General features: G+C 61.3%; 104 protein-coding genes and 3 pseudogenes (1 of these 107 cut by a window edge). 57 read left to right on the forward strand and 50 right to left on the reverse strand.

Annotated features, from left to right (window positions below):
* The 4 genes in view from AACH40_RS11400 to AACH40_RS11415 are tightly spaced (at most 44 nt apart) and all read right to left on the reverse strand, a layout consistent with a single transcriptional unit that may run on beyond the window.
* A protein-coding gene (locus AACH40_RS11400) for an SDR family oxidoreductase (protein ID WP_338642516.1) crosses the window boundary here: on the reverse strand, positions 1-213 show its 5' portion. Its footprint begins 648 nt before the window's first position; the window shows 213 of its 861 coding nt (coding positions 1-213); the start codon lies at positions 211-213; its stop codon lies off the left edge, out of view.
* A 44-nt stretch (positions 214-257) separates the two neighbouring features.
* Positions 258-1160, reverse strand: coding sequence for a molybdopterin-binding protein (locus AACH40_RS11405; protein WP_338642517.1), 903 nt, complete (start codon positions 1158-1160; stop codon positions 258-260).
* On the reverse strand, positions 1157-2590 hold the full coding sequence (locus AACH40_RS11410) for a hypothetical protein (protein ID WP_338642518.1): 1434 nt from the start codon (positions 2588-2590) through the stop codon (positions 1157-1159). The genes AACH40_RS11405 and AACH40_RS11410 overlap by 4 nt, the downstream gene beginning before the upstream one ends.
* Complete coding sequence (locus AACH40_RS11415; protein WP_338642519.1) at positions 2590-3240, reverse strand: NADH-quinone oxidoreductase subunit I; 651 nt, start codon at positions 3238-3240, stop codon at positions 2590-2592. The genes AACH40_RS11410 and AACH40_RS11415 overlap by 1 nt, the downstream gene beginning before the upstream one ends.
* Before the next feature lie 135 nt (positions 3241-3375).
* On the opposite strand from AACH40_RS11415, the gene AACH40_RS11420 reads away from it, so the two are divergent.
* The 12 genes from AACH40_RS11420 to AACH40_RS11475 are packed head-to-tail and all read left to right on the forward strand — an operon-like array spanning position 3376 to position 12924.
* The gene (locus AACH40_RS11420; RefSeq protein ID WP_338642520.1) at positions 3376-4029 is read left to right on the forward strand and encodes a helix-turn-helix domain-containing protein; all 654 of its coding nucleotides are present in this window, start codon (positions 3376-3378) and stop codon (positions 4027-4029) included.
* Positions 4030-4057: 28 nt separating this feature from the next.
* On the forward strand, positions 4058-4681 hold the full coding sequence (locus AACH40_RS11425; RefSeq protein ID WP_338642521.1) for a 4Fe-4S binding protein: 624 nt from the start codon (positions 4058-4060) through the stop codon (positions 4679-4681).
* Positions 4681-6093 carry a hypothetical protein gene (locus AACH40_RS11430; RefSeq protein WP_338642522.1) on the forward strand — a complete coding sequence of 471 codons (1413 nt, stop codon included), beginning with the start codon at positions 4681-4683 and terminating at the stop codon, positions 6091-6093. The genes AACH40_RS11425 and AACH40_RS11430 overlap by 1 nt, the downstream gene beginning before the upstream one ends.
* A gap of 24 nt (positions 6094-6117) precedes the next feature.
* Positions 6118-7035, forward strand: a complete 918-nt coding sequence (locus AACH40_RS11435) for a molybdopterin-binding protein (RefSeq protein ID WP_338642523.1) — start codon at positions 6118-6120, stop codon at positions 7033-7035.
* The gene (locus tag AACH40_RS11440; protein ID WP_338642524.1) at positions 7032-7658 is read left to right on the forward strand and encodes a hypothetical protein; all 627 of its coding nucleotides are present in this window, start codon (positions 7032-7034) and stop codon (positions 7656-7658) included. The genes AACH40_RS11435 and AACH40_RS11440 overlap by 4 nt, the downstream gene beginning before the upstream one ends.
* A gap of 3 nt (positions 7659-7661) precedes the next feature.
* A complete protein-coding gene (nadD, locus tag AACH40_RS11445) occupies positions 7662-8270 on the forward strand; it encodes a nicotinate (nicotinamide) nucleotide adenylyltransferase (protein WP_338642525.1) in 609 nt (202 codons plus the stop codon).
* Positions 8267-9076 carry a hypothetical protein gene (locus AACH40_RS11450; protein WP_338642526.1) on the forward strand — a complete coding sequence of 270 codons (810 nt, stop codon included), beginning with the start codon at positions 8267-8269 and terminating at the stop codon, positions 9074-9076. Before nadD ends, AACH40_RS11450 begins: the two co-directional genes overlap by 4 nt.
* Positions 9073-9735 carry a nickel pincer cofactor biosynthesis protein LarB gene (gene larB, locus AACH40_RS11455; RefSeq protein ID WP_338642527.1) on the forward strand — a complete coding sequence of 221 codons (663 nt, stop codon included), beginning with the start codon at positions 9073-9075 and terminating at the stop codon, positions 9733-9735. Before AACH40_RS11450 ends, larB begins: the two co-directional genes overlap by 4 nt.
* Positions 9732-10463: a nickel insertion protein gene (gene larC / locus AACH40_RS11460; RefSeq protein WP_338642528.1), complete on the forward strand. Its 732-nt coding sequence runs from the start codon at positions 9732-9734 to the stop codon at positions 10461-10463. The genes larB and larC overlap by 4 nt, the downstream gene beginning before the upstream one ends.
* Positions 10460-11272: a hypothetical protein gene (locus tag AACH40_RS11465; protein WP_338642529.1), complete on the forward strand. Its 813-nt coding sequence runs from the start codon at positions 10460-10462 to the stop codon at positions 11270-11272. The genes larC and AACH40_RS11465 overlap by 4 nt, the downstream gene beginning before the upstream one ends.
* Positions 11273-11288: 16 nt before the next feature.
* A complete protein-coding gene (locus tag AACH40_RS11470; RefSeq protein ID WP_338642530.1) occupies positions 11289-12119 on the forward strand; it encodes an SDR family NAD(P)-dependent oxidoreductase in 831 nt (276 codons plus the stop codon).
* Positions 12120-12153: 34 nt separating this feature from the next.
* Positions 12154-12924 (forward strand): N-acyl homoserine lactonase family protein, encoded by a 771-nt coding sequence (locus tag AACH40_RS11475; RefSeq protein WP_338642531.1) that lies wholly within the window; start codon positions 12154-12156, stop codon positions 12922-12924.
* On the opposite strand, the gene AACH40_RS11480 is transcribed toward AACH40_RS11475, so the two are convergent.
* Both AACH40_RS11480 and AACH40_RS11485 read right to left on the reverse strand, forming a co-directional pair.
* Entirely contained in the window at positions 12921-13331 is a 411-nt protein-coding gene (locus tag AACH40_RS11480) for a nuclear transport factor 2 family protein (protein ID WP_338642532.1), read from the reverse strand. The genes AACH40_RS11475 and AACH40_RS11480 overlap by 4 nt on opposite strands.
* Before the next feature lie 278 nt (positions 13332-13609).
* Positions 13610-14086 (reverse strand): thioesterase family protein, encoded by a 477-nt coding sequence (locus AACH40_RS11485; protein ID WP_338642533.1) that lies wholly within the window; start codon positions 14084-14086, stop codon positions 13610-13612.
* 83 nt (positions 14087-14169) lie between these two features.
* On the opposite strand from AACH40_RS11485, the gene AACH40_RS11490 reads away from it, so the two are divergent.
* A complete protein-coding gene (locus AACH40_RS11490; protein WP_338642534.1) occupies positions 14170-15309 on the forward strand; it encodes a zinc-dependent alcohol dehydrogenase family protein in 1140 nt (379 codons plus the stop codon).
* A gap of 11 nt (positions 15310-15320) precedes the next feature.
* On the opposite strand, the gene AACH40_RS11495 is transcribed toward AACH40_RS11490, so the two are convergent.
* A complete protein-coding gene (locus AACH40_RS11495; RefSeq protein ID WP_338642535.1) occupies positions 15321-16484 on the reverse strand; it encodes an NADH:flavin oxidoreductase/NADH oxidase in 1164 nt (387 codons plus the stop codon).
* Between the two features lie 98 nt (positions 16485-16582).
* Between AACH40_RS11495 and AACH40_RS11500 the strand changes: the two genes are divergently transcribed.
* The 5 genes from AACH40_RS11500 (at position 16583) to AACH40_RS11510 (ending at position 20035) form a co-directional block, all read left to right on the forward strand.
* Positions 16583-17389, forward strand: coding sequence for a TetR/AcrR family transcriptional regulator (locus AACH40_RS11500; protein ID WP_338642536.1), 807 nt, complete (start codon positions 16583-16585; stop codon positions 17387-17389).
* A gap of 143 nt (positions 17390-17532) precedes the next feature.
* Positions 17533-18015 carry a transposase family protein gene (locus tag AACH40_RS18920; protein ID WP_422394849.1) on the forward strand — a complete coding sequence of 161 codons (483 nt, stop codon included), beginning with the start codon at positions 17533-17535 and terminating at the stop codon, positions 18013-18015.
* The gene (locus AACH40_RS18925) at positions 17927-18241 is read left to right on the forward strand and encodes a transposase (protein ID WP_422394850.1); all 315 of its coding nucleotides are present in this window, start codon (positions 17927-17929) and stop codon (positions 18239-18241) included. The genes AACH40_RS18920 and AACH40_RS18925 overlap by 89 nt, the downstream gene beginning before the upstream one ends.
* Entirely contained in the window at positions 18241-18606 is a 366-nt protein-coding gene (locus AACH40_RS11505) for a hypothetical protein (protein WP_338642537.1), read from the forward strand. The genes AACH40_RS18925 and AACH40_RS11505 overlap by 1 nt, the downstream gene beginning before the upstream one ends.
* Positions 18607-19060: 454 nt before the next feature.
* On the forward strand, positions 19061-20035 hold the full coding sequence (locus AACH40_RS11510; RefSeq protein ID WP_338642538.1) for a YihY/virulence factor BrkB family protein: 975 nt from the start codon (positions 19061-19063) through the stop codon (positions 20033-20035).
* A gap of 209 nt (positions 20036-20244) precedes the next feature.
* On the opposite strand, the gene AACH40_RS11515 is transcribed toward AACH40_RS11510, so the two are convergent.
* From AACH40_RS11515 to AACH40_RS11540, 6 genes are all read right to left on the reverse strand, one after another.
* Positions 20245-21135 carry a phospholipase D-like domain-containing protein gene (locus tag AACH40_RS11515; RefSeq protein ID WP_338642539.1) on the reverse strand — a complete coding sequence of 297 codons (891 nt, stop codon included), beginning with the start codon at positions 21133-21135 and terminating at the stop codon, positions 20245-20247.
* 74 nt (positions 21136-21209) lie between these two features.
* On the reverse strand, positions 21210-22079 hold the full coding sequence (gene istB / locus AACH40_RS11520) for an IS21-like element helper ATPase IstB (protein ID WP_338642540.1): 870 nt from the start codon (positions 22077-22079) through the stop codon (positions 21210-21212).
* Complete coding sequence (istA, locus tag AACH40_RS11525; protein WP_422394851.1) at positions 22076-23581, reverse strand: IS21 family transposase; 1506 nt, start codon at positions 23579-23581, stop codon at positions 22076-22078. Before istA ends, istB begins: the two co-directional genes overlap by 4 nt.
* Before the next feature lie 137 nt (positions 23582-23718).
* Positions 23719-24312 carry a hypothetical protein gene (locus tag AACH40_RS11530; protein ID WP_338642541.1) on the reverse strand — a complete coding sequence of 198 codons (594 nt, stop codon included), beginning with the start codon at positions 24310-24312 and terminating at the stop codon, positions 23719-23721.
* 123 nt (positions 24313-24435) lie between these two features.
* Entirely contained in the window at positions 24436-24819 is a 384-nt protein-coding gene (locus AACH40_RS11535; RefSeq protein WP_169493239.1) for a hypothetical protein, read from the reverse strand.
* Positions 24820-24822: 3 nt separating this feature from the next.
* Positions 24823-26880: a hybrid sensor histidine kinase/response regulator gene (locus AACH40_RS11540; protein ID WP_338642543.1), complete on the reverse strand. Its 2058-nt coding sequence runs from the start codon at positions 26878-26880 to the stop codon at positions 24823-24825.
* Positions 26881-27018: 138 nt separating this feature from the next.
* On the opposite strand from AACH40_RS11540, the gene AACH40_RS11545 reads away from it, so the two are divergent.
* On the forward strand, positions 27019-27705 hold the full coding sequence (locus AACH40_RS11545) for a PAS domain-containing protein (RefSeq protein WP_338642544.1): 687 nt from the start codon (positions 27019-27021) through the stop codon (positions 27703-27705).
* Positions 27706-28158: 453 nt separating this feature from the next.
* On the opposite strand, the pseudogene AACH40_RS11550 reads toward AACH40_RS11545, so the two are convergent.
* Positions 28159-29388, reverse strand: a pseudogene (locus tag AACH40_RS11550) (IS3 family transposase).
* A gap of 165 nt (positions 29389-29553) precedes the next feature.
* Between AACH40_RS11550 and AACH40_RS11555 the strand changes: the two are divergent.
* Complete coding sequence (locus tag AACH40_RS11555; RefSeq protein ID WP_338642545.1) at positions 29554-32364, forward strand: bifunctional diguanylate cyclase/phosphodiesterase; 2811 nt, start codon at positions 29554-29556, stop codon at positions 32362-32364.
* Positions 32365-32397: 33 nt separating this feature from the next.
* Here AACH40_RS11555 and AACH40_RS11560 read toward each other — a convergent pair whose 3' ends face one another.
* The 5 genes and pseudogenes from AACH40_RS11560 to AACH40_RS11575 all read right to left on the reverse strand — a co-directional run bounded on the left by AACH40_RS11560 (position 32398) and on the right by AACH40_RS11575 (position 38391).
* On the reverse strand, positions 32398-32508 hold the full coding sequence (locus tag AACH40_RS11560; RefSeq protein ID WP_338646056.1) for an AlpA family phage regulatory protein: 111 nt from the start codon (positions 32506-32508) through the stop codon (positions 32398-32400).
* A gap of 822 nt (positions 32509-33330) precedes the next feature.
* A pseudogene (locus AACH40_RS11565) lies at positions 33331-34330 on the reverse strand (IS110 family transposase).
* Between the two features lie 87 nt (positions 34331-34417).
* Positions 34418-34618, reverse strand: coding sequence for a DUF3237 family protein (locus AACH40_RS18930; RefSeq protein ID WP_422394852.1), 201 nt, complete (start codon positions 34616-34618; stop codon positions 34418-34420).
* A 143-nt stretch (positions 34619-34761) separates the two neighbouring features.
* Positions 34762-35772: a tryptophan--tRNA ligase gene (trpS, locus tag AACH40_RS11570; RefSeq protein ID WP_338642546.1), complete on the reverse strand. Its 1011-nt coding sequence runs from the start codon at positions 35770-35772 to the stop codon at positions 34762-34764.
* A 303-nt stretch (positions 35773-36075) separates the two neighbouring features.
* Positions 36076-38391, reverse strand: a complete 2316-nt coding sequence (locus tag AACH40_RS11575; RefSeq protein WP_338642547.1) for a TonB-dependent receptor — start codon at positions 38389-38391, stop codon at positions 36076-36078.
* A 356-nt stretch (positions 38392-38747) separates the two neighbouring features.
* On the opposite strand from AACH40_RS11575, the gene AACH40_RS11580 reads away from it, so the two are divergent.
* Positions 38748-40004 carry an MFS transporter gene (locus AACH40_RS11580; RefSeq protein WP_338642548.1) on the forward strand — a complete coding sequence of 419 codons (1257 nt, stop codon included), beginning with the start codon at positions 38748-38750 and terminating at the stop codon, positions 40002-40004.
* A 121-nt stretch (positions 40005-40125) separates the two neighbouring features.
* Here AACH40_RS11580 and AACH40_RS11585 read toward each other — a convergent pair whose 3' ends face one another.
* The 11 genes from AACH40_RS11585 to AACH40_RS11635 all read right to left on the reverse strand — a co-directional run bounded on the left by AACH40_RS11585 (position 40126) and on the right by AACH40_RS11635 (position 48990).
* Entirely contained in the window at positions 40126-40590 is a 465-nt protein-coding gene (locus AACH40_RS11585; RefSeq protein ID WP_338642549.1) for a MarR family transcriptional regulator, read from the reverse strand.
* Between the two features lie 202 nt (positions 40591-40792).
* Positions 40793-41590 (reverse strand): 2-keto-4-pentenoate hydratase, encoded by a 798-nt coding sequence (locus AACH40_RS11590; protein WP_338642550.1) that lies wholly within the window; start codon positions 41588-41590, stop codon positions 40793-40795.
* Entirely contained in the window at positions 41590-42084 is a 495-nt protein-coding gene (locus tag AACH40_RS11595) for a flavin reductase (RefSeq protein ID WP_338642551.1), read from the reverse strand. The genes AACH40_RS11590 and AACH40_RS11595 overlap by 1 nt, the downstream gene beginning before the upstream one ends.
* An 80-nt stretch (positions 42085-42164) precedes the next feature.
* The gene (locus AACH40_RS11600; RefSeq protein WP_338642552.1) at positions 42165-42908 is read right to left on the reverse strand and encodes an SDR family NAD(P)-dependent oxidoreductase; all 744 of its coding nucleotides are present in this window, start codon (positions 42906-42908) and stop codon (positions 42165-42167) included.
* Positions 42905-43429 carry an aromatic-ring-hydroxylating dioxygenase subunit beta gene (locus tag AACH40_RS11605; RefSeq protein ID WP_338642554.1) on the reverse strand — a complete coding sequence of 175 codons (525 nt, stop codon included), beginning with the start codon at positions 43427-43429 and terminating at the stop codon, positions 42905-42907. Before AACH40_RS11605 ends, AACH40_RS11600 begins: the two co-directional genes overlap by 4 nt.
* Positions 43426-44679 (reverse strand): aromatic ring-hydroxylating oxygenase subunit alpha, encoded by a 1254-nt coding sequence (locus AACH40_RS11610; RefSeq protein ID WP_338642556.1) that lies wholly within the window; start codon positions 44677-44679, stop codon positions 43426-43428. The genes AACH40_RS11605 and AACH40_RS11610 overlap by 4 nt, the downstream gene beginning before the upstream one ends.
* A complete protein-coding gene (locus AACH40_RS11615; RefSeq protein WP_338642557.1) occupies positions 44676-45260 on the reverse strand; it encodes a nuclear transport factor 2 family protein in 585 nt (194 codons plus the stop codon). The genes AACH40_RS11610 and AACH40_RS11615 overlap by 4 nt, the downstream gene beginning before the upstream one ends.
* Positions 45257-45619, reverse strand: a complete 363-nt coding sequence (locus AACH40_RS11620; protein ID WP_338642558.1) for a hypothetical protein — start codon at positions 45617-45619, stop codon at positions 45257-45259. Before AACH40_RS11620 ends, AACH40_RS11615 begins: the two co-directional genes overlap by 4 nt.
* Before the next feature lie 21 nt (positions 45620-45640).
* Positions 45641-46795 carry an acyl-CoA dehydrogenase family protein gene (locus AACH40_RS11625; RefSeq protein WP_338642559.1) on the reverse strand — a complete coding sequence of 385 codons (1155 nt, stop codon included), beginning with the start codon at positions 46793-46795 and terminating at the stop codon, positions 45641-45643.
* Entirely contained in the window at positions 46792-47940 is a 1149-nt protein-coding gene (locus tag AACH40_RS11630) for an amidase (protein WP_338642560.1), read from the reverse strand. The genes AACH40_RS11625 and AACH40_RS11630 overlap by 4 nt, the downstream gene beginning before the upstream one ends.
* A gap of 333 nt (positions 47941-48273) precedes the next feature.
* Positions 48274-48990, reverse strand: coding sequence for a response regulator transcription factor (locus AACH40_RS11635; RefSeq protein WP_338642561.1), 717 nt, complete (start codon positions 48988-48990; stop codon positions 48274-48276).
* Between the two features lie 382 nt (positions 48991-49372).
* Here AACH40_RS11635 and AACH40_RS11640 point away from each other — a divergent pair, with 382 nt between their 5' ends.
* Genes AACH40_RS11640 through pcaD form a run of 4 tightly spaced genes read left to right on the forward strand, consistent with a single transcriptional unit; the run spans position 49373 to position 52722 of the window.
* Positions 49373-50089 carry a CoA transferase subunit A gene (locus tag AACH40_RS11640; protein WP_338642562.1) on the forward strand — a complete coding sequence of 239 codons (717 nt, stop codon included), beginning with the start codon at positions 49373-49375 and terminating at the stop codon, positions 50087-50089.
* Complete coding sequence (locus AACH40_RS11645; RefSeq protein ID WP_338642563.1) at positions 50086-50724, forward strand: 3-oxoacid CoA-transferase subunit B; 639 nt, start codon at positions 50086-50088, stop codon at positions 50722-50724. Before AACH40_RS11640 ends, AACH40_RS11645 begins: the two co-directional genes overlap by 4 nt.
* On the forward strand, positions 50721-51923 hold the full coding sequence (pcaF, locus tag AACH40_RS11650; protein WP_338642564.1) for a 3-oxoadipyl-CoA thiolase: 1203 nt from the start codon (positions 50721-50723) through the stop codon (positions 51921-51923). The genes AACH40_RS11645 and pcaF overlap by 4 nt, the downstream gene beginning before the upstream one ends.
* A gap of 1 nt (position 51924) precedes the next feature.
* Positions 51925-52722 (forward strand): 3-oxoadipate enol-lactonase, encoded by a 798-nt coding sequence (pcaD, locus tag AACH40_RS11655; RefSeq protein ID WP_338642565.1) that lies wholly within the window; start codon positions 51925-51927, stop codon positions 52720-52722.
* Here the strand turns inward: pcaD and AACH40_RS11660 are convergent.
* The gene (locus AACH40_RS11660; protein ID WP_338642566.1) at positions 52700-53602 is read right to left on the reverse strand and encodes a LysR family transcriptional regulator; all 903 of its coding nucleotides are present in this window, start codon (positions 53600-53602) and stop codon (positions 52700-52702) included. The two genes, pcaD and AACH40_RS11660, sit on opposite strands and share 23 nt — an antisense overlap.
* A 94-nt stretch (positions 53603-53696) precedes the next feature.
* Between AACH40_RS11660 and AACH40_RS11665 the strand changes: the two genes are divergently transcribed.
* Genes AACH40_RS11665 through AACH40_RS11675 form a run of 3 tightly spaced genes read left to right on the forward strand, consistent with a single transcriptional unit; the run spans position 53697 to position 56068 of the window.
* Positions 53697-54851 (forward strand): muconate cycloisomerase family protein, encoded by a 1155-nt coding sequence (locus tag AACH40_RS11665; protein ID WP_422394853.1) that lies wholly within the window; start codon positions 53697-53699, stop codon positions 54849-54851.
* Positions 54852-54854: 3 nt separating this feature from the next.
* Positions 54855-55145 carry a muconolactone Delta-isomerase gene (gene catC / locus AACH40_RS11670; RefSeq protein ID WP_338642568.1) on the forward strand — a complete coding sequence of 97 codons (291 nt, stop codon included), beginning with the start codon at positions 54855-54857 and terminating at the stop codon, positions 55143-55145.
* Between the two features lie 26 nt (positions 55146-55171).
* Positions 55172-56068 (forward strand): dioxygenase, encoded by an 897-nt coding sequence (locus AACH40_RS11675; RefSeq protein WP_338642569.1) that lies wholly within the window; start codon positions 55172-55174, stop codon positions 56066-56068.
* A 340-nt stretch (positions 56069-56408) separates the two neighbouring features.
* On the opposite strand, the gene AACH40_RS11680 is transcribed toward AACH40_RS11675, so the two are convergent.
* From AACH40_RS11680 to AACH40_RS11700, 5 genes are all read right to left on the reverse strand, one after another.
* The gene (locus AACH40_RS11680) at positions 56409-56585 is read right to left on the reverse strand and encodes a hypothetical protein (RefSeq protein WP_338642570.1); all 177 of its coding nucleotides are present in this window, start codon (positions 56583-56585) and stop codon (positions 56409-56411) included.
* Between the two features lie 144 nt (positions 56586-56729).
* Complete coding sequence (locus AACH40_RS11685; protein WP_338642571.1) at positions 56730-64430, reverse strand: UvrD-helicase domain-containing protein; 7701 nt, start codon at positions 64428-64430, stop codon at positions 56730-56732.
* 476 nt (positions 64431-64906) lie between these two features.
* A complete protein-coding gene (locus AACH40_RS11690) occupies positions 64907-65245 on the reverse strand; it encodes a hypothetical protein (protein WP_338642572.1) in 339 nt (112 codons plus the stop codon).
* A 48-nt stretch (positions 65246-65293) separates the two neighbouring features.
* A complete protein-coding gene (locus tag AACH40_RS11695) occupies positions 65294-65533 on the reverse strand; it encodes an AlpA family transcriptional regulator (RefSeq protein WP_338642573.1) in 240 nt (79 codons plus the stop codon).
* Positions 65534-65578: 45 nt separating this feature from the next.
* A complete protein-coding gene (locus tag AACH40_RS11700) occupies positions 65579-66130 on the reverse strand; it encodes a transcriptional regulator (protein ID WP_338642574.1) in 552 nt (183 codons plus the stop codon).
* 260 nt (positions 66131-66390) lie between these two features.
* Between AACH40_RS11700 and AACH40_RS11705 the strand changes: the two genes are divergently transcribed.
* From AACH40_RS11705 to AACH40_RS11790, 18 genes are read left to right on the forward strand one after another with little or no spacing between them, the layout of a single operon-like run.
* Positions 66391-66720: a hypothetical protein gene (locus AACH40_RS11705; protein ID WP_338642575.1), complete on the forward strand. Its 330-nt coding sequence runs from the start codon at positions 66391-66393 to the stop codon at positions 66718-66720.
* A 26-nt stretch (positions 66721-66746) separates the two neighbouring features.
* Positions 66747-67034, forward strand: coding sequence for a type IV conjugative transfer system protein TraL (gene traL, locus AACH40_RS11710; protein ID WP_020819170.1), 288 nt, complete (start codon positions 66747-66749; stop codon positions 67032-67034).
* A gap of 11 nt (positions 67035-67045) precedes the next feature.
* On the forward strand, positions 67046-67618 hold the full coding sequence (locus AACH40_RS11715) for a type IV conjugative transfer system protein TraE (protein ID WP_338642576.1): 573 nt from the start codon (positions 67046-67048) through the stop codon (positions 67616-67618).
* Positions 67618-68376: a type-F conjugative transfer system secretin TraK gene (locus AACH40_RS11720; RefSeq protein WP_338646058.1), complete on the forward strand. Its 759-nt coding sequence runs from the start codon at positions 67618-67620 to the stop codon at positions 68374-68376. The genes AACH40_RS11715 and AACH40_RS11720 overlap by 1 nt, the downstream gene beginning before the upstream one ends.
* Entirely contained in the window at positions 68369-69709 is a 1341-nt protein-coding gene (locus AACH40_RS11725) for a TraB/VirB10 family protein (RefSeq protein ID WP_338642577.1), read from the forward strand. Before AACH40_RS11720 ends, AACH40_RS11725 begins: the two co-directional genes overlap by 8 nt.
* On the forward strand, positions 69706-70620 hold the full coding sequence (locus AACH40_RS11730; protein WP_338642578.1) for a DsbC family protein: 915 nt from the start codon (positions 69706-69708) through the stop codon (positions 70618-70620). Before AACH40_RS11725 ends, AACH40_RS11730 begins: the two co-directional genes overlap by 4 nt.
* Positions 70621-70624: 4 nt before the next feature.
* The gene (locus AACH40_RS11735; RefSeq protein WP_338642579.1) at positions 70625-71437 is read left to right on the forward strand and encodes a conjugal transfer protein TraV; all 813 of its coding nucleotides are present in this window, start codon (positions 70625-70627) and stop codon (positions 71435-71437) included.
* Complete coding sequence (traC, locus tag AACH40_RS11740; protein WP_338642580.1) at positions 71437-73980, forward strand: type IV secretion system protein TraC; 2544 nt, start codon at positions 71437-71439, stop codon at positions 73978-73980. The genes AACH40_RS11735 and traC overlap by 1 nt, the downstream gene beginning before the upstream one ends.
* A 29-nt stretch (positions 73981-74009) precedes the next feature.
* On the forward strand, positions 74010-74402 hold the full coding sequence (locus tag AACH40_RS11745; RefSeq protein WP_338642581.1) for a hypothetical protein: 393 nt from the start codon (positions 74010-74012) through the stop codon (positions 74400-74402).
* Positions 74399-74806 (forward strand): type-F conjugative transfer system protein TrbI, encoded by a 408-nt coding sequence (locus AACH40_RS11750; protein WP_338642582.1) that lies wholly within the window; start codon positions 74399-74401, stop codon positions 74804-74806. The genes AACH40_RS11745 and AACH40_RS11750 overlap by 4 nt, the downstream gene beginning before the upstream one ends.
* Entirely contained in the window at positions 74793-75317 is a 525-nt protein-coding gene (locus AACH40_RS11755) for a S26 family signal peptidase (protein ID WP_338642583.1), read from the forward strand. Before AACH40_RS11750 ends, AACH40_RS11755 begins: the two co-directional genes overlap by 14 nt.
* A 59-nt stretch (positions 75318-75376) precedes the next feature.
* Positions 75377-75961 (forward strand): type-F conjugative transfer system protein TraW, encoded by a 585-nt coding sequence (traW, locus tag AACH40_RS11760; RefSeq protein ID WP_338642584.1) that lies wholly within the window; start codon positions 75377-75379, stop codon positions 75959-75961.
* The gene (gene traU / locus AACH40_RS11765; protein WP_066653680.1) at positions 75958-76986 is read left to right on the forward strand and encodes a conjugal transfer pilus assembly protein TraU; all 1029 of its coding nucleotides are present in this window, start codon (positions 75958-75960) and stop codon (positions 76984-76986) included. Before traW ends, traU begins: the two co-directional genes overlap by 4 nt.
* On the forward strand, positions 76983-77747 hold the full coding sequence (gene trbC, locus AACH40_RS11770) for a type-F conjugative transfer system pilin assembly protein TrbC (RefSeq protein WP_338642585.1): 765 nt from the start codon (positions 76983-76985) through the stop codon (positions 77745-77747). Before traU ends, trbC begins: the two co-directional genes overlap by 4 nt.
* The gene (locus AACH40_RS11775) at positions 77744-79471 is read left to right on the forward strand and encodes a conjugal transfer protein TraN (RefSeq protein WP_338642586.1); all 1728 of its coding nucleotides are present in this window, start codon (positions 77744-77746) and stop codon (positions 79469-79471) included. Before trbC ends, AACH40_RS11775 begins: the two co-directional genes overlap by 4 nt.
* The gene (locus AACH40_RS11780) at positions 79452-80303 is read left to right on the forward strand and encodes a conjugal transfer protein TraF (protein ID WP_338642587.1); all 852 of its coding nucleotides are present in this window, start codon (positions 79452-79454) and stop codon (positions 80301-80303) included. Before AACH40_RS11775 ends, AACH40_RS11780 begins: the two co-directional genes overlap by 20 nt.
* A 1-nt stretch (position 80304) precedes the next feature.
* On the forward strand, positions 80305-81741 hold the full coding sequence (locus tag AACH40_RS11785; RefSeq protein WP_338642588.1) for a conjugal transfer protein TraH: 1437 nt from the start codon (positions 80305-80307) through the stop codon (positions 81739-81741).
* A gap of 33 nt (positions 81742-81774) precedes the next feature.
* Positions 81775-84477 (forward strand): conjugal transfer protein TraG N-terminal domain-containing protein, encoded by a 2703-nt coding sequence (locus AACH40_RS11790; protein ID WP_338642589.1) that lies wholly within the window; start codon positions 81775-81777, stop codon positions 84475-84477.
* Between the two features lie 10 nt (positions 84478-84487).
* Here AACH40_RS11790 and AACH40_RS11795 read toward each other — a convergent pair whose 3' ends face one another.
* Positions 84488-84718, reverse strand: a complete 231-nt coding sequence (locus AACH40_RS11795) for a hypothetical protein (RefSeq protein ID WP_338642590.1) — start codon at positions 84716-84718, stop codon at positions 84488-84490.
* 375 nt (positions 84719-85093) lie between these two features.
* Between AACH40_RS11795 and AACH40_RS11800 the strand changes: the two genes are divergently transcribed.
* The 9 genes from AACH40_RS11800 to AACH40_RS11840 all read left to right on the forward strand — a co-directional run bounded on the left by AACH40_RS11800 (position 85094) and on the right by AACH40_RS11840 (position 96398).
* Positions 85094-87112: a M3 family metallopeptidase gene (locus AACH40_RS11800; RefSeq protein WP_338642591.1), complete on the forward strand. Its 2019-nt coding sequence runs from the start codon at positions 85094-85096 to the stop codon at positions 87110-87112.
* A 31-nt stretch (positions 87113-87143) separates the two neighbouring features.
* Complete coding sequence (locus AACH40_RS11805; RefSeq protein WP_338642592.1) at positions 87144-87701, forward strand: RNA polymerase sigma factor; 558 nt, start codon at positions 87144-87146, stop codon at positions 87699-87701.
* Positions 87689-88057: a hypothetical protein gene (locus AACH40_RS11810; protein ID WP_338642593.1), complete on the forward strand. Its 369-nt coding sequence runs from the start codon at positions 87689-87691 to the stop codon at positions 88055-88057. The genes AACH40_RS11805 and AACH40_RS11810 overlap by 13 nt, the downstream gene beginning before the upstream one ends.
* Before the next feature lie 206 nt (positions 88058-88263).
* Positions 88264-90381, forward strand: a complete 2118-nt coding sequence (locus tag AACH40_RS11815; protein ID WP_338642594.1) for a TonB-dependent receptor — start codon at positions 88264-88266, stop codon at positions 90379-90381.
* A gap of 147 nt (positions 90382-90528) precedes the next feature.
* Complete coding sequence (locus AACH40_RS11820) at positions 90529-92154, forward strand: ABC transporter ATP-binding protein/permease (protein ID WP_338642595.1); 1626 nt, start codon at positions 90529-90531, stop codon at positions 92152-92154.
* A 35-nt stretch (positions 92155-92189) separates the two neighbouring features.
* Complete coding sequence (gene trxA, locus AACH40_RS11825) at positions 92190-92519, forward strand: thioredoxin (RefSeq protein WP_338642596.1); 330 nt, start codon at positions 92190-92192, stop codon at positions 92517-92519.
* Positions 92516-93373, forward strand: a complete 858-nt coding sequence (locus tag AACH40_RS11830) for a hypothetical protein (RefSeq protein WP_338642597.1) — start codon at positions 92516-92518, stop codon at positions 93371-93373. The genes trxA and AACH40_RS11830 overlap by 4 nt, the downstream gene beginning before the upstream one ends.
* Entirely contained in the window at positions 93373-95328 is a 1956-nt protein-coding gene (locus AACH40_RS11835) for a S9 family peptidase (protein WP_338642598.1), read from the forward strand. The genes AACH40_RS11830 and AACH40_RS11835 overlap by 1 nt, the downstream gene beginning before the upstream one ends.
* The gene (locus tag AACH40_RS11840; protein ID WP_338642599.1) at positions 95325-96398 is read left to right on the forward strand and encodes a PLP-dependent cysteine synthase family protein; all 1074 of its coding nucleotides are present in this window, start codon (positions 95325-95327) and stop codon (positions 96396-96398) included. Before AACH40_RS11835 ends, AACH40_RS11840 begins: the two co-directional genes overlap by 4 nt.
* A gap of 150 nt (positions 96399-96548) precedes the next feature.
* Here the strand turns inward: AACH40_RS11840 and AACH40_RS11845 are convergent.
* The 4 genes and pseudogenes from AACH40_RS11845 to putA all read right to left on the reverse strand — a co-directional run.
* Positions 96549-96833, reverse strand: a pseudogene (locus AACH40_RS11845) (IS701 family transposase); the annotation flags it as partial.
* A 240-nt stretch (positions 96834-97073) separates the two neighbouring features.
* A complete protein-coding gene (locus AACH40_RS11850; protein WP_338642600.1) occupies positions 97074-97514 on the reverse strand; it encodes a topology modulation protein in 441 nt (146 codons plus the stop codon).
* Between the two features lie 250 nt (positions 97515-97764).
* Positions 97765-98418: an IS66 family transposase gene (locus AACH40_RS11855; RefSeq protein ID WP_422394854.1), complete on the reverse strand. Its 654-nt coding sequence runs from the start codon at positions 98416-98418 to the stop codon at positions 97765-97767.
* A 205-nt stretch (positions 98419-98623) separates the two neighbouring features.
* Positions 98624-102160, reverse strand: coding sequence for a bifunctional proline dehydrogenase/L-glutamate gamma-semialdehyde dehydrogenase PutA (gene putA, locus AACH40_RS11865; RefSeq protein WP_338642601.1), 3537 nt, complete (start codon positions 102158-102160; stop codon positions 98624-98626).
* 99 nt (positions 102161-102259) lie between these two features.
* Here putA and AACH40_RS11870 point away from each other — a divergent pair, with 99 nt between their 5' ends.
* Positions 102260-102730 (forward strand): Lrp/AsnC family transcriptional regulator, encoded by a 471-nt coding sequence (locus tag AACH40_RS11870; protein ID WP_338642602.1) that lies wholly within the window; start codon positions 102260-102262, stop codon positions 102728-102730.
* On the opposite strand, the gene AACH40_RS11875 is transcribed toward AACH40_RS11870, so the two are convergent.
* The 8 genes from AACH40_RS11875 to hppD all read right to left on the reverse strand — a co-directional run bounded on the left by AACH40_RS11875 (position 102727) and on the right by hppD (position 113809).
* Positions 102727-103716, reverse strand: coding sequence for a DUF2891 family protein (locus tag AACH40_RS11875; protein WP_338642603.1), 990 nt, complete (start codon positions 103714-103716; stop codon positions 102727-102729). The two genes, AACH40_RS11870 and AACH40_RS11875, sit on opposite strands and share 4 nt — an antisense overlap.
* Entirely contained in the window at positions 103713-107303 is a 3591-nt protein-coding gene (locus tag AACH40_RS11880; protein WP_338642604.1) for a hydantoinase B/oxoprolinase family protein, read from the reverse strand. The genes AACH40_RS11875 and AACH40_RS11880 overlap by 4 nt, the downstream gene beginning before the upstream one ends.
* A 130-nt stretch (positions 107304-107433) precedes the next feature.
* A complete protein-coding gene (locus AACH40_RS11885; protein ID WP_338646064.1) occupies positions 107434-108807 on the reverse strand; it encodes an L-serine ammonia-lyase in 1374 nt (457 codons plus the stop codon).
* Positions 108804-110261 carry a leucyl aminopeptidase gene (locus AACH40_RS11890; protein WP_338642605.1) on the reverse strand — a complete coding sequence of 486 codons (1458 nt, stop codon included), beginning with the start codon at positions 110259-110261 and terminating at the stop codon, positions 108804-108806. The genes AACH40_RS11885 and AACH40_RS11890 overlap by 4 nt, the downstream gene beginning before the upstream one ends.
* Before the next feature lie 47 nt (positions 110262-110308).
* On the reverse strand, positions 110309-110944 hold the full coding sequence (gene maiA, locus AACH40_RS11895; RefSeq protein ID WP_338642607.1) for a maleylacetoacetate isomerase: 636 nt from the start codon (positions 110942-110944) through the stop codon (positions 110309-110311).
* Entirely contained in the window at positions 110941-112188 is a 1248-nt protein-coding gene (gene fahA, locus AACH40_RS11900; protein WP_422394907.1) for a fumarylacetoacetase, read from the reverse strand. The genes maiA and fahA overlap by 4 nt, the downstream gene beginning before the upstream one ends.
* A complete protein-coding gene (locus AACH40_RS11905; protein ID WP_338642609.1) occupies positions 112185-112727 on the reverse strand; it encodes a VOC family protein in 543 nt (180 codons plus the stop codon). The genes fahA and AACH40_RS11905 overlap by 4 nt, the downstream gene beginning before the upstream one ends.
* Positions 112724-113809: a 4-hydroxyphenylpyruvate dioxygenase gene (hppD, locus tag AACH40_RS11910; RefSeq protein WP_338642610.1), complete on the reverse strand. Its 1086-nt coding sequence runs from the start codon at positions 113807-113809 to the stop codon at positions 112724-112726. Before hppD ends, AACH40_RS11905 begins: the two co-directional genes overlap by 4 nt.
* Positions 113810-113973: 164 nt before the next feature.
* On the opposite strand from hppD, the gene AACH40_RS11915 reads away from it, so the two are divergent.
* Positions 113974-114441: an Lrp/AsnC family transcriptional regulator gene (locus tag AACH40_RS11915; RefSeq protein ID WP_338642611.1), complete on the forward strand. Its 468-nt coding sequence runs from the start codon at positions 113974-113976 to the stop codon at positions 114439-114441.
* A gap of 23 nt (positions 114442-114464) precedes the next feature.
* Here AACH40_RS11915 and AACH40_RS11920 read toward each other — a convergent pair whose 3' ends face one another.
* Positions 114465-114728, reverse strand: coding sequence for a transposase (locus tag AACH40_RS11920; RefSeq protein ID WP_338642612.1), 264 nt, complete (start codon positions 114726-114728; stop codon positions 114465-114467).
* Positions 114729-115343: the final 615 nt, after the last annotated feature.

Genomic DNA, 115343 nt, shown 5'->3' on the forward strand with positions numbered 1-115343 from the left:
AGCCGCCAGCGCTTCCACCGCAGCATGATCGGAAACATCGCAGACCTGCCAGGCGGCGGCTTCGCCCAGTTCCTCCGCCGCCGCCCGAAGCGGTGCTTCGGCAATATCGGCCAGCACGACGCGCGCGCCGCGCGCCACCAGTTCCTGCGCCAACGCCTTGCCGATGCCCGATGCCGCGCCGGTGATAACGGCGCGCTTGCCTGCGAAATCCATGCCCCTGCTTCCCTCTGATCCAGCCCCATAGTGGGGCGCGCCGGTCATCCGTGATGATGGCGATATGTGTTATGCTGCGGCAATGTTGCGCGCAGCGGACGGGCAATGGCCTCGACCAGATCATCCGGATCGGTCTTGTCGGCCAGCCCCCGCAGGATCACCGGCAGCGCCAGCTTCACCTCGTGCGTCGGCCCCGGCAGCGCGAAGACCAGCGACCAGCCGATGCGGGCAATGGCAATGCGCACGCTGTCCTTCACGTGCCGCCCGTGGCCCTTGCTGTACATCGCCAGCACAGCCGTGGCGATCTTGCGATCCAGCTGTTCGAGCGCCTCGATCGTATGATCCTTGTCTTCCGCGCCCACGCCGCCGGTGGTCACGATCACGCCGAAGCCCTCGCCCGAAAGGCGCGCCACCAGCCCCGCAATCTCGCGTTCGCTGTCCCCCGCAATGCCGCCGAACTCGACCTCGAAGCCCTCGGCCGTCATCGCCTCGCGGATCGCGGCGAAATTGGTATCCTCGATCTCGCCCGCCAGCACTTCGCTGCCGGTGCTGACCACCGCCACGCGCCGCGCGGCATAGTCGGCAATCTGGCGCTCCAGCTTGCGCACCCCGGCGAGATAGCCCTCCACCTCCTCGCGCGGGGTGCCGATCACGCCGAGGATGCCTTCGGAATGGACGCTGGCATCAGCCGCCACCGAAACCCCCGGCACCTGGGCCACGGCGGCGAGCAAGTCTGCCTGCCTGCCGGTCACGTCCTCCAGATTGACGCGCGGGCTGAGGATATCGAGCACGACCAGCGCGGGGCGCACATCGGTGACGAAGACCTTGTCGCCCGGCAGGCCCAGCACACCGGCCACCGCCGCCGCGATGGCGGGCAGGTTCGCCTTGTCGAGCGAGACGCCGTGGAGCCAGATCTCGCTCTTGTCGAGCAGCTGGACCGAAGTCATCCCGTCAGCCCGCGCTGGCGCAGCCACTTTGGCAGCAGTTCTTCGTCCACCTTGCGGCGCAGCGCGGGCGCGCGCGCCAGCAGCAGCTCGCCCAGCCCTTGGCTGACGCGAAACGCCCCCGGCGTGCGATCGAACACCAGCACGTTGCGCGTGCCGCCCTCGCGGCAGGCGGTTTCGACCGCTTCGGCGAGCGAAGGCCAGATCCGGGCATTGGCGCGTTCGAAGTGATAGTTCGAGGGGTCGTTCAGCATCCAGCGGTTGACTGTCTCGCCCACCACGTGGATCGGGTAGTTGTCCCAGATGAACGGCTGCGGCACGCCGCCGGCCATATAGTTGATCACGATGCCCTTGATCGCGTGGTTCTTGCCCATGGTCAGCCCGGGCTCGGAGGTATCATGCCGGTCCGCCGCCAGCAGCGAGAGATTGTCGAGATCCATGAAATCGACATCGGCGCAGAGCATGTTGTCGAAGGCGATCCCGCCCGCATAGCAATAGACGCCGCAGCCGTGGTCGTCGAATACCACCACGCAGTCCTCGATCTCGCCCAGGATCTTGATCGCCATGCCGTAGTTGCGCATGATTCCGGCGGCGAGCTGGCGGTCGAGCGCGGGCAGATCGTTGTTGCCATGCACGCCGATCACGCCTTCCGACGTGGTATCGAGCACAACGGTGCCGACATAGCGCTGCTGGATGAAATCGCTTTCGAACACGCAGCGCGAAACGATCTGTCCGGTGCGCGGACCATAGCCGAAATGGTAGGCCGAACGCGTTTCGAGCCGCGCATAGGCCATGCCGAACGGCTTCATCAGCCGATCGAGCATACGGTGGAGATAGCCCTCGCGCATCTCGGTCACGTGGGTGTGGATGAAGTAGGGTGCATCGAACAGCTTCTTGGTGACGTACATGTCGCCCAGCTTCGTATCGATCTTCGTGCCCGCGCCGATCTGCGGGCATTCCTCCACATCGCCAAAGCGTTCGTGCAGGTTGTAGATCTTCACCCAGTCCGGGTTTTCGATGTGCCCCATTGATTCGGCCACGCGCAACCGCACCCGTGCGCCGCGCGTGGTCTTCACGTGATCGGCAATTTCCTCGAGCATGGCGACATAAGCCTCGCCCGAAAGCTGGAAGCCGTGCGGATTGGCGATGAGGTTGACCATGCGGCCGGCCTCGATCTTCGACCAGTCCATCGCCGCGACGCGCGCGCGGGTCTGGCGGCGGATTTCATCGAGCGAGGTGGGGCCGAGCAGCGGGTCTTCGGACCAGATCGTCTCGGGCAGATCGGGCATCAGCGCGCGCACCGAAAGCGCGGTCATGCCCGGCAGATCCGCCGCGCGCGACTGCACCACTTCGGCAGGGCGGCGCTTGTTCCAGGTGGGGTGAAACGCGGGCGGGCGCAGCGCGGCGATGAAGGGTTCGGGAGCGTTTGCCATCAGCGGGTCCTCAGCTTGGCCATGTCGCCAAATTCCTTGCCCAGCGGGTACTCGGGATAAGCCTCGTGGATTTCCTCAGGCAGCGTGCCGTCGCTGCGCACATGTTCCCACAGGGTGGCGGATTCGCCGTACCACTGGAAGCCGTTCTTCGGGTTGCGCGGCGCATCGCCGTGCCCGGCGCAGGCCAGCATGTGCAGGATCGGCTGCATGCACAGCTCGACACAGCCGGTACGCGCGCCCGTCGCCAGCGAAACCGCCTCCGGCGAATGCGCGCCGGCGATGATCGCCGCCGCGATTTCACCCGCCTTGGTATCGGTGCAGACGCAGATCTGCATGGCGCGGCCATAGCCGGACTTGCGGCAGAGCGCCTTCACCTCCTCGCTATTGGCGCCAACCAGTTCGAAGCCGACGTCGAACGGTTCGGCCAGCTCGACCATCTCGATGGCATCGTCGGGGCAGATTTCGACGCAGGCCTGCGCGTTGTAGCAAGCCTCTGGCTCAAGAATGGCGATGTTGCGCCCCGCCCCCGGCTCGCTGGGCAGACGCGGCCGCATGCCGATCGCCACGGTCGGGCAGACCTGTTCGCACAGCCGGCAGCCGGTGCATTTCTCGGCCACGATCTGCGCCGCCATTCTCACGCGCTTGGGCATGCCTGCTGCTCTCCCCTACCAATCCTGCCCGCTCCCGATTCGAATGCGGCATATCGGACTTAAGTTATTTACTGTCAGACAGTAAGTTGCTAATCAACCAAAATGACAGCGCAGCATACAATTCGGGGAGCGCCAGTGGCACGAGCAGCAGCCGCATCGAGAACCCAGGAGGAACGCACCGAGGAAGCGCGCGCGCGCCTGCGCAGCGCGGCGCTCGAACTCTTTGCCAGCGAGGGGTACACGGCGCCCTCGATGGCCGCGATCAGCCTGCGCGCAGGCTACAGCCGGACGCTGGCGCAGTACCACTTTGCCGACAAGGCCGCGCTGGCGATGGACCTGATTCGCGATCGCCTGCGCCGCGACAACCAGGTCGAACTGCTCGATTGCCCGGATGAGGCGCCCGCCGAGGCGGCATGGGCCGCGCTGATCGCGCATCTCGATGCGGTGACAGACCACTACACCACGCTGCATGGCCTGAACGATCATGGCACGCGCGTGCGCGGCGAAATGGCGATCCACGCCGCCGCGCTGATGGGCAGCGATCCGGCGATTTCCGCCGCCGTCGATTCCTCCACGCGCGATCTCATCGCCCGGATCGAACGGCTGCTGGCGAGGTGCAAGGCAGGCGGGCTGATCCGGCCCGAAACCGACCCGCATGCCATGGCGGTGCTGCACGTCCATTCGATCTGGGGCCTCGCGCTGGCGCTCTTCGCCAATCCCAAAGGCACCCGCGCGATCAAGACCGCATTCTCGCAAATCAGGCTGCTGCTGGAGGCCCTTCGCACCTGATCGGCAATTTCCGGGGGAGAGGAAAACCATGGCCACGATAAAACTGGTGGCGGATTACAATCGCGAGCCCTGCACCGGCTGCAAGCTGTGCGACATCGTGTGCCCCAGCGGCGCGATCCGCATGGAAGCACGCCGCCCGGTGATCGACGACGCGGCGTGCATCGGCTGCGGGCGCTGCGTCGATCGCTGCCCGGAAGAGATCATGTGGATGAAGCCGCGCGAAGTGCCGCTGGTGGCGACGGTCACGGCCGAGGAAGCGCCCGCCGAAGCAGTCGAGGCGCTGCTCCTGAAGGCAGGCATCGACCCAGCCATTTCGGTCTGCGTCTGCACGCTGACCTCCGCCGCCGAAATCGCCCGCTCGGTGGTCAAGGGCGCGCAGACGCTCGAAGAAGTCTGCGCCATGACCGGCATGCGTTCGGGCTGCGGCATCTATTGCGTGGCCCCGGCGCTGCGCCTGCTTGCCGCTGCCGGGCGCGACATGACCCCGCCGCCGCAGCACCGCTGGTATCCCGCCACGCTTTCGCTTTACGATCTCTCGGACGAAGTGCGCGCGCGCTATCCCGATGCCTTCATCGACGAGGACCGCGCCGTGTTCGATCCGCAAGGGCGCTATGGTCCGCTCGAAGGCACTACCAGCAAGGAGACGGTGTGATGGCATCGCAGGCAACGCTGCCCCCCCCGGCCTTCATGCCGTCGGACTATGGTCCGGCGCTGCGCCCGCATGCGATCGATACGCTTCGCGGGCTGGTTTCGGTGCCGCTGGACGAACTGTTCCCTTCGTTCGCTCCGCCCATCGCCACGGGCGCGCCCGCTTCGCTCGATGCGGAACTGGAACGGGTCCGGCGCGCCACGCGCGAGGCGCTGGCCCGAGTCGACATGAGCCGGATCGAGGCCAAGGACACCGTCAATATCCTCGCCTCCGAACACGGCTTTGGCCTGATGGGCGGCTGGCCTTATGCCGAAATGGTCAAGACCATCCGCGAGGTGGTGATCGAGCGCACCGGCTGCCGCAAGGTCTCCCTGCGCCTCGCGATCTACCGCGGCTTTCGCGAGGCGGACGAAGTGGCGCAGCACTTCGGCTTCAACGAAGCGTTCGAAGGGCGGGTCAAGGGCCTCGGCCCGTTCGATCAGGGGGTGGAGGTGGAAACCGCCATCGGCCCGATGCACCTCATCAAGCGCGCGTTCGACGGCACGAAGTTCATCCACGCTTACTACGACGACCCGCGCGAGATGTATTTCAACCGCCTGCTCTACAAGTCGTTCAAATCGTTCTGCATGTCCTATGCGCGCTATGAAACGCGCTCGGTCTATCACTCGATGTTCGGCAACCGCAGCGGCAGCATCATCCCGCGCGCCTTGTTCGACAGCGATTTCATCCAGCAGCGCTATGCCTTCAGCTCGGTGCTTTGCACCACGCCGATGGGCGTGACCGGGATCGACGCGACCACCGATCTCTATGCCATCGACCGCCGCATCACCAGAAGCCACCTCGAAACCTATGGCCGGATGCAGCGCCTGTTTGCCGAGATCAAGGACTGCGTGGCGGTGTGGGACGGGGGGCGCTGGGGCTATTACCTCCACGGCGGCGGGCTGATCTTCGGCACGCTGCTGACCAACCATTCGGATGCCTTCGATCTCGATCAGCCGGTCGTTGCGGGTTTCATGCAATCGCCCACCAATCCGGTGAACTTTTCGCGCAACAAGAACCTGCGCGGGATCGTGGTCAACCAGGCCTGGGTCGGCGCGGGCATTCCCTATGTCACCATGCCCTTCACCACGCCGATGTATATCGTGGGCGAGGAGCAGGCGCAGATGTGGCGCGAAGACCCGACCAATCCCCTGCTGATGGATCGCGCCAAAGTGGTCGAAAGCCTCGAGCAAGGGATCGCGATGGCCTGCGAAAAGGGCCAGACCGACAAGCTGATCGTATTCGATGGCAGCTATGGCCACCTCACCTGCAGCGAATCCCTCGCCGCGCTGCTGCGCGAACGCGCGCCTGCGGTCGATGCGGCCGTGGGCGAGACCTTGCTGCCCAAGTGGCTGGCGCAACGGGGGCTGGCATGAGCCTTTCTGGCGGGAGCATCGCGCGTGGGCACTGAGCTCGATCTGCTTTCCAAAAGCGAGCTGTGGGTGACCGGCATCCGGCTCAGCGATGTGGACCTGACCGCGCTCGCCGCTGTTGTCGCGGAGACGCTGGGGCTTGGCGCGAGCGAGGTCTTCGTCACCGATGTGCGCGGCGGCAATGTGGTGTTCGATGTACTGGCGCCTTCGGTCGATCTGGACGCGGTGGCGGGTCAGGAGGCAGCGCTGCTGGCGGCCTTGCGCGGCTTCCCCGGCGTGGCGCTTGCACCCGGTGCGGCCGTGCACAGCCACGGCGTGCTGGGCGTCATCGGCGCGCCGGCGGATCAGGCCGCCGCCATCGTCAGCGCCGCCGCCGCGCTGGAAGAGCGCCTGCGCGCGCATGTCGCGCGCTCGGTCGCGGTGCTTTCCACCGGCCCCGAAGTCGCGCGCGGGGAAATCGAGGACACCAACTTTCCCGCCGCGCGCGACATTCTGGGTGCTGCGGGCTTCACCGTGCACTCCGGCGGCATTGCCGATGATGACGAGAGCCTGATCGCCGCGCGCGTGGCGCACCTGATGGAAGACGGTTTCGGCCTTGTGCTGACCACCGGCGGCGTCGGCGCGGAAGACAAGGACCGCACGATCGAGGCGCTGCAGCGGATCGCCCCCGATCTTTCGACCGCCATCCTCGCCAGCTATCACGCGGGCCATGGCCGGCACGTGAAGGAACACGTGCGCGTCGGCTGCGGACAGGTCGGCGGCACCTGGCTGGTCGCCCTGCCCGGCCCGACCCGCGAAGTGCGCGCCGCGCTGCCTGCCCTGGTGCGCGGTCTGCACGAGGGGCTGCCCCCGGCCGCACTGGCCGAAGCGCTGGCCGAACCGATCCGCGCGCTGTGGCGGGCCCATCGCCAGACCGCGGCGCACCACGCGAGCCCGGCGGCATGACCGGACTGTCGCTTGCCCCCGTGCTTTTCACCGGTTGCAGCCTTGGCATGCTCCACGCGCTCGATCCCGATCATCTCATGACGATCGCATCACTTTCGGCCCGGACAGACGAAGCGGGTGCCAGCGTGGGCCGCAGCGAGACCCTGCGCTACGCCGCGCTATGGGCGCTGGGCCATGGCGGTCTGCTCGTGCTGATCGCGATGGCGGCGTTTCTGCTTGGCTGGACGTTGCCCGCCGTGGTGCCGCAACTGGCCGAACGTTCGGTCGGGCTGATCCTGATTGCGGCGGGCGCGGCGCTGCTGTGGCTGCGACATCCGCCGCATGGGCAGGCCCCGCGCCTCAGGGAAAAAGTGCCCTTCGCGGTCGGCGTGGTCCACGGCCTTGCCGGCAGCGCGGCGATGCTCGCGCTGGTGCCGATTGCGCTCTATCAGCCGCTCATGGCTGTGGTCTATGCGCTGGTCTTTTCGCTCGGCGTGCTGGCGGGCATGATGCTGTTCGCCCTTGCCCTGGGCCGGGCACAGCTGGCCATGGCGCAGCAGCTTCCCGGCCTTGCAAAAGCATTCCGCCTCGTGCTCGGCCTGGGAGCGCTGGGCATGGGCACATTCTGGCTGGCGGCGGCCTGAGCCGTGCGCATCGGTCTGTTCGGCGGTTCGTTCAATCCGGTCCATCTCGGCCATATCGCCGTGGCGCGGGCGGCGCTGGACCGGCTCGGGCTGGACAAGGTGGTGTTCATCCCCTCGCGCCACCCGCCGCTCAAAGGCGCGGAGGGCCTGATGCCCGCCGATCTGCGCCTTGCGCTGGTGCGCGCGGCGCTGACGGATGAACCGGCGATGGAATGCAACGCGATAGAAATCGAGCGCGAAGGCCCCTCGTTCACGGTCGATACGGTCGAGGCGCTGCTGCCCACCTTTCCGGCCGGCGCGGAGCTCTATTTCCTGCTCGGGGCCGATTGCCTCGCCCGCCTGCCGCGCTGGAAGGGCATCGAGCGGCTTCACGCCCTGCTGCGCTTTGCCATTTTCCCGCGCGGCGGCGAGGCCGGGCAGGCCGCCGCCGATCCGCGGCTCGTCCATGTGCCCATGCCCGAAAGCCCCTTGTCCTCGACCCTCGTGCGCGCACGCCTTGCCGAGGGCGCGGCGATCGGCGACATCGTGCCAGCCCCCGTCGCAGCCCTGCTCGCGGACCGTTGGCCGCCCCTCGGCGCCGCCCCTCCGGCCGGAGACCTGATCCCGTCATGACCACGCCTCCCCCCACCATCGAAGCCGTGCTTACCGCAATCGGCCCCTGCGTGGTCGCCTGCAGCGGCGGGATCGATTCGATGCTGCTCGCCTGTGTCGCGCATCGCCTTGCCCCGCAGACCACGGTGATTGCCCATGCGGTCAGCCCTGCCGTCCCGGCCGAGGCGACGCAGCGCGTGCACGACTATGCCGCGCGCGAAGGCTGGACCTTGCGCATCGTCCGCTCGGGCGAATTCGGCGACGAGAACTACCTCGCGAACCCCGTGCACCGCTGCTATTTCTGCAAGTCCAACCTCTATGAAAGCCTCGCGGCCATCGCGCAAGGGATGGCGGGTGCGGGAACCATCGTCAGCGGCACCAATGTCGATGATCTGGGCGAATATCGCCCGGGCCTCAACGCCGCCGCCGAACGGCAAGTGCGCCACCCCTGGGTCGAGGCGGGCTATGCCAAGGAAGACATCCGCGCCCGCGCGCGCAGCCTTGGCCTCTCGATTGCCGAGCTGCCCGCCTCCCCCTGCCTTGCCAGCCGGCTCTATTCGGGCACGCGCGTCACGCCGACGCGGCTTGCCGCCGTCGAGGCCGCCGAAGCACTTGTGCGCAGCCAAACCGGGCTTGGCGTGGTGCGCTGCCGGGTGCGCGGCGAGACGATGCTGATCGAAACGCCTGCGGAAGGCCGTGCCCTTGTCACGCCGTCGCTGCTCGAAGAGGTGGCCCGGCTCGTCACGAACCTGACCCCCGAAATCGCCGGGGTGCAGCTGGACGACAAGCCCTACCAGCCCGGCCGCGCCTTCGCGGTGCCGGCATGACCGGTTTCGTCCACGACAGCGAACGGCCCGCGCGGCTCGGCATGCCCGAGGCGATCTTCTGCGGCGGCAAGGACGATGCGACGATCGAGGCCATCGTGGCCGAACTGGCGCAAGGCGACGCGCCCACGCTGTTCACCCGCCTGCCCGCAGCGCGCCTTGCCGCGCTCTCGGCAAGTGCGCAGGCGGCGCTGAGCCACGATGCCTCGTCCGCAACCGCCACGCTGGGTGGCACCTTGCCCGCGCGCGCCGGCCGGGTAGCGGTGGTGACGGCGGGAACCTCTGACCTCGCCGTGGCTCATGAGGCGCTCGCAACCCTGCGATTTTCCGGCGTCGAGGCCGAAGTGATCGCCGATGTCGGCGTGGCGGGTATCCACCGCCTCTTCGCGCGGATCGACCATATCCGCAGCTTCGATATCGTCATCGTCGTGGCGGGATGGGACGCGGCGCTTGCCTCGGTCATGGGCGGCCTTGTCGGCCAGCCAGTCATCGCGGTGCCGTCCTCCACCGGCTATGGCGTGGCGGCGGGCGGCATGTCCGCGCTGCACTCCATGCTCTCCAGCTGCGGCCAGGGCGTGCTCGTCACCAATATCGACAACGGCTTCGGCGCCGCCTGCGGCGCGATCCGCATGCTCAACATGACCCACAGGATTGCCCCATGACCAAGACCGCCATTGTCCTGCGCACCCCCAGCGGCATCAGCGGCGACATGCTGCTGACCGGTCTGGCGCGGCTGGCCGACATCAACGCGGGCGAACTGGCCGCGCTGGTCGATGCCATCGGCGTGGAGGCCCTGCGCGACTGCGTGACGATCGAGCCGCACGAGGTGAACTGGATCACCGGCTGGCGCGCGCAGATCGACTTGCCGCACGAACACCACCACCGCACCCTGGCCACCATCGTCGAGATCATCGCCCGAAGCGGACTGGAAGACGCCGCCAAGGCCCTCGCCACGCGGGCCTTCCGCATCCTGGCGGAGGCCGAAGCGGCGGTGCATGGCTGCACGGTGGACGAGGTCCATTTCCACGAAGTTGGCGCGCTCGATTCGATCCTCGACACCTGCATCGCCGCCGCGCTCTATGTCCGCAGCGGCGCGCAGGAGCTCCATTGCAGCCCGCTGCCACTGTGCGACGGCACGATCCGCTGCGAACACGGCCTGCTCGCCAGCCCCCCGCCCGCAGTGCAGGAAATGCTCAACGGCGTTCCGGTCTACGGCGTGGACGACAAGGGCGAGACCGTCACCCCCACGGCGCTCGCGTTTCTGAAGGCGGTCGATGCGCGCTTCGGCAAGTGGCCGGTCTGCGAGGTCGTGCGTTCGGCACGCGCCTATGGCGGCAAGGTCTTCCCCAACCTGCCCAATGGCGCGATGTTCTTTCTGGTGCGGCTTTGAGCGCAGCCACCTCTGCCGCCGATATCGCCACGCGCCTGCTCGGCGGCGCACCGGGCCTCTATCGCGCGGTGATCGAAGCCACCGAGCCCGGCCTTGTCGCCGGGACAGGCTTTGTCGATCCCGGTACGGCGCTTGGCCCGGAGGGGCGCTGGCGTCTGCTGGTTGCCGAAGGGGAACGTGTCGCGGCCGGGCAACCGCTGGTGGAACTGATCGGCCCTGCCCCGTCGCTTGGCATCGCCGAGGACTACGTGCTCGGCCCGCTCGGCTTTGCCTCCGGCATCGCGCAGCGGGCGGCACAGTTCCGTGAGGCCGCGCCGCCCGGCCTGTCCGTCGCTTGCGGCGGGTGGAAGAAGCTTCCCCATGCGCTCAAGCCCCTGCTGCGCGCCGGGCTCGCGGTGGCAGGCGTGGTGCCGCGGCTGGTGGCGGGGGATTTCGTCTATGTCGCCAAGAACGCCGTGATCCTGCTCGGCGGTGTCCCGGCAGCGATCGCCGCAGGCCGGGCCGTGGGCCACGGCCCGGTCGCCATCCAGGTCAAATCCGTCGCTGAAGCCGTCACCGCCGTCGAGCTTGGCGCAGGCATCGTGATGGTCGATACCGGCGATCTCGCCGATCTCGCCGCAGTCCATGCCGAACTCACCCGCCGGGGCCAGCGCGAGGGCCTCACGCTGGCCTTCGGCGGCGGGGTGCGGCTCGAAGATCTCGGCCATGCCGCTGCCAGCGGTGCCGATGCGGTCGATGTCGGCCGCGCCATTCTCGATGCCCCGCTGCTCGATTTGCGCATGCGGGTCATCGGCCCCCATGCCGCCTGAGAGAGGACTCCAGACCATGACCCATCCCGCAATCGCCCCCGGCAAGACCGCCGTGATCACCGGCGCGGCCGACGGCATAGGCCTTGCCGCAGCGCGCCGCCTTGCCGCGCTTGGCATGAAAGTCGTGCTGATTGATCGCAATGCGGAGAAACTGGAAGCCGCCGCTGCGGCCATCGGTGCAGGTGCCGAAGCCTTGGTCGCCGACGTTTCGCAGAGCGCCGAAATCGACTCCATCGCCGCGCGGCTCCACGCGCAAGGCGGCCCGGTCAGCGTGCTCATGAACAATGCCGGCACTGGCGGCGGAGGTGACGCGCTCTCCAATCCTGCGGGCTGGTCGAAAGTGCTCGGCGTGAACCTGATGGGCGTGCTTCACGGCGTGCAGGCCTTCGTGCCCGCCATGGTCGCGGGCGATGCGCCCGGCCTCGTCATCAACACCGGTTCGAAACAGGGCATCACCAATCCGCCGGGCGACACCGCCTACAACGTGAGCAAGACGGGGGTGAAGGCGCTGACCGAGGGTCTTGCTCATACCTTGCGCGAGGCGACGCAGGGCCGCGTCTCGGCGCATCTGCTGATCCCCGGCTTCACCTGGACCGGCATGATCGCCCGGCACGTGCCCACCAAACCGGCGGGCGCATGGGCTGCCGATCAGGTCGTCGATGTCCTGCTCGAAGGTGTCGCGGCGAACCGCTTCTATCTCTGGTGCCTCGACAACGAGACCACGCGCGAGACCGACAAGAAGCGCGTGCTGTGGAACGCTGGCGACATCACCGAAGACCGCCCTGCCCTTTCGCGCTGGCACCCGGATTTCAAGGATGCGTTTGCGGCGTGGATGGCGGCCGAGTGAGTGTGGCGCGCAACAATCAGGAAGGACACCCCGGATGCTGAAGCTCTATGCGTTCAATTGCGGCTGGTTCCAGTGCAAGCCCAGTTTCCTGTTCGAGGGTGAGACCGGCCCGCACATGCGCGCGCCGGTTCCGGCCTATCTGATCGACCATCCGCGCGGCCGCGCCGTATTCGATACCGGCATCGGTCGGCAGTTCCATCGCCAGCGCGAAAATGCCCTGCCGCCAGACAAGTTCGGGCTGGAATGGTTTGACGGCATGGAAATCGCCGCCCGGCTCCGCGCGCTTGGCATCGATCCCGCCAGCGTGGACTGGATCATCAATTCCCACCTCCATATCGATCATTGCGGCGGTAACCACCTGCTTGAGAATGCGACGGTCATCGTTCAGCGCGAGGAGCTCGACCATGCCATGGCGGGCGACCTGCCCGGGCTCTATGCGCGCACCGACTACGATACGGGCCAGCCATTCAAGGCAGTGCGCGGCGAGCACGATCTCTTCGGCGATGGGACGGTTAGGATCGTGCTCACCGCGGGCCATACGCCCGGCCACCAGAGCGTGATCGTGCGCCTCGCAGGCGGTGACGTGCTGCTGGCGGGTGATTGCTGCTATACCCGCCGCAACCTCGATCTCATGGCGCTACCGCCCGGGACGGTGGACCCGGCCACCGCGCAGGAGACCCTGAAGCGGCTCATGCAGATGCGCCGGAACGGAACCCGCATCCTGTTCGGCCATGATGGTCTGCAATGGAAAAGCGTCAAGGAAAGCGTTCCGCTCAGTGCTGCGGATGTGCCGCTGGATTTCTAGATCGCAAGCGACTGGTTCGCCAATTTTGTATTGAAATAGAAGGGTTTTATGCGCTTGATCGTGAGATCTTCGGCCACTTCGAACTGTTCTGCGATTTCGAGGTGGTAGGACTGGCCATCCGCGGCAGAGACGACGTCCAACTCCATGATGCCGACGGCACCCCGATCCGAAACCGTCAGATCGATGAGCCGGGACGAGACCGCCGTCCAGCGCCGGGCGATCTCGCTCCAGATCGCAAGGTACCCATCAAACCCAGCATAAGTGCCGCCGATCGCAAGATCATCCGCCTCGACAAACGCAAAATCCGGGCTGAACAGCGGCCTGATCGCATCAAAATCACCGGCCTGGGCCAGCGCGTAGACCCGGGTGACGAGATCCCTCACGGCGTTGGCGCGATCCTGATTCATGGGCTTTCCATTCCTTGCTGGTTCAAGGGGCAGTGCTCTGCACGAGGCGCTGCGGCCTGGTTGCCGGTTACGGTTGTACCCGATCATGCCGCAGATCGTTCGCGATGCCAAATGACCATCACGAGTTCTGGTGGCATCCGAAGCGCCGGAAGCCCATCCGCTCCCCGGTGCAACCGCGCTCTTGCTGCGCATCATGCAGGCGCAGATTCAGGCGCGGGTGCCGTCCCCTCGTCCGCGCCATGCGCAATCTGATGCCGATGCCCCGGTTGGCGGAGCGGTCACGCGGGCGGCTGCAAGGTCTCCAGAAAGGCGCGCAGTTGCTGCGGCAGCGCGGTGGGCCGGCGCGCGAGCCTATCGACATAGACATGCACGAAGAAGCCTTCGGCCGCCGCCGCATCGTGCCCTTGGCGGAACAGCGCGATTTCGTAGCGCACGCTCGACCGGCCGAGCTGCGCGACGCGCAAGCCCGCCTCGATCGTTTCGGGAAACTGCAGCGAGGCCGCGTAGCGGCAGCCCGATTCGACCACAAGTCCGATCACATCACCGGCGCCGGGATCGAGCAAGCCGTGCTCGATCAGCGTGGCATTCACGACCGAATCGAAGAAGCTGTAATAGACCACGTTGTTGACGTGGCCATAGACGTCGTTGTCCATCCACCGTGTCGGGATCGCGCGAAACAGCGGGTACGCACCGCGCCGCGCAGGCGCAGGCTTTCCGCCGGGTGCGGGGGCGTTCGGTTGACTTGCATCGATCATGGCAGAGCAATCCTGTTCAAATCGGAAAACAAACGGCAACCCGCCCAGGCGGACGCCACAGACTGGAAAAAGGAAGCGCACGAATGATGAAAAGCCGAGCCGCCGTCTTGCGAACGATGGGCGCAATCCATCCCTATGCGGAATCGAAGCCGCTGACGGTCGAGGACATCGCCCTCGATGCGCCGGGCCCGGGTGAAGTGATGGTGCGCATCCATGCGGCAGGCCTGTGCCATTCGGATCTCTCGGTGATCAATGGCAGCCGTCCACGCCCGATGCCGATGGCGCTCGGCCACGAAGCGGCGGGCGTGGTCGAGGCGCTCGGCCCGCATGTCGACGATCTTGCGGTGGGCGATCATGTGGTGATGGTCTTCATGCCCAGCTGCGGCCACTGCGTTCCCTGCGCCGAGGGCCGCCCCGCGCTGTGCGAACCGGGCGCGCGCGCCAATGGCGCAGGCCTGTTGCTTTCGGGCCATGGGAGGCTGCATGATGGCCGTGATGGTTCGACCATCCACCACCACCTCGGCTGTTCGGCCTTTGCCGAACGGGCCGTGGTTTCGCGCCACTCGCTGGTGAAGATCGACAAGGAGCTGCCGCTGCCAATCGCCGCCCTGTTCGGCTGCGCGGTGCTGACCGGCGCGGGCGCTGTGATCAACACCGCAGGCCTGCAGCCTGGGCAGACAGCGGTGATCATCGGCATGGGCGCGATCGGCTTTGCCGCACTGCTGGCCGCGGCTGCATCGGGCGCAAGCCAGATCATCGCAGTCGATATTCTGGACGACAAGCTCGAACTCGCGCTGTCGATGGGCGCGACCGACGTGGTCAGCGCGCGTGATCCCGATGCCATCGAGCGCGTGCGCGCGCTGACTGACGGAGGCGCAGACTTCGCCTTCGAGTTCGCAGGCGTGACCAAAGCGCTCGAGCAGGCCTATCGCATGACCCGGCGCGGCGGCACCACAATCACCGCGGGCCTGCCGCCGCCCGATGCCACACTGCCGGTGAATGTCGTTAACCTCGTGGCCGAAGAGCGCAGCCTCAAGGGCAGCTATATCGGCACCTGCGTCCCGGTGCGCGATGTGCCGCGCTACATTGCGCTGTACCGCGCCGGGCGCCTGCCGGTCGACAAGCTGATGAACGGCACGATCCCGCTCGACCGGATCAACGAAGGGTTCGACCGGCTGCACGAAGGGAGCGTCCTCAGGCTCGTTGTCGATCTGGCCGGCTGAACGCCCCGTCGCTAGCTGCCCTGCTGGAACCAGCGCCGCTTCAGCCACCATCCATACTGATCGGGCCACGAAGCCCAGCCTTGGGCCCCGATCATCTCGACCGCAACCTGGCTGACCCAGTTCGGATTCCACAGCAGCTCGCGCCCGATGGCGACGAGATCGCATTGGCCCTGCTCGAGCGCGGAGAGGGCAAATTCCCCAGTACGGATCAGCCCGACCCCCATCGTGGCAATGCCGGTTTCTTTGCGGATCGCCTCCGAAAACGGCAACTGGAAGCCCGGCGTCCGGGCGACCAGGTTGTTTTCAGCAGGCAGCTTGAACCCGCCGGACGAGCAATCGACCACATCGATGCCGATTGCCTTCAGTTCACGCGCAAAGGCGATGCTGTCCTCCAGCTGCCAGCCCACGCCCAGCCCATCGACCGAGGAGATCCGGACAAAGCAGGGCAAATCATCGGGCCAGACTTCGCGCATGATCGCCGCGGTCCGCAAGGGCACACGCATGCGGTTCTGCCGGCTGCCGCCATATTCGTCGCTGCGCTGGTTGCCGAGCGGCGACAGGAACGAATGCATCAGATAGCCATGCGCACAATGCAACTCGCAAACATCGAAGCCCGCATCGCGGGCCCGGATGAAGGCCGCCCGGTAGTCCTCGACCACCTGATCGATCGCCCCGCGCGACATGCCGGTCGGCGTGGGCCAGCCTTCATCGAAAGCGATCGGGCTCGGCGCGCAGATCTCCCACGGCCCTTCGCCGCGCGCGGCCAAGTCGGCATCCCCCAGCGCCGCACCGCCCTCCCAGGGCCGCTGCGAGGAGCCCTTGCGGCCCGAATGCGCGATCTGGATCGCCGATGCCGCACCTAGATCGCGGATCACCTGCGTCAGCCGTGCCAGCCCCGGCACATGGGCATCATCCCAGATTCCGAGGCAGCCATGCGTGATCCGCCCCTGGAGATTGACGCTGCTCTGCTCCACGAACACCAGACCGGCCCCGCCGGCCGCCAGCTTGCCGATATGCTGGACATGCCAGTCGGTCGCGTGGCCATCGACTGCCGAGTACGTCGCCATCGGCGAGACCACCAGCCGATTGCGCAGTTGGAGGTCCCGGATCTGCACAGGACCGAACAGGGCATGTGCGCCGCTGTCAGCCGGAACCGCTGCGATATTCGTTGTCATCTGTGCTTTCCTGACCGCTCGCTTTTCCGCAACCGTCGTGTCGCCAAAGAGCAGACCTATTTGACATGACAAGTGCACGCGACTTATGAAAGAGCGTCATGACCGAAGTCAACCGTAAACGAACTTGGACCATGCGCCCCAATACGCAGCGCGCGGCGAAGGCTGGCGAGACCTATGCCCTGCTCCTTGCCGAAGCGCGCCGTCTGTTCGGCAGCGCCGGCTACAGCGCGGTTGGCGTGCGCGACATTACCGAGGCGGCACGGGTGAGCCGCGGCGCGCTGGCCCATCACTTCGGCGGCAAGGAGGAGCTGTTCCTCCGCGTCTTCCTTGAGATCGAACAGGACATCGCCAACGCCGCCGCCCATCCAGGGAAAGACCTGACCGGCCTCGACGCGCTCGACCGGTTTCGCGCGGGCGTGGAAACCTATCTCGATGCCGCATCGCACAACGAAACCCAGCGCATCAGCTTCATCGACGGGCCTGCCGTGCTCGGCTGGCAGCGCTGGCGATCGCTGGAGGAAGACTTTTACCTTGGCATGATGATCAAGAGCATGGAACGCGCCGCCGCGGAAGGCGCGATCATCAGCCTCCCGCCGCGCACGCTCGCTCTGATGATCTTCGGCAGCGTCACCGAAGCCGCACTGATGATCGCGCATGCGAGTGATCCGCAGAAGAAGAGGCGCGAAGCGGGATTCGTTCTGGACCGGTTCTTCTGCGGCCTGCGTACCGGCGGGTCGGTCCGTTCACCGGGTGCTGCTTCGCCGCCCGCCCGGCCTGATAAAAGCCAACTGGCGCACCAAAATTCTCCGGGCGAAACCCTTTGGGAGGATAGATACCGGAATCGAACGGACGTCCTGAACGGGAACGAGGAGGCACCATGTCACGTGAACAACTCATCGAAATGAACCGCTCGCTGGTCAGCCACCGCACTGTTGATTGCTTCTGAGAACTTACCCGGGAGGGTCCATGATTTCCATTGAGAAGTGGCTCTGACTCACTTTTGCTGCTGCTGTGGTAAGACTTGGTCGATCCATTGAGGGGATCAGCCATGCTTGGTCGATTTCAACGCGCGGACCTTGTCCCTGAGGGTTTCGCGGTCGTCTCGGTTCACAACGTCGGGGAGCAACTTCAGATAGTGTTGCGGGCACGATGCACGGTGCGGTTCTGTCCAGACTGTGGGTGCCCCTCTCGGCGCGTACAAGGCCGATATCCACGTAATCCCTCGGATCTTCCTTTTGGCGGCCGGCACGTCTCGCTCCTGATTGAGGCGCGCCGATTTTGGTGCGATTGCGTCGTGTGTAGCCGGCGCATTTTTTGCGAGCCGTTCGATAGGCGTGTGCTGGCTCGCCAGGGTCGACGAACTTCACGGCTTGAGACCATCGTTTCATCAGCTCGGGCTGGCGCTGGGCGGCAGGCCCGGAGCTGCATTCGCCAAGCGTTTGATGGTGCCCGTAAGCAAGGATACGTTGTGGCGGGTCGTACGGCGGCGTGTTGCTCGGCAATCTGCCGAGCTCAATGTGATTGGCATTGATGATTTCGCCTTCCGACGAGGCCAGACCTACGGCACGATTGTCTGTGATCTGGAACGGCGCAAGCCTGTCACCCTTTTGCCGGATCGGGCCCTTGAGACTTCACGCTCTTGGCTGGCAGAACACCCCTCCACTTCGCTCGTCGCACGCGACCACGGTGGGGCTATGGTGAGGCTATCGCAAAAGGTCTGCCAGATGCCGAGCAGGTCGCGGACAGCTGGCATTTAATGGAAAACGCGAGCCGTGCTTTCCTTGATGCGGTTGGCAAATGCATGCGCCAGATCCGGCAGGCTGTCGGCAGCAATGTCATCGATCCCAAGCTTCTGCCCTGTGCCGAGAAACTTCAGTATGAAGGCTATCTGCGCCGGCAGGAAACCAACGAAGCGATCCAGGCCCTTGCGAAGGGCCGAACCTCAATCCGCCAGATCGTTCGACAAACCGGACATAGCCGCAAGCAGGGCAGAGATGTGCTACGCGGCCAGCGCCTGGATGTGTTCCGCACACGGCCAAGCTTTCTGGACCCCTGGCTGCCTTGGTTGAACGACCAATGGGACGCCGGTGCTCGCAACGCCCTGGCTGTTGATTGCCGCTAAGAACTGACCCGGGAGGGTCGTGAACTTCCACTGAGAATTGGCTCTGACTCACTTTTGCTGGTGGTATGGTAGAGTTTGGTCCCTCAATCGAAGGGATCAGCCATGCATGGGCGATTTCAGCGCGCGGACCTTGCACCTGAGGGTTTTGCGGTCGTATCAGTTCATACCGTTGAAGAGCATCCCCGCACTTCAACCACCGCCCCGGGGCCACGCAAGGTGCCGTTGGAACACCGCTTAGGGATCAACTTCACGGTTGGCCTGTGAGGTGTGATAAGTGCACCTTACCGATGAGCTCGGTGGACACCGAGATCGCAATCTCATAAGGTTGGGCATGCCCCACTGCATGCGATCATCTCAATTTACACCGAAAATTTAACCACAAGCGCGGACGCAAACTAAGATCTCTGTCGTGGGGATAAGTTGAGTTCAACATCGGACGAAACGAAACGACGCGGTGTCCGTTGCGCCGGCTATGGAAAACGATCCTTCCGGCGCTACATCTCGCAAGTCGCCTGTCCTCTCGACGATTGCTCTCTTTGTGAGACGAGTTTCGACGCGACCCGTTTTTGCCAACTTACGAAAGCGGTTAGGCGATACCGATTTCAGTCTCCAAGCCGCCGGCATCGCCTTCTTCGCGTTTCTTTCTATCGTGCCATTGATTGGCAGCCTTGCTCTTGCCTATGGCTTGTTCACTGAGCCTCAGGTGTTGGAGCAGCATCTCGAAGACATCAAGCGAATGTTTCCGCGCGAAACCGGTGCAATCCTGCAAGAGCCGATAAGACTGGCCCTAGAGAGCGCAGGGGCGAAGCAGGGCCTTGCACTTCTCGTAGGCTTGGTTGTCGCGATCTTTGCAGCGAGAGGCGCAGCTTCAGCGATCATTACCGCCCTTAACAATGCTTACGACCGGGAGGAGACGCGTTCGTTTTTTAGGCTGCAGGGAACAGCATTGCTCCTTACCGCAGCTATCATCGTTACACTCGTAACGACCTTCTCCATAGCGTCTTTCATCACATCGATTGGGGCTAGGCTTCTTCCAGCCTCCCCGTTCACCGAGTTTCTCATGACTATCATTTCCGTCGGTCTGATTACCGCAATCAGCGCTGCTGTGGTCGCAAGCATGTTCCGGTGGGTGCCTGACCATACTGAGGCACATTGGAAATGGATTACGCCGGGAAGCGTGATGACCGCTTTTGCGTGGTTTCTCCTGTCGTCGGGTTTCAGTTGGTATGCCGATCACCTCGGCAAATTCGGAACCGTCTACGGGTCGCTCGGGGCGATCGTAGCTCTGCTCACCTGGCTCTATTTTTCAGCTATGGCCTTGTTTGTCGGCGCCTGCCTTAACCGGTCGCTTGAGGCAGTGGCAACTTCAAAGATAGGCTCGCCCGCTGATCGAGTGGCGTCAAGCTTTGGGTCCGACTTGCCGCAATAAAAAACGGTCACCCGAGCATTGCTGACCGGGTGACCGCCGCCGATGAGCCGATGACGAAGTGAAGGGATGACGACTGCGTCAGCGGATCAACGCTAACATCCATCATACGCCAGACGTTGCGGGCAGTTCCTAGATGCCTAACCTCAGCCATGAAATAGCCTGTTCGACATGATTTTGTTCCGAGCAGCGTCAGCTGTCTGGTGTCCGGATCACCCCTTAACTGGTTCCTCAAGCACATGGCTACGAGAAAAGATGCTGCGCTTGGCGAAAGGCTCATAGAGTTCATCAGGATTTTCCAGGTCAAGTATGGCCTGATCTGCGAGAACCGTCTCTGCGTCAGACAAATCGGGTAATTCTAGCCGCTCCAAACGCCTACCAGGACCAGTCAAGAGCTTTACTGCTTCTCGCATCGTGATCGCGGCGCTCAGTGTCTGCGCCATATGCTCGACACTGACACCACAATGCTCGGCAAGGAGCTTATGCCTTAGGCGAGCAATTTCGGGGGCTGCCGAGGAATTTGCCGGATCTGCAGCATCGAGAGAGACGTCACATTCGCTGTCCAAACCCAGAGAGCGATTGTTCATATTGGCCGAGCCCACTCTCAGCACCTCGTCATCGATAATCATGAGCTTTGCGTGGACGTAAATTGGCGTGCCATTAGCAGTGTATGGGATGTTGATGGAGAAACGGTTATTGATGTCTTTCTCTGCGATGGAACGAACCAGGCGGGCGCGAGCGCTATCCATCGCCTTCTGCTCTAGCCAACCATCGGCACTTTCTGAGGTGACGATGAAAACTTCCGGAGGATCGGACTTAGCCATCCTTTTCGCTATTGCTTCGGCGACCTTGCGCGAGGCAAAATACTGGTTTTCGGCATAAATGAACCGCTTTGCCCGGGCGATGTGCTCTAAGAACAGCTGCTCAATTTCGCTGATGGCGGGACAATCATCGTGTTTCGCTCGCGTCCGAGAAATACCCAGCCCGACAAACTGATAGTCGGCTTGAACCGACGAAGGCCACGGAGATGCCGCTATCGGGGTGCAGGGTTCGATCGGCGCACCACCAGCTCTTTCCCACCGTAATCTGGCCAAAGACGCCAATGCGTGTAGCGCGACAAACTGAATGAGGATTGCGCGTCAATCAGGATGAGAATGTGATTGTCGCGGCGCGTCGATCAGTGCCTGTTTTGATTGTCGCTGGCAAGGTCGTCGTTCTCATCCTGATTGTCGCGGATGGTTTCGAGAACCTTTGGCGTGGTGTAGGCGGCGGGGCGTCCGGCGCCGGTGCGCCTGGCCTGTGCGGTACGTCTGCGGTAACTTTCGACGTTCATCTCGAAGATGGTGGCGTGGTGCACGAGCCTGTCGACGGCGGCGAGCGTCATGGCGGGATCTGGGAAGACCCGGTTCCATTCGCCAAAGGGCTGGTTGGCGGTGATCAGCAACGACCGCCGCTCGTAGCGTGCGCTGATCAGCTCGAAGAGGACCGATGTCTCGGCTTGATCGCGCGAGACGTAGGCGAAGTCATCGAGAACGAGCAGGTGATACTTATCGAGTCTGGCCATCGCGGATTCAAGTGCGAGTTCGCGCCGCGCGACCTGCAGGCGTTGCACGAGGTCGGAAGTTCGGGTGAACAGAACCCTCCAGCCTCGTTCCACCAAGGCAAGGCCGATAGCTGCAGCAAGATGGGTTTTGCCACCCCCCGGCGGACCGAACAGGATGAGGTTGGCGCCTTGCTCGAGCCAGCCATCTCCGGCGCACATGGCCATGACCTGCGCTTTGGAGATCATCGGCACGGCATCGAAGGCGAAGCAGTCCAGGGTTTTGCCCGCAGGCAGGTGGGCCTCTGCCAGGTGACGCTCGATCCGGCGGCGATCTCGTTCGGCTAGTTCGTGCTCGGCGAGTGCGGCAAGGAACCTGCTGGCGGGCCATCCCTCCTTGTCCGCCTGGACGGCGAAGTCTCCCCAGATGTGCTTGATGGTGGGCAACCGCAGTTCGTTGAGCATGAGGCTAAGGCGCTGCGCATCGATCATGGGAGCGGCGCTCATGCGGCTTCTCCCTGTTCGATCAGTCCATCGTAGATCGAGAGCGGCACCAGTTTGACCACGACTTCGGGCAGATCAGCAGGGTCGGGACTGAACCGGGCCCGCAGTGCTGTCAGACACGGTGTTCGGCGCGCGGCCAGATCCTCGGTCAGGAGCCCGGCGAGTTCGGCCTCGCATGCGCGTTCGTGGGCCATGGCCAGAAGTTCGACGGTGGTGCGGCATGCTTCCCGCTCGCCATGAACGTCCAGCAAGTGGTCGAACATCAGGCGATAGGCATCACGCGGGAACAGGCTATCGCGATAGACCAGCCCCAGCAGCGCCATGGGTTTGCGGCGCAGGGAATGGATCACGTGGCGGTAATCGACAACGTGGCCGTGCTTCCCGTTCATGCCCGCGCGGCCACGCGGCAGGGTCATGAGCCTTGTGCCCCCGATGAAGACGTCGAGGCGGTCATCGTACAGACGGACACGCAAGCGATGCCCGATCAGGCGGGATGGGACCGTGTAGAACACCTTGCGCAGCGTGAAGCCGCCCGAGGATGTGACTGTGACAAGAACCTCTTCGTAGTCGGTGGTGCGAACGTCCGGCAGCGGCTGCAGGAACTTGCGTTCGGCATCGATGCCGGGCCCGTGCCGCCGATTGCGCGCAATTACCACCTCGTCGATAAAGCGGCGATAGTCGGCAAGGTCGGCGAAGTCGCTGCTACCACGCAACAGTAGCGCATCCTTCACACCAGCCTTGATGTGGCCATGAGCACTCTCGATCGCGCCGTTCTCGTGAGCAACGCCCCGGTTGTTCCTCGTGGGCTCCATTCCATAATGGGCACAGAGCGCATCATAGCGATTGGTCAGGTCGATCCTGGTATCGGCGTCGAGATTGCGGAAGGCGGCCGAGAGGCTGTCGGTGCGATGAAGCTTCGGCGCGCCACCTGCTGACCAGAGCGCGTTCTGCAACCCTTCGGCCAAGGCAACGAAACTCTCGCCGCCCAGGATGATATGCCCGTGCTCGAAGCCGCCGCAAGGCAGCCGGAAGTGATAGAGCAGATGATCCAGTGGTCGTCCGGCAATCAAAACTGCCAGATCATCCATGCATGTAAAATCGGACAGGCCGAGCCGTCCCGCTTCGTGCACTTGCCGGAAAATGACTTCACGATCCTGCCCGTTCATGGCGCGCCAATCGCGAATGCGCCTCTCCAGCGTCCGCCGGGAGCCGAATATCGTCTCGGGGTATCGCCGCCGCAATTCTTCAAAGATGGCGATAGGTCGAAGGCCGGGAGCAGCCTCGAGCATCGGCACGACCACTTCATCGAAGATACCGGCCAAGGGATCGGGTCGGCGCCGACCGCGTGGGGTTTGCCGCTGTGATGGCAACCGGCCATCCTGCAGAATGCGATAGCCCGTCGCTGGGCTGAACCCGGCCTTCGCCGCCGCCAGAGCGACGGGGTCATTACACCTGTTGGTCATGAAAAGTCTCACCTGATGATCGTTGATGTGTCGGCCGGCCACACGTCAGGTCCTCCTCTCAGGAAAACCCGACACATAGCGGCCACCACGACCATCACAGGCACCCGGCAGAGAGTGTCTCCGGTGTGTCGGGATCGACTACGGGCTACGCCCTCCGCCGATCCCGACACACCGGATTCTCATCTTGATTGTCGCGCCTTCTCACCCTGATCGTCGCGCGACACCAATGCGGCTGCTGCCTCATTTTCAACCAGCATCGTAACATCGTGCCACGGCCCGTAGGGTTTTGCATTGGGTCGCTTCCGACGAAGATCGTCATCCAGGTGATCAGAGGTATCCCAGCGATCTGACGTCATATCGATGCCGCCACAAACGGCGAACTTGTCATCGATCACGACAATCTTTTGATGATGGCTGCAACCAAAGGGGTGGGCGCTATCGAGTTTCATCTCGATCTGCGAATGCATCGACCATTTCGCTATATCGATCAGCGTCGAGCCTCGACCCAGCATCTTCAAGGCCCCAAAGTTCCACTTCAACAACTTGATCTCAAGCCCTGGAGTTCGATCGGCAAGCCAGATAATAAAATCCCCCAATCGATTGGGAGGCCCTCCACGTTCCTTCCGCTTGCGAACGAGCGATATCCGGGTGTCAAAATCCCAACCGATCAACATGATTCGCTGCTTAGCGTTCATCATCGCCTGCTGGACAATTTCGAAATAGTCAGCAGCGTCGACAATCACCTTAGCGCGAGTTGCACGGGCAATCCCCAAACAGATGACGTTTGGCTCTCGTCAGTCGCAAATTCGGACGTTACCGTTTTGTCATTCCAATCTGCACGGTCCGTCCGAAAATCCTTCAAAATGTCGTCATCTGCAGATTTTATTGGTCTTTCTTCAATTGGCGGCGACCATGTCGCTTTCTCGTTCGATCAACATCCAGAGCGCCTGATCATGTGTTGAAAACAAACGAATATGCAATTCAGCTTCAGAATCAGCAAAATCACCGATTTTATAGAGTTCCATACTGAAATCTGGAGCGGATCTGGCCTCAGCGACAAGACCCAAAAATTCGTCAGTTGCAAAGCATGGGGCGATGTCCTTGAAAAAGTCTCGTCCAACCTGGCCGCGCTCTCCCATCCCGGACGCAATAGCCTCGCGCTTTGAATAAAAAACAACGCGATCGTCTTTGTCGAGCTTGATTGCGCCGAAAGGCAGTTGGTCAATCTCGTCGCACGAAAGTGCCTCCATGATCGCGGCTACATCGGGTCTATCGAACATGGCTCAGCCTTTACCTTCCGAGAACTTGGTGACGCCCACTATGTGGGTCACAAACCATCCGTCGTCCGACAAAGGAAACATTATCCGCTCGAATGTCGTGGATACTCCACGCGCGTTCAGGGCTAGGTAGTCGTGGTATGCGATACCTTTCAGGCACCGTTGGAGAGCATCGGTCATTGAGCCAAGGCTCTCCTCGTCTCGGGCTGTAATGTATGTGCCGAGCAACGGACGCCCGAGCTTAGTTTCTACCGCCTCGGAGGCAGCAGAAAATTTGAAAACTGGGACAGCCGTTGTCCCACCCACTTCCACGACATATCCGCTCCTCTCGATATAGGGTTTGAGCGAGGTGAACTCCCCTTGGCTCGGCAACCTGCCAAGGTCGTTGCAAAGCGACCGCCATTCCCCAAAGCAAAGGATGAGGTCTTTCGCCTTGATCCTTCTTTCCACCCGATCGGAGCGAGCTCGTTGAGCGCTGGTTAGCCTTTTGCCAGGCAGCCGCCCCAACTGCTCGGCAACGGTCAGATTTAAAAGATTCGTGTCAACAGGCTTGGGAAGAAAAATTTCACCTTCGGGCAATGCCTCGCCCACACTGCCGCTAACAAAGATCATTGGCAGCAGCGGGTAACGGTTCCGCAGCTCACGAGCGACCTCAGCACCGCTGCCCTGATCAAGTTGCAGGTCACTGATCAGCAGGTCGATAGATGCGGCTCCCACTGCGAGTGCAATGGCCGACTTCGCACTGACCGCTTCGAGAACCGTATAGCCACCGCTCTTGAGCTTCTCGCCAATGTGCTGGCGCAGCATGTCGGAATCTTCGACGAGCAAGATAGTGGCGTCTCCGCCTTGTATGCTCGACAACCTGTTATCGGATAAAGCATACTGAGTGTACGCAGCCGAAGCCGCTAAAATGAGCCTTATGGTAGTTCCTACCCCCAGCTGGCTTTCAATCTCGACTGTGCCGTCACACAGTTCTGCGAGCTCGAACGCTGAGGCCAGCCCGAGCCCTGTGCCTTTGCCTCTGCCTTTGGTTGTGAAAAATGGCTCACCCAATCTCGCAACCACTTCAGGCGGCATACCGCATCCGTTGTCCACGAATGAAAGCTCAACATACTCACCAGGCTGAAGCCGCTCGGAAGGGTCAGCGACCGTGCGCCTGTTCAACTCTATCCGTATGGCGCCCTCGCCGCCAATAGCGTCGCGGCTATTGGCGATGAGGTTGAAGATTACCGACCTAATCCGAGACGAGGAGACGAGAACTGGCGGGACCTCTTCTCCTCGGCAAAAATCGATTGTGATCGCTCTGCCGACGAGGTGACGCAACAGATCGGCATCGCGTTCCAGGACATCGGCTAGATCCAGACTTTCAACGCTTCCTTCGTCACGGCGCGAAAGATCCAGCAATTGGCGAGTCAGCTGACTGCCGTACGTTACAGCCTGATCAACGTGGTCGAGGATGTCAGCACTAACGCCATCATCAATCCGCCGCCGAAGCAGCGAAGATGCACTTTGCATGGCGGCGAGAACATTGTTGAGATCGTGAATGATGCTCCCGACGAACCGCCCAAGCAGTCGCAGCCTCTCGGAATGTTCTTCGTCCGCTTTGGCCTCGAGAAGTCGCTCACGCTCGGCCGACAGATCCGCAACCATAGCCCTAAGCGTCTCAACCTGACTACCATCAACGTAAAGATGAGAAATATCGCGTGACACGGCCAAAAAATGGCTGGCGCGCCCCTCTACAACGCCAAGAGGCGACACATCGACTTGCCACCATCGGGGATTACCCGCTGCGGTCGGACAAAAGCCCCGAAATGCCCCATGACGACCGAGCCGCGCTTCGTCTAAGGCCTTGAGAACCAAAGGGCGTGTCGACATCGGCCAGAGCTCATGCCATTTGGCACCAATGATTGCGCCAAGGTGATTCACCTCCATTGCAACTTGGCCCTTGGGGCTCATTTTTACCAGGTAGCCGTCATGGTCGATGATTTTTATGCAATCCGGCGAATGGGCAATAAACGCCTCAAGAGCCTCCTGCATAGTCTGGAGACCGAGTTCGGCCCACATGGTCAACGCCCCCACTCGGCTGATCAGATTTTGTTCATTACTGGATACCACTTAATCAAGTCAATCCAGTGAAGCAGCCGAACCGGGGTCAAGCTCCACTCTTACAAGCACCTACATCATATGTTATAGATCGGCACGATGCTAAGAACCGGCGGAATCGACCCCAACTGGCTGATGAGCTTCTTTTCTGATGCATGCGAAGCGAGTTGGACTGCCTCGAGCGATGGCTACGTTTTGGACAATCCCGAGTGGCGCAAGTTCACCGGACAGTCACAGGCCGAAGTGGAAGGTGAAGGGTGGGCGAAGGCTCTCCACCCAGAGGATCAAACTCGCGCCCTCGAGGATTGGCGAAAGGCTGTAGCGAACGGCTCCATTTATAGTTGCGCCTTCCGCGTCCGCTACCTCGATGGCAAGTATCGAAATCTTCTCTCTGTCGGCACCCCAATCCGGAAACGAGACGGATCAGTTTTCCAGTGGTTTGGTGCTTCGTTCAGATTGCCTGGCAGAGCGACCGATGCATCAGGATTTCAGCACGCTGATCTTGATGATGTGGCACCCGCACATCTCAAGGCTGCTCGCGCCGCCTTGGGCTGGTCGATCAACACCATGTCGAAGCTTTCAGGCCTGTCCCCCATGACGCTCAGGCGCCTCGAAGGCGCTTTCACGGACATTCGCGCGAGCAAGGCAAGCTTAGAGAGGGTCCTGAAGCTGTTTGCCAACCATGGCGTCACCATGCTTATAAACAACAGCCTTACCGTCGTGGCGATTGAACGAATCCAAGCGGATTCGGCCACGCAAGGCTCCACAATTGAGGAAAAATCTTAAGTCGGTGTCTGTTCAGCGCCGAGACCCCCGTCGCAAGCGCTGAACAGTTTTTGTCCCATACAACGCGCCGTAGGTATTGCAAATTCAATTTTTGATCGTCCGATTGGCTGCGGGCGGTTACGCGTTCCTTCCGCGTGGGCACATCGCACATCGCCAGGACCGCTGCGCGCTCCTCATCCGAATACCGGCGGCGGCGTTCCACCCCAGTGATGATCTCGAGCCTGTCCAACGCACTCTCCTTACGCAGTGCGAATGGACACTGCGTAAGGCGGCTCATCGCGATGGGGCATCAACCTGGCAACACGACCAAGGCCGGACGCTTACCGTTCTCACCCTGATCGCGCGCAACACGCCGTCCCTTAAAACTTCGCGATTCTGTCTTCCGAGAGCAGAGTGCCAGCAAGACAGTGGGGCTGCAGCCAGTCAGCCTTTACCAACAGTCGATGTGATTGATCACTGGAGAGCTGCACCCGCGCAGCGGGCAGCTGGTCTGAGCCCGAAGTTTCTACCAGCTACGAGTAGAGCCTTGGGCCGTTGTGATGCCCATCGCTGGGCGTGATGGCAACAACCGTATTGGGGGCATGCCCCCAATACGGTTTGCCGATTGACCCCGTCCCCATTCGGCTGGGGTTCGGTTCCCGAGGCTCGAGTGGGGGCGGAAGTGGTTGTAGTCGTGCCGCCAGGCTTCCAGCTCCTGACGGGCATGGGCGAGGCTGGTGAAGATCGTCTCGTTCAAGAACTCGTCCCTGAGCCGCGCGTTGAAGCTCTCGATGAACCCGTTCTGGTAGGGCTTGCCTGGCGCGATGTAGTGCCACTCGACATTGCGCTCCTTCGACCACCGCAGGATCGCCATGCTGGTCAGTTCGGTGCCGTTGTCGCTGACGATAGTATGGGGCCGCGCCATCCGCTCGAAGACTGCAGCATCAAGCTCACGCCCGACCCGCGCGCCCGAGATCGACGTGTCGGCGATCAGGCGCACGCACTCCCGGCTGTAATCATCGACCACGGCGAAGATCCGGAACCGCCTGCCACAGGCGAAGGCATCGGATAGGAAGTCGAGGCTCCAGCGCTGGTTGGGTCCCTGTGGGACCGTCATCGGTGCCCTCGTGCCCAACGCCCGCTTGCGACCACCACGACGGCGCACCTGCAGCCGCTCCTCTCGATAGAGCCGTCGGAACTTCTTGTGGTTCATTGCGCAGCCTTCCCGGCATAGCAGCCAGTGCAGCCGCCGGTAGCCGAACCGGCGACGCTGGCTGGCCAGCTCCCTGATGCGCTCGCGCGCCTTCGCATCGTCAGGCCGACGACTGACGTAACGCACCATGGTCCGGTCCGCGCCCAGCACCGCGCAGGCACGACGCTGGCTCACCTCGAAGACCTCCTGGAGATGAGCCACCGCCTGCCGCATGGCACGGGGCGCTAGAATTTTTTTGCGCTGATCTCCTTGAGCATGGCGTTGTCGAGCATCGAGTCCGCCAGCAGCTTCTTCAGCCGCTCGTTCTCCTGCTCCAGCTGGCGCAACCGCCGGGCATCCGACACTTCCAGCCCGCCATACTTCGACTTCCACTTGTAGAAGGTCGCCGAGCTGATCCCGTGACGACGGCATACATCCACCGTCGCCATCCCCGCTTCCTGCTCCTTCAAAACAGCGATGATCTGCTCCTCGCTGAACCTGCTCCGCTTCATTCGTCCGTCTCCTCGTCAGGGCCGGACTCTACTTATCACTGGAGGAAATTTAGGGGCTCAGACCACAGCGAATGAGGGCAAACCCGTATGTGCCCTTACTGGCTCTTACCGAGCATCTTAGGGCTGCCCTGCGAAGGCTAGACTGGGTCTTCGCGAGGTCGAAAGTTGTTTCAGGTTTTCTTTTGCATTCGAGATCAGCACGATCTTCGGTTTGTCTTTCTTGCGGCACTGATCTGCATCATCTCATGCTCCACTGCCGTAATGATGCTTCGGCAAGGGAACGCAGCTTCCGAAGAGACGAAGCATCGCTGGCTGATCACCGGTGGCCTCGCAACGGGCTTCGGAATCTGGTCGACGCATTTCATCGCGATGCTCGGCTACGATCCGGGTGTGGTTGCAGGATACAAGCCCGGTCTGACCGCCGTCTCCCTTGCAATAGTGCTTGCAACCACTTTGATCGGTTTTCGGTTGGCCGTCTTCGGCGGCAAGGCCGGATCGATGGCATTCGGGGGCTGCGTTGCCGGAGGCGGGTTCGCCGCCATGCATTACACCGGCATGGCGGCTCTTTCTCTTCCGGCCAAGATTGAATGGAATCCTGCCTATCTTTTGGTCTCGGTCGCGTTGGCGATCTTGCCGATGGTTCAAGTGCTGCGTCTTGCTTTGACGAAGCGAGGGCTTGCGAACGCGGTAATGGCCGCAGGACTTATGGTCTTGGGGATTGTCGGTCTGCACTTCACCGGCATGACAGCAATCCGACTGGTTCCTGCGAGAATGGAAGATGGGGCGGTCTTGCTCTCACCGAGCACGATGTCAGCGCTGATAGGCGCAGTTTCGCTATTCCTGCTGGGTCTTTGTCTCTTCGGGGGCTTAATCGCTAAGCGGACCAATGCAGCGATCCTTCATAGCCAGCAGCAGTTTTCCATTCTCGTAAGAGGAATCTCCGACTGCGCCATTTACATGCTCAAGCAAGACGGTTGCATCGCCAATTGGAACGCAGGCGCACAGCGGCTCAAGGGCTATAGTGAAGAAGAAGTGGTCGGACAGCCGCTCGCTATCTTCTATACGAGCGAGGATCGTGCGCTAGGTCTTCACGCACAGGCGATTGAGTGCGCACGACAGCATGGCAAGTTTATCGGTGAAGGCTGGCGTGTCCGGCGCGATGGTTCACGCTTCTGGGCGCATGTGACCATCGAACATGTTCTTGACGCTGAAGGCAGGTCCTTAGGGTTTGCCAAGATCACTCGCGACATGACCCAATTCAAGGAAGACCAAGATCGGCTGGAAGAGGCCAGGCACCAGCTCGCCACGGCACTGTCCAATATGCATCAAGGGCTTTGTCTGTTCGACAGCAACGCTCGGCTTGTCCTTCGCAACCAGCGCTTCCTTGAACTTTGGAACTTGCCTGAGAGCAGCTGTCTGCCCGGCGCGTCTCTCGATGAGGTAGCTTATGCTGCCCTTTCATCAAGGGCTGGCGAGAAAGTTTCCGAAGAACGCATCGCAAACGTTCATGTGCTGCTGAAGCAATCACTCGACGCCAATGGCAGTGAACCTGTCGTCGTCGAATATGGTGAGGCTTTTTCCATGTCGATCACCAGCCGGGGCATGCCGGATGGCGGGTGGGTTACGACCTTTGAGGACATCAGCGAGAGGCGCCGATCTGAAAAGCGCATCGCTCATCTGGCCCACCATGACATGCTTACAGGCATGCCAAATCGCAGCAGCTTTAATCGCTGGCTTTCACACGAGCTGGTCGCTGCTCCTTGCCGGGGCGAGCAAGTTGCTCTTGTCGCGATCGATCTGGATCGGTTCAAGGAAATCAATGACACCCACGGGCACGCCATAGGTGATCAGGTCCTGAGGTCCTTCGCTGATGCTATCTCGAACTGTCTGGACGAGAACGAGATCGCAGCCCGGCTGGGCGGCGATGAATTTGCCTTAGCTAAAAGATTTGCGCGTGAAACAGAGCTGACTGATTTCCTTTCTCGTCTGGAAACAGCAATTGACGGTTGCGTTACGAACTCAGTCGCTGCCCTGAACGGAGCGAGCATCGGGGTGGTTTTGTATCCAGGCGATGCCGAGGATCTCGACACACTGCTAAACAATGCAGACCTTGCCATGTATCGCGCGAAGGTGACCCTCGGACAGTCGGTCTGCTTCTATGAGGCAGGCATGGACGAGAAGGCGAGGTGGCGGCGCCAGATTGCCAGCGACCTCCGTTTTGCTGTCGAACGCAATGAAATGCACTTGCTTTATCAGGAGCAGCGTTCGGTCCTCGATCAAACCCTTACAGGCTATGAGGCGCTGTTGCGCTGGACTCACCCCCTTCACGGCAACATTGGACCGGACGATTTCATTCCCATCGCTGAAGAGAGCGGTGAGATCGTGCGGATCGGTGAATGGGTTCTCAGGACTGCTTGTCTTGAAGCCATGCACTGGCCGTCGGACCTTAAGGTTGCCGTCAACCTCTCACCTGTCCAGTTGCTGAAGCCAGATTTGCCGGAAGTTGTAACGCAGATCTTGCTTGATACCGGCCTGCCACCCCGCCGCCTGGAACTTGAGATCACTGAAACGGCTATCATCACCGAGAAGGTCAGGGCGCTTCATTCGCTGCGCCGGATCAAGGCCCTTGGTGTCAGCGTTGCCATGGACGATTTCGGAACTGGCTATTCCTCACTTGATACGTTGCACTCATTTCCGTTCGACAAGATCAAGATCGACAAGTCCTTCCTCCTTCAATCAGAAACCAATGATCAGTCGCGCGCGATCGTGAAAGCCGTTCTGGCTCTTGGGCGAACGTTGTCGATCCCGGTCCTGGCAGAGGGTGTAGAAACGAAGATGCAGCTGGCGTTGCTGGTCGAGGAAGGCTGCAACGAGGCGCAAGGTTATTTGTTTGGCAGGCCCGCTTCAGCGCCATCCCTTCAGCAAGGTTCGGACACAGCGTCTTCTCGAAGGGCCAAGTCCGCTGCTAAGCGCTGAATGCGCCAGTCGGCTAAAGTCCGCACTTCTAAATCAATTTGGAATTCGCGATACGGCGCGGATCCACTTATCAATTTCCGCCTCGACCCAAACTGCACATTTGGGCCCTAGCGATCGTGACCTGGGGACAATCGACAGAATCAGAGCAGGAAGCGCGCTGTTACTCGGACCTGACGGGGTTCGACCGGATGGATATGCCGGTCATCGATCCCGCCCCCCGGTTCGCCGCGCAACCGTGACGCATAGAAGTAAGATATGTCGGGATCGCGGGCATTGAACAGATTGAGTACATCAACCCCAATGCGGAGTCGTCCGGCCTCGCGGGCAGGGCAAACTCGGTTCCGAACCGGCACGATGCATCGTTGGGTTCGGTGCTTCCGGCATCACCCAGGAAGACCAATTCAGAAGCCAGATCGAGCCAGAAACCCACCAGTGAAACTTTCAGTGGGCCGCGTGTTGATTGCTGCTGAGAACTGACCCGGGAGGGTCGTAAATTTCCACTGAGATTTGACCCATGTTCTGATCGATCCCCTTGGCTGGCAGTCGGGGGATCATGGAGTGATCGACATGGCGTTATTGAGCGTGATCCGCCGCTGGCACTTCCGGGACGGGATTCCGATCCGGGAGATAGAACGGCGTACGGGACTGTCGCGTAATACGATCCGTAAGTACCTACGGTCAGGCGCGGTGGAGCCCCATGTATGGATGCCCCCAATTCGTGCGAGGGTATTTGAAGCGGGTCGGGGTGTGATCGGATGCGGTCATGTAGCAGGCCTGTTGCGCGGATTTATGACCGCTGGCCGGTATGGAGATGCGCGGGGTTGGTGCAAATCAATTCTGCGGGCTCGAAGCCCCATGACTCGGAATGCTTTTCCAAACCCGGATCTGACCGATCACTTTGCCCTTACTGCTCCTCGCACTTCTCACACGCCCGACGTACCCGGAACTGCTCGCCAGATCGTGTGATCAGGCCGCAGCAGCTGCCGGATTTCTGTAATTCTCACCCTTGGTCAGCATGGCCCAAACAGCCCGCGCCATCTTGTTGGCCAACGCGATAGCAACCAGCATTCGCGGTTTGCGCTCGAGCATTCGGAACAGCCAAGATCCCTCTGATGGCGATTTGCGCGCAGCCCAACGAACAACTGTCATCGCGCCGGTGATCAGCAACCGGCGAATGTCGCGCTGCCCCATTTTCGACGTCTTGCCCAATACCTGCTTGCCGCCGGTCGAGTGCTGGAGTGGGACAAGCCCAAGCCACGCAGCAAAGTCCCTCCCGCGGCGAAACGTTTCCATTGGGGGTGCAAAGCTCTTGATCGCCATCGCTGTGACGTGCCCAACCCCTGGAACTGTCAACAGCCGGGCTATGGTGGGCGCATTTGCAGCTTCGTGCTGGAGAACTTTTTCCAGCTTCGCGATCTGCTCGGCCAACGACGCTATATGCTGAAGATAGAGCTTCGCCATCTCGACAACGAGCAGATCCAGCGATGTCTCAACGTCTTCTATAGCCGCTTCGAGGATGCGTACGTTAGTCACGCCCTGCGGCGCAACTACGCCATGTTCGGCAAGGTGTCCGCGAAGCGCATTGACCAGCTGCGTTCGCTGGCGAACCAACAGATCCCGCGTCCTAAAGAACATCGCGCCAGCCTGCTGGCCGGATGATTTGAGCGCAACAAAACGCATGTTGGGCCGGGCAGCCGCTTCGGCGATGGCGTTTGACGAACGGCTTCACATAAACTGGCGGGATGAGCCGAATCTCATGGCCGAGTTCCCTGATGGCACGACCCCAAAAATGAGCGCTGCCACATGCTTCGATGGCAACAATGCAACGCGGCTGCTGAGCCAGAAATGTAAGCACCTGCGAACGCGAGAGCTTCTTGCGAAATACAGTGCCCCCCTTCGAACATGCGCCGTGCGCCTGGAAAACCCGCTTTGCCAAATCCAGGCCGATAATGCTAACTTCGTCCATGGATGCCTTCTCCTCTGTCGTGACGTTGTGGAACATCACTTTGGCACATTCGATGCCGTCGGGAGGGGGCATCCACTCCATCAGTTCTCAGCAGCAATCAACAACACCACCATCTCGCACGCGCTGTATGTCATTGCCACCTGGCAGGATCGAACCCGATATCCGTTCGCCCGCGAAACGCGCGCCATTCACGGGCACGACACGCCGAATGCCGCCCCTGCACTCGCCGAGCTCAATCGTCGGAGCGACATCTGCGGTAAGAGTGAAAAGCGGTTTTAATTCTATCATGTTATCTCCCTCCAAGATCAGGTCCTTACGGGCTCGCCATGTTCTCCAGATGGTCGAGCGCAGCGATCGGGTTGTGGCGGCAATCGGCCGCGGATGCCAAGCAATCCCAGCCTGAGGCGTTAACGTGGTCCGAGCTTAGTCTGTTAAAGCCGGAAGATGCCTAAGCCGGTAGCAACGTCCTCTTTGGTTTGCTCCGTGACCCCGCGCCCACGCTGAGCTCCTGCTCTAAGGATATCCATTACCGTATCAGGGTCTCGAGCCAGAGTTGCTCGCCGCTCCCGTATTGGAGCGATTGCAGCCTGCAGAATTCCCGTAAGACGCCGTTTGAGAACCATGTCCCCAAGGCCACCACGCCGATACTGCGACTTCAGATCAGCCACCGCGTCAATGTCCGGGTCGAAAGCATCAAGGTAGGTGAAAACGGCATTGCCCTCGACACGCCCGGGATCAGCCGCACGAAGGTGATCGGGGTCAGTATACATGCGCTGCACGGCCGATGCGATTTCCTCGTCACTGGCAGATAGAGGAACCGCGTTTCCCTGTGATTTACTCATCTTCGCCTTGCCATCGACGCCCGGAAGTCGACCGATCGGCGGGATCAGTGCTTGCGCCTCCGGTAGCAGTGCGTGACCGATCTGCCGGTTGATGCGGCGAACGAGCTCGTTGGTCTGCTCGATGAGAGGGACCTGATCCTCCCCTACAGGCACCACGGTAGCCCTGAAGGCGGTGATGTCAGCTGCCTGCGCTGCCGCATAACACAGGAAACCAGCCGGAATATCTCGGCCAAAACCTCGAGCCTGAATCTCCTCCTTGATGGTCGGATTACGCTCCAGACGAGCGACCGTCACAAAGTTAAGGTAGAGCAAACTTAGCTCGGCCAAGGCAGGCAGCGCAGATTGCAGGCAAATTGTAGAAAGGTCCGGATCTATCCCGACGGCCAGATAGTCAAGGGCGACTTCGAGGACATTGCGACGTACTTTGCCAGGATCGTCGGCATTGTCCGACAACGCCTGCGTATCAGCAATCAGCACGTATTGCTGATGGGTGTGCTGCAATTCAACCCGCGTGCGAAGCGAACCGACATAATGGCCCAGATGCAGCGGACCGGTGGGACGATCACCGGTGAGTATTACAGGTCGCGAAGCAGGCGACATCGACAAATTCTCCAAGAGATTGCCGCTGCTGTCGATGGATTGGGAAACTGAGAACCTAGCCGCCGATAGCAGCGGCTTGGGTCATAGAAATATGACAGGCCGCGCTTACGTCGCGGGCCACCAGCGTTGAAAAGAAGTGGAAAGCCGGTTGGTCATGAGCACGCCTTAGCAGCTTTGTGATAACCCGCCAACCAGATTGGCAGACAGATCCTGCGGCGTTGATGCCCCGCGATCGCGCACCAAATGCCTTAAATGTCTTGACGAGCGAAAAGTCCGGGGCCCCTCGCGGAGCCCCGGTCCCTCTCAGCGCAGGCGATAGCTTCCGGATACACCGATCATCCGGGGCCTTCCTGCAAACCGGATGGCTGCATCGGGCCCATTGAACGCAACGTTGTTCCAGTAGTATGCGTTACCCAGATTGCGCGCAAAGACGCTGATACGCCAACTGTCATCGTTGGCATGGATGCCAGCACGCAAGTCCACCAAAGTGTACTGCTTCACGTCGAACAATGGCTCTTGACCCAACGCCGAATTCGTTCGGCTCTGGTAGGTTGCACCAGCCCCGACGAACACGTTCACGCTTTCGCTGACCGGTGTGTCGTACTGTATATCACCTGAGAGCTGCCACGCTGGCGTCAACGGGAAGGGATCCCCGCTCATCGCAATCTGCCGCCCAAGTGGTGTGAAGTTGCTGAAGTTTCCGAGAATCTTGGAGCCAACATACGTGCCACCAGCACTGATGTTGAGCCCGTCAACCGGCTCCCAGGTAAGCTGTAACTCTGCACCAGCAATGCGGGACTTTGGAATGTTGATCAGTCGGTTCAAGCCGCCGAGCACAGGATCGATAACGCGACCTCTGATCTGCTTGTCCTTGTAGTCATAGTAAAATGCTGCGCCATTGAGCTGCATGGTGCGACCGAAAAGGCCGAGCTTGAAGCCAGCTTCGTAAGCTACGACGGACTCCTGCGTCGCAGGCTGTAGCTGGGCAGCGAAAGTGGCGCCTGTCGTGATGAACACGCCATTCTTGTAGCCCTTGCTCACCGTCGCATACAGCAGGTGACGCGGCGTAACCTGCCAGTTCAGCCCGACCTTCCAGGAGAGATTGCGCTCGTTGAGGTCTGACACAAACACCTCGGGCTTGAAGGTCTTCGTGCTCAACGTGACGCACGCACCCGGAGCAATGGTGGTCGGTGTGCCACTCAACCGGGTAGACGTTGCTGAAACCACTGCTGCAAGGTCACCCGCACCGGAGTCATAGAGACAGCCGGTATAACCGCGATCCTGCCAGGAATAACGAAGACCTCCGTTCAGAGTAAGACCAGACGCCAATTCCCAGTCGACGTTGCCGAATACCGCATAGCTATCAACCTTGTTGGCACCGATCGCCGACGCAATGTCAAAGGGGAAGCTCGAAGTTACCGCATGCGGCTGGAAGACATCATAGGTGTCATCGTGCTGGTAATTTCCACCGATCATCCAGTTGACCGCGGAGCCAGCTTTGCCAGCAATGCGAAGTTCCTGGGAGAAGGTTTTGATCGAGCCAAAGTTTGCGGCAGCAAAGTTCTGCACCGGTGTGCCATCGGCGTCGACATAGGTATCACGCCGCATCTTCTCATACGCGGTTATGGACGTGAGGGTCAGATCATCGGCTACCTCATAGTCGCCCCGAACCGCGATCTGCCAAAAATCGTCATTCGTATAAAAGTTCGTTCCGGCATCCCAATCCGCAATCCGGGCGTTCCCAACAGTGGGACGTTGGGCACGCATTTCAGCAGGAGCGCGGCCTGAGATAAGACCGACGAATTGCCCTGCTTGCGGATCCGACTTGTCGCGCCAGCCATTCAGGTTGAACGACAGCTTCAACCGATCGGAAGCATCCCAATCAAGAAGCAACCTTGCCTGGACTCGATCTGTTTTGCCGAAGGTATCGCCGGGCCGCGATGCGCTCTGTTGCCAATCACCCCCATATTCCTTTCGCGCAGCAATGCGCGCGCGAAGGGTGCTGCTGATCGGACCACTGACGAATCCACTGGCTTCCACTTGGCTGTACTGTGCCACTGTGACATCAAGACCCGCCTCAAGCTGATCCGTGGGTCGGGCCGCAATGTAGTTGACCGCGCCGCCAGTCGAGTTTTGACCAAAAAGCGTCCCCTGCGGCCCCTTGAGGACTTCAACACGCTGCATGTCGAGAGCAGCACCTTGCGTCATGACCGAGTAAGGAAGTGGAACTTCGTCAACGTACACAGATACCGTCGGCGAAGCTGCAAGACTGGTCTCGTTGAAGCCAATGCCACGCAGAGTGAATACTGGCGAACCGTAGGCACTACGCGTGTAGTTGAATCCTGGCACGGCTTTCACCAGCTGATCGACACCAGTGATCCCTTTTTGTGCAAGCGTATCTCCAGTAAATGCCGAAATCGACATCCCCACGTTGTTACTGGTTTCCTTGCGCTTGCGCGCAGTGACGACGATGTCACCAACGCCAAGTTCGACCTCATTCTCAGCAGAAGTCCCTGTCGAATCAACCGACTGCGGTTCAGCTTGTGCAAAGGCAATTTGAGGCGCGAGGAGCGCAGGCAGACAGACGCCCAGCCACACTCGCGAAGTATGATTTTTCATGATTTTCTCCCCAATTCGAGACGTCGTTCCTCCTACGGAGACGCCAGAAATATATTTTTCTTTTCAATTAACTTATCGGCGAGCATCGCCACGTCAAGCACCAAACCGTTGCGGAATTTGCAGCTTTCCTTGAATGCTCGAGCAACCGCACCAATCGTCATTTTGATTGCATATTACGGTATATTTCATCTATATCATGGGCAGTCAAGCCTGCGTTTGCGTTAAAAAACGTGCCGGAGCCGGGCTTCTCGAAGGCGCTGAAAATGCGCACCAACTGAAAGTTGACGGGGAGAAATTCCGTGAGATCAAATACATCGCGGGCGAGTGGGAGTGCCTGGCTGACTGTCTTGATATGTATGGTCGCCTACATATTCTCTTTCATCGACAGGCAGATAATGACCTTACTGGTCGATCCAATTAAAGCTGATCTGAATATCAATGACACGCAGTTTGGCCTTTTGCATGGCCTGGCCTTCGCGCTGTTCTATGCGACGATGGGCCTCCCGATCGCCAGTTTAGCTGACCGCAAATCGAGGCCTTTGATCATCGCGGCTGGGATCGCCTTCTGGAGCTTTGCGACGGCTGCGTGCGGATTCGCAAAAAGCTTCCTGCATCTTTTCATCGCCAGAATTGGTGTTGGCGCTGGCGAGGCCGCCCTCTCTCCCGCAACCTATTCACTCATCAGTGACCTCTTCCCCCCTCACCAGCTCGGGCGGGCCATTGCGGTCTACTCACTAGGATCTTTCCTCGGCGCCGGCTTGGCCTTCCTTGTCGGCGGTTCAGTCGTTGCATTTGTCGATCAGGCACAGACTACAGTTCTTCTTGGACACACGTTCTCCGGATGGCAGCTCACGTTCTTCATCGTCGGCATACCCGGTATCCTGCTTGCAGCATGCGTTCTCGCTCTGGTGAAAGAGCCGTGGGACGGCGACCGCGTGCAGTCGCAGGAAATTTCACCCACAATGCTCGATGTGTTCAAGTTCCTGATTCTCGAACGCTCTATCTTTGCCCGCCATTTCATCGGCTTCACCCTCGCCGCAATGTCACTCTACGCCCTGCTATCATGGTCAGCCGCGTTCTTCATGCGATGCTATGACCTCACTCCGGGCGAGAGTGGCTTCCGCCTTGGACTAATTGTTACGGCATTTTCTGGTGCAGGCGTGCTGTCGTGCGGTTGGCTAATGGACCAGTTGCAGCGCCGAAACATCGCTGCCCCCCCATTCGTGACAGGTGTGATCGGCGCCTTTGGCACGGCTGTGCCTGTGGCCGCACTTATCACCGAGCCATCGCTTGATGTGGCAACCGCCTTGATGGCTATGGCCTTCTTTTTCAGCACATATGCAATGCCTCCATCAACTGCCGTGATGCAAGTCATCGCGCCCAAGAATATGCGCTCGAGGGTCTCTTCGATCTTCCTCGCCGTCAATGCATTGCTTGGCATGGGACTAAGCAGCGCACTTGTTGGCTTCGGCAATGATAGACTCTTTGAAGGGCAGTATGCGACCGGCAAGTCCTTGGCCATGGTCGTGGCCTTATCAGCACTTGCCGCAATTCCAATCCTGTGGAGCGCTGTCAGGCCTTACGCTGATCGAGTCGCCAGCAAGACCAGTTGAGCATGGAAATTCGGGACAAGGCTTATTCACCTTGTCCCGATCCTGCGTGAGCGTGAGTGAATAGCGAGTAGCGGGCCGCGGTGGTCGACGTTCGGAGTTCAATCGAAGCAAACTATACAGTCTAGCCTGCCAGGCTACGCGTGATGTTTCGAAGCAGCTTGTTCAGGGTCGAAACGTCCTTTGGAGACAGTTCCTCAAAGGCACGACGATAAATGCGATTGGCGATCTTCCAAGCACTGTCCCCCGCTTCAGCCCCTTTAGGGGTAAGCTGCACAACAGTAACCCGTCCGTCAGTATGGCTCTGGCGGCATTCCACGAGATCATCAGCTTGCATACGCTGGATGATTTTTGTCATCGTCGGCAGCTTAACGATCGCATGATCGGCAATCTCGCTCACGCTCAACGCTTCCTTGCCGCGCAGCGTCATGAGTACGCGCCAACGCGCGACATCAAGACCGATCGGCTTGAGGCCCCTTTCCATTTCGTGCTGATAACGTCCGGCAAACCGCGTCAGCCAGTAGAAGGGCCAGTCCTCCATATCGAACTTGGACTGATCATCCCGATCAACTGGGCTGGCACCCTGCACCACAGCATCCTCACTTTGCTCAGGCGGCCCCGAAAATACAGGGTAGCTCTCATGAACGAGGACCTACGCCGGTTGCGCTGCAAAGCCAACTATGATGCGCAATTTATTTGACGATTCTCGTATTTTTATCTTGTTTTATGCCCCATTGGGCATGGTGTCAGATCAGATGCGTCAGTGGGCACATCTGAACGCACTTCGAAGGTCAGGCCGCCGCCCCTTCATCTCGTTCTGAACGACGGCGACGAACCACTGTACATTCGATTTTCCCACGATCGCCGAAGACCGCACTGCATCGGAGACCCGGTTGGACGACGTGAATTCCTGTGATCGCGCCGGTGGATACAAATTGCCCGTCTTTGAGGGGGCGACCCAAAAAATCGGCTTGCGAGACAGCGAACTCAAAAGCGGCCATCACCCCACCAGGCAGATCGATCGCACTTCGGGTGACGGTTTCCCAGCCTGCAATGCGCGTTGTACACACAAGCCTCTCAGGCTGAAGCAAGCGTTCCTTCGGAACGCCGGATCCGATCAATAGGCCCGCATTGTTCCCGAAGTCTGCAACGGTAGCCAATGAACCGAGGCTGGGCAGTAGCTTCACTGGACTACCTGCAATCTCAATTCCCGTATAAAGCCGAGAAACTCGCGGCGCCCCATTCTTCCACTCAACAACAGCAACGTATTCAGCCTCGAGAGCTCCAAATCCGCCATCGAAAACAGGGAACGGCACCAGCCGGCCAACTGGAACGTCAAAAATGCTTCGGTTGAAGATTGGACCGATGAAACGGTCTACGCCAAACTTGTCCGCCAGGTCAGGACTGAGACGTCCGACCTTCCATCCAGCGAGGTCGTCGTCCCATAAATCAATCGCGGCAGATTGGATCGCATAAGCTTCTTCTAGCGTTTGCGGCAAAGGGCCGGGGAATTGGTCAAGCGCAGTCGCTTCCCGCCGAGCTCTGACCAATAATTCGGCAGTTGCTTGAGCATCGTTGGGATACGACATCAGGCCGCCTCCGGGATTGCCAACCGATGATATCTACGACCAAAGTGCATCAGACCGGACTGCGCGGGGCCGAACCGTATTTCCTCAACGTGACATACGAACACGCTATGAGTCCCGGTCTCGCTTATCGTATCCACGCGGCAGCCTAAACTGCACAGGGCTCCAACCAAGGCGGGAGTGCCGTTTTCCATTTCCTCCCACGCCGCCATCCCGAAGCGCTCGCTTGCTTCAAGGCGTCGGCTGGCGAAATTGTTCGAAAGCTCTTCATGTTCGCCACCAAGGACGTTGATACAAAGCTTGCGATTGGCGCGAAGGACCCCATGCATTTGACCACTGCGATTAACGGACAGTAGAACTGCGGCGGGGTCATCCGATAGTCTACAAACAGCCGATGCCGTGATCCCATGCCTGCCGGCAGCACCATCTGTGGTAATGATGTTCACCGCAGCGCCAAGGCGCCACATCGCGTCTCTGAACTTTTCGCTATCTGTCACGAGAATGTCTCCCCGTTTCCGACAGCACGCTTATCGGCTGTCAGTCCAAATTTTCGTAATCAGCTGGCGGGCGCTCGCTCTTAGCGCATGAGCAAGCCGCCGTTGATGTCCCAGGTTGCGCCGTTAGCAAAGAATGCCTCTTCGCTCGCGAGATGAACGGCGGTCGCTGCTACATAATCAAGCGAGCCCAGTCTGCCCACCGGAATACCAGCCACGATACCTGTGAGCTTATCCTCAGGCACCAGATCGCGAACCACATCACTATCCAAGGGGCCAGGAGCTATCGCGTTAACTGTCACTCCAAAGGGTCCCAAGTCTCGTGCAAAGACCTTAGTCAACGTGAGAACCCCACCCTTTGACGTCGCATAATGCGCGCCAGTTGCGGTTCCTCCATTCTGACCGGCCAAAGAGGCTATGTTCACAATGCGGCCATGTTTGCGCTCTTTGAAATAGCGCCCGAGGACCTGACAGCCCACGAACGTTCCTCGCAGATTGACCTGCAACACCCGGTCAAACTCATCAGCATCGATTTCCAGGACTGGCTTTACAGCTGTAACGACAGCGTTGTTGACCAGCACCTCTACCGATCCCCAATGCTCCACAATTCTGGAAAGAGCGTCACGAAACTGCTGAGGATCACGAACATCCAAAGCATGACCGAGGACCGTTTCACCGGCAGGATCAAGCCTGGTCGCTACTGACTGGGCAGCCTCTGCAGAAAGGTCTGTGACAGCAACCCTATAGCCAGCACCGTGGAATGCCGCTGCGAGAGACGCGCCAAGACCCTGCCCTGCGCCCGTGATCAGAACTACACGCGGCTTCACAGGAGATACCCAATGCCGAATTGGTAATCTTCAGCGTTGATCAGAGTGACAACCTTCTCTTCAATCAGAAGGCTACCGCCCTCCCCTCGGACAAGCTTGTACTGCAAATCTGCCGGTAAAAAGCGCATGTGCCCATACTTGTATTCAGCCAACATCTGAGCCGCGCGGACACAAACGTAATCCTGCCCAGAACCTGTCACGACAAGGCGAGACACAGTGCGAACGGTGCGAGCCGGGGGGGCAGACGACATCGAAAAACCCGACATAAGCCTCTTTACCCGCGCTTCGCGCATCTCCTGATCGTCGTAGACGATGTTGAGCACGTCAGCGAAGTCTGACGGGTTGCGCTCCGTAGGAATTATGTACTTGCCCGATGCAGCCCACAGCTTGAGCCATGGCTTGTATTCGAGCCTGTCGAGGAGGTCAGCTTCTGACCAAATCAGGGTTGCTGCTTCAGCGAGGGTCGGCGCACTTAAGGCACCGCGATCTGCGCCCAAGGGTTGCTCGATAAGCGGGCTCATGCTGCCATCATCCTCTTCCACATCTGGTAAGCTGCACGCATTCCGGTCTCTGCGCTTACGTCGCCCGCATTATGCGACGGGTCGGAGACACCCTCAGGCGCGTCGACTCCTCGATTGAGCATGATCCAGAGGTCAGATCCTGCTGCCGAACCTCGCTGCACCCGTTCCCAACCTTCAGCGTCGTCAGGCGTGCCAAAACCCATTGGCCCCTGGAAATGCTCATGTAGCCGCAACCGCATGCGATTTGCTGCCGCTGGCCCTCCATTCATACCAAGAGCCACATGCGTTATCTCTGTCTCGTCGACACTGACCGGCCGCAGCACCCGGAAGAAAGCCATCGAGCACGCAACGTTGGGAAAAAGATTCAGGTTGAACCCTGCCCCACCAACTGCGCGCACAATCTTACGCACAGCGGCTTCGTTATGACCTTCCTGGCGAAGCTCCTTGGCGAGGTCTGCAAATCGGTCAGGAATTGGGGCGTCGGCGTTCTGATCCAGGTCGACAAGATCAGGGATCATAACCATGACCGAATGACCGTTACCGAGATCTTCGATCCAACCTCCTTGCCCCAGAACGTCAAAGACGTTCTCTGTTTCTGCATCGAGGGAATCCAGGAAGGTCTTGTGAACTATCGGAAAATGATAGGCGTCCGTCGTGTTTTCGAGCTGAATCTTCCAGTTCCCCGGGAAGCGGAAACGATGCTCACCGAGCGTCTTGACGCCATAGTCGGCGCCCTGCTTCATGAACAAATCGATCCATTTCCGTGCGGGGCCAAGGAAGTCCACCAGAGGTTCGATATCGCTCTTGAAGGTGGCGAAGATCATCCCGTTGTATGTTTCGGTGCGAAGCGAAACGAGAGGGAATTCACTTGTGTCGAAATCAGCAGGATAGCCCGCGGCGTGAGGCACCTTGCGAAGCCGGCCGTCGGGATCGTAGCTCCATCCGTGATAGGGACAAACAAAAACGCTCGCTTTGCCCTTCGACTTTTCGCAAACGCTGGCGGCGCGGTGCCGGCAACGATTTAGCAGCACGTGAAGCTTGTGCTCGCGATCACGCGTTACGATCACAGGCTCCCTGCCGACCCACGAGGTCTTGAACGTATTCTTTCCGGGCAAGTCGCTTTCGTGCGCGACCCACACCCATGTGTTCTTGAAGACGCGATCCATTTCCTCTTCGAACAGAGTGGGATCGCGATACAGCGAGGTATGAACCCGATCCTCGCGCACAAGATGGGAGAAATCCTTTTTCATTTCTCGGTATCCTCGTTCTCGAGCGTTATTGTCGATGCCGTCGGCACGGAAATTGCGGTGTCGTCGTTCCAGGGGCCGACCGCCCGGGAGAAAATTGCCTGCGTGACGAAACGAGTGATCCGCCAGGAACCATCACGCACAGCGAATTCAAGGTTTAGCGAGGCGCTTCGAAAATCAGACTTACCGTCATGGTAGGTCGACACCTGAAGCATCTGCCAGCTCGCCATAGCCGTCCGGTCATCAAGAATGACTATGTCTTCACTCGTCAGGTAGTGGGCATTCAGGATGAAGTGACCAGACGTGGCGTAGCTTCCAAGCATCGCCAGAATGGCATCGCGCCCTTCATGACGCCCGAAGGCCTCCTCATAGCGCCCCTTCCCTTCCCAGACGGCATCTTGTGCGAACAGATCACCCAACTCGTCCATCTGGGTTGTTGGACCGAGCGCATCGCAGAGCCGGAAATACCTCGTAGCAACGGCTCGGACCGCATTGTTGGCCTCCAGGCGGGCTAAGCGGGCTGCGATGGACCTGGATGGGTCAGGCCCCTCCTGCTCACAAGCCGGCCCAACCTCCCTGATCATGACGGGATGACCAGTTCACGACCGATCCGGGCCTCCACACGCATGTACTTCCACAAGCGATGCTCGCCGACCTCGATGGTGCGGAAAAAGTTGCATGCCGAGACCACAGTCTTCCGGCTGTCCACGTCAGCCAGAATGTAAAAGGTCCAGGGCCAGCCATTAGGTGACGTGCCGACCATCGTCTCGTCATCGTCGAGCGTCCCCAGTATCTGAACGCCCGGCAGGTCACGGATGCCCTGAAGCATGGCACCAGTCGCCTGCCAGACCTTCCCGATCTCAGACGCAGGGAGGTCGAAGAAGTTCTGGAGTACGGCCCCGCAAAACAACACACGAAGCGGCTTGTCTTGATTGTCGGACATTTGTTGTATGACCTTCTGTTATCAGGGGAAACCGGGGCCAGCCTCGCGGCCAAGCAACACTTTTCCGGCGTTTTGCCAGGTGCCATCAGCAAGAAATGCGTGCTGCGGGACGATCATCGAGTCATGCAGGTAACGAGAGATCGGGCCACCTGCCGCAATGCCTGTCGTCCCAGCGAGGCGATAAACCGTTCTAGTAATGTCCGCCGAGACGTGTGCGGCATTGGTTGCCGCCAGTCTCAGCATGGACTTGGTTTCGACATCCAGCTCATTTCCCGCTGCGATACACGCATAGGCCTGGTCGGTAACTTCGAAGAAAAAGGCCCGTGCCGAACGAAGGGTGGCTTCGGCACGGGCGAGGTCCGTTTGGACGTATGCTCGATCGGCCAGGGTGGGAGCCCCGGTAATCGAAGTACGTCCTCCGGCTAGGGTCACGAAATAATCTAGCGAGGCTCTCGCAACGCCAAGGCCAACAACGGCCAGCACCTGCGCCGCCAAAGCCATTGAAGGATAACGGTGAAGCGGGACGTCAAGGCTCGAAGGGCCACCACGGACAAAGGTCCACTCCTCTGGCACCACAACCTTGTCCACGACCATGTCGTAGCTGCCAGTGCCCTGAAGGCCGATGACATTCCAATCTTGTTCAATCTTGACCTTTGACGCTGGCATTACCGCGATCAGGGGGAGTCCTCCGGGTCCAGCTTGACCATCGAGCTTGATCCCCACGCCGATGTAGTCGGCGCCCATGCAGCCCGAACCCCAGCCCCAACGACCTGAGACCTCGAGGCCGCCAGCTACTGGCACGGCAGTTTGTGGAGGAAAAATCCCGCCTGCAAAAACGACGTCAGGGCCGTTTTCGTACATCTCCTCGAGAGTTTCGAGCGGAAGCGCGCTGAGATAAACAGCAGAAAAGCCGAAACTGGCAACCCAGCCTGCCGAACCGTCAGCTTCGCTTATCCGCTCTATCAGTCGCAGGAAGTCGGATGGTGACATTTCATCACCGCCGAAGCGCTTTGCGACCATAGCCCGATAAACGCCGGCCTGCTTCATCAGATCAACGACGTCCGCGCTGATGTGAGTATTCGAAGCAAACTCTTCGTGTCGTGCGCGCACTTCTGCCAACAGACGCTGAAGCGCCGCCGGTCGCTCGTCGACCGGACGTTCCTTAGCTAGAATCATCGGGTTGCTTCCTTTCGATTGTCACTTCTGGCCAAGGAGCGCTCAAGTCGTCTCGCGAACGCGCAAACCACTTCGTCCTCTCCGTGGCGCCCTATGACCTGTATTCCGATGGGAGCATTGCCATCGGTAATTACGGGCACCGTAATCGCGGGGTGACCACTCAGATTGAATGGTCTCACAAGAGCCGTCATCCGCAGCGCTGCACCAGCATCACCCGCATCAGCCAAAGCCAACGGGAAACAAGGCATCGTCGGCGTGACGATCACATCAAATCGATCTAGCAGTGCGTCCACCTCCTGCCGGAACAGGATACGGACTCTTTCCGCTTCGCTTATTTCTCGCTGCCCAATGGTAGCTGCCGCTGCCAGCCTGCGCGCGACATCCTCGCCCAGCATCCCGGACGCAAGAAGATGGCCATATGCAGCAAAAGTCTCATGCCCGATCAAAGCCAGATTAGCTGTGTGGGCCAACTCAAGGTAGCGCAGGTCAGCGCTGAGATCTTCTTCGCTGAAAGAGGCCAATGCACGATCAAACATCGACATCACGTCGGGGTCGACGAACCCCGGCCTTATAACCGCAAACGACAAATCTTCGTTCTCAACACCGGTATACCCTGGCGCAATAATGGCCATGGCCTGTTCAATCTGGGCCACGGTGCGCGCAAGCGGTCCGATGCAATCGAGCGTTGAATCCTGTGGCGATGCTCCTTTACGGCTTACTCGCCCGAACGTTGGTTTAAGCCCGACGATTCCGCAGCATGCTGCAGGTGTGCGGATAGACCCGCCAGTGTCCGTCCCAATCGCGAAATCAACCAGACCTTCTGCAACGGCAACAGCCGAACCGCTTGAAGAGCCACCAGGGACAAGGTGCGGGTAGAGTGGATTGCGGGGAGATCCTGTAAAGAGATTCTGCCCCGTCACACCAAAGGCAAGCTCGTGCAGATTAGCCTTTCCAACAATGCGACAGCCGCCCAACAGCAGGGCATCAACCACGTCCGCATTGCGAAGCGCTGGGGCTGCTGTCGCAAGCGCGGGACTTCCAGCGACGGTTGGGTAGCCGGCAATGTCGATACAGTCCTTCACGACGACGGCTAGCTCACCGTCGCCAAGATTCAGACTGCGGAAAAGGGCTGCGTGTTTCGACATGACGTCGGATTACGGGAAAATTACGTGAATAGTCAAGTGAATTTGCAACCAAACTTTAGGTCGTTGTTTTGCAGGAGATTCTTGAGGATCTGGAGCCGGCCGACGCGTGGTCGCGGCTTGCAAATCTTGGTGGAGAAGACTGTTTGTTTCGGCGTTTGCGCCGAACGTGACCGTGCAAAAGGTTGTTTAATGCGGAATGCGCACAGAGCGCATCGGCCCATGGACGGCGTCTGCCAAAATTGCTACGCGGCCAAGCGCGGAGCGTAGGTTAAGTCCTACGCGCAATTTGGATCAGAAAACCCAGGGGCCACCAACCCCGGAACGATCTGTAAATCAGCCGAACATAGTTTCCAGCTTTATTCGAACCGCATGAGCAGCAGAGGTCGCCCCGATCTTACCCATCATCTTCATCCGATGAATTTCGACGGTTCGTGGGCTGATATCCATCTCGCGAGCCATCTCTTTGTTGGAAAGGCCCATGATCATCATGTCGAGCACCTGGCTCTCACGATCAGAAAGGCGAAGCAGAATAGATTTGGAGACCGCTTGGCGGTTACGCATTTCAGCTACTGCCGCAGCCTCGCGACCGCACTGCTGAAGCTTTTCGTTGAGTGTGGCCAATGACATCTCGCCAACGAAAAAATCGACGGCACCTGCTCGCATTCCAGCGACGATCCTTGTGGCGTCGACAACCTCGCCAAATCCCACAACGGGCAACCAATGCCCAATTTCAGACAGAGCATTGCAGGTTATGACGGCACCATTTTCGCCGGATTCGTGCACCAGTATAAGGCCACTCTTGGGACGGTGCTTTACGATTTCTGCGACATCGCTGTAAACTTCAGCGTGATGACCGGCCGCGAATATCAGGCGAGCCATCGATGCTCTTTCCTGCGGGGAATTGGCTAATACATGAACTGTGAAGCGGCTTCCTTCATCCTGGTTGGCCCCGATCTTCCACCTCGTAATCGCAACGACAGAGTCTGTTCTTCTTGACTTCGCAGGTGCTTCAAATTTTTCCGGCCACTGTTGAAAGTCTCTCTGCCCCATAACTCTGCCTTACCTCCCATACCCTATTCACAAACGATAAGTTCATTCCCTCGTCTTGAGTGGCATTTGACAGGCTCCGATTTTTCGCTGCCGTGTCTACTACGAATTTTTACGTATGGGCCGCGCTTGAAGACCCGTGGGCACGCACGCGTCGATCTCTTTCGGTCCCGAGAGCGCTTCGCTGTGAGCGGACATAAATTTGCAGGAAGTTGGAGGATGCACAGGCCTGCATAAAATGACTTGCGGCACCCCTGTCTCATCTCAGTAACCACCAATAGTCATGATACCCGTAAGGTATTGTGCATGCCATATTAGATCATTCTTGGAATAACCCGGAAAGGCTAAGGTGAGCGTATCGACCTACTAGATACGAAACATCCACATGACATCGAAGATCTTCGCCTCTCCCCGCGCAGCACTCGAAGGCGTGCTGTTTGATGGGATGACCATCATGTCCGGTGGCTTCGGCCTCTCGGGCAACCCTGAAAGCCTGATCCCTGAAATCCGCGATTCTGGAGTGAGCGGCCTTACCGTTGTTTCAAACAACGCCGGGGCGGACGGGTTCGGCTTGTGGATGCTGCTCAAGACGCGCCAGATCAGGCGGATGATTGCCTCTTACGTAGGCGACAACAAGCTTTTCGAAGAGCAGTATCTTTCGGGCGAGCTTGACCTTGAACTCAACCCACAAGGCACGCTGGCCGAGCGCATTCGTGCAGGCGGCGCGGGCATCCCGGCCTTCTACACCCGCACCGGCGTTGGCACCGTTGTAGCCGACGGCAAGCCGACGGAGATCTTCGAAGGCGAGGAATACGTGCGCGAGACTTGGCTACGCGCGGACCTTGCGATCATCAAGGCGTGGCGGGCCGATCCGTCAGGCAACCTGATGTTCCGCCGAACCGCGCGCAACTTCAACCCGGTCATGGCCACAGCCGCCAAGGTCACCGTTGTGGAAGTCGAGGAGATCGTGCCGGTCGGCACCTTCGATCCCGACTGCATCCATACTCCGGGGATCTATGTCGACCGCATCGTGCTCTCGACCATCAACGAAAAGCGCATCGAGAAGCTGACCACCCGCCCGCGCACGGAGGCCGCCCAATGAGCTGGAACCGCGATGAAATGGCCGCCCGCGCCGCCAAGGAATTGCGCGATGGTTACTACGTCAACCTCGGCATTGGCATCCCCACACTGGTGGCCAACCAAGTGCCGCCGGGCATAAGTGTCACGCTGCAGTCCGAGAACGGCATGCTCGGCATCGGCCCCTTCCCATTTGAAGGCGAGGCTGACCCTGACCTGATCAACGCAGGCAAGCAGACCGTCACTGCCCTGCCCGACAGCAGCTTCTTTTCCAGCGCCGACAGCTTTGCGATGATCCGCGGCGGCCATATCGACATGGCCGTGCTGGGCGCGATGGAAGTGGCAGCCAATGGCGATCTCGCCAACTGGACCATTCCTGGCAAGATGGTGAAAGGCATGGGCGGCGCGATGGATCTCGTGGCCGGGGTCAAGCGCATCGTCGTGGTCATGGATCATTGCGCAAAGAACGGTGCACCCAAGATCCTTCCAGAATGCACGCTGCCTTTGACAGGGCGAGGCGTCGTAGACCTGATCGTAACCGATCTAGGTGTGATCGAGGTGCACAAGCAGGAAGGACTTAGTCTCGTCGAATGCGCGCCCGGCGTCAGTGTTGATGAGATCGTCAGCAAGACCGGCGCTCCCTTGAAAGTAGCGGCATGACTGAAGCTTTCGTTTGCGACGCGGTCCGCACACCGATTGGGCGCCTGAACGGCAGTCTGTCTGGCATTCGCGCCGATGATCTTGCCGCCCTGCCGTTACGCGCTTTGATGGACCGCAATCGCGATGTCGATTGGGCCGCGCTCGACGAGGTGGTGCTTGGCTGTGCCAATCAAGCCGGCGAAGACAATCGCAACCTTGCGCGCATGGCCACCCTCCTCGCTGGTCTACCCGACACCGTACCGGGAGCGACGATCAATCGCTTATGCGGATCTGGCATGAACGCCGTTGGCATTGCTGCACAGGCAATTCGGAGTGGCGATGCGGATCTCCTGGTTGCTGGGGGGGCGGAAAGCATGACGCGGGCGCCCTACGTGCTCGGCAAGGCGGGCGGCGCTTTCGGGCGGGACCAGAAGATCGAGGACACCACCCTTGGCTGGCGCTTCATCAATCCTGCCATGAAGAAGGCCTATGGTGTCGACACCATGCCGCAAACGGCCGAGAATGTAGCTAAGGACTGGGCTGTAACACGCGAGGCTCAGGACCGTTTTGCCCTCTCCAGCCAGGAGAAGACCGCCGTAGCCCAGACCAGCGGGCGGCTTGCCCGCGAAATCGTCCCTGTCGTTGTTGCCTCGGGTAAAGGCGAAGCTAGGCTTTTTGACAAAGACGAACATCCCCGAACCACGACGATTGAAGCCCTTGCCTCCCTTCGACCAGTAGTGAACCTCGAAGGAACGGTTACTGCTGGAAATGCCTCGGGTCTAAACGACGGCGCGGCCGCAATGATAGTCGCCAGTGAAGATGCCGCCAATCGAAATGGCCTCATGCCCCGCGCCCGCATTGTCGGCATGGCCTCGGCAGGTGTAGCTCCGCGTGTCATGGGGATCGGTCCAGTTGATGCCGCCCGACGTCTCCTTAAGCGCACTGGGTTTGCCATGTCCCAGATGGATGTGATCGAGCTCAACGAAGCGTTCGCCGCACAGGCAATCCCAGTGCTGCGAGAACTAGATACTGATCCGTTTGACCCACGTGTCAATCCAAATGGGGGAGCCATCGCCTTGGGTCATCCGCTCGGCATGTCAGGCGCGAGGCTTGTACAGACTTCCGTCGAGGAACTCCACGTGACCGGCGGACACCTAGCGCTTGCGATGATGTGTGTCGGCGTTGGCCAAGGCATCGCCATTCTCCTGGAGCGCGTTTGAGATGGAAGTCGAGAACATCACGATCACTACAGATGATGGCATGAGGCTCGCCGTCGAATGTCGTGGCCCGAAGTATGCCCCCGCACTCCTTCTGTCGAATTCGCTCGGTACGACAATGGCGATGTGGGACCAGCAAGTTGAAGCTTTCGCATCCCGGTATCGTCTCGTCCGCTATGACGGTCGCGGACAGGGTGGTTCCGACATCCCGGTCGGATCTAGCTCGATGGATCGGCTTGGTCGCGACGCCCTGGCAGTGCTCGATGGGCTTGGCATCAACCGCGCACACTTTTGCGGCCTTTCGATGGGCGGCATGGTTGGACAATGGCTCGCCGTAAGAGCCCCCGACCGTCTGCTTCGGTTGGTGCTTGCGAATACTTCTGCTTGCATGGCGCCACCCTCGGCGTGGCAGCAGCGGATCGAAGGTGTCCTCGCCAATGGAACTGCACCTTTGGCCGAAGCCTCGCTCGCACGCTGGTTTACGCCCGATTTCCTGGGGAAGCAGACGGCACGCGCTGACTGGATCAGGCAGATGCTGCTGGACAACGATCCTGATGGATATGCATCATGCTGCGCAGCAATTCGCGACATGGATCAGCGCCCCACCGCGAAGCTCAATGCAGTTTCCACATTGGTCATAGCGGGAGAGTCTGATCCGGCAACGTCCGTCGCCGATGCCGCTTTCCTTGTAAACGCTGCTGCTGATGCTCGCCTGGTGACACTTCCCGCGGCCCATCTCTCGAACGTAGAATGCCCTGAAGCGTTTGCCAGTGCTGTGCTCACGCACCTTTCTGGTGTGTAGGCCAAGTCTCTCTACCCGCTGCGCGAAAAGCCTTTGCTGCGGCACTGTTGTCTCCAACCCGCTGGCTCAGGATAACCGGGGACATTGCACCGGCGCCTTCAAGACGGCGATAGACGATGCTGCCGTGGCGCGTCTGGCTTAGTGCCTCGGGGACGATTGCAAGCCCTTCACCGATCGCAACCAGACCCAGCGCCGTCTGCACTTCGCGGACTTCGCGCACTGCTGCGGGGATTACTGCGTTTCGGGCCAAGAGCGTAAGAATCTGATCGGCGTATGAGGGCCGGGGCTGGCTCGGATAGACAATTATCCGCGCCCCTTCGAGCGTCGTGACTGGAACTGCACTTTCTCCTGCAGCGAGGGGAGATTCCGCAGGGATCGCGAGCATCAGCGGCTCTTCAAAAAGCACCTCACGAACGATCGCCGGATCATCGAGGCCAAGCCGTCCCAAGCCGGCATCTATGCGACCGGTTTTTAGAGCAGCGACCTGCTCAAGCGTGATCATCTCGACCAGTTCGACCTCAACATCAGGCATCATCGTGCGAAAGCCGCGGATCATCTTGGGCATGTCCCCGTGAAGGATCGAGCCGACAACCCCCACAGCAAAGCGTGGCCGACGGGCCTGCTTCCATCGCCTTATGGTCGGCTTGATCTGATCAAGTGCTGCCACCACCGGTGCTGCTTGTTCGAACAGAAGTCGCCCCGCGTCGGTTAACTGCACCGGCCGCGTCGAGCGTTCGAACAAATCCACGCCTAGCTCGATCTCGAGGTCGCGTATCTGACGGCTCAACGGCGGCTGGGAAACACCCAAGTAATCTGCTGCACGGGTAAATCCGCGCTGCTCGATCACAGCGAGGAAGTATCGCAAGTGGCGAATTTCCACGTTACCGGCTCCGATACCTATGAAGTATGATTGATGCTGGACTAGTCTTTCCAATGCATGAAGGCAACGTGTAGTTGTCGCCATTATGTCCTCAATGCCCCGCACCCAGATCGCCTCGATCGACACTGTCATCATCGACCTGCCAACGATCCGCCCTCATGTTCTGGCCATGGCAACGATGCACCGCCAGACGCTGTGTATCGTCAAAATCCTTTGCTCTGATGGTGTGACCGGCATCGGCGAGGCGACAACGATTGGCGGACTTGCCTACGGTCCTGAGAGCCCGGAAACCATCAAGTGCGCGATCGACAGCTACTTCGCGCCATTGCTCCAAGGACTGGATGCGACCCGGCCAAGTGCGGCAATGGCTCTGCTGTCTCGCCATGCCGTCGGCAATCACTTTGCCAAATGCGCGATAGAAACGGCACTGCTCGATGCACAGGGCAAGCGGCTTGGCCTGCCTGTCAGCGAGCTGATCGGTGGGCGCCGAACCGAACGACTCCCGGTGCTCTGGACGCTTGCCAGCGGCGACACGGCGCGAGACATCGCAGAAGCTGAGGAAATGCTCGACACCCGGCGCCACAATGCGTTCAAGCTCAAGATCGGCAAGCGCCCAGTCGAGCAGGATGTCGCTCATGTCGGGGCAATCAAGGCTTCACTTGGCGGCCGCGCCTCGGTGCGGGTTGATGTCAACATGGCGTGGGACGAGCCAACGGCAATGCGCGGGCTAGCCATGCTCGCCGATGTAGGCTGCGACCTAGTCGAACAACCGATCATTAGACATAACCGTGAGGGGATGGCACGGCTGGTTCGTCATGGGTTGGTGCCGATCATGGCAGACGAGAGCCTAACCGGACCAGCCAGCGCAATGGATTTTGCCCGGGCTGGCGCAGCTGATGTCTTCGCGGTCAAAATCGAACAATCTGGCGGTCTCGATGCAGCACGTGCTGTTGCGCAGATCGGTGATGCTGCAGGGATCGGGCTTTACGGCGGCACTATGCTTGAAGGTGCTATCGGGACGATTGCCTCAGCCCATGCATTTGCCACATTCCCGTCCTTGAAATGGGGCACTGAACTGTTCGGACCGCTACTCCTCACTGAGGAGATCCTGGAGAAGCCGCTACGTTACAGCGACTTCTCGCTTGAAGTGCCAGACGGACCTGGCCTCGGCATTTCGCTAGACGATGATCGTGTCACCTATTTCCGGCGTGACCGCACCACCACCCAATTCGCCCTGCAAGGAGCCTGACCGATGCTGTTCCAGGTTGAGATGACCGTGAACATTCCGCTCGATTTCGACAAGGCTGAAGCGGAGCGGATCAAGGCCGTCGAAAAGGCCTATAGTCAGGATCTGCAGCGCAGCGGGGAATGGCGACATATCTGGAGGGTGGCTGGACTCTACGCCAACGTTTCGATCTTCGACGTCTCCAGCAACGAGCGGCTGCATGAGATCCTGATGGGTCTGCCACTTTATCCATTCATGACGATCAAGGTGACGCCGCTGTGCCGCCACCCATCCTCCATTCGCGAAGACGATCGCTGAACCTACAAGATATCGGGAGTAACGAGATGCCTGCCAATTTTGCCAGCACCGAAGCTGTCCAGAAACTGCTCGACCGCGCCAGCGGACTTGACGCGGACGGTGGCGATCCGCGCCTCAAGGCGATCATGCGTGATCTGCTGCAGGCAACAGCGGACATTATCGTCAAGCACGACATCAGCGAGAGCGAATTCTGGCAGGCGGCGAAGTACCTAGCCGATGGTGCAGGCGAGATCGGCCTGATCATCCCCGGTATCGGCCTCGAGCACTTCCTTGATCTCTACATGGACGCAAAGGATGCCGAAGCAGGCCTGACCGGTGGCACGCCTCGCACCATTGAAGGCCCGCTCTACGTTGCAGGTGCCCCGCTTGTCGATGGCACCACGGAGGTTGACCTCACCTCCGACCCTGACGACACCGACACTCTCCGCATGACAGGCACCGTCACCGGTCCGGACGGTGAGCCGGTCAAGGGGGCCATCCTTCACGTATGGCACGCCAATAGCCAAGGGTGGTACTCGCATTTCGATCCCACGCGCGACCAAACGCCATTCAACAATCGCCGCCGCATCAAGCTGCCTGCCGACGGACGCTATGCTTTCCGTTCGAAGATGCCGCATGGCTATTCCGTGCCGCCAGGAGGCGCCACCGACCTGCTGATGAAAGCATTGGGCCGTCACGGTAACCGTCCAGCGCACGTACATTTCTTCGTGGAAGCGCCGGGCTATCGCACCCTGACCACGCAAATCAATTTTGGTGATGATCCGTTCGCCGCTGACGATTTCGCCTTTGGGACACGCGACGGGCTGCTGCCGGTCCCAAGCCGCGAAGGCGACACGGCGCATATTGCCTTCGACTTCCAACTACAGCGCTCGCGCGCGATGGAAGAAGAGGGCTTCTCGGCAAGGCGCAGGACCGAGGCCTGAGCCACTCGAGGGCGGCTGGAGTAAGCCACAGTGGGCGGCAAGGATCGCTGACTGGATCGTTGTCAGATCCTCGGGCGAAGCGATGACCGCAGGCCCTGCGGCAACTCGCGATCGCTGCAGCCGGGTGAGCAGATCGAGATCATTGTCCAGGCGGCGCCGCTCGGCGCTGTCTAAGGCGATCTTGATCTTCGACAGCAGCTTCTCAAGTGCTTCGGTGTTGGCGGTGCCTTCAATGCGTCCGGCTTTAACCACGGCCTGGAGGGCGGCGACTTCGGCAGCGTTTGGCCTCGCATAAGCCCGACCCGGGCTATCCTTGATCCTGAACCGTTTGATGCGGCCATCAAACCGTTTCTTCCAAGTCGAAATGAATGAGTATGACGTTGCGCAGACGCTCAGCAGTTCTACGGTTCACCTCGAACAATGCAGCCATCTCATCGAGCGACAACCCTTCGATGCTTTGCGTCAACGCATGCACCAGTTTTAGTGTGCGATCGAGATTACTGGGGCGCTTGGTCATTCGGCCTACTGCTAACTGCATGCCCGACAAGAGCAAGTCCGATCAGGCCCAGCCCCCGCATCGCACGACCATTATTGTCGCACTCGCATGTGAAGGCTCCGCCTGGAACCGCGCCTGTGGGAGATTGTGTACAAATCGCCGATGTTATCGAATTCGTCCAGACACCAATGCTACATAGCCCCATCCACGCTCGGTCACAACCGCCCCCAACTCTCCGTCGCTAGCGTCATTTGGGTAAAATCTAATCACGGAGCTGACCCGCAGATCAGAATTACTGCTTCCGGCACCATGCTTCTTTGCCAGAAACCCGATCTGTCGTACTGCGCCTGACGGGCTTCGATGCAGCAGAGCTTTGTGCGCGCCTAACCCTATCCCGCCAAGTGCGACGGGATCGCCCACTTTGACTTCTTGCTCGATATAGGCCTGACATTGCTCTGGCTGAGTATTGAAGCCGCTACGCTGCAGGGCCCAGCCAAGCCCCACATCCTCAGGGGAACCGATGAGCACGCACCCGTCTGTTCGCTGACCATCGAACGGCGCTGGAGAGCTTCTGGCCCAGCTATATTCTCTGTCTCCAACAAACTGCCACAGGTTTCGTTTGGCCCTGGTCATCGCGACATAAAGGAGGCGTGCCTCCTCTGCTGCATCTCCTTCCAGGTCTAGATATTTCCCGTACCGCCTGTTTCCGAAAGGGAGGTTTGATGGGAGTACAACGACATTGTCGAATTCGAGCCCCTTGACCTTGTGGATGGTCGAGACGACGACGGACGACGTCTCTGCCTCAGCTTCCAAAAGTCGGCTCAAGTCATCGCTGCGCAATTCCTCAACGAAGCGGATCAGCGAGGAGATATGAGGGAACTCCTGTTCTTGACAGCACAGGTTCCAGAGTTGCTCCAAGCTGACAAAGACATTGCTTGGCGCATCCTTTTCAGGAACATTCATAGCGCCAATAAATTTGCCAACGAGCTCCATTGACAATTGCGCCGTGAGCGCACGGTCATCCTTGACGAGTTCGCTGCGGAGGAAATCAAGCCAGAGAGCAACATGGCGAAGATTGGCGACGCGCAGGTTCGCCATGCCTTGCACCGAAATCCCTGGTATGTGGGCTTCGAGAAGGCGATGGGCTTCGGCAACTTCGGCGTTGGAACGACACAGGATTGCGACCGACTCCCCGGTACGCCCGCCAATCTGCGGCCAGAGCTTGAGCACTTCACCGACCGCGTCGCCAAACGATTTCCCGCGCCAGTCAATGCGAAGACAGACAGACTCAATGGGGGCGTCTTGCCGAGAAACGAGAGTTGAATTCTTCAAGCGGCGCGACCGTTCTGATCGTTCAAAGAACGCAGAAACCATCGCCTGACTCTTTTGAACAATGTCTTTGCCTGAGCGAAAGTTAACGGACAGCAAGAGCTGTTTGAGATCGCTGCCGCCGAAGTCCTGTGCAAAACGGTCGAAATATGTTTCGGAAAAATTTCCTGCTGGACGCTGCCAACGAAGAATGTCCTGGTCATCGTCCCCGATCACCATCACGCCTGCACGTGCTTCGCTTCCCTCGTATAGAGTGCGCAGAATTGAATAGACTTCGTCGGTTAGATCTTGGAACTCATCCACGAGAATGCAGCGCACATCGCCAGCAACAGAGCGGCGAAAATCTGCGTCCCCTTCCATCCGCCTGGCAAACTCTGACAAGGCCCCGTCCATCATAGAATCATCGCCCTGCCAACCATCCTTGGCGAGATGCCTCATAGCGAACGCGTGAATGGTCGAAACGCGGAGCCTTGATGCGTAGGCTGCATAACCCAATGATCTGAAGAGCTCCCTGATCCGCCGTTTAATTTCGAACACAACCGCACGGTTGAACGCGAGCACGACGATCTGAGATGGGTGAATATGCTGCTCGCGGATGAGGTGCACGATCCGCCCCACCAAAACGGTTGTTTTCCCCGCGCCCGGTCCAGCATTGACCAGCAGATGCTGATTGAATGGATGGCAAACAGCTTCCCATTGCGCCGGCTCTTCGGAATTCCTGAATTTCTCGAAGAACTCTACCGCTTTCGTTGCGCGAAGCTTTTCCTGCATTTGCGCGATGATGCCGGACGTGGCCTGGCCATCAGCGTCCCCGTCTAATTCCTCAATCTCGCCCAGCTGTGTCTCGAGGAAATCCTTGAGTCCGCTGGCATCGGATTGCGAGAAGTAACCGGAAATGAAGCCATCCTGGGCGTCCATTCGCACATTCGCAAACAATTCCATCGCCAGGTTTCGCGCTTCGGAGAAGTCATTGATTTGGGCGAGTTCGTCCCACAAATCCGCATGGGGAGTTTGGTCCTCGTGCAAGAGGACGACATGCGAAAATTGGACAAGATCGACAGTCATGCCAACCAGATTCATGGCCGCCAGGAGACCGGCCGTCATCTTCAAATCCCGTTCGCGGAACTTTCCTCCAACACCCGCTTCCCGAACGCGATCGACAAGCTTGGAAATGGCAATCCGCTTGTCTGACTCTTTTACAACTCGAAAGACAGACTGCGCGCCGCGAACGATCGACTTTCTGCGGAGGTGAGCGGCGCGGTTTTCCGATTGGGCGAGCTGAGCCTCCCATAATACTGATTCATCCTCGTCAGCTAGCTGCCGGAGGCGAACACCCGACGAACGCGCCAAGGTTCGAAACCCATTGATGAAAGCACGTTCGTACATTCTGCGTCGGCGCCGGAGGATCTCCTCGTCCATTTCCGCCGCCGATCTTGGTCCTGGCTCGCCGCCTTGCTCAGCCGCGCTTTCCAGCGCCACGGCTTGGATCAACTGTTCAATCTCAACCAAATCGAAGGGATGAAAATCAACGCATGCCTTCTCTGCAAGCCTGCCCAGGAGGCGCTTCACGGCGTCATCGACAAGATTGAAGAGCGTCCGAATGCTCTCTTCCCGCTCTGATGCCAACCGCCGCAGGGAAAATTCGATTTCCCTGTTCAGGGATACGCCGCCGCGCTTCTCCAGATCAATCAAGGCCGCCAAGACGTCATCATTTGACGCCATTGATCTCAGGCGAAATCTTATCTGGGAAAGGTTGATGACAGCTATGCGCTCCGATTGAACCTGGCGCTCGGAATGCGTGACATTTTCTGAGAGGCGGGTCTGGGACGGCCTTATCGCGTTGGCGACCATTGGCCTTGTGTCTCGCTTGGGAGAGCCGCCGAAGGCCAGCCCCACCATATCGACAAGGCCTTCCAGCAGGCGGGCAAGCAGGCCCTCTCCACCTACGCGGCCTGACGTGCCTCCCTCCGAGCCGCCGTCGCCTGCATTGCATGTCTCGGCGTCCTCGAGGTGAAGCAACAGCTCCGCCAGTTCACCGAGCGGCCCCTCCTCCTGTGAGACTTTTTCGAGCACATCAGGGGTTAGCCCGATTGTCAAAACATCCGCAAGCGAACCACTAAGCGTGAGCCGGCCGGCACGCTCCAGCCAGTAAATGGCCATCCGCAACCGGGTTGCCGCAGCCCGCCTTTCCGTTTCGTGCTCCAGCGGCACGTAGCCTTCAGCAGGGACAACCGCGATTAACTGCCCATCAACTTCATGAGCTTTTTTTCGGATTTCACCGAACACATCGTCGATGTCCTGGGTCCGCAGTGTGTTTCGGGCCCGCAGGTCACGAATGTGTTCAAAGTCCTCATTGGAAAATGGAAGCAAAGCACTCAGCTTTGCCAGCTCTGCCCGTTCTCTTTCTGCTTGCCCACGGCCAATCCTGCCGACTTCCTGAAGATAGTCTTCGAGATGGCCGGGCGGCGAAAGGTGTACGACCCAATGGATATCGGGAATATCCATGCCCATGCCGAACGCTTTAGTCGCAACGAGAACATCCAATTCACCATCGCGGAAATCGGCGTAGACCTCCTCCTTGGTCGCCGCATCCAATCCGGCATGATAGAATTCAACGTTGCCCCCGGTGTCTTCTGAAAGCCGCCGGGCAAGATCCTCGGCGAGCCGCCGTGTGGGTACAAACACGATGACGGCACTGCGCTGACCGGTGTTAAGGCGGTTCTGCCTCGCATCGAAGATGGCCTTCTCAATGATCGGCAAGCGTTCCGCCATTGCCTTATCGAGATCATCCCCGCCAATTCTGCCGCGAACGCGGCGAGGCAGAATTGCGATATGTGACCTGATCGGATGAGCAAATGTTTCGGGTCGAACCAGCATCGGAAGCTGGTCTGGCGAACCGGACACGATGGCCTCCAATTTCTGCTTGTCGGATGCCGTTATCGTCGCTGAGAGGAGCAAGAACGGCGTCGGTTCGGTGTCGGCGAGCTCACGGCACTTTCGCAGCAACAGATCTGTCGCATGAAAATAATCGGGTCTGAATTCGACCCCCCACTGATTGACACAATGGGCTTCGTCGATGACGACGTGATCCAGCCCGGCATCCGAGCGCATCCGCTTTTCGAGAACGTCCAGGAAGACAGCGCTTCTGAGACGTTCTGGTGCAACGTACAATAGCACGAGGCGGTGATCGAGGACGCCCTGCATGACCACGTCAATTTCGTGCTTCGGCCGGTCACTGCTCAGAAAGTCTACCGATTCGGCAAAGCCTAGGTCTCGCAGTCCTTCAACCTGGTCGCGCATCAGCGCTTTCAATGGTGAGATAACCAATGTCAGGCGTCTGTTTCTCAGGCCACGGCAAAGCGCGGGCACCTGGAACAGGACAGACTTTCCTTCGCCAGTCGGGAGCGAGACGAGCACATGGCTGGACCGAGCGCAAATCGCCTCCATCGCCGATCTCTGAGATGGCTTGAAGCCTTCGAGCGCCTTTGGTTGGCCTTGTTTAGGATTCCAATTCTCGACGAGGAAGCGCTCCATCGATGCGAAATCCGTTGGCGCTTCCTCCCGGGCAATCTTGAATGGCGCTAGCGCGATCCCCAACCGTTCCAGCTCGACAGCTGTCAGCTGCATCTCGTGAAGGGGAACCACATCAATGATCCGCGTCAGCTCACGGGCGGCGCCAGCGAGGCGAGAGTCCATCAGGATTGCCGGTCGCATGGAATCGGAAAGCCCGGTGGCTGCCAGCCAATCAGGCAAATATTGCGCGGCCAGCGTTGGGATTGCTTCCAGGATGCTGCTGGTGCCAATCGCACGAATTTGGCTTGGAGGCTCACTCTCACCAGCCACTTCGTCGGCCGTCTGCGCCTCCCCTGAACCATCACCTCTTTCTTGAGAGCAAGCATACCACTCCTCAAGGGGCAAAGCCTCGACGATCGGTTGCACGTCAACTTCGGCACTTTGGCTCAGGGCATGCCAGTTGGACCAATTGGCCTGCAAGTCCACGACTGCGTAGCGATTGCGGGAAGCACGCAGGAGATGCTCGCGCTTGCTCCTGTGGTCGGGACGAACTTCGCCCAGGCCGAGTTCCGCCAGCGCGACTTCCAGCATTCGGACCAACTCGGGATTTTCGGAACTCCCGATGAGCAAAAGTGGCGTTGCCTGATCCTCCCGCTGCACCATTTCGCGAACTGTCCGCAGCACTTCGGTCCAGTAACCGAGCTGATCAAATGCCCCCGGATGCAGGACGTGATGGCGCCTCGCTGCAAGCACGGGCCGGGCTGATACTGCTGAGACGGTAATTGCCTGAAGGCGCTTCACGCCACTTGGCAGCCGCCGTGTCGCGAAACGTTGCAGGCCACCGCTGCGCTCGAGAACGTGAGCGGCACGATCTTGCCTTACCCAGTCCGTTATCCCATCATGAGTTTTCAAATATATCAGCGGGGCCGACTGCCAATCCGACCAGAGTTTGGCCATATCGCCAACCGCTGCTCGTTGGCGATTGAAGATGAAAACGTCCTGACCGGCCGCTCCCAGACTGAATGCCGCGGGGTCGGCATTGCGCCACCATTCAGGTCGGGACGGTATCGGTGCCACACGCCACCCAGCTTCGACTTGAGGCACAATGGAGGCGCGCTCCAACGCCGATGCCAAAGCTGGATCGCCTTCCAGTAACCAGAAGGGGATCATATTGCGCCTGAGGCTTATCCCTTCCTCTGCGGCAATTCGGGAGACAGCGAGAACGACCTTTGCTGCCGGCTGCTCCCAGCATTCCTCTTGCGCGATCCGCTTCAGTGCTTCGACATCGATCTGCAGTAGCTCTGGCGGAAGAGCTTCGAGAGGATCGGCAGAAACCACCGCCACATTGGGCACCCAATCGAGAGCCCGCAGCTGCTCTTTCGACAATATCAGGAGTTCATGCGGATCAGCATTTGCGACAATATTGGCCGGCATTTCACGCGCGTAACGTAAAGCACCACGCAGAGACTGCGGTATCGCGGCAAGCAATTGACCTGCATCTTCAAATTCGCCGAGCAACACCGACCGCGCGAACTGCGGATTTAGCATCAACAACTGCTTTTCGAACAGCTGTCCGACAGCAAGGGCATCGCCATCGGCATGATGATTGCCGCCAAGCGCATGACTGATGCCCCCCGGCTGGAGGAGAAACTGCACGAGCAGCGTGTCCCAGACCAGCGGCGAGAGTGATGAGGGAGCGAAGCGCTCGATGATTGGCCAGTCCCAAGCCAGGACATTGTGCCCGACCACCAATGGAGCCGAACGAATTTCGCGAAACACATCCGACATTGCGTGAGCCAGATCTTCACTGGATCCTCGATCAAACAATCGGCGCGCTTGCTTCCCTTGGGCACAACCGACCTCCCAGATGGCTTCACCATCAGTTTCAAGATCGATGGAGAGTGCCTCGCTGGTCAGAATGGAGGCATAACGGGACGGATCAGGTTCAAGTACGGCCAGCTCTCCGGGAGCTGCACGCCAAGCATCGAAGTACGAGCGCTTATTTTCCTGAGGCAGATGCTCAAACAACGCGAGGGCAGTCGCTGGACGGCCCTCGGCCCAATGCCCCACTTCAGCGGTCGAAAGCAGTGCGTTTGCAGCCAGCCGTGCAAGCCACTGATCGACGAACGGACTGGGCTCAAACCTTTCGCCCAGAAGCTTTTCGGCCAGATCCCTCTCGAATGACTGCGTGCCGAGGAACCACGAACTCCAATCTCCAACGTCATCCGGCGCGTCGGCGCAGCGAAGATGCCATTCCATGAGCCGTATCTTCATCGGCTCGTCCGCCTTATGCATCCACGATGCCTTCGGGGAGCCGAGGGCCGCCAACTGGCGGGGCTCAAACAGATTCAGATCGAATCCTCGCTGCGGGTGGCTCGGATGGAGCCGCGCCGCAAAACGATAGTGGCAACGGGATAAATGATCCCAAAAATTTCCAGCGGCCAACTCGCTGACATCAATCTCGGAGAGGCGGGAATTCCAAATCGCTTCAAGCGTGGAATCTTCGAGATCGGCTGGCGCGTCGTTTCTCCACTGCCGAGAATACCATTCGGCACGCAGCAAGCGCCATAATGCCCCCCAGTTCAACGACCTCAGTCGATCGCTGCGCAGTTGATCATATTTTTCCTGATCTGCCGGGGGCTCCACGGCCCAAGCTGGGACTTCAGAGACAGGAAACCAGCGCACCGCCTCCTTTTCGGTTGGTCGACGCCAGTCGCTACCCGCTATGAAGAGTATTTTCGAATTGGACGGTGGAAGCTCTTCTGCGCCGGTGCGGCGTCCAGCGTATCCCTTCAGATGGAAGAAAAAATCACCCTTCCCATCATCCGCCGAGATGAAGCCGAAACCTCGACTTTCTTCAATCCGGGTAACCCGCCCCAACAGCGGCAACTCCAAAATCAGTTTTTCCGAGTTGCCTCCGGACAGCTGCACATTCGCGTCATCTATTCTCGAAACGTCAACCCGCTCGATAGTCTGGTGATCAACAAGACCAATTTGCTTCAACTGATCCGCAAAAGACCTCATTCACCGCGCCCCAGAGAAAAATATGACAATCACGCCAACGCAAACATATAACAATATCTGATCAGGATGCGCTTAACGGACAGATGAAATTGTTGAGATGGTGATGACAATCTCCATCTTAATTAGTCGATGACTGGGTAATTCGGCATTGGCCAAGCATGATCGGGGTTATCCATCATCAGATCGATGAAAATAGGCAAGAGGCAACCAAGGAGAGACGCCCCGTCCCTCACTTGATCGCGATTGACGTCGCTGTTCCAGGTTGCGCCGCAATGCACCAGCTGGTTCCTCAGAACGTAGAGCCGGTCGAACAGGATTGAGAGAATCCGGGCAGTGTCGTGCCCGCGCAAGGCATGATTGATGGCAGTCCGGCTCCGCTCAAGCTTTTGCTCCCAATCCGCATAGCCTGGAACACCATTCTGGTGCTGCCAGAATGGGTTATAGACATAGCGATTATCCAGAAGCAGCCGGATTTCCTAGCTGAACCGTTGCCAGACGGCATCGTAGACGCGGTGACGGGCGTCAAACTTCACCAAGGTCGAGAAAAACGCCTGAAAGAGGCCGCGCTCGCCCTCCGGCGCTGAGCTGCTGGCCGATGCTTCGACATCGCCGGCATAGGCCGCGTTGAAGCCAATCCAGAGAAGGATGAAGCGGACATCATGGTCTTCATCCTCATCTTCGGCTCGTCGAAGCCAAGATAGCGCACGGTGCACACGAAGCCCCAAAGGCTTCTGGAAGCCGTCCCGCAGCGAACGCTGCTTCTCCTTCAGGGCTTCGGGATGGAGAGTATTGCCCAGCGGATATCGATAAACCATGCGCGCAGCCTAGCGCGAGGAATCCTAACGGAATAGATCACGGCACGATCAGTTTGAAATTCGCGATACTTCGCGGATCCACTCGTCAATTTCGGCTTCAACCCAAACAGCGCATTTGGGGCCGAGCGATCGCGACCTTGGAAATCGCCCTTCACTCATGCGCTGGTAAATAGCGGAGCGGCGTAGCCCGACACGCGCGATGACTTCCGGCAGGCGTAGCAGCCGAGCCGGCGGCAATGTGTCGGCTGGTTGAGGGGTGTGCGTGTCATCTTGAGTTGAAAGCGGCATTGCTGATCTCATTCGCTTGGGTTCGGACCCCTCCGAATCTGGCGATTACCGGGAAAGCGACATCGCGATGTCGCGGCCCACAAAATCATCGATGTGCTTGGCGAGCATTCGCGCCACCAGCTGCGCCGTGCCGCCTGCCCACCGAGGCCGCAGATCCTCAATCCTGCGCCCCAGGGTGCGCTGCAGATGAACGGGCAGGCTGGTGAAGAACTCTTCGAGAAATTCGCCCATCTCGCCATGCATCCATTCGCAAGCGAGATCTTCCTGCCCGGCGAGCGCGAGGATCATGCTGGCGCGGGGGTGCGCTCCACAGGCGGCGAGCACGCGTGATGCTTCGTCGAGCCCGATAGGCCGCTCCCCGCGCGCAACGCGAAGCAAGGTCTCGCGATGCATCCCGCTTTCATTGGCAATCCTGTGGCGTGGTTTGCCGGCGGCATCGATCGCATGGGCAAGCACGCGAGCCAGGCTTTCATTGGCGGGTCTGTCGGCGGCGGTTGGATGGTACATGGTTGTCTCCTCGTTCCTGTAATGGTGCGACTCGCAGGCATATCGCGAAGCATCCCATGTAGGAAAATGAAAAGAACAGAGGTGGAACATCTCGTTTAGAGGCGAATCAGTTCCTCTATCCGAGTCATCGCCGAATCGCGGCTAGCGTGACGGTAGTCACCGACACATAAAGACTGATTTAGCGCCATTATCGTCGGTTATGATCGTCGGGCAGGAAAAGATGTGTCCGCATCTATCCGCCTCCAGCGGGGATCATATCACAACTCTTTCCTACAAACATTTCCTAGATGCATGTGGAACACACAGCGAACGCAAGGACGCTGTGACCACCCCTCCAACCGGAGCTTCACATGCAGTCTCTCACCCTCCCCCGGCGCGTCGGCGTCACCGGTCTCGGCAAGGCCCTCAACATTGCCATCCCGTTCGCAGTCGCGGCGCTTGCGGCAAGCGCCGCCTATGCCGGCGCTGACACGACCTTCACCCCTGCCCTCACCAAGTTCACCGACTTTCTCGAAGGTTCGGGCGGCAAGATCATCACGGTTCTCAGCCTCGCTGGCGGCCTCATCGGTCTGGCATCCGGGCGCTTTTCGCTCGGCCAGGTCGCCGTTCCGGTGGGCGTCGGCATCGGTGTCGGCACGGGTGTTCCGATCGTCACCTCGGTCGTGACCGCGGTCATCTGAACACGGCACGAGAAGGCGGCGTCGCCATGGCAGACCCTTACATCATTCCCCGGCGCCTCGATGACCCCGAGCTTATCGGCTTCTGGACCATCGACGAGTTCGCGGGAATGCTGGCCCCCTTCACCTGGGGGATCCTCACCCAGCATATCTTTATCGGTATCATAGTCGCCTTCGGCGCCTGGTTCGCATTGCGAAAGGCAAAAGCAGGACGCGCCAGCTCCTGGGTAGCCCATGCCGCATATTGGTATCTGCCTGCAGGATTTCTGGGCCTCAAGGCAACGCCGCCTTCTCACTGCCGACTGCTTGCCGGTTGAGGGGCACACCGATGTTTTCCGACATATCACACGAACGTCAGCAATCGCTGCTGCGCCAGCGGAACCTGTTCGCGCTCACCAGTGCCGGTCTCGGCCTCGCACTGGTCATCGCAGGGAGCCTTGCCGCCACCCGCGACCGTGAGGTTGTGCTGGTGCCGACCGTTCCCAAGCAACTCACGGTGAGCAGCGCCGGGGTCGAGGCCGACTATCTCGAGCTCGTCACCCGCGATGCCGCCCTTGTGCTCCTCAATCGCAGCCCCGAGGGCCTCGATTACTGGATGAACGAGATCCTGAAGCTGGCGGATCCCGCAAGCTATGGGCGGCTCAAAGCTGAGCTCGTGCGGATTGTCGAGGAGCAGCGGGGCTCGGACGTCACCCAGGCATTCGTGATCCGGTCGATGACTGTCGATCCGAAGGGGTTGACCTCGGATGTGACCGGAACTCTCAAGACCTTCGTCGGCGCACAGGTGATTGCGAGTGACGAGCGCCGCTTCCGCTTCAGCTGGACTTACCGCGGCCTGCGCCTGGCGCTGGCAGGGTTCGCCCAGCTCCCCCCACAGCACAAATCAAAGGAGGCCCAGTGATGGCTTACCTAAAAGATTCCCACGCTCGGGTCCGACTTCTGAGTGCGGCAGCACTGCTCACAGCAGTAGCATCCCCCGCTCATGCCGCCGACCAGTTCAAGCAAGCGGCCGATGGTGCCGGGATCGAGTGCAGCGTTTCGGCGCGGGAACTGACCCGCTTTGCGCTGGTCGACGACCAGTTCGCCAGCGTCTCGAAGATCTCGACCGGCACGCCCTACAACGACTTTGCGGTGACCAACGAGCCGGTGCGCGGGGATATCTACGTGTCCGTGCCGGAAACCTACGCCGCCCGGGCAATCAGCTTCTTCACCACCACGAAAAAGGGCTTCGTCTACAAGGTCGCGTGCCGGGTTGAGCAAATTCCGGCGACCCAGGTCTTCGTCACCAACCCCGCGATCGCGAAAACCCAAGCGGCGGACTGGGAAAGCCAGACCCCGCTCGAGACCAGCGCCGTCAGGCTCATCCAGGCGATGGCCAACGACCGGACTGTCGATGGCTTCGAGGTCCGCCAGAGGGCCGCCATGCCTGCCCGGGTCGGCGATCTCGAGGTCCAGCTCATCGCAGATTATCGCGGCGCCAGTCTCACCGGAAAGGTGGTCCGCATCCACAATCGCGGCTCGAAGCCGGTGACGTTGGCCGGACGCGATCTCGCGCCCCGCGACACTCTAGCTGTCTCGATCGCCGAGCCAAAGCTCGAGCCCGGGACCAGCACCACGGCCTTTGTTGTCGGCGCAAACGCGGAGACCGGCCATGACTGATGCAGCCAATACGCCAAGCCCTGCCCCTCTGCAGGCCGAGAGTGCGGCGCCATCCGAACTTTCCGGGCTCAACGCCCGCACTGCGCGCCGTCAGAAGCTGCTGCTGGGCTCGCTGGGAGCGCTCGCGCTGCTGGGCGGGAGCTGGTTCATCCTTGGCGGTGACGACAAGGCCAAGACCGGCGATCCCAATGCGGCGCAGACGATCGACACGGCAGGTCTGGTCAACCGCGATCTGTCACAGCGCGAGTTCGTGGCAACCTATGGCAACCGGCTGGATGCGGTCACACGCGAACAGAAGGCGCTGAAGGATGGGAGCATCCCGCGGACGGAGATCGAGGCACAGCTCGCGGCTCTCAAGGCAGAAAACCAGGCCATGCGGGTCGATGGGCAGGCCGCGATCGATGCCATCTCCGCAGAAAATGCCGAGCTCAAGACACGGCTTGCCGCTCAGCCGGCGACGACGGCACCCACTGCACCGCCACCGGCCTATGGGCCGCAGGCGGGAGGTTATGACGCGCGGGGACGTTCGCCCCAGCCCAGTGCTGTGTCTGCAGGCGGTGATCCGCAGGGCAGCATGATCCCGTCGCCTGGCGAGGTGAAGCTGATGAGCTTCAGCTCTGACAAGGCAGGGAGCAGCGGTCTCCGGGTGGGTCGCCCTGATGCGCCGCCGGTCGTCGTCGAGGACTCGCCTGATTACCTGCCGCCCAATTCCTATGCGCCGGCCCGGGTGATCGTCGGCGTCGACGCCTCGGCGGGCGTCGCCAGCCAGACCGATCCGCTGCCCGTGGTGCTGAGGATCACGGGGCCTGCCCGATCCGTCATGCAGAACGGAAAGGTTCTGACCACCCGGATCCAGGGCTGCGTTGTGAACGGCGCAGCGCGCGGGGATCTCAGCAGCGAGAAGGTCTATGTGAAGCTTGCCCGCATGACCTGCGATCAGCCTGGTGGCCGGGTCGCAGTGAGCGAGGTCAAGGGCTTCATCAGCTTCGCCGGCAAGTCCGGGGTCCGGGGCCGCGTGGTCAGCCGCGAAGGCAGTCTGGTCAGCCAGGCTCTGCTCGCCGGGATCGTCGGCGGTTTCGGGCGCGGCTTCTCAGCCAACGCCAACAGTGTTTTTTCGGGTGTCACGACCAACCCCGACGGCAGCCGCTCCAAGCTGTCTGCCGGCGAAATCCTCGGCGGCGGGCTTGGCCAGGGCGCCGCCGATGCCGCCGACACGGTCAGCAAATACCTGATCGAGCGCGCCGAACAGTACCAACCCGTCGTCGAGATGCCGACCGGCATCGATGTCGAGATCGTGTTCCTCGACGGCGTCTACGTGAGGAACTCCCAATGATTGAAAACTCGCTTTTAGATCACGGCAATGGTCGGCGCCGCTGGTTGCGTGCCAGCGCCGGGGTGGCAGCAATCATCGCCTTGTCGGCCGCAACTGGATGGGGTGTGGCAAGCCTTGCAGCCCCTGCTGCCGCTCCGGACACGGCGAAGGTGCGTGAAGCACTCAAGCTGCGCCTGCCCAAGACGCCGATCGACGCGATCAACTGCAAGGGCCTTGGGGGTTTGTGCGAAGTCGCATCCAAATCGACGCTCTTCTACGTTGACCGGGCTGCGAAGTATCTGGTGATCGGCCGGGTCTATGACATGGAAGCCCGTCAGGATCTGACGGCTGCACGACTGCTCGCTCTCAATCCGGACCTGCTGGCGGCAGGGGCAGCACGGCGCAGCAATCCCGAAGCGCAAGCGGATGGGAGCCCAAACCCATCAGCAGCTTCAGCCCGGAACGCTGAACCGCGGCATGTGCAGCTTGGCAAGCTTCCATCAAATGGCGCGATCACCTGGGGCCCTGCCAATGGTCCACGTGTCGTTGTCTTCTCGGACTTCCACTGCGGCTACTGCAAGAAGCTTGAGGCAGAACTGAAGGCGATCGGGGCGCGGGTCGAAGAACGGCCGATCTCGATTTTCGGCGCAGAGAGCCGCCGCGACGCCGAGCGGGTGCTGTGCGCACCTCGGCCCGAGCTGGCGCTGCACATGGCCTATTCGGGTCTGGCGCTCGCCAATCCCAAACCCTGCGACACGAGCGGCCTCGATGCCAACGAGGCCTTCGCCCGGTCACACGGCTTTGGCGGCACGCCGGTGATCGTGCGCCCCGCCGATGGCGCCGTTCTCGAGGGTTTCCGGCCTGCTGCAGTGCTCCGGGAATTCCTGCGCCCAACCTCCACCCGGGCCCCCACCCCAGCTCCGAAAGGATAACCCCATGCGGTTTCCATCACGTCTTCTTGTCTGCGCCTGCCTGGCCGGCTTCTCCAGTGGCTGCGCCACGTTCGGCACCAATGTCGAAGGCGACTTCACCTGCAGGGCGCCCAAGGGCGACTGCGCACCGGCCCACGTCATCGATGCCAAGGCAACGAACATTCTGTCGGCGGGCACGACGCCTCATGCCGAGACACGCTCCCGGTCGGGCGTGGTGGAGGCTGACACCACGCGTACGGCGGAGCGGACCCTGCGGGTCGTCTTCCCAGCGCATGTCGATGAGGCAGGAACGCTCCATGATGAAGCGGTCGCCTGGACAGTCATCGACAACCCGCGCTGGGCAACCGAACTCCGCCGCAAGGCGGGTGAGGACAAGAGCGGGGCCGTCATGCGGCAGGTCCGCCGGCAGTTGAAGGCCGCTCAAGCTGCGTCGGCACACGAAGCCGCAGACGGACACTCGGATGCTACCGTCGATCTTGCGTCGCCCTTTTCATCCGCGCCCACGAACGGGACCAGCACCCTGGAGACCCCGGGCACTGATGCCCCCAGTCCCGAAAATGCAGTTTCAGATGCCTCGCCGCTGGTCCTCCCCTCCACGGCGCGCGAGGCCGTTGCCGGTGCCAAAGCACCGGCGGTCGAGGGGTTCGACACGCCGCCTCCCCCGCGTGATCGGACCCCTCGGCCAGAGGCGGGGCACAGCGCTCCCGTGTTCCCCAGCGCCGCGGCGATTGAAGCCGCGAAAGCTGCGATCCGCCCCGCAGCCAGGGCCGGTGAACAGCCGATAGCCAGCACCCCGCAGCCCGAGGAACCCAAGTAATGGCCGAGCAACTCAAGTCCGTCATTGATCGGCTGCTTAGCGGATTGCTGGGTGACGCCGAGCACGTCGAAAAGCCACGCCCCCAGCTGATGGTCGATATGCTGTCCGACTGGCTGCCCTACAGGGTCTATGATCCGGCAACGCGCCTGTACTTCAACGCACGCTCGAAGGGCTTTGTCCTCTCGGTCACGCCGCTGATCGGCGCGGACGAGCGCACCGGGGAAATCCTCGGGCAATTCTTCTCGGAAGGCTTACCAGCGGGCGCCTGCCTGCAGGTGCTCCACCTTGCGAGCCCGCGCATCAGCAGAATCATCGCCCCGTGGTTTGCGCCACGGTACATGCAGGGCGGCGTGTACGAGGCGATTGCCCGTCACCGCGCGCGGCGGCTCTATTCACTCGTCTGGGAGTCCGGCTCTGCGGACGCCCCCTTTCATGCTCGGCATCACCAGGTCATCGTCTCGGTCGGCGTGCCAACATCGAAGGCGGTCAGCAACGAGGATCTCAAACAGACCCGAGAGGGGCTGGTGGCGATGCTCAAGTCGCTCAACCTCGGCGTGGTCGAAGTCGGGCCCGAAGCGCTCATCGCTGTCATCGATGATCTGACCTCGCCCACCACGGCGCCGCAGGATGATGCGGTGCCCTACAACCCGAACGATCCGATCGCCTCGCAGGCGATCCGCCACGACATCGAACTGGTCGTGGCCGAAGATCGCATGCGGCTGATGACCGAGCGGTTCCGTCCCACTGGCAAGGTCAATGACGGCGTGCCCGAGATCGGGACCGTCTATCCTGATGCCTTCGATGTCCGGCATTTTGCCGTACGCAACATGCCATCGCGCTGGGCCCCGTGGGAATGCGCGCGGCTGATCGGCGACCTGTTCACCGACAAGCTGCGCTTCCCCTGCCCGGCCGCGACCATGCTGTGTCTCGTCTATCCCGACCAGGAGGCTGCATCGGCGAAGGCCGGCTTCAAGTTCATGCGGACAACCAGCCTCGCCGGGACCCGCAGCGCCAGGTTCCTGCCACGGATCGGCGAACAGGCCGCCGAGTGGCAACATGTTCAGGCTGAGCTGCAGGAAGGCCGCCGTCTGGTGCGCGTGTTCTACGGCGTGACGACCTATTCGCCACTTGGGTCCGGCGACCGCCACGAGCGCGCGATCAAGTCGATCTACAAGGCTGCAGGCTGGGATCTCACCGACGAGCGCTATCTGCAGATCCAGGGGCTTCTCGCGGCCATGCCGCTGACGCTCGCCGACGGGCTCGGTGCCGACATGGAGCGGCTGAAGCGGTTCAAGACCGTCCTGTCGACCACTGCAGCCAATATCGCACCCATGCAGGGTGAATATCTCGGCAGCGCCCACCCCCACCTGCTATTCGTCGGGCGGCGCGGCCAGCCCTTCTTCTGGTCGCCGTTCGAGAACGAGGCCGGCAACCACAACGTCGCGATCTGCGGCAAGTCGGGATCCGGCAAGTCGGTGCTGCTCCAGGAGATGTGCGCCGCGCTGCGCGGCGCCGGCGCGCAGGTGGTCGTGATCGACGATGGCCGCAGCTTCGAGCATTCAGTCAAACTGCAAGGCGGCCGTTTTGTCGAGTTCACGATGAAGGCGGGCTTCTGCCTCAACCCCTTCTCGATGATCGACGCGAGCCGCGCCGCCGAGGACGAGGATTATCGCCTCGACTGCTTCGGGATGATCAAGGCGATCGTCGGGCAAATGGCCCGCCACAGCGCGAAGCTGACCGATACCGAGCGCGGGCTGATCGATCGGGCAGTTAACATGGTCTGGACGGAACATGGCGCGGCTGCGACGGTCACCACCGTCGGCGAGATGCTGGCCAGTCTCGGCCATGACACGGCCGCAGACATTGCGACTGCGCTTGCCCCCTACATGGCTGGCGGAACCTACGGCGCCTTCTTCGAAGGCCAGGCCAGTCTCGACCTCGATGCAGACTTCACCGTCTTCGAGATGTCCGACCTCGCGAGCCGCGAGGATCTACGCAGCGTGGTGCTCTCCGCGATCATGTTCATGACCAGCCAGGCGATGACGCGCAAGGACAGGTCGCTGCGCAAGCTGCTGCTGATCGATGAAGCATGGTCGATGCTGAAGGGCGGCTCGATGGGTGAGTTCGTCGAAACCTATGCTCGCACCTGCCGGAAATATGGCGGCGCCCTCGCGACCGCCACACAGTCGCTCAACGATTACTACAAGTCCGACGGGGCGACGGCAGCGCTGGAGAATAGCGACTGGATGCTGATCCTTCAGCAGAAGCCGGAGACGATCGCCGATTTCAAGGCGAGCAAGCGCCTCGACATGGACGATCGCACCGAGACGCTGATCCGCAGCCTCAAGCGCTCCGGGAGCGACTATTCCGAGGTGTTCATCAAGGGGCCGGAGACCGAGGCGATCGGACGGCTCGTGCTCGACGACTATTCGGCAACGCTCTTCTCGAGTTCGCCCCAGACCTTCGCCGCCATCGATGCCGAGATCGCCCGCGGCCACCAGCTCGCCGATGCCATCGAGCGCATCGCCTTCGCCAATCGCTGACATCCCCAGATCAAAGGATCCCTATTTCCATGCCTCTCCATCTCGTCACCCCTTTCGACCGGCCCGATGCGCCCGAAGACGAACAGCCCCTATTCCCGCCGGTGCCGACCTGGCGCTCGCGCATCGCCGATGGCTGCTACATCGTGCTGCGCGGTAGTCTGTTTCTGGGCTCGTCCTATCTGATGGCCCTGGGCCTGCCGCTGCTCTTCTTCCTGCTTCTATCGGGTGGCAATCCCGATGCCTTCTTCGCCCATGTCGCCAATCTCGGTGACCGCTTCCTGGCGGCCGATCTCGCACGGCGCGTGACCTTCCTCGACCAGTGCAAGTTGGTGCTGATCGGTCTCGCCACGCTCGTCGTCGTGTGGCGCATGCCGCGCTTCATCCGTGATCTCGACCGCGAACTCTCGGGAGAAAAGCTGTGAAGAACATTCTGGCAACATCAGACCTTCGCAGGCGGCTGGCATCGATCAATCTCATCGCTGTCGTGCTCGGCGTCGGCATGATCGGCCAGGTCCTGTGGGGCGTCTGGACGACCGACAAGCTGCTCGCCCTGGAGAAGCGCGAGGTCGTGACGGTCCAGCTGAGCCGGATCATGGGCGACTTCATCGAGGCCGAAGCACGAGCTGGTCGTCCGCCGGAAGAAACGAAGATGCGCGTCCAGGCCTACCTCAAGGCTGTGGAAGCCTCGGTGCAGCAGCTTGGCCGCGAGGGCCGGACGGTCCTCGTTGCCGAAGCCGTGGTGGCCGGGAGCACGCCGGACCTGACGCAATCTGTGCGCGCCGATGTTGTGCGCCGGATGGGAGCCATTCCCGATGCTGCCCGCTGATCGCCTGATCCGCTCTGCGTCCGCGCGTCGTCTCGTGCTTTGGGGCGGGCTTGGCGCCGGGGCGCTGGCACTCTCCTCGCTCGCCGCCTTCGCTCAGGGCCACGCGCTCATGATCAACGTGAGCCCCAGCCTGCCCTACTGGGCCCTCTGGGTGACGCGCGGGGTGACCGTGCACCGCGGGGATATCATCCTTTTCGATCCGCCTGCGTCGTCGTTGCTGGTGAAGCATTTCGGGGCGGAGCCGAAGCCGTTCGGTAAGCGGGTGAGCGGCTTGCCGGGCGACATCGTCACCGAGCAAAACCGCACCTACTTCGTCAATGGGCAGGCTGTCGCCAAGGCCAAGCTCACGAGCCGCCTTGGTGAACCCCTCGCGCTCGGCCCGACGGGCCGCGTTCCGCAAGGCTGCTATTTCGTCACAAGCGAACACAAGGACGGTTTCGACAGCCGCTACGCCGCAATCGGTTGGATTTGCGGCCCACGCATTCTCGGGGTCGGGAGGCCGATCCTGTGAGGCTGCTCACCTTGCCCGTTTGCGCCACCGCGCTTGCGCTCGCCATAGCACCCCAAGCAATGGCTCGCGACTACGGCCAGCACGGCACGGTCTGGCCAGTGGTCGAACCGGACCTGCTCCAGCAGATCCATGCCAGGCTTACGCAGCTCGAGAAGACCGGCGAGACCGCCCGTCTCAATGAGGAGCTGAAGCGGCGGACGATCGCCCGGGTCAACCGGCCTGAGCCAGTCGCGGGTATCGCCCTCGCCTCGGCGCTGCGCAGCTGGCGTTTCGATCCGACGATCACCGTCGAGCGCGACATTGCTGACGATAAGGGCCGGGTCATCATCGCCGCAGGCACGCGCGTCAATCCGCTCGATACCGTGCCGCTGCGGGCTCCCCTCGTCTTCCTCGATGGCGACGACCCGGCACAGCTCGCCTGGGCGATCCGTCGCTATGCCAGCACAAAGGCCAAGCTCATCCTCGTGGCCGGCGCGCCGCTCGAACTCATGAAAGCCCGCCAGCGGCGCTTCTACTTCGATCAGGGCGGCACGCTGGTGAAGCACTTCGGCATTCGCGCGGTGCCCGCAACCGTCGAGCAGCAGGGCCGCGCGCTTCTCATCACCGAACAGCCGGTCACCCCCGAAGAGCGGGCGCCATCATGAGCAGAAAACATCGTCTTTTGTCATGGCTTTGCGGAGCACTTCTGCTCACCAGCCTGAGCGTCATCTCCAGCGCGCCTGCCCAGGCTGCGGCCGGTCCCGGCCGCTGCACCGGCAAGTTCGTCAATCCGATCACGGACATCTGCTGGTCGTGCCTTTTCCCGATTTCGATCGGAGGCCTGAAGATCTGGCCGTCAAGTCGGCCCGACACCAACAACCCCGCTCTGCCGGTGTGCCTGTGCGGGCTGCGGCCCGGTATCGCCATGGGGTTCTGGGAGCCGGTCCGGCTTGCCGACGTCAGCATGAAGCCTTGGTGCTTCGTCAATCTGGGCGGGATGAAGCTCGATCCTGGGTTCGACATCGGCTTCAAGTCGATGGCGGGGCCATCTGCAGTTGGCGGCAATACCCAGTACAACTCGCAGTGGCATGTCCACTGGTATGCCTATCCGCTGATCTACTGGATGGAGATCGTTGCCGACTTCCTGTGCCTCGAGTCCGGCTCGATCGACATCCTCTACATCACCGAAATCGATCCGCTTTGGCAGGACAGCGAACTCACCGCGATCATCAACCCCGAGGCGGTCCTGTTCGCCAATCCGCTGGCGCTTGCAGCCTGCGCGGCCGACTGCGTGGCGGCAACGGCCAAGCTGCCGACCGATGAGCTGTTCTGGTGCGCGGGCTGCCAGGGCACGATGTATCCGCTCAACGGCAATGTCTCGGCAACGATCGGCCATGTGCAGGCATCGCGACTCGCGCTCGCCCGATTCTCCTACAAGCTCCACCGCGAGCTCGTCGCTTGGGGGACGATGGGCAGCAAAGGGCTTTGCGGCAAGTACCTGATGCCGGTGATGCGCAAGCAGCAGTACCGCTTCCAGGCCACCAATCCCAATCCGCAGACCAAGGGCCGCTACGCCTGCGCGCCCATTGGTGCCTCCACCACCTTCATGTCGGCAGGCCAGGTCTATCCCGCCATTGGCGAGGACATGGGCTATCTGGTCTGGCGCAAGCGGAACTGCTGCGCACTATGAAAACCATTCCTCATCTCATTGTGATCGCCTCGCTTTCGAGCCTTGCCGCTTTGGCTGGCGCGTCGGCGCAGACGGCCGAACCGGACCTTGATGTGGCGGCCATCCGGGCACGCGCCAGCGCTGGCGCCAGTGATGCCGACGCGCTCTCTGCCAATGCTCGCGCAAGGGCCGAGGCGCTGGCGCGAGATGCCAGGACAAGCGCCAGCGAGGCCGAGGCGCACGCTCGCCGCTTCACCCGTGAGGCTGCCGCCAGTGCTAAGCATGATCCGGCCAGCACCTTCGACTTTGACCGGATGGTGGCCGACGCCGGCACCATGACCAGCGAAGGCATGGGCGAGGCGCCAAGGTTCATCGCCTTTGCTTCGCTCTCGATGCCGCCAGCGGCGCTGCGGGCGATGATCGACGACGTGGCCAAGGCCGGCGGCATCGTCGCCTTGCGCGGTCTGCCTCGCAACAGCGCCAAGGCTCTGACGGACGCATTGGCAAAAATCGCAAAGCCCGGCGAGCAGCTGGACGGCGTCGGTATCGACCCGCGGCTCTTCCGTGCTTTCGGGATCGAGACCGTGCCCACCTACGTCGTCACCAGCAGCGACTTCGATCTGTGCGACGGGTTCGATTGTCGGACGCAGGTCCCGCCCCACGACCGGATGAGCGGCAATGTCAGCGCAGCCTACGCCCTTGAGACCTTCGCGCACGGCGGCGGCCCCGGCGCTTTGCTCGCGGCCCAGCACCTCGCCCGTCTTGAAAGGCAGGATCCATGAAACGACCAGTCCTCTCTCTCACTGGCGTGTGCGCGCTCCTGCTCACCCTCGCCGGACCGCTTCACGCCCAGACCACAACCGATGCTGCCAAGGCAGACGGCAAGGCGTTCGGGCGAGACAAGGCGGCCTCGGCGCAAAGCGCGGCGACGACGAACCCGGATGCCAGCCGCATTCCCAATTTTGGCGGCACACCAAGTCAGTCGGGCTATTTCGATGATCCAGACCGGATGAGCCGCGAAGCGGCAAGCCAGGCCACGACCAATACCGGCTACAAGGCCATGCGGGACTCCATGGACCGGCGGGCCCGGTTTGCGCCTCAGGATCTCGATGCAACGATCGCGCGCAGCAATGTGATCAGCGATGACCCGCTCGTCTATACGAGCGGGATGGCCATCGGCGGCACACAGGGGCGCTGCGTGCCGTTGCCGCCGGCCAGCGGAACCGCAGCACGCTACATGGCGACCTGCAACGTCGGCTACACGGCGACACAGGAAACGCGGACCTGCCCCGTGACGTTGACCGCGCGTGTCGAGCAGCGGCAGGTCTACGGCTACTATTGCGTAGGCGGCAGCGGGGTCGATCCGGCTTCGGTCTACAACTGCAACCGCTACCCCGCGCCGCAATGCACGGTCACGCAGTCCTATCCGATCAACCTGTGCGATCCTTATTTCGGGATCTACTGGGGCTGTAACTCGGGCGATCTCAGGGTCGATCTCGTCAGTTGCACGGCGCCGGTCGATGGCGCGACGCCCTACACGGTGACAGGCGAGAACGTCGTCACGACCACGCGCGATGAAAGCCAGTGTGCTGGTCTTGCGGCTGATACCTCGTGCCAGCAGGACACCGAGACGTGCACGGACAGCGATCCCGTGACCCGCATCGTCGATGGCATCGCCGTGACGCAGCCTTGCTGGGCATGGAGCCGCAGTTACAGCTGCGCGCAGTTCACCGAGGCACAGGACTGTCAGACACTTGAAGCCACTCCGGGCTGCAAGCTGGTGCGCGAAGACTGCCTCGCGGGCGAGCCCTGCCGCACCTGGGAGCGGGTCTATGATTGCCCGGTTCCAGACCAGCCTGCGAACACCAACCAGTTCATCTGCGACGGTGATGTCTACTGCATCGATGGCTCGTGCGAGACCATCCAGCGCGAGGCCAACGACGAGTTCAAGGATGCGGCCGTCGCCTTGAACGCGATGAACCAGGCGCGCCGCGAATTCGATCCGGACAACCTCACTCTGTTCAAGGGGACCCGAGAAAGCTGCTCGTCCAAGGTTTTCGGCGTGCTCAACTGCTGCAAAGGCAAGGGTTTCCCGCTTATCCCCGGCATCCAGCTGCTCGTGGCGCTGGGCTGCAGCCGCGAGGAGATGCTGCTGCATCAGAAGGATGCGCAGGGTCTGTGCGCCTACGTCGGCACTTATTGCTCGTCCTCCTTCCTTGGCGTGTGCCTGACCAAGCGCAAGGTCTACTGCTGCTTTGAATCCAAGCTCTCGCGGATCCTGCAGGAGCAAGGCCGCCAGCAGCTGAACAAGCCCTGGGGCAAGCCGAAGACCGAGCAATGCCAAGGCTTCACCATCGACGAGTTTGCCCGGCTCGACCTCTCGAAAATGGACTTCAGCGAGGTCTACGCCGAGTTTACCGACGCCGCCCGCCTGCCTGACGAGCTGCAGGCAACTCAAGACATCCAACAGAAGATCGAGGCCTACTATGCCCGCGCCCGCCAGTAAGGTCGCGTGGCGGCTGCTTGCCGCCTGCGCGATTGCCAATTCCGTTTTTCAGTTTTCTCCGGCGACCGCCCAGTCGGCCACAAGCCGGACCGACGCGCCGCCCAGCGCACAATCGGCCGAGCGCCGGGATAGCTTCTACTGCGAGGAGCGGCGGCTCGGATACTGGTTTTACTGCGAGCGGCCCAAGACGCCGGACCAGAATTCGCCCTCGCCAGCACCTACGTCCAGCGCGACCAGCCAACTTGACGCGATCACGGCGACGTTGCGCGAACTGAAGGCCAAGGCGATCCTCGAGCCGACGCCAGCAAATGTGACGGCCTATATTCGGTTCCAGCGCGCCCAGCTCGACCGGGCATCGCTCTTCAGCGACGTCTGGCAGCGGGCGATCTGGCAGGATCCCGAGCTCGACTACACGCTGCAGCGCCCGGTCTCGACGCTTGGCAAGCGCCAGTGGCAGGATTCGCGAAGCGCGGAACGGAACGCCGCGATGGCCCAGCTTTCCGAGCGTTACGGGCTCTTCTACTTCTTCGCCCAGAGCTGCGGCGCTTGCGAAGTCATGTCGCCGATCGTGCAGAGCGTTGCCTCGACCTGGCATATCGCGGTGCGCGCGATTTCGACCGATGGCGGCCCGTCGCGGCATTTCCCGAACTACACGGTCGAGACCAACCAGCGCAGCCGCATGGGGCTCGAGCCCAAGATCACGCCAGCGGTCGTGCTCTGGGACGCGCGGACCGGCCGCCCCATTCCGATCGGCTACGGCGTCATGAGCGCCGACGAGCTTCAGGACCGGATTTACCTCCTCACATCGAAGGAAGCTGGACGTGACTACTAGGATGAAAAGAGCCGTCGCTGCGCTTCTTGCAGCCGCCCTCCCCTTCGCCCTCCCTCTGTCTGGCGCATCGGCCGACGTCGGCAGTTCGATGGACTCGTTTCTGAACGACGTCGGGGGCGCTGCCAACGTCAACGGACCGACCGCGTTCCAGGGGCAATCTGCCGGCTATTACAGCCTCGGCAATGTCTGGACGCGGTTCCCGCAGAAGACCACCAACATCGCCAATCTACAGCTGCCGCGCGCCCGCGCCGGTTGCGGCGGCATCGACATCTTTGCCGGGTCCTTCAGCTTCATCAACGCGAGCGAGATCGTCGCGATGCTGAAGGCAGTCGCGAACAACGCTGTCGGTTTTGCCTTCAGCCTGGCGATCGACACGGTCTGCCCGGAATGCTCGAAGATCATGCAGGAGTTCAGCCAGAAGGCTCAGCTCATGAACAACCTCAACATCAACTCCTGCGAAATGGCGCAGGGTCTGGTGGGCGGGATCTGGCCGAATGGCGACCTTGCCGACAAGGCTGTTTGCGAAGCCATCGGCAACTCCGAAGGCATCTTCACCGATTATGCCGCAGCCAAACACGGCTGCGGCACCAAGGGGCAGCGTTCGAGCACGACCGCGCAAGGGTCGGGCAAGTACGACGACGTCAATCCGGGCGTGCCGCGAAACTACACCTGGACGATCCTCAAGAAGTCGGCGTTCTTTTCGCCCGGAGGCCGCTTCGACGAAGAGCTCGCCGAATATGCCATGACGCTGCTGGGTACGATCATCTACGTGCCGCCCAAGGACGATGAGCCGGGCAAGTTCGTGCCGATCGTCGGCGAAGCCTCGTCGACGCTTGTGACCTCGCTGCTGGATGGCACCACGAACGGCAATGTCCTGATCTTCGACTGCGACGAGACGGAGAAGTGCCTCGATCCGGGGTTCAAGTCGCTGAGCCTGCCGGCATCGAAAGCCCTGCGGCCACGCGTAGCGGCGCTCATTGGCGGGATGGTTCAGGCGATCCGCGACGACACAGCGATCAGTGAAGAGCAGAAGGAGCTGCTGCAGGTCGCCTCCATCCCCCTCTACAAGATCCTGACCGTCCAGGCGGCCTATGGGCGGGGCATGCCGACCGACGACCGCGAGACCCTCGCCGAGATCGCCAGTGTCGACCTGCTGTTTGCCGTGCTCGACCGCATCGTCAGCGAGGCGGGCCGGTCGATGTCGAGCTTCATCGGGGCCGACGAAGCCAAGATTGCGATGTGGCAGAACCAGGTCAATGTCGTGCGTCAGGCGCTGGCTGACCGGCAGGCCAACACGCATCTCAAGGTCAATGCGGTGCTGCAGATCATCGAGAAGACCGCGTTCATCGAGAACGTGCTGGCCGCCTCGATGTCTCCTGGCATGGCCGCATCGCTCGACTGGTCACGCGGCGTCCAGAGCCGCGCCCTCACCCACTGACCGGGCCAACCACATCCAGGCGGGACAAAAGACATGGTCGAGATTTTCACGGTCGGCGGCGGCGACTATCTGGTCAACGTCTTCCAGGCAGTCGCTGCCTGGACCGGCAACGGCGGCTACAAAAGCCTGCTCCAGGTGGTCATGGTGATGGGCCTTGGCCTGTCCGCCCTGACCCTGGCGTTCAATCAGGACTGGCGCGCTTGGATCAACTGGTTCCTCGGCGCAACGCTCATCTACTCGTGCCTGATGGTGCCGCGGCTCGATGTCCATGTGACCGACCGGCTCAACCCGAGCCTTGCGCCGGCCAATGTCAGCAATGTGCCGCTGGGCCTGGCTCTCATGGCGAGCTTTACCAGCCAGGTCGGCGATTATCTGACGGGCTCGGCCGAGGTGGTGTTCGGCCTGCCTGGCGATCTCAACTATTCAAAGAACGGCATGATCTACGGTGCGCGGCTCTACGATGCGACCCGGTCCTTGCGGATTTCCGATCCCGAGTTCGCCGCCAATCTCGATGAGCATTTCCGGCAATGCGTGTTCTACGACGTGCTGCTTGGCCGCTACTCGATGAAGGAGCTGGCGGAGACTGGCGACATCTGGGCGACGATCGCACCGGGCAGCCAAGCTCGCGCGCAACGGCTCCTGACACGCGATGCGACCACGGGCCAGGTGAGCTCGAACATCGTAACCTGCCGCGAGGCTTACGACACGCTCAATGCGCAGTGGGCGGGACTGGTCGATGCGATGGGTTCGGTATTCGGTCGTCAGCTCTACCCCAATCAGACGGCCGCGCTCGCCAAAGCGAAGCTCTTCGCCGATCTACCGGTGGCCTATCAGTACCTCACCGGCGTCTCGGCCAACGCGACCGAGATTTTCAAGCAGACGCTGACGATCAATGCGATGAGCCAAGCCATGCACTCGATGTCCGGCGGCAGCGGCGCGGGCAATGTCGACGTCTACGCCCAGACCCGCGCGGACATACAGACTGAGCGGACCTATGGTTCGATAGCGAGCAACGCGATGAAGTGGGTCCCGCTCCTGAACGTCGTGCTGACCGTGTTGTTCTACGCCCTCTTCCCGGTGCTTTTTCCGCTGTTCCTGCTTCCCAAGACCGGGCCTGTCGCACTCAAGGGCTATGTGACGGGCTTCTTCTATCTCGCGGCTTGGGGGCCGCTGTTCGTGATCCTCCACATGATGTTGATGTACAAGGGTGCGGCTGACATGAGCGCGGTCACGGGCAGCAACGGCCTCAGCCTTGCAAGCTTCACTGGCATGGCAGACGTGAACAGCGATATCGGTCTGCTGGCAGGCTACCTCATCGCCTCAGTCCCGTTTCTGGCAGGGGGTGTGGCGAAGGGCGCCATGGCAATCTCGCACCACGCGACGAGCTACCTCAACCCTAGCCAGAACGCGGCGGAAGAAGCGGCCCGAGAGGCGAGCACCGGCAATGTCTCGCTCGGCAACACCAGCTTCGAAAACTCGAGCGTCCTCACGCGTCAGTTCGCCCAAGGCACGATTGCCCCAAGCTTCACCTATGGCGCGCCGCAGACGCGAACCTTCAGCGACACCGGCTCGATGACTACGAGCTTCCCGGATGGCAGCTACGACCAGATCCCAACCTCCAGCTATCCCTTCACGCCGACGCTGGGCCAGGAGTTCACGGCGCGCCTTTCGACGATGGCATCGCAGGCCCGCGCCAACAGCGAGACCTATGCCAATGTGGCCACGGAATCGACGACCAGCGCCGTCACGAAGTTCCGCGAGCTCAGGGACCAGTTCAGCCGCGGCGCATCCTTCGAGAGCGCGACCGGCACCTCGAACTCCGACAGCATCCAGACCGCATTAAGCGAGGTCGATCAGGCATCGACCAGTCTGCAGCGGCAATTCGGGCTATCGCGCAGAGCAGCCGATGACATCTCTACGGCCTGGTTCCTCGGCGGCGAAGCCGGGGCAAAGGCCGGAATTTCAAATGGCGTGCTGTCTGGAAGCATCGGAGCGAAGGGCGGCGGGACACGTACATGGACCGACAGCGACATCGGCATCGCATCCGAAGACCGTTCCCGGATCTTTGGGAGCCTGTCCCAGATGTCTGACAGCCGCAATTGGTCGAGCACCCGCGATGGGTTCGTTCGCTCAGTGAGCACCTCGAGCAGCTCGTCGATCTCGACAACCGCAAGCGGCATGAATGCCTCTCTGACGGAAGCGCAGAGCTTCACTATCGAGGCTCGCCGAGCCGAGGAGCTTGCCAATCGTCTTGAGAGCCAAGCGTCGTTCTTTGAGGGCAACAGCGCTGCAGGCAATCTCAATCTGTCACAAACCTATCGAGAATGGGGTCTCGCCGAGATCGAAAGCAACCGTGACTATTATGGCAACGCTCGGTTCGACGACGTCACTTTCCAGCTCAGTGCGGAAGGACAGGCATTGCAGGCAAAGTTCGTTGAAAGTTATGCTGAGCAGCTTCGCGACGGGATCGACGATCGCCTCGTACTCGCCACCGGACTGCCCGTATCCCGACCGGCCATTTCAAGCGCTGGATCCGTGCGCGGTCGAGCACAGACCGGCGGCGGGAATTCCAGTTCCGTACCACGTGTGGGTGCCGGCGATCTCCGTGAAGAGGTGCAAAGGGCTCAGGCGTCCGGTCGCCAGAAGATTGCCGGCTCTAGGGCACGTCTGGACGCCATCACCAAGGGAGCACAAGGTGCCAGCGCCGAGGCAGCGGATGATGTGAAGGAGTGGTGACCTGCAACAGTCACCACAGGCCGAAGGACGCTCCAGCAAGAAACCCGAAAACTGCGCCTATAACGATGACGCCAATTATCGTCAGCTTTCGTCCCCATGGGTCGGCCCATGACTTCTTGATCCGATACTCCATCAGACGATTCTCGCGGAGCGCCTGATCAAGCTCCGAGAGCCCTTCCCAATTCCGGGATGCAGGTCGGTTACCAGTATCGATGTCAAATTTGCTCATGATCGCATTCATCTCGCCGCTCCTTGGAACATAGCAGAAACGAGGCCGGTAACCAGCAAAACATGCTCCGCAGCCGGGAGTGCGCAGCCTCTCCTCCAATTCGGTCCACGCCGTCACGTATCGGTGCCTTAATCCGGCAAGAGCACTGAAGCGTACAGTTCTGGAAGACGGCCGAGGCGTCGATTGGGTCAACCTTCTCCCACTGCTCATCGGTCAATCCGTGTCGATCCAATCCAGCTCTCCCTTCGCCAGTCTTGAATCCGATCTCGCAAAAAAAGGGAATCCCCTAAATGTCCACAGGCCTTAGTGATTTTCGCTTGAAAGTGAGTTTTGCGCTAGATGGCGCGTCCTCCGCCTAAGCACAGCCCTTTGTTGTCGGAACTGATTATGACTGAAGCCAATCCCCTACTCGCCCCGACGGATCTGCCTGAATATGCCGCAATCCGGCCCGAGCATGTTGTACCTGCGGTCACGTCCGCCGTAGCGGCCCATGCCGAAGCCATGCGCCAATGTGCAGCTGTAGCAGGAGATCCATCCCTGCTTGTCGCCAAGGACCTTGCCGATGTGGCGCTTGGCAGGGTGTGGGGGGTGGTGGGGCATTTGCTCGCGGTGGCCAATTCGCCTGAACTGCGCGCAGCGCATGCCGAGGCGCAGCCGATCATCGATGCGCATATGAGCGCGGTTGGGCAGGACAAGGCGCTCTATCAGGCGATGGCGGCGATTGATCCCGGAGCACTCGATAGCGCCAGCCGCCGCGCGGTGCAGCTGGCCTTGCAGGCGTTCGAGCTTTCCGGCGTCGCGCTCGATGGCGAGACCGCTGCGCGGTTTACCGACAATGTGATGACGCGGAGCCGGCTTTCGACCGAGTTTTCAAATGCCGTGCTCGACGCAACGCAAGGCTGGACGCTCGATATTGCCGACGAGGCGCGGCTGGACGGCATTCCCGAGGCCGACCGCCAGAGCATGGCCGAAGCGGCGCGGCAGGCAGGAAACGCGGGCTGGCGGATCAGCCTCCATGCGCCCAGCGTCATGGCGGTGCTGACCCACGCGCACGACCGGGACCTGCGGCGCGAGGTCTATGCCGCCTTCAACACACGCGCTTCGGATCAGGGGCCGCTGGCCGGCCAGTTCGACAACTCGGAGCGGATGCGCGAGTTGCTCGCGCTGCGTGGCCATGCGGCGCTTATGCTCGGGCATGACGACCCCGTCGCCGTCTCGCTTGCCAGCAAGATGGCGCGCGATGGCGAGGAGGTGGAGAGCTTTCTCACCGGTCTTGCCCGGGCAGCGCGCCCGCAGGCGGAGCAGGATATGGCGAGCTTGCGGGCGTTTGCTGCGCAGGAACTGGGCCTGTCGGATCTGGAGCCGTGGGACATCGGCTTTGTCAGCGAACGGATGCGCCTGGCGCTGCATGCGATCGACAGCGCACAAATCCGGCGCCACTTGCCGCTGGATCGCGTGCTGTCTGCGCTTTTCATGCTGGTGGGCGAACTGTTCGGCGTGGAGTTCCGCGAGGGCACCGCGCCCGTCTGGCACGCGGATGTGCGCCATTTCACGCTGCACCGCACTGGGAGCGAACAGCCGGTCGCGGCTCTTTATGCCGATTTCTTCGCGCGCGAAGGCAAGCGCGGCGGTGCGTGGATGGATGTCTGCCGCCCGCATGCAGAGGGCGGGGCGGTGTGGCCGGTCGCCTATCTGATCTGCAACTTCGCGCCCGCTCCGCCGGGCCAGACCGCCACGATCACCCATGCCGATATGGTGACGCTGTTCCACGAGATGGGCCATTGCCTCCATCACCTGCTGAGCCCGGTCGACGTGCCGAGCGTGGCGGGGATTTCCGGCGTGGAATGGGATGCGGTGGAACTGCCCAGCCAGTTCCTCGAAAACTTCGCCTGGGAGCCTGCCACGCTGAAGGCGGCTTCCGCGCACGAGGAAACAGGCGAGCCGCTGTCCGACGCGCTGATCGCCCGGATGCTGGGGGCCAGGACCTTCCTCGCCGCCATGGCCTTGCTGCGCCAGATCGAGTTTGCGCTCTATGACCTGCGGCTGCACCGCGCGGCAGGCGGCGGGAATGCGCCTGATCCGCAAGCCGTGCTCGCAGCGGTGCGCGCCGAAGTGGCGGTGATCGCCTATCCCGATTGGCACCGCTTCGGCCATGCCTTCAGCCACATCTTCGCGGGCGGCTATGCGGCAGGCTATTATTCCTACCTCTGGGCCGAGCGGCTGTCCGCCGATGCTTATGGCGCGTTCGAGGAACCGGACGCGGACCGCGCGATGCTGGGCGCACGCTTCCGCGATGAGGTGCTCGCCAAAGGCGGATCGCGCGCCGCAATCTACAATTTCATCGCCTTCCGCGGACGCGAACCGGAGAACGCGCCGCTGCTGGCAAGCTGGGGCATTGCCGCGTAAGAAATCGGACACGGTGGGCTGAGCATTCAGCTTGGCCCCGCGTCCTAGAGGTATGATGCAGCAACGAACATCCTCTTTGCCCGGCTTCTGGACGGAAGAACTGGATGCCCGCTATCGCGGTGCGCTTTGCGCCTTCTTTCGCCGCCGGATCGGCAATGGAGCCGAAGCCGAGGAACTGGCGCAGGAAGTGATCGTACGGGTCTGCGATATGCCTGAAGGGCAGATGGAACGCCCCGATTCCTACGTGTTCACGATCGCAGCCAATCTGCTGCGCGACAGGGCGCGCCGCGATGCGGTGCGCGCTTCCTATCGCGAGGCGATCCTCGCCGATTCCGATCGCTGGGACGTGGATCGGCGTGATCCGGAACGCATTCTGGCCGGGCGGCAGAACCTCGCCAATGTGGCAGGAGCGCTGCGGTCCTTGCCCGAGCGTACACGGGTCATCTTTGTGCTCTACCGGCTGGAAGGCATGCCGCGCCGCGACATCGCCGATGCCTTCGGCATTTCGGTCAGCGCGGTTGAGAAACACATTGCCAATGCCATGCGGGCCATCATTGCCCTGAAGGAAAACGACCAATGGCACAGCTGAAATTGCAGGAAGGCCGATCGGCTGCCGAAATCGCGGTCGACTTTATGATCCTCCATGTCGAGGGACGCCTGGACGAGGCCAGTGAGACTGAATTGATCCGTTGGTTCGAAGAAGATCCTGCGCACCAGCGGCTGTTCCAGAACGCCCTGGTCTCATGGTGGGATCTGGAAAACCAGGGGCTGCAACCGGAAATCGCTGAACTCCGGGCGGAGGCTTTGCAGGCCTATGGCCGGGCAAGTCAGCAGCGCTGGAAGCGGTTTCGTCAGCCGATCCATTGGCTATGGCTGGCCGGGGTGGCTCTTCTGGGCCTCTTCATCGTTGCGACAGTTGCAGGGTTCCTTCGGTTCGCCGGTTGAAGTCCGCTGCCAGGCGACGGCGTTTCCACCAAATATTGCAAATTTCTTGCTGAGCATCCGCAGCTGCGGTGCGTCATGCCGTGATCAACTGGCGTGGCTCGCTGTGGCCATGACCGATCAGGAAGGGCGGTACGATGGGGAATTTGCGTCTTGTTGAGCTTTTGCGGGGTGCCTCGGCACTGGGATTAATCGTGGGCGTCTGTGCCATGCCGACAGCCGGACATGCAGAAGAAACAACGCAGCCATCGGCCACGCCGACCGCCGAAATCGTCGTGACGGCCAAGCGCGACGAGGCCGAAACAAACCTCAAGGTGGACAAGGCCGCCTCATCGGATCGCACCGGCAAGGGACTGCGCACGCTGCCCCAATCCACCACGGTGGTCACCAGCGCTTTGCTCAAGGAGCAGCAGGTCCAGTCGGTCACCGAGGCATTGCGCAATGTCAGCGGAACCACCGCCAGCTTCGGCAACGTTCAGGGCGTGCCGAGCATATCGGTGCGCGGCTTCGGCGCTACCGGGCTCAGCAATGGCCTGTCCGGTTCCCTTATCGCCGTGCAGCCGGTCGACAACCTTGAACGCATTGAAGTGCTGAAAGGACCGTCAGCCATTCTCTCCGGTGCCGGCAGCCTTGGTGGCACGGTCAATCTGGTCACCAAGCGTCCGAGCGCGGATCCGATCCTCGATGTCACAGGCGAGTATGGCAGCTTCGATACATGGGCGATCGGGGTTGACGCTTCCAACGCGCTGACCGCCGACAAACATGTCAGCGCACGAATTGTTGGCCGCTGGCTGGATGCAGATCGCAACTTCGGGGGCTATGCCGGGCGGAACGAACATTTCTTCGCGCCGTCGCTGCGCTTCAAGGACGCCAAGACCGACGTCATTCTGGGTGCGAGCCTTTCGGAAAACTTCAACCCGTTGGCACCCTACTCATATGTGGTCGATACGCAGATCGTCGATCCTGCTGCACCCGGTTTCGGCCAAATCGCGGCCAATCCCGAAAACCCGCTCGGCCCGCGTGGCCAAGGCATCGCGGCCAGTTCGCAGCGCTACTACTTCAATGCCGAACACAAGGCGGCCCCTTGGCTGACGCTGGTGGCACGCGGCGAACATGGCAACGGCAATGTTAACATCCGGCTCCTGCAGCCCCTGTTTACCGATCCCTCGGGCGTCTACTACACGCCGCTTTCGCAGGGCACCCAGTCTCGCAATGACGCGCTTGATGCCTATGCCCGGTTCAACTTCAAGACCGGTCCGGTGTCTCACGCGCTCACAATCGGCTACAACTACTCGCGCGACCGTTCACTGTCGCTGACCGGTGCCAATGCGTTTTACGGACCGTTCACAGACCGCAAGGCGGGTCTCGCGGGCATTCCTCTTCCCGAAGTTGCTGGAACGCCGAGCAATATTGCAACGATCGTCCAGAACGGCTTCTATGCGCAGGATCTGGCCGAATTCGACCGCTTCCACGTCTATGCCGGGTATCGGCGCAACCGCTACCATCTGAACTCGGCATCGCTGCAATTTGCCTTCACCAACGATGATCGCCAGACCGCCAACACCTTCAGCTTCGGTGCGGTGGTCGATGTGGTCGGTGGTCTGTCGGTCTATGGCAACTTCCTCAGCGGTTATTCGCCCAATTTCGCCCAGTTTGACGGCTTCATTCCCAAGCCGCAGCGCACCCGCAATATCGAAGGCGGGATCAAGCTGGACCTGTTCGACCGCAAGCTGGCGATTGTTGCCTCCTACTATCGCAACAAGCAGAACAACATCGTCAATGGCACCCTGGCACCGCCATTCTATCAGGTGCTTGACGGGTTGATCGCCGAAGGCTTCGAGGCCGATATCAATGGACAGATCCTGCCAGGCTGGACCGTTGCAGCAACCTTCAGCCAGGCCAGCTACAAGTACACCAATCCCGATCCGCTTGAGCGCACCGATTTTGTCGTGGCGCAGCCCAAGACACGCTACAGCGTGTTCACGGCCTATGAAGTGCAGAAGGGTCCGCTCAAGAGCCTGGGCGCCTCGATCGGTGTCTATGGCTTCTCGCGCAGCGTAGCCGGAACGGTCGGCAGTGCATTCCCGACGTTCGATCCCGATACGTTTGAAATCACCGGCATCTTCAATAACCGGGCACCTGTCTTCCTCGGCGCGCAAACGTCGGTGGATGCCAACATCCACTACAAGCTGGGGGACCTGAAGCTGAATCTGGGCGTGAAGAACCTGTTTGATCGGCAGCTTTACAGCCTTTCGCCAACCGTGAACTACATCCCCCTTGGCGCGCCGCGCACGTTTACGCTGACGGCGACCTACAGCTTCTTCTGACCCTTCTAGAGGAACGATTTCTTGAGACCCGAAGCATCCGCATCACAAGCCGGGCCATTGCCGGGCGCCGACTCTGGCAGGTGGAGCCACGCGCTCCGCCTGCTGGGGGGCTTCTGGACCGGCCGCGACTGGCCGGTGGCCTGGGCGATGCTGATCGTGCTGCTGGCCTTGCAGTTCGGCACGGCAACACTGGGTCTGTGGATGGCCGAATGGGAGAAGGCTTTCTTCGATATGCTTCAGACCCGGCAGGGCGATCTGGCCGGGAACCTGTTTCGCTTTGCCGGGATCGTCTCCGCCTTTGCCGTGGCCGGCTTTGCCACGAGCTATTTGTCCTCCACGCTGGCACTGCGCTGGCGGGCATGGTTGAATGAAGACTATAGTCGGCGCTGGATGGCCTGGCGGCGTTATTATCGCATCGAGCGAGGCGGCAGCCTCGACAACCCCGACCAGCGCATTGCCGAGGATCTCGATCTGCTGCCGCGCGGGATTCTGGGGCTCGTCACGGGTTTCACGTTCGCGGTGGTCAGCCTCGTGCAGTTCTCGGCGCTGCTGATGACGCTTTCCGCCCCGGTCCGGCTGAGCCTGTTCGGCCAGACCTTCGTGCTGCCCGGAGACATGGTGATCTGGGGCTTCCTCTATGCCGTGGGCACTTCAGTGCTGGTGGTCTTTGTTGGCCGCCCGATCGTGACACGCACCATGCGCCAGCAACACTATGAAGCGGACTACCGCTTTGAACTGATCCATGTGCGCCGAAACGCCGAGCAGATCGCTTTTACGCGCGCCGAACCGGTCGAGCTGAGCAATCTGGCGGCGCGGTTCGCCACTTTACGCCGCAACATGCACGGGCTGATCCTCGCAACCACTAATCTGGGCGTGGTGCAGGGCCTGATCAGCCAGCTCACCCCGATGACTCCGATCCTGCTCATGCTGCCGCGCTATTTCGCCGGGCGAATGACCATCGGCGATGTGATGCAGGGCCGCAACGCCTTCAACCAGATGAGCGGCGCGCTGAGCTGGTTCATGCAATCCTATGGCAGCATCGCCACCCAGATCGCGATCATCCGCCGTCTGCGCGCATTCGATGCCGCGCTGGCCCTGCCGCCTTCAGATGATACCGCGGATCTGGAGATCAGCGAATGCACTGAGCCGGCTCTCCTTGCCCGCGATCTGGCCGTCCGGCTGCCGTCAGGCCAACCGCTGGTCGCCGTGCCGGAATGGCGGGTCGAGACCGGCGAGCGCTGGGTCGTGCGCGGACCGTCCGGCGCGGGCAAGAGCACGCTGCTGCGCGTGATCGCCGGGCTCTGGCCTGATGCTACCGGCCAGATCGCGCATCTGCCGCAGGCGGGCATGATGTTTCTGCCGCAGCGGGCCTATTTTCCCATCGGTTCGCTGCGCGCGGCAATGGCTTTTCCGGCTACCGCGGATGACTTTGCCAGCTCGGACCTCAAGGCAGCGCTCGGCCGCTTCAATCTTGGACATCTGGAAGGCCGGTTGGACGAGGTTGCGCCCTGGACCGACGTGCTTTCGCCCGGCGAACAGCAGCGTCTCGCCTTCGTGCGCGTCCTCCTGCGCCGCCCGGCCTTGCTAGTTATGGACGAGGCAACCAGCGCGCTGGACGCAGGCAATGCCGCGCTTGCCTATGATACTGTGCTGGAAACGCTGCCGAATATCACCATGATCAGCGTCGTCCATGACGATAAGCTGGAAGCATATCACACTCACCTGCTGCACCTCGCGGACGGCATTGCCCGACCCGCCACGCTGCGCTCCTGAAACTGCCACCGCACCCGACGACGGGAAGGACACCCATGAGCAATCTCATCACCAATGCCACCGATGCCGATTTCGATGCCGTGCTGGCGGCAGACAATCGCCCTGTCCTGCTCGACTTCTGGGCCGACTGGTGCGGCCCTTGCAAGGCGCTGGCGCCAACACTTGCAGATCTCGCCGAAGACTTCGTCGACGAACTGCGCGTGGTCAAAATCGATATTGTGGCCAACCCCGAAACGGCGGCGCGCTTTGGCGTACAGTCGATCCCGTTGCTCATGGTCATGCAGGGCGGCGAGGAGAAAGGGCGCTTGCTTGGAGCCCAATCGCGCGCGCGGCTGACCGCCTTCGTCGAAGGTCATCTGGCATGAGCGAAGCCTATCTGGCGACGGCGGAGCGCAAGGCCGCCGTGCTGGCCCGCCTCGACGAGGCGCTGGCGGCAGACCGCGTTCTGATTGATACCGGCGTCTGGGATGCCCCCAACGGAAGCCCCGCTGCCGTCGTTGCTCAGGACGCGGATCTGCGCAGTTTCGAAGCCTTTACGGGCATTCCGGCGGCCGTGGGTGGCCTGGTCGATCTGCTGGCGCTGTACCTTTCCAACACGCCTGAACAGCGCAACGCGTTTCTGATCCGCTTCTTTACCGCAACGCGGCCCGGTGCTCGGCTGGATCTGGCCGCAGCGCAGTTTCTCGTGGCCATGCACGACGATCCGGCCATGGCGCGCGCCGCCAAGGCCGATCCCGATGTGGTGATCTTGCTCGACCGTTCGCGCGGGACGCAGGCTGATGTTGCCGAAGAGCGCGAGGTGCCACGCGCTGTGTGGAGCGCGTTGCGCACCGACGCGATGGACCTCGCCGAGACAAGGAGCGGCAAGGTGAGCGGTGTGCTCGATTTCATCGAACGTACGGCATGGCCACTCGCGCGCTCACGCAGCGCGCTCTCTGACGGGATGGCAACATTGCTGCTACTGGCCAGCAGCTTTGCCGTCGAGGACTCCGGCTGGAGTACAGCAGACCAGCAGAAGATTGACGAGGCATTTCAAGCAATACAGGCCGAAGCCCTGGCGCGCGGCGAGGAGAACCCGAACTATCCCGCCCTTCTCAGCGCGCGCGAGCCGGTGCTTGAGGCCCGATTCCGTGCGCAGATCGAGTTGCAGGGCCGCAGCGTTGGGGAACTGGCAAAGACCTGGGCCGACCGCCTCGCCAATCTGGCCGAAACGTTCTGATGACCACTGCAGCCAGCAACCTGATCCCGCGCGCCAGCCTGTTTGGTTATCCGGCGCGCTTCGGCCTGCAGATCAGCCCTTGCGGCGGATGGTTCGGTTGGATCGCTCCGATCGATGGCGTCGCCAATATCTGGGTTGCACCCTTCAAGGCGATCGATAGGCCCCACCCCGTGACCCGCGACAACCGGCGGGGCATAACCGGGTTTTCCTTCGCCCGCGATGGCCGCACTGTGCTCTACCTGCAGGACAGCCATGGCGACGAGAACTGGCATGTCTTCGCCGCCGATATCACGACCGGCGAAACTCGCGACCTAACGCCCTGGCCAGGCGCGCAATGCGGCATTGCTGGTCTCAGCCGCAAGCGTCCTGGTGAAGTTCTGGTAAGCGCCAATGCGCGCGATCCGCGGTATTCCGATCTGCATGTGGTCGATCTTGCCACCGGTGCGGCCACGCTGGTCATCGAAAACCCTGGCTTTGCCCATTTTCTGACCGATGAGCAGTTCGTGCCCCGATTTGCTCTCGCCATGCAGCCCGACGGCGGCTCGGCGGTACTGGCAGGCAGCGGCGAGGCGTGGGAGCCGCTGATGGTCTTCCCGGAAGAGGATGCGCGAACCTCCGGGCCTTCAGGTCTCGATGCGGCGGGCGAGACGCTGTTCTACTACGACAGCCGGGGCCGCGACACGGCGGCGCTGTTTGCCTTTGACCTTGCGTCGGGAACATCGCGCCTGATCGCCAGCGATGATCGCGCCGATATCAGCGGGACGATTGCCGATCTCGAGACCTGGCATCCGCTGGCCTATACTGTGACGTATGCCCTGACCGAGCGGCACGTGCTGGACGAGGCGATCCGTCCGACCATCGACCTGCTGGACCACGCGGAGCTTGGCAACTGGACGATCACCAGCCGCACCGACGATGACCGCTACTGGACGATCGGCGCGAGCAGCGATCTCCTCGCCGGATCGAGCTGGCTGCTCGACCGGCAGGAGATGACGGTGCGCCAGCTTTATGAAGTGCGCCCCGAACTGACCGGCAAGGCGCTGGCCCCGATGGCGCCAGTGGTGATTCCGAGCCGCGACGGGCTGAATCTGGTCAGCTATCTCACCCTGCCCGCAGGCACTGGATCGCTGGAGCAAGGCGTGATCGCTCCACTTCCCGCGGTCCTTCTGGTCCATGGCGGCCCTTGGGCCCGCGACGGCTTCGGCTACAACCCCGAAGCGCAGTGGCTCGCCAATCGCGGCTATGCCGTGCTTCAGGTCAATTTCCGCAGCTCCACGGGTCTTGGCAAGGCGTTCATGCGCGCCGGCGCCAATGAATGGGGCGCCCGGATGGATGATGACCTTGAAGATGCACTGGAGTGGGCAATCGCGCGCGGGTTCATCGATCCGGCGCGCATGGCGATCATGGGGGCAAGCTATGGCGGCTATGCCGTGCTTTCCGCGCTCACCCAGCGGCCCGAGCGGTTCGTCTGCGGCATCGACATTGTCGGTCCCGCCAACCTGCAGACGCTGATCGATGAAATCCCGCCCTACTGGGAGGACGCTCGGCTGCATCTTTATGCCAGTATCGGCGATCCCCGCACGGAGGAAGGCCGCGCCCAGCTGACCGCGCGTTCGCCCATCCACCATGCGGCAAGGATCCGCCGCCCGCTGCTGATCGCGCAAGGAGCCAACGATCCGCGCGTGCTCAAGCAGGAAGCCGATCAGATGGCGGCCGCGATGCAGGCCAATGGCATTCCGGTGAACTATCTGCTGTTCCCCGACGAAGGCCACGGCTTTGCCCGCCCGGCCAACGACATCGCTTTCAAGACCGTGGCCGAGGCCTTCCTCGCGCATCATCTGGGCGGCACATGCCAGCCGCCCGTGCGCGAAGAAGTGGCAGGTACGACGATGCAACTGGTCGAGGGCGAAGACTGGCTGACGGAGCTCCACCGCGCAATTACCGGGTTGGCATGACGAAGATGGAAGGCCGGGACTGGGCCAATTGGGCCATTGGACGGATCGAGGCGGATTTTACCCGCAGCGCTGACACACATCTCATCCCGGTGCCGGTCCCTGCGCTGCCGGACATCGCGATATATCTCAAGGACGAGAGCAGCCACCCCACTGGTAGCCTCAAGCATCGCCTGGCCAGGTCGCTTTTCCTCTACGCTTTGTGCAACGGCTGGATCAGCGAGGGACAGACCATCGTCGAGGCTTCGTCCGGGTCGACCGCCGTCTCCGAAGCCTATTTTGCACGAATGCTTGGTCTGCCGTTCATCGCGGTTATTCCAGCGGGCACCGCCACCGAAAAGATCACGGCCATCGAATGGCGAGGCGGGCGCTGCCACAAGGTGGCCGATGGTGGACTGGTCTATGGGGAGGCCGCCCGGCTCGCGGCGGAACTCGGCGGGCATTACATGGACCAGTTCACCTATGCCGAGCGCGCCACCGACTGGCGCGGCAACAACAACATCGCAGAGAGCATTTTCGCCCAGATGGCGCGCGAGCCCTCACCCGTGCCATCGTGGATCGTGGCAGGCGCGGGCACGGGCGGAACGTCTGCGACGCTGGGCCGCTATGTCCGTTACAATCGCCATGCCACACGTATCTGCGTTGCCGATCCGGCAGGATCGGTGTTTCACCGTCACTGGGCCGACCGGACGATCGAAAAGGCATGTGGCCTGCCATGCCGGATAGAGGGGATCGGCCGCCCGCGGGTGGAACCCAGCTTCATTCCTGACGTGATCGACCGGATGGAAGTGGTGGCCGACAGCGTCTCGATTGCGGCTGCACGGACGCTCTCGGCGCATCTGGGCAAACGCGTGGGCGCATCGACCGGAACCAACATGGTCGCCGTGGCCAGACTTGCCACGGAAATGGCCGCGCAAGGGCAAGCGGGCTCGATCGTATCCATCTTGTGCGATGGCGGTGAGCGCTACGCCTCAACCTACTACAACGAGGATTGGCTCGAAGCGCAAGGCTTGGCCGACCCGCAGGCCGAGGCGCAGATCGGGCACTTTTTCGCGTCCGGCCGCTTGGTCTAGGCCTGCAAACCAGCCACGATGCGGTGTAGTGTGATGCCAGCAAAGCCGCGGGCAAACATTACTTTGACGGATTTCTTTGAATAATGCGTCGCCACCTTCTACGGCATTGAAGGCAAGTCGGCGGCGGAGGCTGGCTGAGCTGGGTCAGGATCACTTGCTTGACGAAGGGCAAGGTCGGCTGTGGCGGCGGGCTTGCAGGAACGCGAACGCGATCATGCTCATGTTGGCATGTCGGTGAAGGCCCTGCCATGATTGCCCTTCGAAGTGATCAAGGCCGAGCATTTCCTTGAGTTGCTGGTGGGCCCGCTCGCAGACCCATCGCGAATTGATGGTGCCGGCCATCTTCCTGAGCGGCGTGTCGGCGGGCAGATTGCCAAGGTAGTATTTGTGCTCGCCACTGGAGCGATGCTTGCCGACCAGCCATACCTCGTCGCCCGTGAAGAACGCTGAAAGCAGCGGGAATGCGTTGGTTTTGTCGGATTTGAAGTAATCGTATTTGCAAGGTTTCGGGCGGGATCGGACAAAAAGCTTGCGATTTTGCGCGCCCGCGCACGTAGGGTCTACCCCCGATCCGGTGCACTACCCGCCGCACCGCATCCGGCGCATCGTCAACCTCAACGAAATACCGGACCTCGCCTACACGCTCGCAATCACCGGACGCCTATTTGTTTTCTATTAAAATCCTTCTATGAACTTCATTAAGTCCTTTGGCTTTGTGAAGGTGAACCGGTTTCCCGTAAAATCACGCAATTTCTCCATATCTCGCTCGCGATTACGACGGCGATAATTCAGCACAAAGCGAAAAAAATCTGTGTCGAACCGCTCAGGGCATCCGACCATGACTTCATTCGTACGCTCTCGGCCATGATTGGCAATTGTTCTGTAAATCACTCGCGCAAAGCATAGCGAAGTTGGAAAATCGAGGTGGATCAGAGTGTCGGCATGTGCAGCACGAATGTCTATTGTGTTGCCATAGTTGCCATCGATGATCCAGCGGGGTTCCGCAGCAAGAGATATGACCTTTTCACGCCATAGCGTTTTCTCAGAGGGCACCCAACCAGGACGCCAATAATGAAAGTCCAAATGGACAAGCGGCAACCCGGTGCGCTTGGCCAACAACCTGGCAGCCGTGGACTTGCCTGCGCCAGGGCATCCAACGATCATAACCCTTTCCACGATCAGAAACTGCCAACAATAATCATGCAGGCCTCTCAACGCTCACTTTGCGCATGTCGCGATAGACGGTGGATCGGCCAATGCCTAGATGCCTTAATGGGCCGGGGCCTCAAGAGTAGCCAAGTATGTGGCTCTCCCTCAGAATGATGATGTTGAAAATAGGTAATTACCCACCCCCTAATTTGAGCGGTCATGCGGTGACGGCGCTGAGGATGGTTTGAAAGGGATTTGCTCCTGGCAGTCGGGCGGTGTCGACGGTGGTGCGCATATCGGCTTCAGCATCGACGGCCCACTTGGCGCGGTATCCATTGGTCACTTTGCGCTGGATGACACTGAGCCTCAGCGCCCGCTCACTGATGTTGTTGGTAGCATCGACCTTGCCGGGGAAATCGCAGAATGTGAGCAGTTGGTCGCGCGCGCGTCGGATCTGCTTGAGTAGTTCGGTGGCCTGCTTGCAATCGGTGGCCGTTCCTATGATGGCATCGAGGTCGCGCAGCAGTTTACGCCGTCGGGTGTTTACGGTTGGGGCGGCGAGCGTTGCAATGTCGCGTGCAAAACCGACTGCCTCGCTCAGCCAGAGCTTGATACGCATGCCGATCAAGTCGCTGCCGTGCTTCTCGACAGAGCGTGCTTTGCGATCGAGATGCGCAAGGCATGTTTCAAGATGATGCCCATGACCTTGCTGGCCCGAATAGCGATCCGGGATCCAGACATCAGGCTGGTGCCCGGCCATGGTGTCGCGCTCAAGCACGACTAGGCGGCGCATGTCGTAGGCGAGGTTCTGCATTCCGATCTTCATGCTGGCGCGCACGATGCCGATGGACCGTACCATCTTGCCACCCATGCTGGTATGCTGGCTGCCGAACACATGCTCGACCCGCGCTCGCACCGATGAACGGGTCTTGTTCGCCGCTTCCTGCGGCGGGCTGATCGGCTGGCCGCGGCATCCCCGACGGGGGCTCCGGCTCCTGAATGGACGTTACAATGATCAACTGATCGCATCTGTCATGGCGAGTAAGGCCTCTGGGCTCAGTAGGCCAAGCCAGCGATCATTCGCCTAGCATCATCAACGTGGCATTCCCCCCGGCCGCTGTGGTGTTAATCGAGGTTGAGACTTCCTCCAGCAAGGCGTCCGGCGAATAGGCCAAGGGCGTATCGCGCCGGGCGGCGTGGACGGTGATTATCGCTCCCTCCCGTTCCGCCAGATGCCGCGCCATAGCGGCGACGTCACCATCCACCAAAGCCACATCGGCGTCCGCGTCCAAATAGAATCGCGCCGCCACAGCATCGGACAGGTCATCGGGCAAGCCCTGCCCGCCCAAGGCCGGATCAACCACTCCCCGATTGCCGGTGGCCAACACTACCGCCATTTGCTCCAGCAAACCCTCAGGACGGGCGGCCTGCATTAACACGCGCCCACGCGGATGCAGCGCGTAAAGGTTGCTTTCGCCCACCGGGCCGGGCAATTGCACCTGATAGCCCAGCGGCGAGGCTGCGCCATAGGCCCGCGCTACCTCCGCGGCCTTGGGGTCACGCTCACCAAGCCAATCAGCGAAAGCCAACAGCCCGGCATCAACCCCCGCCCCCGCCAGGGCCAAAGGCTCGGCGCGGCACAAGCGCCGCAGATAAAGTGGCCCACCCGCCTTGGGCCCCGTGCCCGAAAGGCCTCGCCCGCCAAAGGGCTGCATCCCCACCACCGCGCCGATCATATTGCGGTTCACGTAGATATTGCCCACCCGCACCTTGGCCCTCACCCGCGCCACGGTGGCATCCAGCCGCGTGTGCAGGCCAAAGGTCAGGCCATAGCCGGTGGCGTTGATCGCCTCGACCACATTATCCAGCGCGCCTTGTGCATAGCGCAGCACATGCAGCACTGGGCCAAAAACCTCCTGCCGCACCTGCCCAAGGCTGGCGATCTCGATGATCGTGGGGGCAACGAAATGCCCATGCTCCGCGTCTTCGGGCAAGGGCAATTCCTCTACGCGGCAGCCCGCCGCCCGCATCACCGAAATATGCTCTTCGATACGCGCTTTGGCCTGCACGCTGATCACTGGGCCAATGTCATGCGCCAGCACATCGGTGCGCCCCAGCCGCAATTCCGCCATCGCTCCGCGTAGCATGGTCAACACGCGATCGGCGATATCCTCCTGCAAGCACAGCACCCTCAGCGCTGAGCAGCGCTGCCCCGCGCTATCAAAGGCGGAGGCAATCACATCGGCCACCACCTGTTCGGCCAAGGCGGAGGAATCGACGATCATCGCATTCTGTCCGCCCGTCTCGGCAATGAACGGCACGAGTTGGCCATCGGGCAGCACACGCCCCGCCAATTGCCGCTGGATCAACCGGGCCACTTGGGTCGATCCGGTGAACATCACCCCCATCACCGAAGGCGCGGCCACCAGCGCCGCCCCCACTTCGCCATCGCCGATCACGACCTGCAACGCCGCCTCTGGCACCCCCGCCTGATGCAGCACCCGCACCGCCTCCGCCGCGATCAGAGGCGTTTCCTCGGCCGGTTTGGCCAGCACCGCATTGCCCGCCACCAGCGCCGCGCTCATCTGCCCTAAAAAGATCGCCAGCGGAAAGTTCCAAGGGCTGATACACACCACCGGCCCCAGCGCCGCGCCCAAGCCTTGGCCAGCCTGCGCCGCATAATAGCGCAGAAAATCAACTGCCTCGCGCCATTCGGCCACGGCATTGGGCACAGATTTGCCCGCCTCGCGCACTAGCAGGGCCAGCCAAGGCGCGGGGTCGGCCTCAATGGCGTCCGCCGCCCGCTGCAAACAGGCCGCCCGATCAGCGACCGGCACCGAAGCCCAAATCGGCGCGGCTTCCTCGGCCCTTTGCACCGCATCGGCCACATCCTGCGCGCTGGCCCATGCTGCCATGCCCACTATATCTCGCGCATCGGCAGGGTTGCGCACTGCAATGCCTTGCCCCGTGCCCCATGGCCCCGCCGCCGCCATCGCCGCGCCCAGATCAGCGAGCACGCCCGTATCGCTCAGATCCAGCCCGCGCGCATTGGCACGATCCGGATAAAGATCGCGCGGCAGAGCGATCCCCTCATGTCGAAGCCCCACCGCCTGCTCCACCGGATCGCGCACCAAATCCGCCACCGGCACCAGCGGATCGCCAATGCGGTTCACAAAGGAACTGTTCGCGCCATTTTCCAGCAAGCGCCGCACCAGATAGGCCAGCAGCGTCTCATGCGTGCCCACCGGCGCATAGATCCGGCAAGGGCGGCCCAGCGGCCCTACCACTTGAGTATACAAGGCCTCGCCCATGCCATGCAGGCATTGGAACTCGTAATCACCCACGGCAAAATCCGGCCCGGCCATGTGATAGATGCTGGCCAAGGTCTGCGCATTATGCGTGGCAAATTGCGGGAACACCGCATCGCGCGCGGCCAGCAACGCCTTGGCACAGGCGAGATAGGCCACATCAGTATGGGCCTTGCGCGTATAGACCGGAAAATCCTCCAGCCCATCCACCTGCGCTCGCTTGATCTCGGCGTCCCAATAGGCGCCCTTTACCAGTCGCACCATGATCCGCCGCCCTGCCCGCCGCGCCAGATCGACGATCCAGTCGATCACTAAGGGGCAGCGTTTGCCATAAGCCTGCACCACAAAGCCCAAGCCATTCCAGCCCGACAGATCAGGATCGAGCGCCAGATGTTCGAGCAGATCAAGGCTGAGTTCGAGCCGCTCGGCCTCCTCGGCATCAATGTTAAAGCCTATCCCATAGCCCCGCGCCAACAGCGCCAGCGCGTGGACACGGGGCAGCAATTCGCCCATCACCCGCTCCGCCTGCGCGCGGGCGTAGCGGGGATGCAGCGCCGAAAGCTTGATCGAAATGCCGGGCCCGGCATAGACGCCCCGCCCGGCGCTGGCCGCACCAATGGCATGGATTGCTGCCTCGTAATCGGCATAATAGCGCGCGGCATCCTGCGCCGTGGTGGCCGCCTCGCCCAGCATATCATAGCTATAGGCAAATCCCTGCGCCTCCAGCTTGCGGGCGCGGGTCAGGGCTTGGGTAATGGTCTGGCCAGTCACGAATTGCTCGCCCATCAGGCGCATCGCCTGTTGCACCGCGCGGCGGATCACCGGCGCGCCTAGCCTTGCCACCAGCGCGCCTAGCCCCGCCTCGTGCTGCACCAGCTTGCCTGTGACCATCAGCCCCCATGTGGCCACATTCACAAATGGGCCGCGCCCGCTGCCCAGATGCGCCGCCCAATCGCCATCGCCAATCTTGTCGCGGATCAGCGCATCGCGGGTGGCCGCATCGGGAATGCGCAGCAAGGCCTCGGCCAGACACATCAGCGCCACGCCCTCCTCGCTCGACAGCGCATATTCCTGCACCAAAGCCTGAACGTCGCCCGTTTGCGGCGCGGCGCGCAAGCCTTGCACCAATTGCGCCGCCAAATCTCGCACCGGCCCGCGCAGATCATCGGGCAGGCGGGCCAAGGGCAAGAGCGCGACCACACAAGCCGCCTCATCGCGGCGATAAGCCCGTGCTATAGCGCGGCGCAGGGGCGTTTGCTCAGGCAGCGCGGGGACGAAGCGAGCGAAGGGGGCGGTGTTGGTCATGCCGCCAAAATTAACGCCATTCGGGGCGGCTATCTGCCTTTATTGGGCGCCCAGACTTGGCATATGGACTAAATCTAAGGCGTAATTTAATCTGAATGAATGGAAAAATCAACAAAAACCACCCAAATCGATGAGTTTGACCGCAAGATCCTCAGCGCGCTGGCCACAGAGGGGCGGATGAGTATTACCGATCTGGCGCAAAAGGTGGGCCTATCCAAAACCCCTTGCCAATTGCGTCTCAAGCGCTTGATCGAACAGAAAGTCATTTCTGGTTTTCGCGCAGTGATTGATCCGGCCTGCCTCGGCCTGAATCATGTGGCCTTCACCGAGGTCAAACTGTCGGACACCCGCGAAAAGGCACTTGAAGAATTTAACGCCGGCGTGCGCTGCATCCCCGAAATCGAGGAATGCCATATGATCGCAAGCAGCTTTGACTATCTACTCAAAGTACGCACCGCCGATATCCGCCGATATCGCATGGTGCTGGGTGAGAAAATTTCCAGCTTGCCCCATGTAGCCAGCACTTCCACTTTCGTCGCGATGGAAACCGTGCTGGAACGGCCGCGCTAGTCGAGCGTAAGCGCCAGCAGGGCGAAGCTGGCCAGCCAGTGTTCGCCAGCGTAATCGCCGGCGATATGCGGCAGGGCGGCGGCGATGTGCCTTTGGCTGGCCTGCTCCGCGCGGGCCGCAGCATCGGCGGGCAAGCCCGGCACACGCGCCAGCAGCGCCCAAACCCAACCGCGCGACAGGTTCAACCCGTCAAGATGCACGATGCGCACATCCGAACGGTCGGAAACCTTCACCGGCACCTCCAGCAACAGGATGTCAGGATGGGCCATGAAGCCGTCGATCCAGCTCAGAGCCTCGCGCCCCTCGAACACGCGCGCCACCAGTGCCGCGACACACAGGCTGGGGGAGAGGAAATCCTCGCCCGAGGGCTCCAGCCATGGCGCGAGGCGCTCGCTGGCAAACCAAGGCTGCGCGCGGGCGATGATTGTGTCGGCCAGCGCCGGATCGCATCGATGGGCCCAATCAAGCGCGAGGCCCATGGCAAAGGCGGTGTTGCCATGGGTGCCGCTGCGCACGGGCCTGTCCAGCCGCAGCAGATAATCCCTTAAATACCCAGCCAGCAAGCGCGCCAAAGGCTCCAGCGCATGGGCGGCGGCTTTATGCCCGCCTTCAGTCAGTTCAAGATGCAGCGCCAGCAGCCACGCCCAGCCATAGGGCCGCTCGAACAGGCCGCCGCCGGGGCGTTCGAACATTGCGATCTCGCCCGCCACATGGGCTGGGGTGAACAGCTCTGCCACCTCGCCGCCCAGCCCTGCGAGCTCCGGCAAATCTGGGAACAGCCGCGCCAAGCGCAACACCTGCCACCAGCCATGCACGCAGCTGTGCCAATCAAAGCTGCCGTGGAAGATGGGGTGCGCGACGAAAGGCTCGACCAGTTCCTCTGGACCATAAATCAAACGACTGACGTAATGCGGATAAGGCTGGCGCAGATGCCCCCGCGTGCTGCGCGCCATGCGGGCGGCCAACTCTGGCGTCAGGCGGATCATTGTCTCTCTTCCTTCCCTGCTGGTCCATATCCGCCCCCGCCCGGCGTTTCGATGATCAAAGTATCGCCTGCCTCCATGGCGATCTGGGCGCGGCCCTTGATCGGCTCGGGCGTGCAGCCCGCTCGGCTGTGCCATTGCCGCCCTTGCGCCCCCGCCTCGGCCTCGGCCATACCCGCAGGCGCCACATCGCGTGCAGAGGTCACCAACGAAGCGGTCATAGGCTCCAGCACGGTAATTTCACGCAAAGCCCCATTGCCGCCGCGCCATTGCCCATTGCCACCTGACCCGTGGCGGATAGCGAAACGCTCCAGCCTCACTGGAATCCGGCATTCGAGCACTTCAGGATCGGTGATGCGCGTGTTGGTCATATGCGCCTGCACCGGGCCAGCCCCGGCAAAGCCCGCGCCAGCGCCTGTGCCACCGCCAATCGTCTCGTAATATTGGTGCCGCGCATTGCCCAGCAGCAGGTTGTTCATCGTGCCCTGCGCGCCCGCGCAAAGCCCCATGGCCAAGAGCAAAGCGTTTACCAGTTGCTGGCTGATCTCGGTATTGCCCGCTACCACGGCGCGCCCATGGTCGGGATCAAGGAAGGAGCCGGGCGGAATGATCAGATCGACCGGTCGCAAGCAGCCATCATTGAGCGGCATATTCCGCCCGATCAAACAGCGCAGCGCGTAAAGCACCACCGCCCGTGTAACCGCGCGCGGTGCGTTGAAATTGCCACTATCTTGCGCGCCGGTGCCGGTAAAATCAAAGCAGGCGCGTTGGCTCTCGTGATCGATCCGCAGCGCCACGCATATGGCGCGCCCGTCATCAAGCCGCGTGGCGAAGTCGCTGTCCTTGAGACGCCCCAAAGCCTCGCGCACCTGCGCCTCGCCAGCATTCAGCACATGGCTCATATAGGCGCTCACCTGCGGCCAACCATGAGCCATGCACAATTGCGCGAAATCGCGCGCGCCGGCCGCATTGGCCGCCACTTGCGCCCGCAAATCGGCCAAATTGGCATCGGGATTGCGCGCGGGCCAAGGGTGATCGGCCAGAAGGGCCCGCAATTCCCTCTCACGCCAATCGCCATCGCGCAGCAGCAGGAAATTGTCGATCACCACCCCTTCCTCCTCCAGCCGTTGCGAGAAGGGCGGGGTTGATCCGGGCGTCATCCCGCCGATATCAGCGTGATGGCCGCGATTGGCCACAAAGCCACGCAGGCTCGCCCCGGTCGGATCGAACAGCGGCGTGATCACCGTAATATCGGGCAGATGGGTGCCACCATTGAAGGGATTGTTGAGCACAAAAGCATCGCCGGGCCGCATATCCCCCTGCCGCGCCGACAGGATAGCACGCACGCTCTCCCCCATCGCCCCCAGATGCACTGGCACATGGGGCGCATTAGCAATCAATTGTCCGCCTGCATCGAACAGAGCGCAGGAAAAATCCAGTCGCTCGCGCATGTTGATGCTGGTGGCCGTGCTTTGCAGAACCGAGCCCATCTGCTCAGCCAGTGCCATGAATCGGCCTGCGTAAAGTTCGAGCAGCACCGGATCGGACGCGGTGGCAGGTGCCTCCTCCATCGGCGCGGGCTGGATTACGGTGTCACAGGCCGTCAGCAGCAATTCACCCTGCGTCAACACCTGCGCCTGCCAGCCCGGTTCGATGACAGTGGTGGACAGCTCCTCGCACAGCATGGCAGGCCCAGTTACGCAGGCCCCCACCGGCAAAGCTGCGCGTGCCAGAATAGGGGCTTGCCAAAGCCGCCCCTTCGTCCACATGGCGATCTGGCCAAGGGGATCACGCATGGCGCTGGCATCGGGCCTCGGCAGATCCGGCGCGGGGCTGACCAAGGTGGCCTCGGCGCGCAGGTCGCTCACAATGATCGCCCTTTCCTGCACGAAGCCGAAGCGCGCCAGATGCGCCTTGGTAAACGCCGACAGGATGTCCGCCAACTCGCCCCATGCCACATCAAGCGTAGTATCCGTGCCCTCATACCGGAGCGCCAATGTGATCCGCAGCCGCGCCTCGCCATGGCCCAACTGCGCCAGCACCTCGGACCCCAAAGCATCAGCGCGCAGGGCCAGTTCTGGCAGAAGAGCGGGCTCCAGCCGCGCATCGATCAGGGCAGCCTTCTGTGCGCCCAATTCGGCCAGCCCCATACCAAAGGCCGACAAAACCCCCGCCAGCGGATGGATCAGAATGCGGCGCATGCCCAGTTCATCAGCCACGAGACAGGCATGTTGCCCACCGGCCCCGCCAAAACATTGCAGGGTAAAATCGCGCACATCCTGCCCGCGCGCCAGCACCATGCGCTTAATCGCACTGGCCATGGCCGCCACGCCAATCTGCAAAAATCCCTCGGCGGCGGTCAAGGCGCTCATTCCCTGCCCGATGGCTTGCGCCATCTCCACAAAGCGCTGCGCCACGATCTCCTGATCAAGCGGTTGCGCGCCATCGGCCCCGAACAGGGCGGGGAAATGGGCCGGACTGATCTTGCCACACAGCAGATTTGCATCGGTCATCGTCAGCGGCCCGCCACGGCGATAGCAGACAGGCCCCGGATTGGCCCCGGCGCTATCAGGCCCCACCATCATGCGCCCATCGCGCCAATGCAGCACCGATCCGCCACCGGCCGCAATCGTATCAATCGCCATCATCGGCACGCAAAGATCGATGCCAGCGATGGAGGACACCTGCCGCCGCTCCAATTCGCCATCAAACAGCGCGATATCGGTGGAGGTGCCGCCCATGTCGAAGGCGATAATCCGTTCCTCGCCCGCTATTTGCGCCGTACGCGCCGCGCCCACAATGCCGCCCGCCGGACCCGACAGAATGGCGTCGCGCCCATCGAACCGCTCCGCCGGGGCCAGAACCCCGTCCGAGCGCATGAAGGACAGCGGCACATCACGCCCCAGATCGTCCTCCACCTGTTCGACATAGCGATGCAGCACGGGCGAGAGATAGGCATCGGCCACCGCCGTGCTGGCCCGCGCCACAAGGCCCATGGCCGTGCTAACCCCGTGGCTGGTGGTGATCTGGCGATAGCCCAACTCCGCCGCGATGGCCGCCACTTGCGCTTCCATGTCTGGATAGCGGAACGCATGGATCAAGGCGATGGCACAAGCTGAAAAGCCCTCTGCACGGCGGCGGATGAGCGCTTCGCGCAAGATAGTCTCATCGAGCGGGGTCAAGGTTTCGCCCTTGGCATCCACCCGCCCACGCACTTCTTCCACCCCCGCATAGAGCGGTTGGGGCAGGCGGATATCGAGATCAAACAGGCGTGGCCGCGCCAGATGCCCCATCGCCAGCAAGTCGCCAAAGCCCTCCGTAATCAGCAACAGCACCCGCTCGCCCTTGCGCTCGAGCAGCGCATTGGTGGCAACCGTTGTGCCCATGCGCACATCATGCAGCAGGCCGGCAGGTATCGGCGCATCAACGGCCAGCCCCAACATCTGGCGAATGCCAAAGGTGGCGGCATCGCGGTAATGCTCAGCATTCTCGCTTAGCCATTTGCCTGTATGCATTTGGCCACCGGGTGCCATCGCTACAATATCGGTAAACGTGCCGCCCCGATCGATCCAGAATTGCCAAGCTGCCAAGTGTTGTCCCAAATTTTTACGTCCAGCGCCAAAGGCGGTTAAATCCGTGCACAGGCCGAGGATAGTGTCATTCGCCTTTTCCGGCGCGAAACGAGGAAGCGCGCGGCGATATCGGACATAGAAGCCGCTCTCAACATTCCGGCACACACACGGCCAATCCGCCCAGCGAGGTTTCCTTGTAATGGTGGAGCATATCCGCGCCAGTGCGGCGCATCGTCTCGATCACCTGATCCAGACTGACATGATGCTGGCCATTGCCCGCTAGGGCCAGACGCGCGGCATCAATTGCTTTGACTGCGCCCATCGCATTGCGCTCGATGCAGGGGATCTGCACCAGCCCGCCGATCGGATCGCAAGTGAGGCCCAGATTATGCTCCATGCCGATTTCGGCGGCATTCTCGATCTGGGCGCTGGTGCCGCCCATCACCGCGCATAGGCCAGCGGCCGCCATGGCGCAGGCCACGCCCACCTCGCCCTGACAGCCCACTTCGGCGGCCGAAATGCTGGCATTGCGTTTGAACAGGGCGCCAATTGCAGCCGCCGTCAACAGGAAGGTGGCGGCATAATCGCTCTGGCCATCGGCTACCCTTGCGGCAAAGCGCAAGACCGCAGGGATAATCCCCGCCGCCCCATTGGTGGGCGCGGTGACCACCACGCCGCCAGCGGCATTTTCCTCATTCACCGCAATGGCCCAGAGGTTGACCTCGTCCAGCACGGCAAGCGGGTCGGCGGCTTGGGTGCGCTTGGCCTCGATCCTTGCGCGCAATTGGGCCGCCCGCCGCCGCACGTCTAGACCGCCGGGCAGAATGCCGGTCTCGCGCATGCCGCGTTCGATACATTGGTCCATCGTCTGCGTCAGCCGGACAAGGCCTGCCATGGTCTCCCCACGCGGGCGCAAGGCATCCTCATTGGCCAGCATGATGCCCGCAATGCCAAGGCCTGTCTTCTCAGCCATGGCCACCAATTGCGCGGCGCTGATGAAAGGATAGGGCCCGGCGTCTTCTTCCTGCGCCCCTTGGCTGGCCAGTGCCTCGCTCTCGTCCAGCACGAAGCCGCCGCCGATGGAATAATAGGTGCCATGCCCAAAGAGCGACCCCGCCGTGTCAAAGGCGCGGAATTGCAGGCCATTGGGGTGATAGGCCAGACGCTCTGCCCCGCGCCACAGCAGGTCTTGCCCCACACTGAAGCCTATCGTGTGTCGGCCCGCCAGCGCGATCCCCTCGCCCGCCATGGCGCGGTCCACCACCTGCGCCATGGCATCGGGCTGGCAGGTTTCGGGCCGTATCCCCGACAGGCCCGCAATCACCGCGCGGTCGGTCGCATGGCCCTTGCCGGTCAGCGCCAGCGAGGCATAGAGCGACACTTCAACCCGCGCCACCGATGTCAGACACGCTGCGACCTCTAGCCCCTCGACAAAGCGGCAGGCGGCGGTCATCGGGCCCATGGTGTGGCTGCTGGAGGGGCCAACACCAACTTTGAAAATGTCGAACAGACTCGCCGTCATGATAGTGTGGCCACCCCGACACCCAGATCGTGCACCAGTTGATTCAGCAAGCGCACGCCATAGCCGGTTGCGCCCTTGGCAAACATGGTGCTGTCTTTTTCGGCCCACGCCATGCCGGCAATATCCAGATGCGCCCATGGCCTGCCCTTGTCGACAAAGCGCGCCAAAAATTGCGCCGCTGTGGTGGAACCGGCAAACTTTCCGCCAAGGTTCTTGATATCGGCAATGTCGCTATCGATCATGGCATCATAAGCCTTGCCCATGGGCATCCGCCACAAGCGCTCGCCGGATTTCTCCCCTGCTGCGGTCAGGGCCTGCGCCAAAGCGTCATGAGGGCTGAACAGTCCGGCATATTCATGGCCCAGCGCTCCTATGATGGCGCCCGTCAGCGTGGCCAGATCCACCATCATCGCGGGTTGATAGGTTTTCTGGGCATAGGTGAGCATGTCGCACAGGACGAGGCGCCCTTCGGCATCGGTGTTGATCACTTCGATGGTCTGGCCACTCATGCTGGTGACCACATCGCCGGGGCGCTGGGCCTTGCCATCGGGCATATTTTCCACAAGCCCGCACAGGCCCACCACATGCGCCTGGGCCCCGCGCAGCGCCAGCGTCAGCATGGCGCCAGCCACGGCGCCTGCCCCGCCCATATCCCATTTCATGTCTTCCATGCCTTGGGCAGGCTTGATGCTGATGCCGCCGGTGTCGAAGGTCACGCCCTTGCCGATCAGAGCGATAGGCTGCCCCTGCGCGCCCTGCCACTCGATGACCAACAGGCGCGCGGGCCGCGCCGAACCCTGCGCCACGCCCAGCAGCGCATGCATGCCCAAAGCGCGCATCTCGGCCTCATCGAGCACGGTCAGCTTCAGCCCCGTGCCCTCGAAACGCGCCGCGCATTGCGCCACAAAACTCTCAGGATACAGCACATTGCCCGGCTGGGTGACCAGCCTGCGCGTCCATTCCACGCCTTGCGCCACAGCGCAGGCCTCAGCATAGGCCTGTTGCGCCTCGGCATCCGCGCCCAGCACATAGACTTGGCCGAGGCGCGGCTTGTCATCCGTCGTCGCTTTGCCTTTAAAACCGCCCTCGCTCCAATTGCGCAGACGCAGCGCCAGCAGAAAGGCGGCGATATCGGGGGCAGCATGGGCCGACAAATCCACCATCGCTGAGGCAATCCCATGGCTCACGGCATAGACAGCGAGCGCGCTTCCCGCCTGCTCCATCCGCTCTTGCGGCGTGCCCTCCCCGGCAAGGCCAATGAGCAGGATGCGCCGGGGCGCTTCCTCATGGATGGCCCAAATTTCCAGAACCTTGCCCGCCTGCGCCTTGAAATCCGCCGCTTTGGCAATCGCACTCTGCCATGGCAGCAAAGCATCGAGATCAGCCTCAGGCACCAGCAAAACCTGCGCGGCATCCGGTGCGAAAGCCTGATCGGCCACAAAATCAATCTGCATGGAAGTCTCCCCAAATCCTGTGTTTATTGTATCGTGCCGACACTAACTCATTGGCCAGGCTGCACCTGCGCATGGGCTGCGGCAAAAGCGGGCAGCGCCTCGCATCGCGCCTCCACCGCCAGCAGGCGTGAAAAGGAGGCTAGATCCACCCCAAAACGACGGGCGGAATAAAGCTGCGGGATCAAACAGCAATCTGCCATGCCCGGCGCATTGCCATAGGCAAAACCGTCGCCGTGGCGCGTCACCATGGCTTCCAGCGCGACGAGCCCTTGAGTGATCCACTGTGCTGCCCATGCCGAAAGTTGCGCCTCGCTGGCGACAAACTGATCCCGCAAGGCGCCCAGCACACGCAGATTGTGCAGCGGATGGGTATCACAAGCCACCGCCTGCGCCATGGCCCGCACGATGGACCGCCCACCTGCACCCTGCGGCAGCAAGGGTGGCTTGGGATATATCTCCTCCAGCCATTCGATGATGGCCAGCGATTGTGTCAGAACGAGCCCGCCTGCCTCCAGTGCTGGCACCAGATTTTGCGGGTTGAGGGCGGCAAAGCCATCCCCCTTCTGCTCCCCAAGCCGCAGGTCGCAGGGCAGGCTTTCGTAATCCAGCCCCTTCAGGCCCAGCGCGATCCGCACCCGCCAGGCAGCCCCCGACCGCCAATAGGTGTGCAGCCGCAGTCTCATCCCAGCACCACGCCGCGACACGGACCAAAGCCAATGCTGCGATAGCCCCCCGCCACAGCCCGGGCATGGAGCAAGAGTTCATCACCATCGAGCAGGAAGCTGCGCGTTTCGCCATGGGGCAGCGAAATGGGCACCTTGCCCCCGCTCGACAGTTCCATCAGGCTGCCGGCGCTCTCAGCCGTAGGGCCAGACAGCGTGCCTGTGCCGAGCAAATCGCCCGCGTGCAGGTCGCAACCGTTGGAGGCGTGGTGGGTGACAATCTGCGCGGCGGTCCAATACATGGCCTCGCGCGCGTTGCCATGGGACAGAGCGTGGGGCGGAAGCCCGGCAGCGCGCATGGCGGGCGTGAGGATCGAAGCGCCGATTTCGATCGACAGACCGCCTGCACCCAGCTCAGCCAGATAAGGCAAAGGGGCTGGATCGCCGGAAGGGCGCGGCACCGGCGCGGCGCGGAATGGGGCAAGCGCCTCAACCGTCACCACCCATGGGCTGATGGTGGTGAGGAAATTTTTGGCGAGAAAGGGGCCCAGCGGCTGATACTCCCACGCCTGAATGTCGCGCGCGGACCAATCGTTGAGCAGGCACAGGCCGCCTATCCGATTCCACGCCTGATCAATGGGAATAGTCTCGCCCAGATCGCTGTCGCCCGCGATCCATACCCCCAATTCCAGTTCATAATCCAGCCGCTGGCATGGTGCATGGATGGGCGCCTCAACGGCGGGCGGTTTGATCTGGCCCACAGGCCGGCGCACCGGCGCGCCAGACACGCGCACCGAGGAGGCGCGACCGTGGTAGCCGATGGGCACATGCTTGTAATTGGGCAGCAGGGGATTGTCGGGGCGGAACAGCGCGCCAATGGCGGTGGCATGGTGAATGCCGACGTAAAAATCAGTGTAATCACCAATGCGGAACGGCAGGTGCATCACGCATTCGGCCATGGGGAGCAGCGGCGCGGTGGCGGCATAGGCCGCATCGGTAAGATAGGCAAAGATGGCAAGGCGCAGCGCCCGCCGCTCGGCCACAGGCAGGGCAAACAGCGCGTTGAGCGTGGGTTCGCGCAGGGCCTGGCCGAGATCAAGGGCCGACAGGTCCAGCACCCAATCGCCAATCGCCGTGCCGATGCGCGGGATGCCATCCCCATGGGAGAACACCCCCAGCGGCAGGTTCTGCACCGGAAAGTCGGGATGGGCATCCGCCCCCTCAACCCAGCTCTGCGCTTGAGGGTTATGTGTATGGTCGATCATGCTTCTGGGTCCTGATGCAGCCATGCGGCGTGACGGGGCGCGCGTTTGGTCTGGCTCCATTCCTCCAGCATGGCCGGAGCCAAGGCGCGCAATTCCTCGCGCTGCTCCGCTGTGCCAATATTGCAGGCCAGTTCCAGCCGGTGGCCGTTGGGGTCAAAGAAATAGATCGAGCGGAAAATGCCATGATGGGTGGGGCCGAGCACCTCGATCCCCTGCCCCTCGATATGCGCCTTGGCCGCCAGCAAGGCGTCAAGATCAGCCACCTCGAACGCAATATGCTGCACCCAAATCGGCGTGTTGAGGTCGCGCCCCATGGCGGGTTGCTGCGGCAGTTCGAAAAAGGCCAGCACATTGCCGCCGCCGCAATCGAGAAACACATGCATATAGGGATCATAGGCACCGGTCGACGGCACATGATCCTCGGCAAAAGCGGTGGTGTAGGTCATGCCCAGCACGCGGGCGTACCATTCCACCGTCTCTTTCGCATCGCGGCAGCGATAGGCCACATGGTGGATGCGCTGTAATGGTGGCGCGGTCATTGCGTCGCCTCAGTGCTGAGCACACCGCGGCGGATCTGGTCGCGCTCCATGCTTTCGAACAAGGCTTTGAAATTGCCCTCGCCAAAGCCTTCATCGCGCTTACGCTGGATGAATTCGAAGAAGACCGGGCCGATCTGCGTTTCTGAGAAGATTTGCAGGAGCAGGCGCGGGTCGTTCGCCTGCGTGCTGCCATCCAGCAGGATCCCGCGTTGCTGCAGGGCCTCCACCGGCTCGCCATGGCCGGGCAGGCGCTCGGCCAGCATATCGTAATAGGTGGCAGGCGGCGGCGACATAAAGGGCGTGCCCGCTGCTTGGAGCGCATCCCATGATGCGATCAGGTCATCGCTGGCAAAGGCGATATGCTGGATGCCTTCACCATTATAGGCGCGCAGGAACTCTTCAATCTGCCCCCCGCCTTGCCGCGCTTCCTCGTTCAGCGGGATGCGGATCTTGCCATCGGGCGCGGTCATCGCCTTGCTGGTAAGGCCCGTATATTCGCCCTTGATGTCGAAATAGCGGATCTCGCGGAAGCCAAAGACGCGCTCGTAGAAATCGGCCCAATGCGCCATGCGTCCGCCATAGACGTTATGCGTCAGATGATCGATCGTGTGCAGCCCGGCCCCGACCGGATGGCGGTCCACCCCGGGCAGATAGGTGAAGTCGATGTCATAGATCGACAGATCATCGCCATAGCGGTCGATCAGATAAATGATCGAGCCGCCAATCCCGCGAATGGCCGGCAGGCGCAATTCCATCGGCCCTGTGCGCACCTCTACTGGCTCGGCCCCTCGCTCAAGCGCGATGGTATAGGCAGCGGCAGCGTCCTTCACTCGCCAGCCCATGCCGCAGGCCGATGGCCCATGCTCCGCCGCGAAATAGGCGGCGGGGCTTTTCAGTTCATAATTGGCGATAAGGTTGATGCTGCCCTGCCGCCACAGTTGCACATCTTTGGCGCGATGGTTGGCGATATGGGTAAAGCCCATAGCAGCAAAGGCGGCCTCTAGGATGCCTTTCGTGGGGGCAGAAAACTCCACAAACTCGAACCCGTCGAGGCCCAGAGGATTGGCGAAAAGATCGGCCATAAGTGGAAAGGTCCTTGAAGCAATTTGCACGACACATGAAAGGCTTCAACTTTACGGCATTTGACGCGCAAAGTGCGTGTAAAATGATGCAAAAATAGAACAATGTCGCACAATCCGTGCTATAAATTGACTTTATCTGCACGTTTCATGCATAGGAGATGGGGATGCCGCTGGATGGATTTGACCGTAAGATTCTCGCTGCTTTGCAAGAGAAAGGCGACACTGGCCCCGCTGACCTCGCCCCTATCGTCGGCCTGTCCGCCTCCCAGATTTCGCGCAGGCTTCAGCAACTGCGCAAGGATGGTGTGCTGCGCGCCATCCGCGCGAGCCTCTCGCCCGAAGCTTTGAATATCGGTATTGGAGCCTATGTCATGCTCACCATGACCTCAACCGATCCTGGCGCCGCGCAAGCCTTTCGCGACCAGATCTGCGCCATGGACGAGATACTGGAGTGCCAGATGCTGACAGGTTCGCCCGACATGATCCTCAAGCTCGCGACACGCGATCTCGCCTCACTCAACGATCTGTTGAGCAATCACCTGCTGGCCGCACCTGAAGTGGCCACCGCCCGCACCAGCATCATCCTGCAAGAGGTCAAAAGCACGAGCGCCCAGCCCTTGCGATTTGTGTGAGCCGAGCTAAGGTCTGCGGACATTTATCGTAAAGCAATTCGGAGCGCTGCAAGATTGATCATTGCTCGGTAGCTCTGATCGGTTTTTTCATATCGGGTAGCGATACGCCTGAATGCCTTGAGATTGCAGAAGAGATTTTCGACGAGGTGCCGCCAGCGGTAGGCATGGAAGTCGCAGTCGATCTGCCGTTTGCGGTTCGATTTAGGAGGGATAACGCCCACGGCGCCTCTGTCGTCGAGTTCTGACCGTAGCCAGTCAGCGTCGAAAGCTTTGTCGCCCAGGAACATTTCGAATTCCACGCCTTCGATCAGCGTAAGACCGTATGTCCGCCTCGGTACGTGAGGTGGCTCGCCCTACACTACGTTTCCGGGGGTTACTCGGATTGGCCGAGCCGATCCTCATCGCAGGAGGACGAGCCGTGGACCATCATACAGATGTTTTTGTCGGGATCGATGTTGCAAAGTCAAGCAATGCAGCACCTGTATGCGCGATCCACAGCACCGCATCCACAAACTTGCGGTTATCTGAACCGTAAGCGAAGCCGCGACCCCACCTTGCAGGCCTGAAGTACAACGCAGGGTCTCCGCGCCCTGATGGGCTGGAGGTCGCTAGTGCTTTGATGATGTGATGTGATGATGCTGGCACTAATACCAATGCGCGCTGAGGCTGACTCACGCCGGGGATTCCCAAGCAGATGAAAATCTGATTCGACGTTGCAAGCAGATGGAGGCTTGCGATGGCGGCAGCGATTGGGGTTCGATCCGACTACACATCGTCGGATTTGCGTGGGTTTGCGCGACGAAGTAGCGATGCCGATCAGGTCCGGCGTCTGCTGGCTGTTGCACTGATCCGTAACCGTTGCTCCGGACCCACGGGTGCATGTGCTGTAGTTGGATTGGGGC

Source organism: Novosphingobium olei, from assembly GCF_037076535.1.
In the GTDB taxonomy this organism is placed as follows: domain Bacteria; phylum Pseudomonadota; class Alphaproteobacteria; order Sphingomonadales; family Sphingomonadaceae; genus Novosphingobium; species Novosphingobium olei.

What these genes read in the sequence shown, in the direction of transcription:
- AACH40_RS11405 (WP_338642517.1), bottom strand. Translation starts at nt 1,160, where the DNA reads ATGACTTCGGTCCAGCTGCTCGACAAGAGCGAGATCTGGCTCCACGGC.
- AACH40_RS11410 (WP_338642518.1), bottom strand. Translation starts at nt 2,590, where the DNA reads ATGGCAAACGCTCCCGAACCCTTCATCGCCGCGCTGCGCCCGCCCGCG.
- AACH40_RS11415 (WP_338642519.1), bottom strand. Translation starts at nt 3,240, where the DNA reads ATGCCCAAGCGCGTGAGAATGGCGGCGCAGATCGTGGCCGAGAAATGC.
- AACH40_RS11425 (WP_338642521.1), top strand. Translation starts at nt 4,058, where the DNA reads ATGGCCACGATAAAACTGGTGGCGGATTACAATCGCGAGCCCTGCACC.
- AACH40_RS11430 (WP_338642522.1), top strand. Translation starts at nt 4,681, where the DNA reads ATGGCATCGCAGGCAACGCTGCCCCCCCCGGCCTTCATGCCGTCGGAC.
- AACH40_RS11440 (WP_338642524.1), top strand. Translation starts at nt 7,032, where the DNA reads ATGACCGGACTGTCGCTTGCCCCCGTGCTTTTCACCGGTTGCAGCCTT.
- AACH40_RS11450 (WP_338642526.1), top strand. Translation starts at nt 8,267, where the DNA reads ATGACCACGCCTCCCCCCACCATCGAAGCCGTGCTTACCGCAATCGGC.
- larB (WP_338642527.1), top strand. Translation starts at nt 9,073, where the DNA reads ATGACCGGTTTCGTCCACGACAGCGAACGGCCCGCGCGGCTCGGCATG.
- larC (WP_338642528.1), top strand. Translation starts at nt 9,732, where the DNA reads ATGACCAAGACCGCCATTGTCCTGCGCACCCCCAGCGGCATCAGCGGC.
- AACH40_RS11470 (WP_338642530.1), top strand. Translation starts at nt 11,289, where the DNA reads ATGACCCATCCCGCAATCGCCCCCGGCAAGACCGCCGTGATCACCGGC.
- AACH40_RS11475 (WP_338642531.1), top strand. Translation starts at nt 12,154, where the DNA reads ATGCTGAAGCTCTATGCGTTCAATTGCGGCTGGTTCCAGTGCAAGCCC.
- AACH40_RS11480 (WP_338642532.1), bottom strand. Translation starts at nt 13,331, where the DNA reads ATGAATCAGGATCGCGCCAACGCCGTGAGGGATCTCGTCACCCGGGTC.
- AACH40_RS11485 (WP_338642533.1), bottom strand. Translation starts at nt 14,086, where the DNA reads ATGATCGATGCAAGTCAACCGAACGCCCCCGCACCCGGCGGAAAGCCT.
- AACH40_RS11490 (WP_338642534.1), top strand. Translation starts at nt 14,170, where the DNA reads ATGATGAAAAGCCGAGCCGCCGTCTTGCGAACGATGGGCGCAATCCAT.
- AACH40_RS11495 (WP_338642535.1), bottom strand. Translation starts at nt 16,484, where the DNA reads ATGACAACGAATATCGCAGCGGTTCCGGCTGACAGCGGCGCACATGCC.
- AACH40_RS11500 (WP_338642536.1), top strand. Translation starts at nt 16,583, where the DNA reads ATGACCGAAGTCAACCGTAAACGAACTTGGACCATGCGCCCCAATACG.
- AACH40_RS18920 (WP_422394849.1), top strand. Translation starts at nt 17,533, where the DNA reads ATGCTTGGTCGATTTCAACGCGCGGACCTTGTCCCTGAGGGTTTCGCG.
- AACH40_RS18925 (WP_422394850.1), top strand. Translation starts at nt 17,927, where the DNA reads ATGGTGCCCGTAAGCAAGGATACGTTGTGGCGGGTCGTACGGCGGCGT.
- AACH40_RS11505 (WP_338642537.1), top strand. Translation starts at nt 18,241, where the DNA reads ATGGAAAACGCGAGCCGTGCTTTCCTTGATGCGGTTGGCAAATGCATG.
- istB (WP_338642540.1), bottom strand. Translation starts at nt 22,079, where the DNA reads ATGAGCGCCGCTCCCATGATCGATGCGCAGCGCCTTAGCCTCATGCTC.
- AACH40_RS11535 (WP_169493239.1), bottom strand. Translation starts at nt 24,819, where the DNA reads ATGTTCGATAGACCCGATGTAGCCGCGATCATGGAGGCACTTTCGTGC.
- AACH40_RS11540 (WP_338642543.1), bottom strand. Translation starts at nt 26,880, where the DNA reads ATGTGGGCCGAACTCGGTCTCCAGACTATGCAGGAGGCTCTTGAGGCG.
- AACH40_RS11545 (WP_338642544.1), top strand. Translation starts at nt 27,019, where the DNA reads ATGCTAAGAACCGGCGGAATCGACCCCAACTGGCTGATGAGCTTCTTT.
- AACH40_RS18930 (WP_422394852.1), bottom strand. Translation starts at nt 34,618, where the DNA reads ATGATAGAATTAAAACCGCTTTTCACTCTTACCGCAGATGTCGCTCCG.
- trpS (WP_338642546.1), bottom strand. Translation starts at nt 35,772, where the DNA reads ATGTCGCCTGCTTCGCGACCTGTAATACTCACCGGTGATCGTCCCACC.
- AACH40_RS11575 (WP_338642547.1), bottom strand. Translation starts at nt 38,391, where the DNA reads ATGAAAAATCATACTTCGCGAGTGTGGCTGGGCGTCTGTCTGCCTGCG.
- AACH40_RS11580 (WP_338642548.1), top strand. Translation starts at nt 38,748, where the DNA reads ATGGTCGCCTACATATTCTCTTTCATCGACAGGCAGATAATGACCTTA.
- AACH40_RS11590 (WP_338642550.1), bottom strand. Translation starts at nt 41,590, where the DNA reads ATGTCGTATCCCAACGATGCTCAAGCAACTGCCGAATTATTGGTCAGA.
- AACH40_RS11605 (WP_338642554.1), bottom strand. Translation starts at nt 43,429, where the DNA reads ATGAGCCCGCTTATCGAGCAACCCTTGGGCGCAGATCGCGGTGCCTTA.
- AACH40_RS11610 (WP_338642556.1), bottom strand. Translation starts at nt 44,679, where the DNA reads ATGAAAAAGGATTTCTCCCATCTTGTGCGCGAGGATCGGGTTCATACC.
- AACH40_RS11615 (WP_338642557.1), bottom strand. Translation starts at nt 45,260, where the DNA reads ATGATCAGGGAGGTTGGGCCGGCTTGTGAGCAGGAGGGGCCTGACCCA.
- AACH40_RS11620 (WP_338642558.1), bottom strand. Translation starts at nt 45,619, where the DNA reads ATGTCCGACAATCAAGACAAGCCGCTTCGTGTGTTGTTTTGCGGGGCC.
- AACH40_RS11625 (WP_338642559.1), bottom strand. Translation starts at nt 46,795, where the DNA reads ATGATTCTAGCTAAGGAACGTCCGGTCGACGAGCGACCGGCGGCGCTT.
- AACH40_RS11630 (WP_338642560.1), bottom strand. Translation starts at nt 47,940, where the DNA reads ATGTCGAAACACGCAGCCCTTTTCCGCAGTCTGAATCTTGGCGACGGT.
- AACH40_RS11635 (WP_338642561.1), bottom strand. Translation starts at nt 48,990, where the DNA reads ATGGGGCAGAGAGACTTTCAACAGTGGCCGGAAAAATTTGAAGCACCT.
- AACH40_RS11640 (WP_338642562.1), top strand. Translation starts at nt 49,373, where the DNA reads ATGACATCGAAGATCTTCGCCTCTCCCCGCGCAGCACTCGAAGGCGTG.
- AACH40_RS11645 (WP_338642563.1), top strand. Translation starts at nt 50,086, where the DNA reads ATGAGCTGGAACCGCGATGAAATGGCCGCCCGCGCCGCCAAGGAATTG.
- pcaF (WP_338642564.1), top strand. Translation starts at nt 50,721, where the DNA reads ATGACTGAAGCTTTCGTTTGCGACGCGGTCCGCACACCGATTGGGCGC.
- pcaD (WP_338642565.1), top strand. Translation starts at nt 51,925, where the DNA reads ATGGAAGTCGAGAACATCACGATCACTACAGATGATGGCATGAGGCTC.
- AACH40_RS11665 (WP_422394853.1), top strand. Translation starts at nt 53,697, where the DNA reads ATGCCCCGCACCCAGATCGCCTCGATCGACACTGTCATCATCGACCTG.
- catC (WP_338642568.1), top strand. Translation starts at nt 54,855, where the DNA reads ATGCTGTTCCAGGTTGAGATGACCGTGAACATTCCGCTCGATTTCGAC.
- AACH40_RS11675 (WP_338642569.1), top strand. Translation starts at nt 55,172, where the DNA reads ATGCCTGCCAATTTTGCCAGCACCGAAGCTGTCCAGAAACTGCTCGAC.
- AACH40_RS11680 (WP_338642570.1), bottom strand. Translation starts at nt 56,585, where the DNA reads ATGACCAAGCGCCCCAGTAATCTCGATCGCACACTAAAACTGGTGCAT.
- AACH40_RS11685 (WP_338642571.1), bottom strand. Translation starts at nt 64,430, where the DNA reads ATGAGGTCTTTTGCGGATCAGTTGAAGCAAATTGGTCTTGTTGATCAC.
- AACH40_RS11690 (WP_338642572.1), bottom strand. Translation starts at nt 65,245, where the DNA reads ATGGTTTATCGATATCCGCTGGGCAATACTCTCCATCCCGAAGCCCTG.
- AACH40_RS11695 (WP_338642573.1), bottom strand. Translation starts at nt 65,533, where the DNA reads ATGCCGCTTTCAACTCAAGATGACACGCACACCCCTCAACCAGCCGAC.
- AACH40_RS11700 (WP_338642574.1), bottom strand. Translation starts at nt 66,130, where the DNA reads ATGTTCCACCTCTGTTCTTTTCATTTTCCTACATGGGATGCTTCGCGA.
- AACH40_RS11705 (WP_338642575.1), top strand. Translation starts at nt 66,391, where the DNA reads ATGCAGTCTCTCACCCTCCCCCGGCGCGTCGGCGTCACCGGTCTCGGC.
- traL (WP_020819170.1), top strand. Translation starts at nt 66,747, where the DNA reads ATGGCAGACCCTTACATCATTCCCCGGCGCCTCGATGACCCCGAGCTT.
- AACH40_RS11715 (WP_338642576.1), top strand. Translation starts at nt 67,046, where the DNA reads ATGTTTTCCGACATATCACACGAACGTCAGCAATCGCTGCTGCGCCAG.
- AACH40_RS11720 (WP_338646058.1), top strand. Translation starts at nt 67,618, where the DNA reads ATGGCTTACCTAAAAGATTCCCACGCTCGGGTCCGACTTCTGAGTGCG.
- AACH40_RS11725 (WP_338642577.1), top strand. Translation starts at nt 68,369, where the DNA reads ATGACTGATGCAGCCAATACGCCAAGCCCTGCCCCTCTGCAGGCCGAG.
- AACH40_RS11730 (WP_338642578.1), top strand. Translation starts at nt 69,706, where the DNA reads ATGATTGAAAACTCGCTTTTAGATCACGGCAATGGTCGGCGCCGCTGG.
- AACH40_RS11735 (WP_338642579.1), top strand. Translation starts at nt 70,625, where the DNA reads ATGCGGTTTCCATCACGTCTTCTTGTCTGCGCCTGCCTGGCCGGCTTC.
- traC (WP_338642580.1), top strand. Translation starts at nt 71,437, where the DNA reads ATGGCCGAGCAACTCAAGTCCGTCATTGATCGGCTGCTTAGCGGATTG.
- AACH40_RS11745 (WP_338642581.1), top strand. Translation starts at nt 74,010, where the DNA reads ATGCCTCTCCATCTCGTCACCCCTTTCGACCGGCCCGATGCGCCCGAA.
- AACH40_RS11755 (WP_338642583.1), top strand. Translation starts at nt 74,793, where the DNA reads ATGCTGCCCGCTGATCGCCTGATCCGCTCTGCGTCCGCGCGTCGTCTC.
- traW (WP_338642584.1), top strand. Translation starts at nt 75,377, where the DNA reads ATGGCTCGCGACTACGGCCAGCACGGCACGGTCTGGCCAGTGGTCGAA.
- traU (WP_066653680.1), top strand. Translation starts at nt 75,958, where the DNA reads ATGAGCAGAAAACATCGTCTTTTGTCATGGCTTTGCGGAGCACTTCTG.
- trbC (WP_338642585.1), top strand. Translation starts at nt 76,983, where the DNA reads ATGAAAACCATTCCTCATCTCATTGTGATCGCCTCGCTTTCGAGCCTT.
- AACH40_RS11775 (WP_338642586.1), top strand. Translation starts at nt 77,744, where the DNA reads ATGAAACGACCAGTCCTCTCTCTCACTGGCGTGTGCGCGCTCCTGCTC.
- AACH40_RS11780 (WP_338642587.1), top strand. Translation starts at nt 79,452, where the DNA reads ATGCCCGCGCCCGCCAGTAAGGTCGCGTGGCGGCTGCTTGCCGCCTGC.
- AACH40_RS11785 (WP_338642588.1), top strand. Translation starts at nt 80,305, where the DNA reads ATGAAAAGAGCCGTCGCTGCGCTTCTTGCAGCCGCCCTCCCCTTCGCC.
- AACH40_RS11790 (WP_338642589.1), top strand. Translation starts at nt 81,775, where the DNA reads ATGGTCGAGATTTTCACGGTCGGCGGCGGCGACTATCTGGTCAACGTC.
- AACH40_RS11795 (WP_338642590.1), bottom strand. Translation starts at nt 84,718, where the DNA reads ATGAATGCGATCATGAGCAAATTTGACATCGATACTGGTAACCGACCT.
- AACH40_RS11800 (WP_338642591.1), top strand. Translation starts at nt 85,094, where the DNA reads ATGACTGAAGCCAATCCCCTACTCGCCCCGACGGATCTGCCTGAATAT.
- AACH40_RS11810 (WP_338642593.1), top strand. Translation starts at nt 87,689, where the DNA reads ATGGCACAGCTGAAATTGCAGGAAGGCCGATCGGCTGCCGAAATCGCG.
- AACH40_RS11815 (WP_338642594.1), top strand. Translation starts at nt 88,264, where the DNA reads ATGCCGACAGCCGGACATGCAGAAGAAACAACGCAGCCATCGGCCACG.
- AACH40_RS11820 (WP_338642595.1), top strand. Translation starts at nt 90,529, where the DNA reads ATGCTGATCGTGCTGCTGGCCTTGCAGTTCGGCACGGCAACACTGGGT.
- trxA (WP_338642596.1), top strand. Translation starts at nt 92,190, where the DNA reads ATGAGCAATCTCATCACCAATGCCACCGATGCCGATTTCGATGCCGTG.
- AACH40_RS11830 (WP_338642597.1), top strand. Translation starts at nt 92,516, where the DNA reads ATGAGCGAAGCCTATCTGGCGACGGCGGAGCGCAAGGCCGCCGTGCTG.
- AACH40_RS11835 (WP_338642598.1), top strand. Translation starts at nt 93,373, where the DNA reads ATGACCACTGCAGCCAGCAACCTGATCCCGCGCGCCAGCCTGTTTGGT.
- AACH40_RS11840 (WP_338642599.1), top strand. Translation starts at nt 95,325, where the DNA reads ATGACGAAGATGGAAGGCCGGGACTGGGCCAATTGGGCCATTGGACGG.
- AACH40_RS11855 (WP_422394854.1), bottom strand. Translation starts at nt 98,418, where the DNA reads ATGGGTGGCAAGATGGTACGGTCCATCGGCATCGTGCGCGCCAGCATG.
- putA (WP_338642601.1), bottom strand. Translation starts at nt 102,160, where the DNA reads ATGACCAACACCGCCCCCTTCGCTCGCTTCGTCCCCGCGCTGCCTGAG.
- AACH40_RS11870 (WP_338642602.1), top strand. Translation starts at nt 102,260, where the DNA reads ATGGAAAAATCAACAAAAACCACCCAAATCGATGAGTTTGACCGCAAG.
- AACH40_RS11875 (WP_338642603.1), bottom strand. Translation starts at nt 103,716, where the DNA reads ATGATCCGCCTGACGCCAGAGTTGGCCGCCCGCATGGCGCGCAGCACG.
- AACH40_RS11885 (WP_338646064.1), bottom strand. Translation starts at nt 108,807, where the DNA reads ATGACGGCGAGTCTGTTCGACATTTTCAAAGTTGGTGTTGGCCCCTCC.
- AACH40_RS11890 (WP_338642605.1), bottom strand. Translation starts at nt 110,261, where the DNA reads ATGCAGATTGATTTTGTGGCCGATCAGGCTTTCGCACCGGATGCCGCG.
- maiA (WP_338642607.1), bottom strand. Translation starts at nt 110,944, where the DNA reads ATGAGACTGCGGCTGCACACCTATTGGCGGTCGGGGGCTGCCTGGCGG.
- fahA (WP_422394907.1), bottom strand. Translation starts at nt 112,188, where the DNA reads ATGATCGACCATACACATAACCCTCAAGCGCAGAGCTGGGTTGAGGGG.
- AACH40_RS11905 (WP_338642609.1), bottom strand. Translation starts at nt 112,727, where the DNA reads ATGACCGCGCCACCATTACAGCGCATCCACCATGTGGCCTATCGCTGC.
- hppD (WP_338642610.1), bottom strand. Translation starts at nt 113,809, where the DNA reads ATGGCCGATCTTTTCGCCAATCCTCTGGGCCTCGACGGGTTCGAGTTT.
- AACH40_RS11915 (WP_338642611.1), top strand. Translation starts at nt 113,974, where the DNA reads ATGCCGCTGGATGGATTTGACCGTAAGATTCTCGCTGCTTTGCAAGAG.
- AACH40_RS11920 (WP_338642612.1), bottom strand. Translation starts at nt 114,728, where the DNA reads ATGTTCCTGGGCGACAAAGCTTTCGACGCTGACTGGCTACGGTCAGAA.